Origin of the sequence: Paenibacillus anseongensis (genome assembly GCF_009757995.1) — a bacterium.
GTDB classification, from domain to species: Bacteria; Bacillota; Bacilli; order Paenibacillales; family NBRC-103111; genus Paenibacillus_E; species Paenibacillus_E chondroitinus.
This window is the reverse complement of record NZ_WSEM01000016.1, coordinates 1,210,631-1,325,973: the sequence shown is the minus strand read 5'-3', so window position 1 is coordinate 1,325,973 and position 115,343 is coordinate 1,210,631. Positions and strand designations below refer to the sequence as shown.

The window sequence follows — 115,343 nt, the reverse complement described above, 5'->3', positions numbered from 1 at the left end:
GCGTTAAATCCTTAGTGACCTATGCTTCTTCCGATGCGCTTAATTGGAAATTTGTCCGATACACCCCTTATGAGGTTGCTCTCAAGGAAGTCGACAAAATGAGAAGCAGAACGCTGCTGATTTGCTTCATACTGATTGGGCTTGGGCTCTCGCTTGCGTATTTGACATCCCGCAGATTGAATCGTCCGTTCGCTGAAATGTTGAAAAAGCTGGGGGTTCAGGATCAAGCAATCAGAGAAAATTCCTATAAGGCGAAACAAGAATTTTTGAAGCAATGGGTGATTGAAGGCGGATCGTTTCCTCCGAGTGTCCTGCAGAAGCGCTTTGAGAGCCATGAGATCAAGCTGAATTTTCAGGAGGAAGTGCGAGTACTGCTTTTGAAAATGGACCGTTATAAAGATATTTGCCGCCAATTTGAGTGGAACGACAGAGGGTTGCTGCGATTCGGCATGATGAATATTGCCTTGGAAATCATGTCCAGACATGCCCCTTGCGAAGCCGTGGATTCCGGTGATGATCATGTGATTCTCCTCTTTCATAAACCTCAGATCGAAGAACTGGAACATGACATTGCTCAAATTCGGCATGAGATCAAAAAATATCTCAAATTCTCCGTAACTTCGGCCGTAAGCCGAGTGGGTGAGGATGTGACTCAGTGTCCTGGTTGTTATTCGGAGGCATTGGAAATATCAAGATTCCGCGTATTTGCCGGATGGGAAGCTCATCTTGATGCGGATCAGACATCGGAAGCGATGAAACGTTCCTACCGGTACCCGATTCAAAAGGAAGAACTTCTGACCGATGCTCTTATGCTTGGCAAAATGGAGGAAGTTAAACTGCTCTGCCAGTTTATTTTGGATTCGACGGAAGGGTATTCGTATAAAGATTTGAATTTAACGGTGCTGCGTCTGTTTTTCTCCATCAATATGGTGGTAGATACACTGGAGAAGGCTTCGGGTTATAGCTTTGGCATCCCCTTTAATGAGATGTTTGCTCACTTGACGGAACTGGAAAGATTGAGCGATATTAGTGACCGTTTTATGGAGATGTTCCAGCAAATTGAAGAGAAGCTCGGGGAGAAGAAAAGTGCCAAGTATGAGGAGCTAATCCGAAAAATATATGGCATTATTGACGCTGAGTATCGGAAGGAAGATCTGTGTTTGGATCATATTGCAGACATTTTAAATATGTCCCCAGTCTATCTCGGCAGGTTGATTAAAAAACATACCTCCAAGTCGGTGACGGACTATATTAATGAAGTTAGAATAGAGAAAGCTGCTGAAATGCTGGAAGGTAGCGAAAGGCTTATTTCTGAAATTTCAAGTGAAACAGGATTTGCTAGCACGAGCTACTTCGGAAGAGTGTTTAAGAAGATTCACGGCATTACCCCTAATGAGTATAGGCAAAAAATGAGGGCGGCAGCGAGTAATTTGTGAGGTGCCGTTCATGGAGGCGATGACGAATGGTATCGCAATCGGGTGCAGACATCATACGCAAAACAGCGCTTGTCACAGGCGGCAGCCGTGGAATTGGCAGAGGCATTGCCTTCGTGCTCGCAGAGCGTGGGTACGATCTGGTAATCAGTCATTGGCAGGACGAAGTGAATGCGAAAGAGACCTCGGAGCTGATCAGGCATACATTTGGCCGATCCTGTGAGGTGTTTGAAGGAAACCTGGAGGAGGAGAACGAGCCGGGTAAGCTTGCAGAGCAAGCGATTCATGTTTTGGGTCGCATCGATGTTCTGGTGAACAATGCAGGGATCACGCTTTTTAAATCAATCGTACATATTGATATTTTGCACATGAACCGGCTTCTTCATCTGAATTTTCGAGCGCCGGTTCTTCTTATGCAGGCCATCAGCCAACACATGATAAAGCAGGGCATTCAAGGAAATATCGTGAACATTACCTCAACTCGTGCAGAACGCGCTTATGCGCAAGATGCTGTTTACGGCGGTGTGAAAGCTGCGTTGGCGAGGGCGACGGCATCATCTGCTATTGATCTTGCGCCTCACGGCATCCGCGTCAATTGCATCGGGCCGGGAGCGATAGACACCAGAGACGGCAGCATGGAACCGCTCCATGTCGTCAATCCGGGTGTACCGCTTCATCGTTCCGGAACACCCAAAGATATCGGTCGAGCCGTCGCTTGGGTGGTGTCTCCGGAAGCATCTTACATGACAGGCACGACGCTGCGTGTGGACGGCGGACTTATTCTGCCTGGCACCCCTCACTAGCTTAATAACTTAAGGGAGATGAATGAGAGTGTCGCACTTACAAATTCGCGATGTACGCGTAATCTTGACCGCTCCGGATGGTATTAATCTTGTTGTTGTAAAAGTAGAAACGACGGAACCAGGCTTGTATGGAATCGGCTGTGCTACGTTCACGCAGCGACATCTGACTGTTGCTAATGCTGTGGAGCAATACTTGAAGCCGTTTCTTGTGGGTAAAGATCCGCGCCGTATCGAAGACATATGGCAAACCTCCATGGTCAGCTCTTACTGGCGCAACGGACCTGTACTGAATAATGCCATCGCCGGCGTCGATATGGCGCTGTGGGACATTAAGGGCAAGCTGGCGAATATGCCCGTGTATGATCTGCTTGGCGGCAAATGCCGCGAAGCGGCGGCGGTCTACCGCCATGCAGACGGACGCGATCCGCAGGAAGTCGAACATCATGTTCGCGCTTTCATCGAGCAGGGCTACCGCTACTTGCGCTGCCAGATGGGCGGTTACGGCGGGCGCGGCCATCAACTGCATTCGCCGGAGAATGCTCAGCCCGGCGTGTATTTTGACCCGCAGGCTTATTCGCGCAGCGTGGTTCAGCTCTTCGAGCATATGCGCCTGCAGCTGGGCGGCGAAATCGAGCTGCTTCATGACATCCATGAGCGGCTTGTGCCGATCGAGGCTGTCCGGTTGGCGAAGCAGCTCGAGCCGTACAGGCTTTTCTTCCTCGAAGATGCGCTGCCTCCTGAGCAGCTCGATTGGTTCGAAAATCTGCGCAGCCAGTGTGCCACACCGCTTGCGATGGGGGAACTGTTCGTCCATCCGGCGGAATGGATGCCTCTTATTTCACGGCGTCTCATTGATTTTATCCGCTGCCACATCAGTGCCATCGGCGGCTTGACGCCGGCTAGAAAGCTGGCCACGCTTTGCGAAGCTTTTGGCGTGCGGACGGCGTGGCACGGTCCGGGAGACCTTTCTCCCGTAGGGGCAGCAGCGAATATTCACCTGGATTTGGCCAGTCCAAATTTCGGCATACAGGAGTGGACCGAATATTCCGAGCAGGCGAGAGAAGTATTTCCCGGATCTCCGGAGGTGCGCAACGGCTATGTTTACGTCAACGATAAACCTGGGCTAGGGGTCGATGTGGACGAGAGCAAAGCTGCTCTGTATCCATGCCATGACAAGCTGCCGGCTTGGACACTGGCTCGAATCCCGGATGGAACGGCCATTCGGCCGTAGGGAAGTGATGAAGGGAGTGAGCGTTGTGGAGGAGAAACTGCCCCTTTATATTTGTGAACATGCAGACTTTGCATGTTCGCCATTGGACGATCTCGTCTGGGATCGGCTGCTTGCCATTCGTCTTCGAGACATCGTTACTGGTGGCCAGCCGAGGTTGTCCACAGCAGTTAAAGTATGCTGGAACCGGCTGCGCGAAGCCATCTATTTCCGGTTCACCTGCGATGACGATCACGTCATAGCCACAATGACAAATCATGATGATTCCCTCTACGAAGAAGATGTCGTAGAGGTATTTATTTGCGATACGGGCAAATTTTCGGAGTACAAAGAGTTCGAGGTCTCTCCGGCGAATGTGAAATTTGACGCCATCATTCAGTATGATCTTGACCGTCCACCGATTCAGGTAGTTAGAGAGTGGCACGCGATTGATTGGAAAACAGTGACGAGAGTTTCAGAAAGCGGTTATGTGTCCATTTGGGAATTGCCGCTGCGCAATTTTTCGGTTGGCACTCCCTCAGTGGGTGATATATGGCGAATCAACTTTTTCCGTATTGACCGGGGAGGTGGTCAGCCGGATGAATTTTCGGCCTGGTCACCGGTAGGGACGATGCAATTTCATACGCCGGAGAAATTTGGCTTCTTGCAGTTTGCCTGAGAACTATTTTCGTGTAAAGTTAAATGTGAGCACTCTATTAGATGTCCATGTATATGAATCTGCTGAAAAGGCGAGGTTGATGAGCTTGAATTTGAAAACGGAGAAATTGAATCTACAGATGGCGGATATCACGGGTTCAAAGTTTGAAAAAGTGAGAGCTGAGGAGCTTGTTTTTGACGATGTGAATCTTGCCAACACAAAGATTCATAATGCGAATATGAGCGGTATGGTATTAGATGACATCAATATGCAAAAAACAAAGTTTTCGAACATCAACCTTTCGAATACGAGCATTCAGAATGCCAACTTCAACAACGCTCAGATCGAACATGTTCATCTGGTTGACACCTCATTTACGAAATGCAAACTAGCCAATACCAAGATAGCCAACTGTGATTTGACGGATGCCGAGCTTACTGATTGTGAACTCAGGGGCATGAAAATCAATGGCATTCTTGTTGAAGATTTACTCAAAAACTATTCAGATAATCAATAAGTCATGTGCATCAGGAGGCACGAATGCCATTTTTACAGCGAATTACCTTGAATTGGTCCGAGTTGTCCGAAGCGGATCAAGCGGCATTTCCGTTTAACATTAGGCCCATTCGCCAAATCGATGAACTCAGATTCCGCTCGAATGTCACCTTTTTTATCGGAAATAATGGTTCGGGGAAGTCAACGCTGCTGGAGGCGATCGGTGTCTCCTGCGGCTTTAGTGTGGTCGGAGGCCGGGATTTAACGATCAAGAAAGAAAAAGATGATGAATCGCTGGCGAATATCATGAGATTATCGTGGCTGCCCAAAGTCAGCCACGGACTCTTTTTCCGTGCAGAGACCTTTGATACGTTTGCCGGTTATATTGATGAGCTGGCGAAAGATCCGTATATTGGATTTCAAGCTTACGCGCCATACGGCGGCAAATCCCTGAATGAGCAATCGCATGGTCAAGCCTTTTTGACCTTTTTCCGGAACCGGTTCGGCCGCAAAGGCTTGTACCTGCTGGATGAGCCTGAGTCGGCGCTTTCGCCGCAGAATCAGTTGGCTTTCCTCAGCATGATTCGGGAATTGGAGAAATCAGGTCAGGCGCAATTTATTATTGCTACGCATTCCCCGATCATCATGGCGTATCCAGGCGCGCAAATTTTGCAGTTTACTGAAACCGCCATCGAGCCAATCTCGTATGAAGATACGGATCATTTCAATTTAACGAGAGATTTCTTGAATCATCGGGAGCGGTATTTTCGGGCGCTGTTTGATGAGGATGAAGCGGAGGAATAATCATGTCTTTTTTTAAGAAAATGATGGCTAAAGTTGGGATTGGCAACATTGAAATTGACACACAGTTCCATACGGAGGCTTTCGTTCCCGGGGAGCTTGTGGAGGGAGTCATCGTTGCCAAAGGCGGCAGTGTAGAGCAGAAAGTGGACAGAATTTATTTTCAAATCATGACGGAATACCTCAAGCCGGCCAATAACGATGCAAATCGGATGCACAGAGAAACGGTTGTGATTGCCAATATTCTGTTAGGCGAAAGCTTTGTTTTTGAACCTGGAGAATCGGTCGAAATTCCTTTTCATTTCGTGCTGCCGCATGAGACGCCTATTTCTATTGGTGTAAGCCCGATATGGATCCGTACAGGTATGGATGTGGATAACGCCGTTGATCCTTCCGATCGTGATCCTATCGAAGTGTTGGCTCACCCGCACACGTCGGTTATTTTTGAAGCGCTGGAGGAACTCGGTTTTCATTTGCATAAAGCAGAGAACGAATATTATCCGCAGCGTAATTATCATCTGCCTTTTATTCAAAATTTCGAATTTGTACCGTATCAAAATGGGGAATACCGTAGCTTGGTGGATGAGCTGGAGCTTGTTTTCTACCCGGATGAGAACGGGGTCGAAGTCCTCCTGGAATTTGACCGCAGAACGCGCGGTTTTAGCGGCCTTTTATCGGATATGCTGGATACGGATGAATCCCATCACCGTTTCTTTTTCAGCGTAGTTGAGCTTGAGGAAGGTGCTGAATCCGTGGCGGATCAGTTCCGGGGCATTTTTGACGATTTGCTGGATCGGTAACATACACGCCATGCACGAAAGGGACTGTCTCAAAAGATCATGTGATCTTTCGAAACAGTCCCATAGTCATTTATCCTTGTTTCATCGGAAGGCGAATGATCACCGTTGTGCCTTGCCCCGTTTGGCTGTACAAGGTCAGGCCGTATTGTTCGCCGAAGTAGAAGCAGATACGATCATGAACATTTTTAATTCCGATATGGGCCTCGTCTAACGCACTGGAAGGCTGCGCGAGCCTTAATTGCAGCTGTTGCAGCTTTTCTTCGTCCATGCCTACACCATTGTCTTTGATCATGATGAGCATATCATTGCCGGATTTGACCGTAGACACTTCAAGCAAACCTGGCCCGCTTAACCGCTCCAGCCCGTGCACGATCGCATTTTCGACGAGCGGCTGGAGGGAGAAGTGAATGACCGGCAGTTCGGCGCTCTCTTCCGCAAGTTTCTCGGAATACTGGATTTTATCACCGAAGCGGAGCTGCTGAATTTTCACATATAACCGTATATGCTCAAGCTCTTCACGCAGCGATACGGTTTCTTTGCCGGTCTGAATCTGAATGCGGAACAGACGGCCGATCATGCCGACCATCTCACTAATTTCCCGCTGTCCGTTAATGACGGCTTTCATCTGGATCGATTCGAGCACATTAGCGAGAAAATGAGGATTAATTTGGCTTTTTAACGCGCCGAATTGCGCTATTTTTTGCTGCACCATCGCCGTAGCCGAGCGCTCGATATAGCTTTGCAGATCTTCCACCATTTTACGGATGCCTTGGTACAGCACACCGAATTCATCCTGACGGTCGCTGCTTAAATCAACGTCGAATTTCCCTAACCCGACCAATTTAACCTGCCTGCTAAGCAGAATGATCGGTTTGGTCACACGCGCGGACAAGATGAACATGAAGAGAAGCGCAGTGCCCAGGGAGAGGAAGGCTAAGGTCAGAACTATTTTAATCAAAATATCGGCTTGCTTGGTCATTTCTTTCTCATAGATATATTGAATGACTTTCCAACCGGAATACGAAGAAGTTACAAAGTTAATATACGAGTCAACGCCTGAGAAATTGGCATAAAAACTCCCCGTTTCGTTACCCAGCACGGATTGTATGGCTTGCTCCTTGAGCGTTGCCGACAAATCGCTTATCGACTGATTGCGGTTGGAATTGTAAATCACGCCGCCTTTATCATCAATAATGATGAAATTCCGCTTCCGATCCTCCGATAGCTTCAAAATTTCCCTTAGAGAATCCAGACGAATGTCAATGAGCATCACACCGATAGGCTGTTTGCTGCCTACTTTGTTAATGACTCTGGCGATGGAAATAACTGATTCTTTGGCGTTGACCCGATGAAAAGGAAGATGCGTGCCGAAAAGTACGATTCCACCTGCTTTTTGCTGTGTCTGGATATACCAGTCTTCATGCGTAAAATCCTTCACATCGTAGTCGGAACGATTGAAATTCATCGAGTAAAACATTCTTGAACCTGCGTAAATTTGAACGCTGTCCACGTTTTTGATCGTCATCTCGATAGAGCTGATAAAATGCTCGATAATGTTGCCATATACAATCATCTGATCGTTCCCGCTGTCCTCGCCGGCTACGGTCCAATGTTCCAGCGCTGCTTGCAGTTGCCCGTCCATTTGTGCGTTCAGCGTGCCTTTTTCGATACTTTGCAAGTACTGATCAATGTTAAAGGACAAATTCGTAAGAATTAGATTGGAGCTGCTTTGGTATTCGTTTTTGACGGCTTGTATGGAAAATAAGTAGATGATAACGGAAATAATTAATAAAGGGATCGTAATAATCAGGATCATCAGCACAAAAATTTGCTGGTTGACGTGCTTCATCCGCCATTTCAACATTTAGGACCAACCCCATTTTTTGCGGTATTCGGTGGGTGTCATTTGGGCGATGATGCCAAAGGTTTTGACGAAATGCTTGTAGCTTTTGTACCCGCACATCGTACAGATGTCCGTTACTAATAAGTCAGGCTTCTTTAACAGCTCCTGGGCATAGGTTATTCGGATTTCCGTGACAAACCGCATGTAATTTTTATCTAATTTTCTTTTGAACAGGCGGCTTAAGTAGGAAGGATTGTAGAAAAAGCGGTCTGCGACCATTTGCAGCGTCACATCTTCCGCAATGTTCTGCCTAATGAAAGAGGCGATGTATTCAAAAATAAGCACGTCCTGCTGCTGGTCCGACAGCGAGCCATCCTGCGATAATGTTCCGAGCTGCGCCATCCAATCCCCGAGCCAGTCGAAGAGAGCCTCGAATGTTGAGAAATCATCTACGAAGGCAAGGCTTAACAGCTTGTCGCTGTAGACGCTTTCAAACGGGATGCTGTTTTTATTGGCAAACGGGATGCAAACGCCGATGAGTTCCTGCAAAAAGGCAAGCCAACGTGCAGGCGCCATTTGCGGCATATGTGCTAGATTGTCCTTCTTAAATCGGTGCAGCAGTTTTTTGATTTCCTCTGCATTAGCGCTTTCCAAGCAGGCATAGAGCTGTTTTTTATCTTGATCATCCAAATGAATGGCGGATGTTTTGCTTGCATGTGCCGTCTCGCTAGCGGCTGCAAGAAACACGTGCCGGCCGGTTTCATAATAACGCTGCCATAATGCTTTATCCGTCTGCTGCAGCAAATGGCCTAATTCAGGCAGCTGGTTTGTTGGTTCACCGATGGCCATGAAAATAGAAGTTTGGCTCGCTTCTCCCGCTTCTTTTAACAAACGCTCCAGTTGTTGAAAAGCAAGCCTATGATCGACCTCCGCATAGGGGCTATTTAAAATTGCAAGCCCGTATATCTTCGATCTATACATATAGGTAATAATTTGACGTGCCGTTTCAGTTGAATATAGCGACGAAATCGTATCATCGATCCAAGTGGGCGCCAACAGCTTGATACTATTTTTGGCAAGAGGAGCAGCTGTTTTCATTGGCAACCACGCGATAACAAAAGGGGCATACCCATACTTGTCGCTTTGGAATTCAAAGAGCTGCTGCAGCTTTCCCTCTTGGGCCACAGCGAGATCAGGTTCCTCCAGCAAAAGCTGAACCCATTCGCTGCCCTTGGACAGCTTGCTTTCATGGATGAGCTCGAAGTGGGTTTCCCGCTTCTTCTGCCTAGCTACAATTTCTTGTAGACAGCTTTGGATCGTGTTCAGACTTTCTTCGTATTCGAGCGGTTTAAGCAAAAAGGCATGAACGCCGCCCAACCGTATGGCTTGCTGTGCATAGGCAAATTCATTGAATCCTGTCAAAATGACAAACACCGTATCCGGGAGCTGGGGGCGCAATTGCTCGATCATCTCAAGCCCATCCATTTCCGGCATGCGGATATCCGTAATGATGAGTTGAGGTTTCTCTTGCAAGGCCATTGTTAGGCCAGTTTTCCCGTTGTCCGCTTCTACAATATGGGAGACCTCCAGATCCTGCCAGTTAAAATAATGCTTGATGCCTGTGCGAATGAGTGGCTCATCCTCGACAATGAGTAGTTTATACATAAGATCCCCCGAAAGATTATGGCCTGCTCTGTTCTTTTTCTAAATTATATACTAAAATCGCTACAAAACGTGTTTGAAAAAGATCGAAAAGCAAATAGGTCAGAATACGACCATAGATGTAAAACCAGTGGGATTTTGCCACGGATGGATATGTTTTATGCTTAGAGCAAGGAATGAAAGCGAAATCATTCGTTCCTATAACGATAATGGGGGTACTTAGATGAGAGCAATGAAAAAAGGGCTGATGACCGTTTTAGGCGTAGCGCTAGTAGGATCCCAATTGGTTGCGTGCACCAGTAATTCCGAGGGAAGTAAACCGGCCTCAACGCCGGACGCGTCAAAGCCTGCAGCGACTCAAGCGGCAGCTAAGCCTGTCGAAATTACATGGTGGAACTTTCCCAACTTCCAAACGTTGGACGGTGAAGTTGGCAAATACGAGAAACAAATCATTGCTGCATTTAATCAAAAGTATCCGGAAATAAAAGTCAATCTGGAAATGATTACGTTCGATGGAGGCCCGCAAAAGCTGAATGTTGCGATTGCGTCCAACACGGCGCCTGACGTCATTTATGATGCTCCCGGACGTATTATCGATTGGGGCAAGAAGAAACTGCTCGCGCCTTTAAACGACATGGTGACCCCGGAAGTTAAAAATGACATTGCACCGGCTTTCTGGAAGCAATCGACCGTCGGCGATCAGATCGTCATGTATCCGCTAAATACGGGACCGTTCATGATGGCTGTGAACAAAACCGTGTTTGAGAAAATCGGCGCGCTCGATCTGCTTCCGCTGAACAAACCGGACAGAACGTGGACGGTAGCGGAATACGAAAAGGCGCTGCAGGCTGTGAAAGAGAAAGCGCCGGATATGATTCCAACAGGCTTCTTCGCGAAAAGCACGGCAGGTGATCAAGGCACTCGCGCCTATTTGGCTAACATGGGGGTTTCAAGATTCCTATCCGAGGATAACTCGAAAGTTGCGATCAATACCGAGAATGCCGGGAAGGCGCTGGATTGGGTTGTCAAAGCAACCAAAGACAAAATTAGTGTAGCGGGAGCAGCCTCACTGGCGGCGTCTGACGTCAATGACTTGTTTTTACAAGGGAAGCTGGCCTTTACCCTGAACTACTCGCCGGTATTGAAAGCGCAAAACGTAGCGAATAAAAAAGTGCCGTTCGAGGATATTTTGCTTCCATTCCCGACGTTGGATGGTTCGAAACCTAAGCTTGAGCCGTTCCTTGGGGGGCTCGCGATTTTCAACAACGGGAATGCTGACAAAATTGCAGCTTCCAAGAAATTTATCGATTTCGTTGTCAATGATCCCGTTTGGGGCAAAAAGAACGTCATTCAAACCGGTGGTCTATCCGCACGTACGTCGGTAACCGGCTTGTATGACGACCCTGAGTATAAATACGCGGACTTGGCGCGTCAATTTATCACAGATCCTCCGACAATTGCAGACGGTTATGCAGAAATCCGCACGTTCTGGTTCCCTGAGCTGCAGCGCGCATTGACAGGAACGGCAACGGGGAAAGAGGCGCTGGACGCCTTTGCGGCCAAAGCCAATGAGGCCATTGCCAAAGCGAAAGCGCAAGTTCAAAAATAAGCAGCAATAGGCAGGAGGAGCAGCGCAGCAAGCGGCGCTGCTCCTGCACTAAACACGAGAAATGGGGAAAAGGGAATGGAAGCAACGGTTAGCAAATCGAGAAATATGGTCCTGCGCGACTGGCTGATGAGCTATCTCTTTTTACTTCCAGCGTTTGGATTTTTTCTGATTTTTGTCGCATATCCGATGCTAAAAGGTATTTACATCAGCTTTTTTGATTATTCTTTGAGAACTTTTGATTTTATTGGCTTAGATAACTACGTTTCCTTGATGCATAACGAAACATTTCTGAAGTCCATGCGAAATACGATTTTGTTGGTTGTTATTGCGGTGCCGATCGTCATCGTATTTTCTATCTTTGTAGCCGTCAATATTTATAAAATGAAAGAGTTTTCCAGGTCGTTTTTCCGTGGTGTATTTTACTTGCCTGCCGTATCCTCGGTTGTCAGTATTACAGTCGTGTGGGGGTGGATTTATCATCCCAACTATGGAATTTTGAATTATATCATCGGTTTATTCGGTTTCGATCCGATATCGTGGTTAGGCGATACAAGAACTGCGCTGCTCGCGATCATTGCTGTTTTGATTACAACGTCTGTCGGACAGCCCATCATTTTGTATGTCGCTTCACTGGGCAACATCCCTACCTCCTATATCGAAGCAGCGGAGATTGATCGTGCAACCCCGTGGCAAATTTTCACCAAAATCGTATGGCCGATGCTCATGCCGACGAATCTGTATGTGATTGTCATTACGACGATTAACACGTTCCAGTGTTTCGCATTAATTCAGCTGTTAACCTCGGGCGGTCCGGTTTACAGCACATCGACGGTTATGTATGGCGTGTACGAGCAAGCTTTTATGCTCGGGCATTTCGGCCTTGCTTCCGCCATGGGCATTATATTGGCGATCGTAATTGGCATCATATCCGTGATTCAATTCAAATATTTTGGCAGCGATGTTGAGTACTAGGAGGTCATCATGACAGCAAATACACATGTGCACGCACACACCGGCAGTGTCAGAAAACAGCGATACACCGGAAAAAAACGTACATGGACGCCGACGAAAGTGGTCTCCACCGTGCTTTTAATTCTTTCTACGATTGTATTTATTTTTCCCTTCTATTGGATCATGACCGGTGCATTCAAAATTCAGACGGTCGCCACAGCGATACCTCCTGAATGGTTTCCGCTTCAACCGACGCTCAGCAATTGGCTTGAATTGTTTAAGAACCCGATTTGGCGTTGGACGCTGAACAGTTTCATTATCTCTATCGTGGAAATGATTGCGGTTTGCCTCGTTTCTTCGACGGCCGGCTATGTGCTTGCGAAGAAGCTTTTCCCTGGACGGAGAATTATTTTTACGATGTTCATCGCGGCGATGGCGCTGCCGAAGCAAGTTATTCTCGTTCCGCTTTTTACGATGTTGGCGGATTTTGGTTGGGTTAATACGTATTATGGGCTTATTTTGCCGGCGATCGGCTGGCCTTTCGGTGTGTTCCTGATGAAGCAGTTCGCTCAGACCATTCCAGGAGAATTGATGGAAGCGGCCAAAATGGACGGTTGTTCGGAAATCCGCTTGTTCTCCACGATTATTTTACCCTTGCTCAAACCCGCACTCGGTGCGCTTGCCATCTTCACATTCATAGCATCATGGAACGATTATTTCAGCCAGCTCATTATGATCCGCTCGACGACGATGATGACATTGCCGTTAGGTGTGTCTATGATGACGACGCAGAGTGAGTTTATGACGAATTACGGTGTACTTATGGCCGGGGCTGCACTTGCCTCCGTTCCTATGATTGCCATTTTCCTGGTGTTCCAAAAAGCATTCACACAGGGTATTACAATGGGTGCCGTAAAAGGATAAATAAAGGGATAGTATAGAAAGTCGAAATTCCTAGAAAACCGGAGGTAAATGCAGCATGAAATCCTACAATTTAGATAGATTTAGAGGGATTATAATTGCGATGTATTCTTGTTATGACGTTTCGGGTGAAATTGATTTGGCAGCAGCTCGCCGTTTAGCTAGGTATTACGCCGATTCAGGCGTCAAAGGCTTGTATGTCGGCGGCAGTTCCGGCGAAGGTATGCTGCAATCTGTGATTGAACGCAAGCTGATGCTGGAAGCCGTTGTCGCCGAAGTCGGCAATGAACTGACGGTCATCGCGCATGTCGGTGCACCTGCTACGCGTGATAGCGTGGAGCTTGCCATTCATGCGGAGAAAATTGGAGCGCACGCGGTTTCCGCTGTTCCGGCCATTTATTACCGACTGTCAGCGCCGAGCGTAGAGGCGCATTGGCAGGCGATCATCGATAGCACGGAACTGCCTTTTATCATCTATCATATCCCGCAAACGACGGGCTTTCAGTTATCCGTGGGCCTGCTCTCCAAAATGGCAGCCCAAGAAAAAGTCATCGGCGTCAAAATCTCCGCAGAGAGCACATTCGAGCTGCAGCAGTTCAAGGCGGCTGGTGGCGAAGATTTCCTCGTTCTCAACGGGCCGGATGAACAATATTTGGCCGGCAGAAGCATTGGCGCAGATGGTGGCATTGGCGGTACATATGGCGTTATGCCGGAGCTTTTCCTCCACATTGAGAATTGTTATGCGCAAGGGAAGATGGCGGAGGCATTGAAATGGCAGTTTATTGTGAATGCATTGATCGTGGATTTATTGTCATTCCCATCTTTGTATGGCGCCTGCAAAGCGATTTTGAAGCTGCGTGGCTATGACACAGGTGAGCCGAGAATGCCGCTGCTGCCGGTTGCTGAAACGGATCTGCCTCGTATTCACGCGTTAAATGAGCGAATTCTAGGTTTTGCTGCGCAAGTGAAAGGAGAAGGGCTGTGACACAGAGATCAGGTGAGCTGTTCCCTGCAAAAGGCTTGATCGTATCTTGCCAGGCGCTGCCTCATGAACCGCTGCGGGGCGGAGATACGATGGCCAAAATGGCGAGAGCTGCTGTGGAAGCAGGCGCAGTCGGCATTCGGACGAATGGCGTGCTCGACATTTTGGCCATTAAGCAGGAAGTGTCTGTGCCGGTTATCGGCTTGATCAAACGGGATATCGCCGGCTCGGATATTTTCATTACGCCTACGATAAATGAAGTGCAAGCGATTGTTTTGGCCGGTGCGGACGTCGTGGCGCTTGATGTGACGGATCGAGAGGGCCGTCTGGAAGCCGTAAAGCCATTGATTGCTCTAGCCCGCAAGATGGGTGCAGCGGTCATGGCGGATGTTTCCACACTGGAAGAGGGGATTGCTGCAGAGCGGCTTGGTGTGGACTTGATTGGCACCACGCTTTCGGGGTACACCTTTTACAGCCGGCAGTCGGATGAGCCGGATTTTGAATTGCTGCAGCAGCTAAGTGAGGCAGTTAAGATTCCGGTTGTCGCTGAAGGGCGGATCTGGACGCCGGAAGAGGCTGCGAAAGCGCTGGAATGCGGAGCGGCCAACGTCGTTGTCGGCAGCGCGATTACCCGGCCGCAACTGATTACGGCTCGCTATATCAAGGCGATGAGCCGAGGATAGGGCAGGGGGAGAAGTTATGGAATCAGTCCTATTTGATCCTCATTCGGATTATGCCATCGGCGTTGACATCGGCGGCACGAAAATGAATGCGGGTGTAGTCAACTCTAGTGGCGAGGTCTTGACGACAGTTAGTTTGCCGACGTTGGCAGGGCAAGTAAATACTAAAGACCGTGTCACGCAGACGATTCAGAGCTTGCTCTCCGAGGTTGAGGCCGTCAAACCAGGTTGCCGATATAAAGGAATCGGTGTTGGCAGCGCAGGACAAATCGACTGGGCGTCCGGGCAAGTTCGGTCCGCCTCTGAGCTGCTCCCGGGTTATGCCGGAACACCGCTAAAGGTATTGCTGCAGGCGCATTTTCAGCTGCCCGTTACAGTGGACAATGACGTGAATGTCCTGGCCTTGACGGAGAAATACCTTGGCGCAGGTAAAGGAGTTCGTCATTTCCTGTGCTTGGCGCTGGGGACAGGAGTCGGCGGCGCCGTTGTTGTTGATGGCCATCTTGTGCATGGCTCCTGGGGCGCAGGCGGGGAATTAGGCCATCTCTCGGTGGATTGGAACGGAGCGCCTTGCTTATGTGGGGGGAGAGGCTGCCTGGAGCAGTATGCGTCAGGCACCAATATCGCTCGCAGAATGATGCAGAAACTGGTTGCAGTAGGTGAGGCTTCGGTTGTTATTGATTCGCGGGAGGTTTTCTCGCGCTGGCAGTCTGGCGACCGTGTGGCATCGGAAGTTATGGAGGAAACGATTGCAGCCCTCGGCTCAGCGTTGGCGTCGCTTGTTCATATCTTTAATCCGGAGTTAATCATTATTGGCGGCGGCGTTGCTGAAGCTGGCGATAGATTCCTGGATGCCATAAAGAAAGAGGTGGCTGCTAGAACCATGCCGTCCATGCATGATGGGGTCAGGATCGAGAGGGCTTATCGTGGGAACTGGAGCGGAATGATTGGGGCTGCTTTGCAGGTGTGGGAGTATGCGGATCCTGCGACTTCATAGGATTGAATGCAGTTATCGACAGACGGTTTAAAAAAAGAGGCCCTAGGGCCTCTTTTTCATGTTAAGCATGTGCCGCTTGTTTAATCTCTAGCCTGGTCGTAGTTAAATATGTAAGCTCCGGCGTCGCAAACCTTTCCGCTAACTGCCGAAGACGCATATAAATCGTTCTTAAAAGTACGCAATCCATCTGGGTAATCAGACACCGGTTTGCGATGAAATCGTCCATGCTGACTTTGATCAGGTCGTCACTGCTGCGTAGATCGGTGATCTTTTGTTTGGTTGGATGGCCGAGGTGAGCGACATATTGCGTTTGGAGGATAGCCTTTTGAAACAAGTCAACACAACGTTTGGATACGTGTACCTGTCTTTTGGCACCGAAGGCGTCGGTGACAGTAAGCAGCTGCTTCTTGGCGTCTAAGGAGCTCTTTTTTAAATAAACGATTTCGTGGGCCTCAATGCCCTCGACCAACAGGCGAATAATGATGGCGTCCTGCGGATTTGTACAGCCAACCTCAATGTGTTCGATTTTCTCAAGTGTAAGAATACGAAATCAACTTCCCTTCCCAAGTAAAAATGATTTTCTGTAAAAGTTTCATGCGGCTTTCAGTAATAAGCAACTATATTAACTATGCAGCTGCAGGGTAGATTTATGCCGGATTACAAAAAAAATAAATATTCAGAAAATAAGCAGGGAATGTCGGCTGCATGAAGAATTGGGTTGTTAACTTTGTGAATACAGTTGTGAGGGGGTTGTCATTGTGGCGAATGAAGCAGCGGATTTAAAAAAGGTATTAGGGTTAAAAGACGCAATTGGCATTGCAATTGGTCAAATCATTGGTGCAGGCATTATGTCCATTACCGGGATCGCCATTGGCTTAACCGGGACGGGGGTGCCGCTTGCTTTCTTGCTTTCCTCGATTTTTATGCTTATTATTACGATTCCACTTGCGGTACTAGGGTCTGTTCTGCCAACAACAGGAGGTATGTACACGTACACAAGCCGATTGCTGTCTCCGAATGCAGGGTTTGTTTATCTGCTTTTATTCACTTTCGGTCATTTGACGATAGCGGTGTATGCCATCTCATTTGCTCAATATTTACAAGGACTTTTGCCAGAGGCGCCAATTATGCTGGTTGCCTTCATCATTCTCACATTTTTCTATCTGATTAATTTGTTCGGTGTAAAATTCATGTCATCTTTGGGCAAATTGCTGGTTGTGATCAAACTGCTTTCGCTGCTCGTTTTCATTGTGTGGGGAGTGACGGAAGTTGATTACTCGGTGTTTCATCCGAAGGAGATGATGCCAGGTGGCTGGACGGGGTTGCTAACGGCTGTAGGGATGACCTCCTTCGCTTCCGGCGGCGCTTATGCGGTTGTTGAAATGGGAGGGGAGATGAAACGCCCTCATCGGGATATTCCGCTTGCCATACTGATTAGCAGTGGTATCGTGGCACTGTTGTACATTGGCATTGGCATTGTGGCGACTGGTGTTTTGCCGGTTAGCGAGGTTGCGGGAGAGTCGCTTGCTGATGTGGCCAGAACGATATTGCCCCATCCGTTGTTTTTGTTTTTTATCGTTGGGGGAGCTATGTTCGCACTAGCTTCAACCCTGAATGTGACCTTTTCTTGGGTGACGAGAGGAATGCTGGTCGCCTGTCGGGACGGTTGGCTTCCTGCCGCATTCGGCGCCGTCAATCGCAGATTCGGTACGCCGCACTGGCTGCTGACGTTCTATTATTTACTCGGCGTCATACCGATCGTGACGGGCGTATCCTTAACGACGATTTCTCAGCTTGGTGTCGGCATCCTGCTTTTTTCCAGCATTTTTCCTGTCCTCTCGGCTCTCCAACTGCCACGCAAACATCCAGAGCTTTACCGTAAAGCTCCCTTCACCATGAAACCAACCTTGCTATATATCATTGTCACCGTGGCTGTTATTTTACTAGTGTACCAGGGTTATTTGCTGCTAAGCCGGTTGTCAACGCCATTAATTGTTGGGAATGTCCTGCTGTTCATTGCTTCGATCCTTTATGTGAAAATTGTTGGCAGACGAAAAGATGTTCGCTTAGAAATTAATTTAACGCAATAATCGCTTTTAATTCTTTGGCAAATTCTCTGGATGCGATGGACTGATGCCGATTTCTTAATCTTATGGAGCAGAAGGTGACATCCATGTCTTCTCCGGTGATCTCCAGGGCAATCGTGTTGCCTGTAAGAATATAGGGGTCATATTTCAAGCCGAGTTCGGTATAAAAGCCAATCGCAATCCCCTCGGCGATCACGCGTTTTGCTGCTTCCGAGTTGCCGAGTTTGAATAAAATATTCGGTTCCCCGTATTTTCGGAGCTTTTCAATTAAGTGTTCAGAATTGAGCAGAATAGGTTGATTCGCCAGTTCCTCAATGGAAATGCTTGTCCGATGAGCAAATGGTGAATTTTTGCCTACACACGCCATGACCCGGTTATCCATCAGCTTTTCCACTGTTAATTGTTTATTGTTCTCTTCGTGCTGTTTGGACAAAGCGATTAACCCCATGTCAACATTGCCGGAAAGAACCTCTTGTTTGATCTGCTGGTAATCCAGCTCAAGCATCTCTAGCTCAACCTCAGGGTGTTTTTCTTTGAAAACCGCTAACGCTCCTGGGAGAACGCTTAAGCACAGGCTGGGTATGGACGCAATGGAGAGGAGCCCAGAGAGTTCTTTGTCATGATGACTGACAGACTCCCGAAGCTCCTCTACTTTGCTAATGATTTCTTCTGCTTTACTGATGATTAGCTTGCCTTCCACGGTAGGTGCGGCACCAAAACGGGATCGATTAAAAAGTTTCACGCCAAGTTCCTCCTCTAAAGAGACGATGGCTTGTGAAATATTCGGTTGGGAAACATGCAGCTTCTCAGCTGCAAGCGATATAGAACCTGTTTGGTTGATTTCAATCATATACAGCAGTTGTTCGATACGCATAATTCACCCTGCCCCTGTAGGATATCTTGGTGTAAATATATCCCATACATCAAGGGAAGGCAATGATAATGAAGGCCTATTTTAATAAGAAGGAAGTTCTGCGCTTAGTTTACTGCTTTCGCGGATTTGCGCGTTAAACACGAAGCGGGAAAGCACGACACTGATTTCATATAAAGCAAACAAGGGCACGGCAACCATCAGGTGTGAAATAAGATCAGGCGGTGAAATGAGGCTGGCCGTGATGACGAGAACGAGGTAGGCGTACCGGCGAAATTTGTGCAGCAGCTTCGGGTTGAGCAGCTTGATTCGCGTCAGGAACATCACGACGATCGGCAATTCGAACGCAATGGATAAAGGGAGAATAATGTTCAGCATAAAGCCGAAATATTGAGCAACGCCATACGTTTGGGTTAAACCAAGGTTTTCCGTGATGCGCACAGTAAATGTCATACACATGGGGAAAACGACAAAGTAAGCAAAGGAAAGGCCGATGATAAAGCAGAGAAAGGTATAAGGAATATAGCGAAGCGTTGCGCTTTGTTCTTCCTTCGTAAGACCTGCTTTCACGAAGCCCCATAATTGAAAAAGGATGAAAGGCAGCGTGATCGTAAGCGAAATGACGAAAGCAATCATCATATAGATGCGAATGCCATCCATGGGAGAGAACACATGCCAACTCATCGTAGAGGCCGGTGGTGTGTCTTTAAAGTAAAGGAGAATTTTCTGTGCTGCGAAAAAGCCGCCGATCATTGTAAGAACCAGCACGACCAAAATTCGAATAATGCGGGTTCGGAGTTCAGATAAATGGTCAACCAATGACATCATTTCTTTTAATTGCATAGAAGGCGCCTCCAACTCTCAGTTTGCCTTACGAACCTGCCAGCATGCGCTTGAGCTCAAGGGTGTGGAAGCCGTCCGACATTTTCGTATGAATGTCCATAATCATTTGAATATCCTCAAATGAATATTTGCGAACGCCGCCTTTGCTTCTCTCCGGAAAAATAAGCTTCCGATCCTCGTAGTAGCGAATTTGCCTTTCTGATAATCCGGTTAATTCACTGACCACTCCGATTTGTATCACTTTCTTTTGCGTCATCTTCGTTATCATCGTTATCCAACCTCCAATTATGTAAGTTAAACTAACATATAGGTGACGTAAACATAAGTAAACTCTATCATTTTGGTAAAAACAGATCAAATAATCCCTTTTTATCCTAGTATAAGTTTAATTTATGTAATGTTATCTTACATAAACTAATGACTTAACCATTTTCCGTTGGTATGTTTAAGGTGCGGTTTATCCAAACACGAACGAGGAGATGGGAGCATGGAGAAGACACCGATCAAAGAAGATCAAATTACACGTAGACAATTTTTGACCACAGTCGGAAAAGTAGGAGGGTCAGCCGCACTTTTCAGTGTAATGGGTACATTAGGTTTGTTATCCCCAGAGACAATGAAAGCAGCCGACTATACGCCTCCTTCAGGCTGGGATCTCACATCTACCAATCGCAATGGTAAGAAAGTCATCATTTTAGGCGGAGGGATTGCAGGTTTAACAGCTGCCTATGAATTAGGTAATGCGGGGTATCAATGCACCATTCTAGAAGCTAGAGCTCGTGCGGGTGGTAGAGCGTGGTCGGTTCGCAGAGGAACGTCGGTCACGGAAATTGGCGGTACCAAGCAAGTGGCCCGCTTTGATAATGGGATGTATTTTAACGCAGGGCCGATGCGGATTCCACAGTTTCATGTGACTTTGGATTATGCCCGTAAATTCGGCGTAGCGATCGAGCCTTTTAACAATGTGAACGAAAGTGGCTATTATTATAATGAAAATGTTGGCGAATTATCGGGTGTGAAAATTCCGAAGCGCCAGGCCAAAGCGGATGTAAGAGGGTATGTTGCCGAGATGTTGGCGAAGGCAGTGAATCAGAAGGCACTGGATCTTCCTCTAACAACAGAAGAGAAAGCGAAGCTCGTCGCATACTTGAAATCCGAGGGAGACCTTAATGCGGATCTGTTCTACAAAGGTTCGGAGCGGGCCGGCTACACCGAGGAACCGGGCGGTAAATTCGACTCCGGCGTTCGGAAAGACCCTTTTAGCTTAAAGGCCATCATTAATTCCGGTTTTGGGCAATTTTTTAGCAGTGAATATTCCTATGACCAACAAATGATGATGTTCCACCCGGTTGGCGGTATGGATATGATTGCTAAAGCCTTCGAGAAGCGTGTCAGCGATAAAATTGTTTTCCATTCCGAAGTGCAAGAAATTAAACAATCATCCGAAGGTGTAACTATTCTGTATAAAGATTTGAACACGGGTGCCGGTAAAGAGATTTCAGGAGACTACTGTATCTGCACCATTCCGCTCCCTGTTCTCACTAATATTAAGGCTGATTTCTCCGCTGAAATGAGGACGGCGATTTCCAAGATTGCTTACGCATCTGCAGGTAAAATCGGTCTTCAATTCAAACGCCGTTTCTGGGAGGAAGATGAATTCATCTACGGTGGAAGTACATTGACGAATATGGATATTTCCAGCATTTATTACCCGCCTACCGACTATTTTGCGAAAAAAGGGCTTCTGCTCGGGTACTACGCGTTCGGCGGAAATGCGGATAAACTCGGCAAAATGACGCCGGCCCAGCGCGAAGATTATGCGTTAAGCCAAGGTGCCAAAATCCATCCGCAATATTATAAAGAGTTCGAAGCTTCGTTCTCCATTGACTGGAAGAAGATCAAGTATAATTTGGGCGGATGGGCGTCCTATACGGCGGATGACCGTAAAAACTACTATCCGACGTTATGTAAGCCGGACGGCCGCATTTATTTGGCGGGAGAGCACATCAGCTATATTACCGCTTGGCAAGCAGGAGCTATCGAGTCTGCTAGAAAAGTGGTCACCGAGATTCATGAGCGCGTCATGAAAGAGTAGACAAAGAGGAGCGATGAACGATGATCTTAACTAAAAAAGTGAAAACCATAGCAGCTGCCACAATAGGTTCATGCCTCATTTGTGTGAGCGCTTATGCGGCAGGAGCTGAAAAGACCAATAAATACGCAGCAGAGCCTATTAATGAAGTCGAGTTCTACGGCAATCCGAGTTCTTCGATTTCTGCGGGCGTATCCGTCCCGGCCGGTTCTTCCTATTTGTTTACAAGCGGTACGGTGCCGCCGGTTATTAATAAGGATGGCAAAACCGTTTATGAGCGTTACGGGGATACCAAAACGCAAGGTATCGGTATTCTGAAGGAAATTGAAAAACAATTGAAGGAAAAAGGCTTAACGCTTGCCGATGTCGCTTATCTGCGTGTCTATGTAACAGCCGATGCCGCCAAAGAGAATAAGTTTGACTATCAAGGCTGGTTTGATGCTTATGCCCAATTCTTCGGGACGGAAGCCAATCCTGTGAAACCGGCGCGTTCCACAGTTGGCGTAGCAGGCCTCGTCAGCTCTGACTGGTTGATCGAAATCGAAGCGGTAGCGGTATATCCGAAACATCATAACCAAGACTAATGAAACGGAGTTGATGATCTATGCTGCAAAATATCGGGTTTCCAGGTCTTATGTTAATCTTAGTTGTTGTGCTGGTACTATTCGGGCCTTCCAAGCTTCCGGAGCTGGGACGCGCTGTTGGACGTACGCTGCATGAGTTTAAGAGCTCGGCGAGGGAGCTTGTTTCCGAAGGCAAAGAAACAGCTGACCACATCGAGAAGGATGATAAAATGCTTGATAAAGCAAAGGCTTAACTTGACGACGTGAATAAAAGAAACCTGTACCTGCGATCCTCCTCATTTGCGAGGGAGCAAGTGCAGGTTTTTTTGCCTATAAAAAACACTGGCAAACCTAGGTTTTACACAATTGCAGGAAGGCTGGATGTGGTATAGTGTGCTCACGCAAAAAGCTGCCATTTCATTCCATCTGTTGGAGGGATCGCGATTGAAGCTAAGCACGAATGTCGATGTGAGAAAAGAACCGTTTCACCTGAACCATTACAAGATCAGCCGAAAGCCCACATGGGAAATTTACCATGCTCATCCTTGCATGGAATTTCTGTATGTCTACGAGGGGCATGGCCATGTCGAGGTGAATAAGCAGGTTTTCCCTGTTGAGCCTGGCACGCTGTTGGTGTTTCAGCCATTTCAATTGCATCGGCTGCAAATCAAGGGGCCGTTCGTCCGCTCCATCCTCATGTTTGATCCCTATAAGCTGGATGCAGCGCTGCTCGCTTTCAGCGGAATACGCCAGTGGTTCAATATCCTCTGGAAGCAGCCATTACAATGTCAGGCTATTGGGGAGCAGCAGCATGTGGCAGCTTTATTTGAGCGACTCCACGAGAAATTGGCGCGTACGCTCCTTCATAAACAGGAGGAAGAGTTCGTTTTATCGCTTTTAGCCATTCTTCAGGGGATTGAGCCTGTTAGGAAAAAGCTGTATAGCGGTCTTGAAGACAAGCTCAGACCACGTTATTCCCATACCGCCATACAGATGATCGAATGGATTGAACTTCACTATAAAGAGAAATTCGATTTAAATCGGATGTCCGAGGATTTGCACTTATCCACCTATTACTTGTCTCATACTTTTCGGCAGTCTACGGGCAGTTCCATTACAGAATTTATCGTGGCACGCAGGCTAAAAGAGGCTTGTTTGCTGCTCGAAACGACGAATAAAACGGCCGGTTTCATCGCGCAGGAAGTCGGCTTTTTGAATGGGTCTTATTTCTGCCGGGTGTTTAAAACAGTGCTGGGGATCACTCCGAAGACATACCGTCTGCAGCTTTAAAAATACCGCAACACAGTGCAACTTCTAGACAATAAATGGACACATGCCAGTCTGGCAATCTTTTATACTTTCATATGTAAGCGTTGCCAAGTTGGTAAGAATGTGTGGAAAAGAGGAGCGTGTGAACCTGTCTGCTGCTAATCTACCGCTGGTCATCTGGGCAACGAGGAGAAGATTTAAACATTTAGGAGGAATGGTGTAATGGTTACAATCGTTCGCAAACATGCAGGGAAAACATGGGCTGCGGTTCTGCTCTCATCTTGGATGCTGATGGCGCTGCCATCGTTCGCAAGTGCCGCAACGTCGACGCTCGCTCCGTCTGATGACGCTTACGTTCATCAAAGTAACGGAGATTCCAATTATGGGACAGCGACTTCCTTGTATGTCAAAAATGATGCAAGCGCATCTCGCTACTCGTATCTTAAGTTTGATCTAAGTGGTCTAACCGGTGTGACAAGCGCCAAATTGCGCGTGTACGGGAGCGCGTCAGCAGCAACGGTTCTATCTGCTTATCAAACAGCTGACAGTTGGACGCAGACGGCGCTGACCTGGAACAACAAACCTGCAATTGGCAGTTCGGCTGGCAGTGTTTCAATCAATACGACAAATACTTATAACGAAATTGATGTGACCTCCTATGTGACTGCGCAAGCTGCAGGGGATGGCGTTGTTTCTTTTGCGCTCCAGGAAAGTGTTGGTAAGTACACAACCCTCAACAGCAGTGAAAACGCGGCGAATAAACCTCAGCTTGTTGTCGTTAGCGGCAGTGCCGGCGGGGGCGGAGATACGCAGGCGCCAACTGCGCCTTCAGGTTTGACAGGATCAGCGGCTTCCAGCTCGCAAATCAATTTAAGCTGGAACGCATCCACGGACAATGTGGGGGTTACGGGCTATGATGTGTACCGCAACGGCACATTCCTGAAAAACGTGAGCGGCACCTCGACTAGTGATACCGGTTTGACGGCTTCAACGACATACAGCTATTATGTCAAAGCGAAAGACGCCGCAGGCAATGCCTCGGCGCAGAGCAGCACGATCAACGCGACAACGAATGCAGGGACGCCGCCGACAGGCTGCACGAATGCGCTGAACACAACGGCTGCCATCCAGGATGCCATGCTGAATGCGTCAGCAGGCAGTGTCATCTCTATTGCTCCGGGCACTTACATCGGCAGCCGATCGACAAGCGGCGACCCAGGTGGTCAGGGGTTATTCTACTCAGGTAAAAGCGGAACATCTGCCAATCCGATTATCTTGAAAAGCTGCGATGCCGCGAATCCAGCGATCCTCAAAGGTGTGAATGTGAACGATGGTTCCTATGGCATTCACCTGACAGGTGATTATTGGCAAATTCGGGATATTGAAATCACCAATGCCCAAAAAGGAATCATCATTGACAATGGAAACCGCAATCTGCTTAACAATGTTGAAGTTCATTATGTGGGAGACGAAGGTGTGCATTTCCGTGACGGCAGCTCGAACAACACGCTGGAGTATTCTTTGATCTATGATACCGGCAAATACCAAGCTGGTTACGGTGAAGGAGCCTATGTAGGTTCGGATTCCAGTTCGGATTATGAGCATGTTGTGACAGGGAATGTGATCTCACACACGAATTTTGACGGCGGGATTACCGCTGAGCATATTGACGTTAAAGAAGGGGCGAGCGGGACGATAATCGAGTACTGTACGTTTAACGGGACCGGTATAAGCGGAGCTAACAGTGCAGACAGTTTTATCGATATCAAAGGTGTAAATACGATCGTACGCTATAATCAAGGGTTCCGAAACGGCAACTCCAATGTGGTGGATGCGTTCCAAGTTCGTACCCATGGCACGGAGTATGCGACAGGTACGAATAATGCTTTTAACAATAACACGGTGAATTTGGACAGCTCAACAGGTTATGTGGTGTATGCGACAAGCGCTGCTACGGGAACGACGGCACAAAATGACACCCGTACGGGCGGAGGCAATTTGTATAACTCCAATGTGAATAAATGATGGTGAGGAAGGAGAAGTCCCTGTTGTGGGGCTTCTTTTCGTTTGAAGGGAAGAGGGGTTAAAATGCCTGCGTTATGGGCATGCAAGAGAATAATTGCTCTCGCTGCATCACTTTTGCATATCGACATTGTGAGGTTTGTGTGGGATTATGTAGGGTAGTGATTGCTAGATGAGGGGCGGGGCGGCGATGGGGAGTACACGTGGAATCGCACTGGTGACAGGTGCATCCAGCGGTTTCGGCTTATTAACGTCAATTGCGCTGGCTCAAAAAGGGTATCATGTGATCGCAACGATGCGGGACTTGAGCAGGGGCGATTCTTTGTTGCTGCAAGCTAAAAAGGCAGGCGTAAACTCATCCATCGATACCATGCGCTTAGATGTAACGATTCAGACATCGATTGAAGAGGCTGTTTCTGCTATCATGAAGAAGTATGGACGAATCGATGTGCTGATTAACAATGCCGGCTTCGCTGTTGGCGGCTATGTAGAAGATGTACCAATGGAAGCATGGCGATCCCAGCTGGAAACAAATGTGTTTGGCGTCATTGCAACGACCAAGGCCGTTTTACCGATCATGCGCGGTAACGAGTCAGGCTGTATCGTCAATGTGAGCAGTGTGAGCGGATTGTCGGCCTTTCCCGGGTATGCGCCATATAGCACATCCAAGTTCGCGATCGAGGGATTTAGCGAATCCCTTCGTTTGGAAATGCTGCCGTTTGGCATTCGTGTACATCTGGTTGAACCGGGAGCCTACCGCACGGAGATTTGGCGAAAAGGTTTCGAGGCTATTCATACGACGGAAACATCGCCGTACTGGCAGCAGCTCGGCAGGGTGCTGGCGTATTCGCGGAAAGCGGCCATGACCGCACCCGATCCGCAGGAAGTTGCAGACGCAATCGCGCGGCTAGTGGACAAGCCGGGAGCGAAACTTCGTTATCCGCTTGGCCGCGGTGTGCAGATGGGGCTTTGGGCTAGGAGTTTTTTGCCATGGAAATGGTATGAAGGCCTCTTACATCGATTGTTGAAATAACAATGTCGGTGGTAGCGGTAGAGGTAGTGACAGTGATAGCAACAGTGACAGGGAGTCCAGAACGCAGAAAATCAAGGAGTGAAATGAATGTCTCGCAAGTGGGAACGAATGGTCAGTAAAAATGCTAAGAAAATCAATAAGGATAGGTCCAAAAGAGGGATTGCCCCTATTTCGACAGATCCTGATCGGGCTGAAGTATTTAAGGGCAGAAGTATTATGTTAGCTTTGTTTTTCGTTCTGATTTCCGTCTTTCTATTGTTGACTTTGACTAAAACGAGTGGGGACACCATGTATTGGTACACAACTTGCGCATACATGGTAGTAGGTTTGTTCGTTTATTTCATTCGCAGACCTTATCTGAAGGTGAGTAAGACGAGCTTGTCGAAGCGTGGATTTGCCAGAGAGTTGGTACTGGGTGCGGATAACATTAACGAGATCGTGTATGCACCAGGACAAGTGGTTATTCATTTGAAAGGCAAGTCCCCGCGCTGGGTGTACAATAGAACGTTGAATCGTTTTGATGTGGCGGCCATGGCGGGCAGATTGAAGAAATTTGCTGAGCAGAACCAAGTTGCTTTTGTGGATAAAACGGTTTAGGCATGAATGAAGCTGTCTTCGTGGGTCTGATGGACCTTTCGGAGACAGCTTTTTTTGTTTGCCGTGCAGATGAGGTAGATAACGGAACTCCAGGGCGCTATATCGATGTAATTGGCCATTTGCGACATTGTAAGGGAACTGTGGGGCACTATTTTAAGGTTTTTGGATAAAATGGGGCAAATTCGTTGGAATAGAACCCTGTAGTTCCGTTTCCGCTGCCAAATCGCCTTTTTACCAGAGAATAGCGTCTTGTAGTTCCGTTAAATGTAAGTAACGTTGGCCGCCGTACTCAAGCGGATGCCGGGTTTAATCATATTTATCATCGTCAACTCGGAGGACATTATCCATGATCAACTCGGCTTCCGTCTCAAAGTTGAGGTGGAGCCGCGCGGGGAGGATATCCAGGATGTCCTGCACCATCTCTAAATTCATCAGATCGTCGATGGATAACGGCCGCCGCTCTAACGCTTGGACCCATTCACGGAAAACATCGATGAATAGGTAAAAAGAGGACTGGAATTGGTCCGCGACCGCTTCCTGCTCATCGTTACGCGAGGCAGACATGGCGTTCCAGTTGTCGATGGTCGTTTGCAAGGCTTGTTTAACGGTTGGGTTCATATGATCTCCTTTGATAACATGTTGGTTTTGCTGGGCGTGAAGCGTAAGAGTATGCGGCGATATTTTGCATCGTCGCGGAGTGCGGCAGCGAACCTTCGTCGGCGACAACGCGCGCTCAGGATTCGCGCGCGGATGGAGCGCGTCTGTAACGATGTATCTCATCGTTACAGATGCCTCACGCCAAAGCTTGCGAAGATGAACGAATGAGCAGCTCCGAAGGCAGGATCATCTTCCGATGCTCCAGCGTTGCTTCACCTTCAATGCGCTCAATGAGCAGCTGCATGCCCAATGCGCCGAATTGATAGGCTGGCTGTGAAGCTGCGGTCAAAAAAGGATTTAAGGCATCGGTGGGGCCGAAACCATCGAAGCAAACGACCGAGAGATCGCTGGGAACCTGAAGGCCGCGCTTTCTCAGGGCTTGAACGGCGCCAATGGCCAGCATGTTGTTGGCTGCAAAAATGGCGGTAGGCGGATTCTCGTGATGGATCAGAGCATCAAGCGCAGATTCATCTTGAAAATCCCGGAAGTTCCGGTGAATCACGAGCGAATCCTCGACAGCGAGTCCGCTGAGCAGATGAGCTTCGCGATAGCCTGTATATCGTAGACGAGCGGTAGATACATCAGGGGAGCCGTTAATCATGGCGATCCGGCGATGCCCGAGCTCAATCAAGTGCTCTACGAGCTTTCTTGCGCCTTCTTTGCTGTCCCCAAGCACGAGATCCGCTTCAATGCCCGGAATTTCACGGTCGAGTACGACGAAAGGAATGTTATGTTTTTGCAGCTGCAGCAAATTCTCGAGCGAGTGATCCCCGGTAGGGGCGAACAGGACGCCGTCCACACGGGTAGACAACATCATATCGACATAACCTTTCTCCTTCGCGTAGTCCTCATCGCTATTTGCGAACAACAGCCGGTAACCGGCTCGAAGCGCGGCATCCTCAGCCCCGCGGGCGAGTGTTGTATAAAACGGGTTCGTAATATCTGTTATGAGCAGTGACAGAATTTTCGTCTTTTGAAGGACGAGGCTGCGGGCCATCGAGTTTGGAATATAGTGAAGTTCTTCCATAACCTTCTTCACACGCTTGCGCGTGGCTTCGCTGATGCGGCCCGTGTTATTGATAACTCTGGAAACGGTCATTGCGGAAACGCCGGCTTTTTCAGCGATATCATAAATTGTAATCAAATAGCGTCACCTTTTCATTCATGTATTTGTCTATTGTATAGAAATTAAAGATTGACAGCAAGGTTTAAAGTTGATAATTTTGAGTTATCGATAACACACATTTTTGGAGGAGGGTTTGAATATGCTAAAAGGAATACCGCCCATTTTGTCACCTGAGTTATTGAAGGTATTGATGGAGATGGGCCATGGCGATGAAATTGTTTTAGCGGATGGAAACTTTCCGGCAGCAAGCCATGCGAATCGTCTGCTTCGCTGCGACGGCCATGGCGTTCCGGAATTATTGGAAGCGGTTTTATCGTTATTCCCTCTGGATACATACAGTGAACAGCCGGTAGCTTTAATGGCCGTTGTTCCCGGTGATCAAGTGGAAACGCCGATCTGGGGCGTATACGAAGAAATCATTCAAAAGCACATGAAACCGGAGATTGAATATGTTGAGCGGTTTGCTTTTTATGAAAGAGCCAAGAAAGCTTATGCCATTGTAGCAACAAGCGAGAAAGCTTTATACGCCAATGTCATTTTGAAAAAAGGTGTCATTAGTTCGTAATCTGAATTATCGATAACCCTAAAAGTTGACGTGCGATAGAACCTTATATATCTCAATAACCCATTACTGAGGAGGTTAAAAACATGGCAAGCAGCAATCACAGATGGAACCAGGATTTTCCGAAGATCGGGATCAGACCAGCAATTGACGGCAGAAGAAAAGGGATTCGCGAATCCCTGGAAGAAATAACGATGAACATGGCCAAAGCCGTAGCGGCACTATTGAGCGAAACTTTGAAATATCCAAATGGCGAACCTGTTGAGTGTGTCATTGCGGACACTTGCATTGGCGGGGTAGCGGAAGCGGCAGCCGCAGCCAACAAATTCTCGAAATCCGGCGTAGGCGTGTCCATTACGGTTACTCCTTGTTGGTGCTACGGAACAGAAACAATGGATATGGATCCGTCCACACCGAAAGCGATTTGGGGCTTTAACGGTACAGAGCGTCCCGGCGCTGTTTATTTGGCGGCAGTTTTATCTGGTCACGCACAAAAAGGGATTCCTGCCTTCGGTATTTACGGAAAAGATGTGCAGGATGCCGGTTCAGCGGACATTCCTCAAGACGTTCAGGAGAAATTGCTCCGTTTTTCTAAAGCCGGTCTTGCAGCCGCTTACATGAAAGGCAAATCGTACTTGGCGATCGGCTCCGTTTCCATGGGGATTGCGGGTTCAATCGTGAATGAGGAGTTATTTCAGAACTACCTGGGTATGCGCAACGAATATGTTGATATGTCGGAGCTGGTTCGCCGCATAGAGGAGGAAATTTTTGATCCGGAAGAGTACCAATTGGCGCTAAACTGGGTCAAGGAGAATTGCGCAGAAGGGCCTGATAATAATCCAGCTGCCATCCAAACAACACGTGAAAGAAAAGATCAAGACTGGGAGACCGTTGTGAAAATGTCCATGATCGTCAGGGACTTAATGATAGGCAATCCGCGCCTGGCCGATCTTGAATTTGGAGAAGAAGCGCTTGGTCACAACGCGATCCTTTCCGGCTTCCAAGGCCAACGCCACTGGACGGATCATTTCCCGAACGGCGACTTCATGGAAGCGATTTTGAACACATCCTTTGACTGGAACGGCAAACGTGCGCCTTATTTGGTTGCTACCGAAAACGACAGCCTTAACGGGGTTGCGATGCTTTTCGGTAATCTTTTGTCGAACACGGCGCAAATTTTTGCAGATGTAAGAACATACTGGAGTCCTGACTCCGTTAAACGGGTGACAGGGCACACATTAAGCGGTGCAGCAAAAGACGGCATACTTCACTTAATCAACTCGGGTCCAGCAGCACTCGACGGTACAGGTGAGCAGTCGCGTGACGGTCAGCCTGCCATGAAACCTTACTGGGAAATTACCGATGAAGAAGTGGGCAAATGTCTGAAAGCGACATCTTGGCGCCCGGCTTCCCTCGAATATTTCCGCGGAGGCGGGTACTCGTCAGACTTCCTTACCAAAGGTGGAATGCCAGTAACGATGTCCCGAATCAACCTTGTGAAGGGCTTGGGACCTGTCCTGCAATTGGCCGAAGGTTACTCCGTGGATCTGCCTGAAGATGTTCATAAGACATTGGACGATCGTACGGATTCAACGTGGCCGACAACTTGGTTTGCTCCGATTTTGACAGGTGAAGGGTCATTCACGGATGTGTACTCGGTTATGGATAACTGGGGTTCGAACCATGGTTCTATCAGCTACGGCCACATCGGCGCAGATTTGATCACGTTAGCGGCGATTTTGAGAATTCCGGTTTCCATGCATAACGTGGCCAAAGAGCAAATTTTCCGTCCGCGTGTTTGGAGTAATTTCGGAACGTCCGACCCGGAAGGTGCGGATTTCAGGGCTTGCAGCTCCTTTGGTCCTTTGTACAAGTAAGAGGAATTGAGGTGCCGCCTCGTTAGTGCACTTAGTACACACCCTTAGAATATGCTGGTCGTCGATTTCGGGGCTAGCAGCAGAAAACCCGTTCTCATCGGTATTTGATGGGGGCGGGTTTATTGGTGTTTGGGGGGCTGGGCGTCTGCGGCAGGGCTTAGCCGATGGGATAATTTGAGAGGGGCAATCGCCTCTCTCATTTGTTTAGGCTAGTTTAAGAGCGCGTTTTCTGCGACTTTCGGAGGGGTTAAGTGTGAGCGCTGATGAAATCAACGCTCAGATGATGCATCTTGAGGCGTGCAACCTCAAGAAAAGAGCTAAGGTGGCTTCGAAGCCACCTTAGAGGAACTACAAGCCGCTATTTCGCAGAAAAGCGGCGATAGAGCTGTTGCAGGGGAACTACAGGGCACTATTTTAAGGTCTTGGGCGGATTTTCCGCCGAATACCTTGAAATAGCGCCCCACAGTTCCCTTTCTTTATGAAAAAGGCGCATTTCGCAGAAATAGCACCCTGTAGTTCCCATCTGCGGCTGGCCAGAGCCGGCAGAGATATTAAGAGGGGCAATCGAGCCCCTCGATTGTTTATGCTAGTTTAAGAGCGAGCTATGAGCGACTTTCGGAGGAGTTGAGTGTTAGTGCTGGTGAAATCAGCGTTCGAATGATGTGTCGTGGAGTAATGAGAAAGGGTGATGAGCAATAAATAGTGATTAATTGTAGATTGCTTTTGCTAGTGAAGAATCGTGGAGTAATGAGAAATGGTGATGAGCGATAAATAGTGTTTAATTGTAGATTGCTTGTGCTAGTGCTAGTGCTGCATTGGTGATTCGATGTGATGTGAAGTGAAGCAATGTAATGGTTATACTAGCGCGACGACTGCATGCTCAATTCATTGGAGCTCATCTAATGGAAATTAAAGTAGTGTATAAGTATGAAGACTTAGCAGCAGCAGTCAACTCCAAGTAGAACAAAAAGGGAATGGATATGGGGTGGAAAAGCGTAGCGCCCGTATTTGAAATCGTGTTCGAACCATAAATATAAATTCAAAAGAAACACGATTTCAAGAAACGGTTGGAACCCCATATCCAATTCCCTCCCTGTGCTCAAACGTAGGGGTTTATGGCAATTATTTTCCCGTACTAGGTTTCCGTACTCAGGTTCCCGCACTTTGGTTTCGAGTACTCAGACTTCCGAGGATTTATGACAAGTTGCACATAGTTACATCCGACACAATAAACGTAATAAAAACCATAGGAAAGCCAATTGTTGTACAATAAAATGAAGAGGATGCATGAAAAGAATACCGAGGTGAACTATGGTAAATATTTTAGTTGTCGATGATGAGCCTATGATTTGTAAAGGTGTTGCAACCATTTTGAAGCAGTCCAAGCTGGATATTGGCGAGGTTTTTATTGCATATAACGGGTTTGAGGCGCTCGATTTCATTCATTTGGAGAAAATCGATCTCGTGTTTACTGATATTCAGATGGAAAAGATGAACGGCATTGAATTAATTGAAAATATATTCATGGAGGATCCATCGATTCCGATTGTCATTTTATCCGCTCATGGCGAGTTTGAATATGCGCAGAAGGCGATTCGTTTCGGAGCCAAGGAATATTTGGTGAAGCCGATTACGCCGCCGCACCTGATTGCAGTAACAGCGAAGCTGCTCAAGGAAAAGGAAGAACGGCAGCAGCATTTTTCCAATTGGGAAGGCAATCGAACGCTGGCGGACATTACGACGCTGGAGATGAACTATTATTTGAGCGAGATTGTCACGGGAACCGTCCATGAATCCGAAGTGCCCGATATTAGGGAGAAACTTGGGAGTCGTGCGTCCGGCACCCATTACAGCATGCTGGTGATCAAGCTATTTTTAAACCGGGGCGGCATTAGAGATGAGGAGATTGCGACGCTGAAAGACCGTAGTCTTCTGAAGTACGCCGCTTTGAATATTATTGAAGAGACCGCAAGCCAGTGGAGCCATCTTGTTTTTAATACGCACAATTCCACGTTTTCCTTGTTGATGCAAATTCCTGAGGAAGAGAAACAAGGAACACTCAGTATTAATCAAATGCTGATGGTCGCTCAAATGATTCATGCGAATTTGCAAAAATATGTGAATGTCAAATGCCAAATCGGCATCAGCCGTATTCAGGAAGGCATCATCAAATGGCCCGTCATCTACAAAGAAGCGATGGAGAGCTTGACGTGGGGTGAGACCCAGAAAGACCATTATATGTTTTACATAGAGGATATCGGGAAAACGACGAATGAGCAGAACTTAACGAACACGCAAGTGGACGAGGCGAATAATCGCATTGTTTTTGAGACGAAAACGTATATTGAACATCATTTTTGCGATAAAGGGCTGAAGCTGCAGGACATCGCAGACAGTGTGCATTTGAGCCCCAATTACTTGAGTTATTTGTTTAAAAGAGTGATGGGCCAGGGGATTTGGGATTATGTGACCCAACTGCGTATGGAAAAAGGAAAACAGCTGATTCTCATGACAGATAAACGCCGATATGAAATTTCGGAGGAAATCGGGTACGAATCGCCGGAGCATTTTAGCAAAATATTTAAAAAGCATTTCGGGATGAATATTTCGGAGATCAAAGTGGCAGGACCGTAATATGCGACATGATTAGCGTAACAAGGCACATCGCAAGGCTGCCGGGGTACCCCTTATAATCGGAATTGTAGCAGCAAACGTAACTAACATGATTTTGAAAGGGGAACCAAATATGAGAGGTAAGAAGACATCCGCAATTACAGCGATTGCCCTGACGGTTCTTTTGGCAGGATGTGGCACATCATCCACTACAACGAGCGCGCCAAGCGCGAGTCCTGCCGCAACGGGAGCAACCAACGCTTCTACGGCAACGCCTGCAGCCAAAAAGGTGACCATCACTGCCCAAGGCTTCAAGCCGGACCAAAAAGAGAAAAACGATCAACTGGATCAGCGGATCGCCCGCTTTAAAGCGAAAAATCCGAACGTTGAATTTAAAAAAGACGACTGGCAGTACAATCCGCTTGAAATTGGGATCAAAATGGCTTCTAACAGCGCTCCGACCGAATACACAACGTATGCAACGGAAGGCAAGGTGCTTGTTGATAAGAAATGGGTAGCGGACATTACCGATTCCATGAACGCCTGGGAGCATTCGAAAGACATGAATGATCTTCTCTCCAAACCGTTTGTGGTGAATGGCAAAACGTATGGGGTGCCGATCGACGGCTACGTCATGACGATTACCTTGAACAAAAAGTTGTTCAAAGAGAAAGGCGTCGAACTTCCGCCAATGGATTGGACGTGGGATGACCTTCTTGCAGCTGCGAGAAAAATCAACGACCCGGTCAAAGGTATCGCTGGTTTTATTCCAATGGGGAAAGGTCCTGAAGCGGGCTGGAACTGGACGAATTTCCTCTATGCAGCGGGCGGAGATGTGCAGAAGCTCGACGGCGGTAAAGTCGTAGGAATCTTCAATTCCGATGCAGGTTTGAAAGCGCTTGAATTTTATAAAAAACTGAAAGATGAAAACTTGATTCCACAAAACTGGGCACTCGGTTACGGGGATGCATTAAGCGCATTCTCTCAAGGACGCGGCGCGATGGTTATGTGCGGAAGCGGAAATGCCGCAGATGCTGCGATTAATGAAGGCGGTATCTCCAAAGAGGATATGGTGGTATATCCGATGCCAGCGCTTACCAAAGGCGGCAAACATACGGGCGTTCTCGGTGGCAACTACCGTGTAATCAATCCGAAGAGCGACAAAGATCAGCAGACTGTGGCTTTTAAATGGATTACGGATGAGTACTTCACGGACGATTTCTTGAACTCCACGAAAAAAGAGATCGAGGACCGCAAAACGAAAAACCGCGTCTACATTCCGCAACCGATCAACTACTGGAAAGATTCCTCCGATTTCGGTAAAAAATACACGGACTTATTAGCGAAATATGACAACGTCTTCAAATACGACCCGCAGCTGCTCAGTCTTTGGGACGGCAAGCCGGAAGCTCAATATGAAGCGCAAAAGTATTACACAGAGATGGCCAATGTGATCCAAAAAGTGTTCACAACCAAAGATGTAGATTTGAAAAAGGCTCTGACAGATGCGTCGAATAAAGTGCAAACCGAAGTCTTTGATAAAGTGAAAGTCGAATAGCGACCGGAACAATCGGATCTAAGCTGCCTTTGCGGTTTAGGTCCGATTTCATAAGGAGTGTTGGAGATGGATGCAGAATTAAGTGTACAGCCAGTCGCAGCGGCAAGCACCGTTAAGAAAAAGATCAATTGGTATTTGTGGGGAACGTTATTCATTATCCCGGAGATCGTGCTGTTTATTATTTTCTTGTGGGTGCCGATTATAAAAGGGATTTTCTACAGCTTTTACAATATTGATTTTGTGGACGGCAATCATTTTGTTGGCCTTGAAAATTATCTACGTATTTTTCAGGATGAGCTTCTGCTGATATCTGTCAAAAATACCTTGTATTATATGGGGCTGGGTATCGTGATCGGCTTCTGGGTCCCACCGCTTGTTGCGATCGCAGTCACGGAATTAAAGTGGTTTCAGGGAGGAGCGCGCATTATCGGATACTTGCCCAGTGCGATTCCCGCTATCGTTCTATACGGCATGTGGCAGTGGTTTTATGATGCAGTAGGTCCGATCAACTCTTTTTTGCAAACGTTGGGGTTTCCTCAGCTGCAATTCTTCAGCCCTAAGCTCGCTATGGGTTCCATCGTTCTGCTCGAAACGTGGCAAAGCTTCGGGGCGGCTACACTCATCTATATCGCCGCTATCGTAGGAATTCCACGAGATATCTACGAAGCGGCGGAGATTGACGGGGCGAGCGTGTGGCAGCGAATCCGCTACATCACATTGCCGAGTATCCGAACCTTGATGCTGCTCCTGCTGCTTCTGCAGGTGATTACAACGTCACAGGGCTTCCAAGCGCAGCTATCCATGACCGATGGCGGGCCGAATAATGCAACGTTAACGTACCTGCTGTGGCTCAATCATACGGCATTCCGGGATCTTGATTTTGGCAAAGCAAGCGCGATGGGCAGCTTAATGTTTTTTGTCTTAATCCTGTTGTCTGTGTTATACAATTTGCTGCAGCGTAGAGGTGAGAAGGCATGAAGCAAGAAGAACGCGGTATTATTTCCAGATTTGATATGAAAAAAGGCACGGTACGCACGGGCTACACGATCATGGTGCTGTTGATGCTTTTGATGGGTGTAACGATGTTGTACCCGTTTTTCAATACGTTTTTTGGCTCATTAAAAACGCGGGAGGAATTTTTCGCTTTCCCTCCGACCTTCTTCCCAGAGAGCTGGGTATGGACCAACTATAAGGATGCTTTTACCGGATTCGATCTTCCCTTGTTGACATTTCTCAAAAATACCGTGTTCATCTATGTCGGCAATGTGATCGTTTCCCTGCTGTTGATCGGATTAGCGGCATATGCGCTGTCTCATTTGAAAGTTCCTTTCAAACGATGGGTGACGCTGTTTTTCTTTTCTACGCTCCTCATCCCGCCGGCCACGTACGTTGTGCCTAATTTGCTCAATTTGAAAAGCCTCGGGATGCTGAATACCTACTGGGCGTTCTGGCTGCCGGCTGCGGCGAATGCGTATTTCATGCTGCTGCTCAAAAACTTTTTTGACGGCATTCACAAAGAGATTCTGGAAGCGGCGAGGATAGATGGCGCAACCGAATTCAGCTCCTTCATCCGAATTGCTGTTCCGCTTTCAACACCGATTATCGGTACACTGTTGATGTTAATCTTTTCGGCGACGTGGAACGATTTCTACTGGCCTAGTCTCGTGATGTCGGAGAGAGGGATGTATCCCCTGGCTACCGGGATTTATCTGTATGTCGTTTACTCGACATCGGTGATCCCGTGGAGCGTCCGTTTCGCAGTGCTGACGATGGCGATGCTGCCGCCTGTGGTGTTTTTCCTCGTTTTTCAAAAATTTATTATTCGTGGCATTTCAGTTTCCGGTGTAAAAGGATAAGCAAATAACGTCCATCAGAAACTATTTCTGGTGGCGTTTTCTTTTGCTTAAAGGAGAATGTCGCCGAGATCGCGAAACTAGGTGAAAGCAAGGGATATCGGGAGTATGACCTGATGAAACGGCTGGAAAGGAAGGGGAAATCAGTTTGCGAAAAATGCTGCGTAATATGAATCTGATGAAAAAGCTGATCGTCCTGCTCATCTTATTCGTTGTCATCCCGATTTTGGTTTTGGATCTGGTTGTCGCCAAAAAGCTGGAGTCCATTACAGAAGAGCAGGTGGGCAACGCTTTGCTGCAATTAGTGCGGGGCAGCCACTTAACGTTGGATCGGGAAAGCAGCGATTTCGAGGAAAAGACGGAAAAAATCATGATCTCTCAGGAGATTCAACAGCTTGCTAGCATCCCTTCCTCATCGGAATATGAGCGATTTGAAATCTTCAAAACGCTTGATAAATATTTGAGTAACTATTCAACGAACGCGATTCGTTACTCCATGTTCTTTTCGGACACTGATAAGCAGTATTCGTTCGTGCCGAATTCGGATATTTTAAACAACGGGATTTTTTATGCGACGGATTTGAATGCGCTCTCTTGGTACAAATCGGTAAGTCAAGCCAAAGGGAAAGGGGTTCTTCGCGTCATAGATAAGTTTGGCTATAATCCGAATAACGTGAAAACCGTTGCTTATTTGCGGCAGCTCAACAGCATTTATAACGGAGAAACGGTCATCGGTTACTTGCTTGTGTCGGGCATTGAGACGCCGTTGCAGCAGGATTTTTCGCCCTTTGATAAATATGCGGATGGGCAAGTGATGCTGCTGGATCAAGAAAATACGGTGCTCGCCTCCAACACGGAGAAATTCCAGATCGGCTCTACAGTGTCTGCGGCTGCGGATAAAGTGGAGGGTGTTTGTAAGCTGAAGGAAGCCGGTGTGGAGTACATGCATGTACTTCATACAAGTGAAGCAACGAATACGAAACTGCTGATGAGGGTGCCGGTTCAATCGATTATTATTGATCATATTAGTGTGCAGCGTCTAGTGGACTGGATCATGTTTATTTACTTTTTGATCTTATTTTTGGCCAGCATCTACTTTATTCAATCGATCTTGAAGCCGATTTCGAGGCTGGCGCGTATTACCAATTCCTATCATCCAGGCAGGCCGCTGGCCATCTCCATGCATTCGGAGAGTAAAAATGAGATCGTGCTGCTCAGCAACCATTTTATCCGGATGACCGACCGTTTGAATCAGACGATTTATGATCAATATGAGCTGGAGTTAAAGCATAAGGAAATCGAATTATCGATTCTTCATACGCAAATTAATCCGCATCTCCTGTACAACACGCTGGAGTCTGTTTATTGGCATACTTTCATGGAAGGAGCGACGGAATCCGCTGAAATGATTAAAGACTTATCGCTTATTATGCGAATTGGCTTAAGTAAAGGAAAGCTGCTGATTCCGGTCATGGAGGAAATGAATCATGCGGAGGCTTACGTCCGCTTGCAATTGTTCCGCTATGAGTATGCTTTTCAGGTGCATTGGGACATTGAGGAGGAGGCCAAAAAGTACCTCGTACCGAAGGTCATCCTGCAGCCAATTATTGAGAATGCTATCCTGCACGGCATTAAGCATATGAGTCAAGACGGGGAGTTGTGGATTACGGTGCGCGTCCGGAGTGGTCTCGTCATGATCAGCGTGGAAGATAACGGTTACCGGCAGGTGGATATCGAGATGCTGAATGCGATTTTAAAAGGCAAAGAAAATAATCGCGGGTTCGGCATTATTAATGTTCAGAAGCGGATTCAGCTGCATTTTGGGAGCAGTTACGGCTTGCGCTACAGCCACAGAGAGGATCAAGGCGTACGTGCCTTGATTGAGATTCCGGCTGTCCTTGACGAGAATGAATGGAAGCAGCCTCCGGCCTGAGGCTTGGGAACTACTGCGTGAGGAGTAGTCCTGGCTCGGTACAAATGCAGTCGTCCAACCCTCCCGCGTCAGGGAACTACAGGCCTCTATTTCCTGGAAAAAGTAGGCCTTTCTACTATGACGGGAACTAGTGTCCGCTATTTGGCTATTTTTACACGGAAAATGTGTCAAGGAAGCGAACTAAAGCCCTGTAGTTCCGCTCGGGAGGAGATAGGTTGAATTCCCCGAGAATAGCGGACGTCAGTTCCCTTTGAGTGAAAACTAAGCGGAAATTAACGCTAGATCTGTTCTGAAATTTATCACACAAAAAGAACCTAATGGTATAAAAATACCACTAGGTTCTTTTTGTGTGAGGCTATGTTTAAGTTTAGTTTTGCGGTAAACCAAACTCGCTATTCGTTGATGTAGTGGGATCAGTAATATCCACATATTGATCGACCGTGTCCAGGACCTGACTCAGCTGCCAGCGGCTAAAAATAACATGGTCTGAAGAGATAGCATTATAGGTGCTTTCTTCTTTACTAATCTTAAAGCCTCGGTAATTCTCATAAATGGTTCTCATTCTGATCTCTCCCTCGCTTTGATGTATATCTTAAACTATCATCAATCGCAGATTTTTGGTAGAGGTGTAAATTGATAGATATTGTCAATTCTTGGCTTATTTCGTGTAAATATCATGAATTGCTTCTATTTTGCTGCCTATAGAGGGTTGGGGGCATCCCGATTTGCTTCTTAAACGCTTTTGAAAAGCTAAATAAATCAGGATAGCCAACGGAATTTGCAATTTCGGAAAGTGTATACGTTGTTTGCTCCAAAAGCAGCTTGGCTTCATTCATTTTCAAGGTTTGGAGGTACTCCATCGGGGTAACCCCGTACGTTTTGCCGAATTGTTTGGTAAAATGTGTTCTTTCTACGCCAACATGATCCGATACTCGCTGTACCGTAATTCCTTCGGCGTAATGGATTTGCATATAGGAGAGGCCCATTTGCAGCCAGGTAACGGAGCGATTTTCGTGATTGGCCGCGGGTCGGTGCATACCTGACAATGAATCAAAAACACGATACAGATGATTCAGTCTCGTCAGATCCGTTGCTTGGCGTTCTCCTTCGCTGACTGCGCTTATGAAGTCCCACATCAGGCTGAGAGCTTGCTCGGTTGCAGCGCCCGAGAGATGAGGCGAGTGAGGACTCAGCCCGATTCGTTCCAACAAATGAAGCGACTGCTTCCCGTCGAAAGCCACGAAAATTTTACGCAGCGGATTGGTCGCGACGGTCACATACTCATGCGTCACCTGTGGAAATAAACAAAACATATCTCCTTTGCCTAGTGGGAAAGTCCGATTGTTTTGATGAAATGTCCCTTGGCCGTCCAGCACGAAAATCAAATAATAATAGGGCGTCGTCCTGGGACCGATGTGATAATTGGATTTCGCAATATTATGGCCGATGCGGATGGGCCACACATTGCCTGCTTTTTCAAATTCGGAAGGGGTAAAATAGTAAATCTCCAAATACTCATGATGATCCTCACGCATGTTTTTCCTCATTGACTACACCTCTTTTTCACATGCCCAGCCCAATGAACTTTCATGAAGCAAGCAGAATGACAACTCCATCATAAGACCAAAAACCACAAATTGACAAGTTGAAAATAACGCGAAATGACATTGACCACGGCCGTGGTTCGTTGTTATGATACAAATACATTGTATTCCTACCTTTTTTGTAGGATTTTGACCAGACAACTGGAAATAACAAAAATAATAACATCAAGTCGACAGGAGAGCCTGAGATGACACTTCATAAAGAGATTGAGTTTGGTTGGTTTTTGCCGACATCCGGTGATGGTAAGTATGTTGGGGTAGCCCCGGAGCGGGAAGCTACATTGGATTATTTAATCGATGTCGCCCAAACAGCAGAACGATCCGGATTTGAATTTGTCCTGATTCCAACCGGGGGAGCTTGCTTGGACGCTTGGGTTGTGGGCTCTGCGGTAATGAGCCACACGACGACTTTGCGGCCGTTAGTTGCCGTACGTCCCGGACTGGTCGCCCCTGTACTGGCAGCGCGGATGGGAGCGGCATTGGATGTACTTTCCGGAGGGCGGGCCATGATCAATGTTGTAACCGGCTCGTCCGTGCAGGATTTGGAAGAATTAGGGGATCCATTAGCACATGCCCATGATGAAAGATACGAGCGTGCTAGAGAGTATGTAGAGGTTATGCAGCAAGCTTGGACGCAAACCGATGTCCTCGCGGCATCCGAGTTTGCGGATGCATCGAAGAATGACAAGGTGAAAGAAAGCCAGCTTTACCAAGGGAAGTATTATCAATTCAATCGTCCCGTTTCTTCTCCGTTAACGGTTCAAAAACCGCATCCGCCTTTTTACCTAGGAGGAAGCTCGCCTGCTGCCAAGCGATTGGCGGTTGAAGTGGCCGACACGTATCTGATGTGGGGCGAACCTCATGATTGGATTCGTGAACAGATCAGTGAGATCGAAACGGTTCGGGCCGAGTATACGGCAGAAACAGGAGTGGACCGTCCTCTTCGTTACGGACTGAGAGCGCAAGTGCTCGTTCGTGAAACGGAAGAAGAGGCTTGGGCAGCAGCTTGGGAGAGCATCTCCAAGGTGTCGCCAGAAGCGATTGCGAAAGCGCAAGCGTCGTTTGCCAAAACAGATGCGACCAATCAGCAGCGTCAGAACGATTTGAGGGAGCTTTCGAAGGACCAGCAATTCGTCGTAGGACCCAATTTGTGGACGGGTTTATCCCTTGTCCGCTCCGGTGGCGCAATCCTCCTTGTCGGCACAGCCGATCAGGTCGCGGATCGATTGGTTGAATACGCCGAATTAGGCGTCTCATCATTCATCCTTTCTGGGTACCCTCATCTGGAGGAGGCAGAAACATTTGGTCAAGCTGCACTTCCGTTATTCCGGGAGAAATGGCAACTGAAGCTGCAAGAGGCCGGAGTGCCATCTAACGCATAAAGCAAGTAACAGCGTTACGAAACATTTAATCAGGAGGTCTTTCCATGAACAAACATAAAAGAAAGAGCGGGTTCCTCGTTGCAACGATCACATTGCTGTCCATCCTTACGGCAGCTTGCGGATCGAATACAGACACCGCATCAACACCAGGCGCATCTACCGGAGCTAGCGCGACCGCTGCTGCTTCAGGCAAACCTGTAACCATTAGCTTCCTGCATTGGCGTGGAGAAGACGTGAACTCCTTGAATGGCATTATTGCCAAATTCCAAGCCGAGAATCCGAACATTAAGGTCGAGATGCAAACAATGCCCTCGGAGCAGTACCAATCCACCGCACAAGCCAAGTTGGCAGACGGTTCTGTAGGTGACGTGTTCACAACGTTCCCTGGCGCGCAGTTCGAAGCGTTATCTAAAGCAGGCATTTTCACGGATTTGTCTTCGGAAAAATTTCTGAGCAATTTTAACGATACCCTTATTCAAGTAGGCAAAAAAGACGGTAAACAAGTGGCAGTCCCTTACCAGCTGGTTTACAACGATCCGATTTATAATGTCAAACTGTTTCAAAAGTTTAATCTGACTCCGCCGAAGGATTGGGAAGGCTTTCTGGCTTTATGCGAAACGCTGAAAAAGAACGGCATTATTCCAATCGCTTTTGCAGGCGCGGATATTGGTCCGGGGCAATTTATGAATACGATGGTGATGAACAATGAACCAAGCGCCGACATTTTCACTAAAGTCGAAGCGGGTCAAGCGAAATTAACTGACGAGTTCTGGGTCAAAACCTTAACGCAATTCAAGGAGCTTAACGATAAAGGTTATCTCCAACCTGATGCGCTGGGCACAAAGGACGCGGCAGCAGGGGCTCTTTTTATCCAAGAAAAAGCAGCCATTCTGGCCAGCGGATCCTATCAATTAGCGCAAAACAAAAAGCAAAATCCGAACTTGGAGCAAAAACTGCTCGCGCCTATTACAGTCGCTGCTGATCAGGCGAAATATGAAGGTGTCCACACAAGTACGTTTATGCTAGCCGTGAATAGCAAATCCAAGCATCCGGCTGAAGCTAAGAAATTCATTGAGTTTTTAAGCCGTAAGGAGATTGCGGGTACGTATGCGAATGAGACGGGGCAAAATGTAACGGTCAAAGACGTTCAGTACACATCGCCTGAGCTTCAGGTAGCGACAGAGTGGGCAGGAAAGAAAACACTCTTCCAGCCGCGCTTCAGCATCACGAATGCTGACAATCAGAAGGCGGTAACGAATTCTATTCAGGCTGTGCTCAGCGGTAAATCGCCTCAGGATGCTGCGAAAGAAGCGCAGGCTATTATTGATCAGCATCTAGTCAAATAAGATGACCTATAATCGCCGTGTGTTATGGCTGTTCCTTCTGCCGGGAACGCTCCTGTACTTGTTCTTATTCGTAGCACCGACATTAACCGGATTGTTTTACTCGTTTACAGATTGGGACGGCGTATCGCCGTCCTATCAGCTTGTCGGGTTGAACAATTACGCCAAAACGCTGCATAACATCGTCTTCCAGAAAGCGCTCTGGAACAATACGAAATTCATGCTGACGGTTGTGCTCGCGCAAACATTGGTGTCTTTGGCACTAGCCATGCTGCTCGTAAAAAATAGTAGAATTCACGTGCTCCTGCGCGCGCTTTACTTTTTCCCGACCATCCTCTCGTCGGTGGCGGTGGGGTTGATTTGGTCGTTTATGTACGATCCTTCCCTCGGATTAATCAACACATTGCTCCACCAAACGGGGCTTGGGGCATGGGGGCAAAATTGGATTGGCGGCGTCAAAATCGCACTTTACGCCATAGCCGGCGTTCAAGTCTGGGCGCATGCCGGACAAATGATGATTGTATTTATTGCCGGCCTGCACGCGATTCCAGAAGAATTGTATGAGGCGGCGAAAATAGATGGGGGCACCAGGTGGCAAGTGTTCCGCAAAGTAACCTGGCCGTTGTTGGCTCCGTCAGCGACGATTGTTGTTGCTTATACGACGATTCAGTCGTTTAAAGCTTTCGATCTAATCTTTACCATGACGGACGGCGGCCCCAACTATGCGACCGAAATTTTGACCACTTACATTTATCACACGGCTTTTGCTAACTACTCGTTTGGCATGGCTTCAGCAGGTTCTGTTTTGTTCCTTATTTTGTTGTCTATTTTGACGATCCTGCAGTTCAAAGCGCTGCGTGCAGATCGTGTTTCGTATTAATCCAAAAGAGGTTGACCAATATGGGAATGAAATGGTTTGGTCGCGTTGTGCTGCTGCTGTATGCAGTCATTATTGCAGCGCCTTTATATTTTGTATTTATTTCGTCGTTTAAGTCGACGCAGCATTTTTTTGCTTCACCGCTGGGTTGGCCGAAGCCGTTCACAGTGTCTAACTTCACGTCCATGTTCAAAGGCCAGACGATCATCAAGTATTTTTGGAACAGTGTAGAAGTGACGTTAGGCACGGTATTGATTGAGCTGCTGCTGGGCAGCTTGATCGCCTATGCGATTTTTCGGTTGGGTGGCAGACTCGCAACGATATTGTTTGCTTTGTTCCTTGCAGGACTCATCGTCCCGTCTCAGGTGAACATGCTGCCTATCTATTCGCTCACGCACAAACTTGGCTGGTCGGACAGTTTATATGGCTTAATTCTGGTCTCTGTCGCTATGCTGATGCCTTTGACAGTCTTTATGCTGAAAGGTTTCATGCAGGTATTGAGCAAAGAGATTCTGGAGGCCGGCAGCATTGATGGAGCAGGCGAGTGGACGTTGTACTCGCGCATTGCCGTGCCTTTGTCGGCGCCTTCACTGGCCGCTACGGCAACCTTTTTGTTCGTCATGGTATGGAATGACCTGCTCATTCCGATGCTGCTCATCAATAGTAAGTCGAAGCTGACGCTTCCGCTTGCCATGCTGCAGTTTCGAGGGGAATACGTGACGGATTATCCGATGTTATTAACAGGTGTAGTGATCACCGCGGCGCCTATGGTTGTGCTGTTTTTATTTCTGCAGCGCTATTTTGTAGCTGGCGTGATGGCGGGGTCATTGAAGGGATAAGTGGATGGCAGCCGTTAGTCTTCAGTTTTCGCTAAACGCAGGCTGTGCAGTTGAAAGAGATACCGGCTGTCATTGGATGAAATCCAACGAGAAGTGAAGATTTGAGGTGCTTGAGTCATTTTCGTTGGAGTAAATCCAATGGTAGTCCGATATTTAAGCCAAATAGCGCGGTTTTTCCCGAGGCCATTGGAATTCGTCCAACGAGAAGGCGATATTTCGCCTGAAAAGGGTGTTCATCTTGGATTTTGTCCAATGAGAACGCGATGAAACAGCTATTCCATATCGTTTTGGAGCCAGTCAAAGCTTGATGCTTGACTGTTTTTTGCTATTCTGTGCTTTCTTGTGTTACAGTTAGAAGTGAGGTGATCGACGATGTTTAAATTGGGTATTTTGGACCAATCACAAATAGGGGAAGGCCGCACCGCGGCAAGTGCGCTGGCCGAAACGACGGAGTTGGCGCAAGAAGCGGATAAATTAGGGTATTCGCGGTATTGGGTTTCGGAGCACCATGCGTCACAAGCGCTTGCGCACTCGAGTCCAGAGGTGCTTATTGCACATTTGGCTGCCAAAACGAATCGCATCCGGTTAGGATCCGGCGGCATCATGCTGCCTCATTACAGTGCTTATAAGGTGGCGGAGAACTTCCGGTTGCTGGAGGCCCTTCATCCGGGGCGGATTGACGTTGGTCTTGGCCGTGCACCAGGTGGAATGCCGATTTCTACGCGCGCTCTGCAAGAGGGGAAATATACTAGCGTAGATCAATACCCGCAGCAGGTTGCTGATCTAACGGGATATTTATATGATTCTCTGCCGCCGAGCCACCGTTTTGCGGCTTTGCATGCCTCTCCAATTATTGAGACTGCGCCGGAAATTTGGTTGTTGGGTTCTTCCTATGACAGTGCCCGAATCGCTGCTGATCAAGGGGCTGCTTTTGGTTTTGCGCAATTTTTTGGCAATGCGGATTGCGAGCAGGCTTTGCGGATTTATCGTGAGAATTTTAAGCCGTCGATTTTGAATGAGAAAGCACACTCGCTTGCAGCGATTATGGTGATTTGCGCGGATACGGAAGATGAGGCCAAACGTCTGGCTTCGAGTTCGGATTTGTTTTTCCTGTCACTAGGCCGCGGCGCATTGCTGCCATCTTTTCCTTCGGCTGAGACAGCAACGAATTATCCTTATACCCCGGGGGATCTGGCTTTGATCCAAGACCGCCAGCATAAACGGATCGTGGGTACACCGGAGCAAGTTAAAGCGCAAATGATCAAGCTTAACGAAGCTTATCAAGCTGATGAATTAATGGTGGTGTCACCGATTCATGATGTGGCCGCAAGAATCCACTCCTACCGGTTATTAGCTGAAGTATTCGACATGCAGGGCTAATCTTGTTGAATCACGCTTGGCGGGTTCCGCGAATAAATATTTGCGTTTTTCTGTTCTTGCCCTTACACTTAAACAAAAAATGGAGTGGTGAGATGAGCAAGAACAGAGTTTGGAATAAAGGTAAGCGCAATGGGGGCGGCGGACCGGCACCTGGAACGGGTTATAAAGAGAAGCTTGCTGAGGCTGCAAGGGCTGAAGGCAAAAATCCGGAGATTGATTACAATAACCCGATTAATCAAGTACGGCCAATGAAACGTGAGAATTGGGTCGAACGGCCTGTTCGCGTCGTACGGGAGCAACCTAAAACATAAATAAAAAACCTATTCGATCTACTGAAGATCAGAATAGGTTTTTTTAGTTTGTTTTAAGGCATAAGGCTTCTAACATAATGGAAGGCATCGTTCATCGTTTCATCAGTAAGCTGCTCTAATGAAATATCAACGCCCGGTTTTACACGATGAAGCTTTTCCAGAAATGATTTGGTTTGGAAAATACCTTCCCCTGAACGGACAGACTTCAGAATGCCGTCTTGTACGATAACATCCTTCAGATGTGCCAGAACAATGCGATCTCCGAAAGCTGCAAATGCCTCATCCAGGAATGCCTCTTGTGACTGAATGGCAGTTGGAGGAATCAAATTAACAGGATCAAAGACGACCCCTAAATTGCTCGACGGGACTTCTTCCAGAATACGCACCATTTTCTCCGTACTGGATAATGTATGCGTGAAAACAGGCTCAAGACCAATGTGAACGCCCCAACGCTCCGCTTCCTCCGCTAGTTCCTCAACGGTTTGCTTAAGAAGTTCCCAACCAATGGCTTCATAACGCTCGGGATCCTGCGTGAGATAAGTCGTCAAATCCGCCGTTTCCGTTGCGACGATGGACGTTCCGAGATCTCTGGCATAACGCAGATGCTCCTTGAATCTGTTGATTTCATGGCGACGCTGCTGCGGATCTGGATGAATCGGATTGATGTAGCAGCCGAGTACGCCGATACGGATACCAGCGCGCTGGAACTGTTCGCCAATATGATTGGCGAGTCCAGGGCTGAGCTTGCCCAAACTTGTGTCGATATCGCTGATGGCTTTGCTTAGAGCCAACTGCACGAAGTCAACGCCTCGTCCGCGCAGTTTCTCTGTTAATTGATTCAGTGGAAGATGACCGACCGTGTGAGCTAGCGTCCCGATGCCCATCTATCTCGCCATCCATCCGCCGTCCACGCATAATACGTGTCCGTTCATATAATCCGAAGCATTGGAGGACAAGAAGACAACAGGTCCTTTGAGATCTTCAGGGGAACCCCAACGGCCAGCAGGAATACGCTCTGTAATCGACTGTGTGCGTTTTTCATCCTTCAGGATCGGCGCAGTGTTGTTCGTTGTCATGTAACCAGGTGCGATGGCATTAACTTGAATGCCTTTGCCAGCCCATTCGTTCGCTAATGCTTTCGTAACACCAGCAATCGCGTGTTTACTAGCTGTGTAGCCAGGCACGTTAATGCCGCCTTGATAAGTCAGCATAGAAGCGATGTTGACGATTTTGCCGCTGCCGCGCTCAATCATGTGTCGGCCGATTAGCTGGCATAAGAAGAAAGCGGAGTTCAAGTTCAGGTCTATGACATCGTGCCAGTCTTCACGGGAATGGTCAACAGCCGGTGTACGACGAATGATTCCCGCGTTGTTCACAAGAATATCGATGCCGCCATAAATGCCGACAGCTCGGTTCACGACATCCTCCAGGATGTCTTCGTTGCTTAAATCCGCTGCGATCAGCTCAGCTTTACCGCCTAATGCGCGAATAGCTTCAACGGTTTGTACGCTTTCGGAAGAAGAGACGGCAATGACGTTAGCGCCTGCTTCAGCAAGCCCGATGGCCATTGCTTGACCCAGACCGCCGGAAGCTCCGGTTACGAAAGCTGTTTTTCCTGCTAAGTTAAAAAGTGTCATGAAACATACTCCTTTTCACTAGTGAGTGACGATTTGAATGCCGGCATCACGGTATTGTTTGGCCGTTTCTGCGGGCAGGTTACTGTCGGTGATAATCATGGCAACCTCTGACAAAGAGGCAAAAGTGCGCAGGGCGCATTGGCCGAATTTGTAGTGATCGGCGACGCCATAGACAGCTGCGCTGGATGCAATCAATGCACGTTTGTAGTCGGCATGATCGCTCGTATAAATCGTAAAGCCGTGCTGTAAATGAACGCCGGTCGCAGAAATGAACGATTTCTGAATGTTCAGCGAGCTCACATAGGCAACAGCTTCAGGCCCGGCAAGCATATTCCGTGTTCGGTACCCGCCAGGAACAACAAGCCGGATTTCTTCCTTATGAAGGAGCTCGGAAATAATGTATAAATCATTGGTCACGACAGTAAGCGGCTGATTGTCCAGCCGCCTAGCAATCTCAAGAGTTGTGCTGCCGCCGTCGAGGGCAATGATGTCTCGAGGCTGAATGTAGCGAAGGGCAATCGTCGCGATTTCCGATTTTTGATCGGCATGTTTGACGATCGGCTCCTTCGCCGAAAGAATGCCAAGCTGATCGCTTTGAGCGAGCATAGCGCCGCCATGAATGCGGACGAGCAGCCCTTTTTCCTCCAGCTTGGCCAAGTCTTCACGAATTGTTTTACCTGTTACGTCCAGTCGTTCACTAAGTTCGTTAACCGTGACTTCTTTCTGCGCCAGGAGTATTTCCATTATGGTTTCGTATCTGCGTAAAGGGTTCATCGATGATCATCACTTTCCAAAAGAGAGATTACCGATTATTTTAAATCTTTCATAGCCACGGCGTCCATATCGTCGAACATTTGATTTTCGCCAGCCATGCCCCAGATGAATGTATAGTTATTAGTGCCTACGCCGCTGTGAATCGACCAGCTTGGGGAAATGATCGCTTGCTCATTGCGCATAACAACGTGACGTGTTTGTTGCGGCTCGCCCATCATATGGAAAACAACCGCATCTTCCGGCATGTCGAAGTAGAAGTAAACTTCAGAACGGCGGTTATGTGTGTGTGAAGGCATTGTGTTCCACATGTTACCCGGTTTAAGAAGGGTCATACCCATAACTAGTTGACAGCTTTGAATGCCATCCAAGTGGATATATTTGTAGATTGTACGCTCATTGGATGTATTGATGCTGCCCAAATGTGCTGGAGTCGCTTCGCTAATTGCCGCTTTTACCGTTGGGTATGTTTTGTGAGCAGGCGTTGAGTTGAAGTAGTATTTAGCAGGATCAGCCGCATTTTCGCTGGCAAAAGTGATGTCTTTCGAACCTAGTCCGATGTAGATGCAATCTTTGGAATCCATGTTGTAAACGGTACCGTCAACCGTAATCGTCCCGCGTCCGCCAACGTTAATGATACCGATTTCGCGACGCTCCAAGAAATAATCAGCCGCCATTTCTTTTTTATCGGCTTGCAGCTGCAGGGAACCTGTAATCGGAAGAACGCCGCCAATGATAAAACGGTCAACGTGAGAGTAAACTAGTTTAATCTCGTTTGGAACAAATAAAGCGTTGATTTGAAACTCGGATTGTAAACGCTCTGTGTCAAATTGTTTAACTTCGTTCGGGTGTGATGCGTAACGGATATCCATGTAATAATCGCTCCTTGGAATGGTTTATTTGTGTTGATATGGGTTCATATAGGTTTAATTTACTCCAATAAGCCGGATTAAGCAAGTGTTTTCGAACGAGGTTACAATTCGTACCATCGAAGTGCATAAAGGAGCAAGATTAAGGAAAAAACAACCCTACAGGAGGTTATGTCAATGGATAAAAGTCATTATTTCGACCACGTCTGCAACGATACGATCCCGACGAAGCCAGAGGAAGAAAGTACGACGCCAACCGATTTGGTCAGTGAGGCGGTCGAGGAAATTATGGACAACATCAAAAGCGCCTTCTCGACGAACGAGCGGGATTAAAAAAAGAACGAAGCGGGTTGCTGCTTCGTTCTTTTTTTGGTTCACTGTGGGGGGCGATTGCCCCTCTCAAACACCCCTTGCGGCTGAGCCCAGCCGCAGAAGGGAACTGCAGGGTGCTATTTCTGCGAAATGCGCCTCTTTTAAAAGGAAGGGGAACTACGGTCCACTATTTCAAGGTATTTGGCGCAAATCCCGCCTAAAACTGTGAAATAGAGCCCTGTAGTTCCCCAGCAACAGCACTATCGCCGCTTTTCTGTGAAATAGCGACTTGCAGTTCCTCTAAGGCTGACTCAGCCACCTTAGCTCTGTAAGCAATACCCCTCACCCCCTGCTAGACATCCGCCACTGCACAGGCGTCATCCCAATAATGCGCTTAAACACAGTGGCAAAATGCTGGGAAGAGGCGTAGCCAAGCGAATTTGCGATCTCGGTAATGGTAGCGCTGCTCTCCGCGAGCAAGCTGCAAGCTTTTTTGATGCGCATCCGTTCGATATAACTCATGGGAGGCAGTCCCGTATACGACTGAAAAGTTCGAAAGAAGTGGGAGGGACTGACGCGGACAATGCCCGCCAATTCTTCCACATCCGGCCGCCATTCAGGCTCATCCTCGATGCGGCGGAGCAGCTGGTCGAATTGGCTGGCTAGATCGTCCGCAAGCGAAAACATACGCTCATTCGCCTGCACAATGGCAAGCAGCAGCCCCATAACCGCCTGGCGAACGGCGGTGGAGCGCATCGGGCTGCTGCTGTTTATTGCGTCGCCCAGCTGCCCGAAGCCTTGAATGGCTTGCAGGCCGATATGGCGAACTCGAGGAAGCATCTGCAAAGCGCTAGCGATGTTTTCGCTTTCTCCCAAAGGGAGTCGGAGCCAATCTTCCGTATGGGGTGGCGTGACGATGAACCACCAAAACCGGCTCGGTTCTATGACGTTGAAGCCACCGCGATGCAGCTCGCCAGGGCAAGTGTGAAAGACATCGCCTGCTTTGGTTTCATAGACTTGCCCGTCCAGCTCCCAGCTTGCTTTCCCGCGTTCTACCAGAACAAATTCATAGCCGTCATGTTGATGATAGGAGAGGGGGAGTGCCGATTTGATTTCATCGAAGCCGAAAAGGACCAACTCCGGAACATCAGGAATTAATTCTTGTAACTCGGCATCATAGGTCCAGCGGGGACTTTGTTTGGCAACCACAGGAAAGCCTCCTTTTTTGAACATGTTCTTATTTATCTTCTATGTTTCTCATACTACTCAGCAGGTCTATGAACGTCAATAACCGGCAGAACCCGTATGATGAAAGCAAGACGAAGAAGGAGGCATGTAACTATGACTATGCAGGCAGAAAGAACTTACAAAATTACTACGCAGGATAAGGAAATTTTCGATCGGGACGGCTATTGGATTTCACCGAAATTGCTGGATGATGGCCAGATTGAACGACTTCGTGAGGCGCACGAACGCATTTGGAGCGGTGATTATGATGGGGACGGGCTGCCGATGAACCATTATCGGCCAACTTCCAACCCTGACGCCCTGCGCAAGCTGGACAACGGTTGGTGGATTAATGATGAGGTTCGCCGCACCGTCACGGATCCGTTGATCGGGGAGCTGGCGGCAGACTTGCTGCAAACAGATGAAGTTCGACTGTGGCATGATCAGGTCATCTATAAGCCGGGTGTCGGTGACAAAGTGACGGCGGTAGGCAATGTGGGTTGGCATCAAGACTATGGCTACTGGCAGTGTTCCAGCAATCCCAACATGGTGACTGTCTGGATTGCACTTCAGGACACGGACCTGACCAATGGCGGGATGAAGACGATCGTAGGTTCGCATAAATGGGGGCTGATTCCGGATAGCGACACGTTTTTTAATCCCAACATGGAAGAGCTCCGGGACAAATACGCCGCCGGGCGCGATTGGGTGGAAGAGCCCTGCATTTTGAAGGCAGGGCAGGCTAGCTTTCATCACGGACTAACATTCCACGGGTCCGGTGCGAATACAACAGCGGAGCCTCGTTTGTCTATCGTAGCGCACTTGATGCCGGGTGGCACAAGCTATCGAGCAGGCGTTCAGCGGCATGACAATATCCGGCTGTTGGGGCCCCGCCCGCAGCAGGGTCAGATTTTTGCGAACGACTATTTTCCGGTTTTGTTCCAAAGATAAGTCAACCTCGTAACGCTACATTCTTGAAAACTCGATCCATCACGTTGCATAAAAGAGTCATCATCTCGTCGATTTCCGCTTTCGATACAATCAAAGCGGGTATCAACCGGATGGTACTCGGACCCGACGAGTTAATCAGCAAGCCGGCTTGCAGGCAAGCGGCTGCCAGTTCGGCGCCACGCGGTTCAGGAAGATCAAAAGCTAGCAATAATCCTTTTCCGCGGATATCGGTCACGCCGTACTGCTCCTTAAGACCATGCAGCTTTTGCAGCAAATAAGCTCCTTGCTCTGCGGCTTGCTGAGGAAGCTTGCGCTCAAGTACTTCCCCAACGACAGCAAGGCCAACGGCCATGGCAAGCGGTTGCCCGGTATAGGTGCCGCCTTGGTCGCCTGCTTCAAAAAGATTATACGCTTCTCTCGTAAGCATCGCTGATAACGGAAATCCGCCGCCAATCCCTTTGGCGAGTGTGAGCACATCAGGCATTACGCCGTAATGTTCGTAGGCGAACATGGTTCCAGTCCGGCCAATTCCGGTTTGCACTTCATCGAACATGAGCAAAATCCCCTGCTCATCGCATAGGGCGCGGAGTGCTTGAATGTAGGCGGGATCAGCTTCAAACACACCGCCTTCACCTTGGATTAGCTCAACGAATATAGCGCAAGTAAGCGGAGTAATCGCTAGTTTCATGGCTTCAATATCATTATAAGGCACCTTCACAAAGCCGGGCAGTTGCGGAGCAAACATATGCTCCCAGCCGGCTTTTCCTGTTGCCGCCGTAGTCGCCAACGAACGCCCGTGGAAGCTTCGCTTCGCTGTAATAATTTCGTAAGCGCCATTTTTACGGACAGCCCCGTATTTACGAGCAAGTTTAATCGCACTTTCATTGGCTTCCGCACCTGTGCTGCCAAAAAATACGCGCTCCAATCCCGATAGTCCCGTCAGCAGGCGGGCAAATTCAACCATCGGCTTATTAAAAAAGCCAGGACTCGCATTAACAAGCTTTCCAGACTGCTCCAGCAGCGCATCGCTGATGACTTTAGGCGAATGGCCCAAGCTGGTAACCGCCCACCCCCCGATAAAATCCAAATACTTTTTCCCGTTCGTATCCCAGAGATACATCCCCTCGCCGCGTTCCATAACGACCTGAGGTCGGTTGGCAATGAATAGAATCGAGGCATTCGCCTCAGCCAATAATTCATCTGTGCATGATTTTTCCTGTTTCACATAGACACATCCTTTATAATAAAAATAAGAAATAATGAATAATTATACGTAATATCGTATTTTTATTCAATCATAAAATTAGCAGGATTGTCCATTTTTATTTGGGCTAGGTATGCTCTGCTCCAGGGTGTATGCAATTGACTGCCAGACGATTTTCTTTTTATGAATAGGGGGTTACAATGACGATAGGAATGACAACGTTTTGTGGAAGGGAAAGATGACGTTTATGCCTGATAACGAATCGTTATTTCCGGCTCTCTTAATGGAATCGAACGGTCACCCGCATGTGATGGCGTACTATTTTAAACAATGGCAAGGCTTTGAAATGCCCTTTCATCGTCATGATGCCACTGAAATTATGTATACAATTCAAGGCTATTGCGAAATTGAGGTTCAAACTGAGCCGGCACATACCGAGAAGGTCGCGCTCAAAAAAGGCGAATTTATGATCATAAATGCCAACGTCCCCCATCGGTTGCTCGTCGATGCAGCTAATCCATGCAGAATGCTCAATGTAGAATTTCGATTTATTCCCAATAAAGGGGTATACCCCTCGATTCAGCAATTGGCTGGCGAAGATGATCTTCTGATCGCCTTATTGGCATCAGAAGCTCCCTATTTGGTGCTGCGGGATGGGGATGAAGTCTACCATATTATGAAAAGCTTGGTGCTGGAACTGGATAAAGCAGCGAATAAAAGCGACTTGATGGTTCAACTTTTGATCACACAACTGCTGATTCGTATTGCACGGCTTTGGCGTGAAACGGTCAATAGCGGTGAGGCGCAGAGTGAAAGATATGTGAAGATTTCGATGGAGTATTTGCATCAGAACTATGACCGGGATATTCAAGTGAAGGATATTGCCGGGGCTGTTAATTTGCATCCAGGGTATTTGCAGCGGATTTTCAAAGCTTTGACTGGACAGACATTAATGGCTTATTTAACGGGCATTCGGATGGAAAAGGCCAAGATGCTGCTCCTCGAAACGGATGTGCCGATTTCCGATATTTGTGAGTACATCGGCGTTGGAAGCCGGCAGTATTTTCATATGCTTTTCAAAGATTATACGGGTCTGACGCCTACCGATTTTCGTAAATCCATGTATGCGGAGAAACGAAACTATCCGAAAGAAGTTAGGATTTTTGACAAAAGTGAGACGAGGAAGTTAGAAATTTGATAACGGTTTCTCTTTCGTGCTTGATACAATGTGAAAGGTAGAGAACACGATAGAGAGGGCGATAAACATGTCATTTAAAGTGGCTTTTATTGGAGCAGGAAGTATTGGTTTTACACGCGGACTACTAAGGGATCTATTATCAGTTCCTGAGTTTAAAGATATTCAGGTCGCTTTTACAGACATTAACCAACATAATTTGGATATGGTAACTGAGCTGTGCCAAAGGGATATTGCGGAGAATGGTCTGAACATTAAAATTCAAGCAAGCACGGATCGCAGGGAAGCTTTGAAAGACGCAAAATACGTGTTATGTACGATTCGCGTCGGGGGGCTGGAAGCTTTTGCAACGGATGTCGATATCCCGCTCAAATATGGTGTTGACCAGTGCGTCGGGGATACGTTGTGCGCCGGAGGCATTATGTACGGCCAGCGCGGGATTTCGGAAATGCTGCGTATTTGCGGAGACATTCGCGACGTAGCTTCGCCGGATGTGCTGTTGCTAAATTATGCGAATCCGATGGCGATGCTGACATGGGCTTGCAATACGTACGGCGGTGTACGGACGATCGGGTTATGTCACGGCGTGCAGCACGGGCATAGTCAAATTGCTAACGTGTACGGTTTGAACAAATCAGAAGTCGATATTATCTGTGCAGGAATTAATCATCAAACTTGGTATATACAAGCTCGTCACCAAGGTAAGGATCTGACGCAAGGCCTGCTTGAAGCGTTCGAGAACCATCCGGAATATGCTCGTACGGAGAAAGTGCGCATCGACATGCTTCGTCGCTTCGGCTACTACAGCACAGAATCCAACGGGCATCTTAGCGAGTATGTGCCTTGGTACCGGAAACGCGCGAGCGAAATCCAGGATTGGATTGATCTGGGAAGCTGGATTAACGGGGAAACCGGCGGTTACCTGCGCGTATGTACGGAAGGGCGGAACTGGTTTGAGACGGATTTCCCGAACTGGATGAAGGATAAGGCAATGGAGTACAAAGCGGAGAAGCGCAGTGAAGAGCACGGCTCCTATATCATCGAGGGACTTGAAACCGGCCGTGTATATCGTGGACATTTCAACCTGGTGAATAACGGCGTCATCTCGAATCTGCCAAACGATGCGATTATTGAAGCACCGGGTTATGTGGATGGCAACGGCATTTCGATGCCGCATGTAGGCGATCTGCCATTAGGCCCTGCTGCCGTATGTAATGTCAGCATTTCTGTGCAGCGTCTGGCTGTAGAAGCGGCTGTGCATGGGGACGATAAACTGCTTCGTCAAGCGTTTATGATGGATCCTCTCGTTGGAGCTGTCTGCAATCCGAAAGAAATTTGGCAAATGGTGGATGAGATGTTGGTTGCCCAAGAGAAATGGCTGCCGCAGTACGGATCTGCCATTGAAGAAGCCAAAAACCGCCTTGCTGCTGGCAATCTCATTCCTACTCGAGACTATGAAGGCGCAGCGCGCTTGAAGGTGAAAACAGTGGAAGAAATGAAGCAGGACCGGCAAGCCGCTAACAAAAATGCGGGCGAAGCAGACAAAGGGAAAGACCGTGCGGCTGTTTCATCCTAATAGGAAACGTAATGTTCGTTTATTTTCAAGTATGTTCATTTTGGTTCTTTTCGGTTATAATTAGTTTTGTAAGTGAAGGGCCGCTTGCGGCCCTTTTTTATTTTTCTAGGATCGTTCAAATGGGAGAGGGGAAAGTTAGATGTCGAATATTGGCGTGTGGGAACCGGCTGAACCGGGCGTGAAACGCTGCATTTTGAAAGCTGAAGTCGGGTTAATGATGATGGAGGTTCACTTTGAGCCAGGAGCCGTAGGATATCAGCACAGCCACGTGCATGAACAAATGTCCTATTGCCTAAAAGGCAAAATTGAGTTTACGATAGATGGTGTTGTGACGGTCATCGAACAAGGGCAAACGGTTTACATACCTAGCGGAGCGCAGCATGGCGTAACAGCTTTGGAAGCATCTGCTTTGCTGGATGTATTTACACCGATTCGTGAAGATCTTGTGAAACGTTAACCAGTTGCTCTTGCAACTGGTTTTCTTTCTTAACAACATGAATGCGTTTACATTGATGTGCGGGAGGAGGCAATTATGGGTAGAAAAAGCCGCCGGGCTTGGACGTGGTTTTATAGGAGTCTATTTTTGCGCGATCGGCCGTTGACCGTCAAACTGCTTGTCTATTCCGCTATGTTGGTCGTTATTCCGCTTGTTATCGTTGGGCTCATCTCGTATCAGAAGTCGTCGGAAGTGCTGCGCGAGGAAGCGAGTTTAAGCAACGAACAAATCATTGAGCAAGTGAAGCTGCATATCGAATATTACATTCGGGATTTCGAAATCGACTCCATCCGGATGCAAAATCATCCCTCGATGCAGCAGTTTCTTCGTATGACGAGTGAGCAGGAAGTGCGGGATTCGGGCATTCGCGAGCCGATGATGCAGCTTCTGAAAGATACGGCCTACTCCCGCTCGGACATTTCCCGGATCATGCTGATTATGGAAAATCAAACGGTGCTCGACACGAGTATGGATAAAAATGTGACACCGGCGCTGCAGCTTATCGAGGAGCCATGGTTTGCCAGCGTGCCGTCCAACAGCGACATTATGCTCATTATCCGTCCGCCTTCGGAGCGGTATGAGCTGGAAGATGTGCCAGTCCTCTCAATCGTGAAGCGATTGGTCAGTCCCAATACCTTAGAACCTGTGGCCACTCTTATCATGGAAGTGAATTTCAAACGTATTCAAGAAATTGCCGAACGTGTAACGATTGGCAGGACAGGGTATTTATCAATTCTAGACCCAAAAGGAAGGTATATTTATTCCCCGGAGTACGCGGATATTGGCCACTTGGCGGCGTGGGATCAGTTGGACTATATTTTGCAGCAGGAGAGCGGCTCCTATCAGTCGTTAACCGGCGATAAGCCCTTTTATACGTTTAGCCGATCGTCCTATTTGAATTGGCGGCTGGTAACGACCATCCCTGAGCATGAATTGACGCACGGAACACAATATATTCGGCAAACCATTTGGTGGACTGTAGCTGCGACACTTGTTATCGCTTATCTAATCGGGATCGGCTTTGCGACAAGCATCGTTCGGCCGGTCCGGGCTCTGCAATATTTTATGAAACGGGTAAAAGAAGGAGATTTTCAAGCTCGGGTGGACATCGAATCGAAGGATGAGATCGGACAACTGACGAATGATTTTAATAAAATGGTGGAAAAGCTGCAAATCTTACTCGATGAGATTTATTACTCCCAGCTGCGGGAGAAGGATCTTCAGCTTCGCCAGAAGGAAACCGAGCTTAAGGTGCTCCAATCCCAAGTGAATCCTCACTTTCTTATGAATGCTTTGGAAACGGTGCGGGGGATGGCGCTGGAAAAAGATATGACCGACATTTCGGTGTTAGTCGCCTCCTTGGCGAGGCTGCTGCGCTACAATTTGAATCATGCGGGTGCTACGAGCTCTGTGCAGCAGGAAATTCATATTTGTGAGATGTATTTGCGGATACAGCAGTACCGTTTTGAAGAGAAGCTTAGTTACGAGTTTCAAATCCCGCATTGGGTGGAAAATCAGTTGATTGCGAAGTTTGCGCTGCAGCCCTTAGTGGAAAATTGCGTGATCCACGGCATCGAGACGAGCGACCGTCAGGTTCATATTACTATTTCCGCTAAAAAGCTGGATGAGCAGCAATTCGTCATCGAGATCCAAGATACCGGGACGGGGATTCCGGCAGAAAGGCTGCGTGCTTTACAGCTCGATTTGCTGCAAAAGGATATGGTTGCAGCCGTTTCACAGATAGGAATCGTGAATGTGCATCGGCGCATCGCCTATTTATTCGGTGAAGCTTACGGGTTAGAGCTGGAAAGCCGTGCAGGCGCAGGAACGACCGTTAGCTTGAAATTGCCGCTGGGACTTGGGCTGCGGGAAGGAGCGTAGGGACATGTACAAAATCATTCTCGTCGACGATGAAAAATGGGTTCGGGTTGTGCTGCGCAAGGCTGTGGAGCAAACGAAACTTCCCGTTACGATTGTGCAGGAATGCGCTAACGGCCTAGAAGCTTTGGATGCGGTGCAGAAGCATGCGGCGGATCTGGTGATTTCGGATGTGAAAATGCCGATTATGGACGGCATCGGTTTGGCTGAGCAGATGGCGGCGATGACAGCAAATCTGGTGCTTGTGAGCGGTTATGACGACTTTCAATTTGCACAGAAAGCGATTCGCTACGGGGTCAAAGATTACTTGCTGAAGCCGGTAGAAATGGAAGCGATGGCGGATTGTTTGGGGCGATGGATACAAGGCAAAGCCATGTTGAAGGAGGCGTCGGGAGGGACGGAAAGTTCACTCGAAACGGCCGAAATGTCAGTCATTGAGCAAGTGCAGCAGTTTGTAGCAGCTAACTTAGCGAAGGAAATTACATTAACCGATGCGGCAGCTCTGGTTCATCTGAATCCCAGCTACTTGAGCCAGCTGTTTAAGCAGCAAACGGGCGGCAAGTTTGTTGACTATGTCATCCTCATGAGAATGGAAGAGGCGAAGCGGCTGCTTATCAAAACAGCTTTGCGCGTATCTGAGATCGCCGAGAGGTTGGGTTATGGCGATATTGCTTATTTTAGCAATACGTTTAAAAAGCTGACGGGAAGCTCTCCTCTGGAATATCGGAAAAGTGGAGGGAAGCTGCAAGAACCAAAAGGAACCTGAGCTGAGCTCAGGTTCCTTTTGGTTTGTTATCATTTTCTCGCCTTTTCAATAGCTTCCAACGTTTCTTTATACTCTGCGCGGTACTTCTCGATAACTGGCTTCACCGCGTCCTGCCATGGCTTGAGATCAGAGACATCGGTGATCGTGACCCCAGCCGCTTTAACTTTGGCCTCGGAGTCTTTTTCGAATTTATCCCATTCGGCTTTCTGGGTTTTGACGGATTCGAGGGCTGCTTTTTTGATCAACGCTTTGTCGTCATTGCTCAGTTTATCCCAAGCTACTTTGGAGATTAAAAGCACTTCCGGCACACGCTGATGCTGGTCAAGAATGAGATTTTTCGCCTGCTGAAAATGGTTGGATGAGAAGTAACTCGGATAGTTGTTCTCTGCGGCATCAATGACGCCTGTTTGCAGGGCGTTGAACACATCTCCGTATGGCATAGGCGTTGCATTCGCACCTAGCGCATTCATGAGATCGATGTTCACTTTGTTTTGAATCACGCGGATTTTAAGTCCTTTCAGATCGGCAATGCTTTTGATCGGCTTTTTGGAGTAGAAATGACGCGCTCCGGAGCTGTAGTAGGCTAGCCCTTTCATACGCGAGGATTCCAAACTGTCCAGCAGCTTTGTGCCTTGTTCACTCTCTAGAAACTTCCATTGGTGATTGTCATTGTCGAAAATATAAGGCAGACTGAACACTTCATATTGTTTGTTGAAGCCGCCAAGCGCTCCAGTGCTGACGCGAGTGAACTCAATCGCACCCAATTGCACCTGTTCGATAACAGCTTTCTCTTCACCGAGCTGGGAAGCTGGGAAGACGTCGATTTTGATGCGGCCATCGGAGGCTTGATTCACGAGTTCGGCGAATTTTTTATCGCCAAGCGTTGTCGGATAGTCGGCGGGATGTGTTTCAGCCAGACGAAAAGTCAGTTTCGGACCTTCCGCTTTTTTGGCTGCTGCAGGGCTGGCTGCTCCCGGAGCCGTTGTCGAACTGCCGGTTGTCGGAGTGCTTCCCCCGCCGCAAGCGACTAGCAGCAAACTTGCACCGAGCATCGTGCTAAGTGCGGTTATATATGATTTTTTCATTTTCATATTGGTGATCCCCTTTTTCATAAAATTAGTTGGTCATTTCATAAGATTTGGCAGCCACATCACAAGGCCAGGGATATAAGTCAGGATCATGAGCACGACGCACATGACATAGAAGAAGGGCATCATGGCTTTGGTGCCTTCCGAAATGGAGATATTGCCGATGGCGGAGCCGACGAATAAAACGGTTCCAACAGGAGGCGTCAACAATCCGATGCCTAAGTTTAACATCATAATGATGCCGAAGTGAACAGGGTCCATCCCAAGCGCGGTGACGACAGGCAGCAGAATCGGCGTCATGATCAGGATGAGCGGAGCCATATCCATAGGTGCGCCAAGCAAGAGCAGCAAAACGTTGATGATCAGTAGAATAATGATGGGGCTGTCGGTGATGCCAAGCATCCAATCCGTCAGCATGCCGGGAACTTTGAGGAAAGCGAGCACATAACTGAAGGTAGCGGAGGCGGCAATGAGGAAAAGCACCATCGCGACGGTTCGGAACGTGCGTTTCAGAATGACCCACATGCGGCTGATCGGAATATCCCGGTATACGAGAAAGGTGAGGATAAAAGCGTACAAACACGCTAACGCGCCGCTTTCTGTAGCCGTGAACCAACCGGTGAAGATACCACCAAGAATGATGACCGCTGTTAAAAGAGAGAGAAGGCCGTCGCGCACAATTTTGGGAATGTCCCGCAGGGGAACGGCCTCGCTTTTGGTATAGCCGCGTTTAATGGAGATGAAATAGCTTGTGATCATAAGCGATACGCAGAGGATCAAGCCAGGAACGATGCCCGCGAGAAAAAGCGAAGCAATCGAGATCCCGCCTCCAGCTGCCAGAGAATACAGCACGAGATTATGGCTTGGCGGAACGACGACGCCTTGAATGGCGGCGGAGACGGTGACGCCTACGGCATAGTCGGTGTCATAGCCTTTTTTCTTCATCATGGGAATCATGACGGAGCCGATCGAGGAAACATCCGCAATGGCGGAGCCGGAAATGTTCCCGAAGAACATGCAGGCAACGCAGTTGACCATGGCTAAGCCCCCGCGAATACCGCCTACGAGAACTTGGGCGAGATTGATGAGGCGTAAGGCCATCTGGCCTTCGCTCATGATTTGGCCGGCCAGGATGAAGAACGGGATGGTCAGAAGCGAATAAGAATTCATCCCTTGAATCATCGTCTGGCCAACGGTTGCCAGCGGCACTTTCAAATAAAGCAAAGTGAGCAGCGATGAACCGGCTAAAGCTAGCGAGATCGGAAAGCGCAGGATGATCAGGAGGACGAAGACGACGCAAAGAATGAGTATGGCAATGGTCGGATCCATTAGTGATTGCCTCCTTCTTGAAGATTGACATGCCGCTTCGTTTCGATCCCGAACAGTTGCAGCAGCGCATAAGCACAGGTCATAACGCCAGTGATCGGCATGATAACATAGAGAGTGCTGTTTGGCAGGCCGGTGGCGGGCAGTTCGGATTCATTCATCATGACAGTGAAATCCCAGCCATAGAACACCAGATAGATTCCGAAGGCGAGGATGACCAATTCGATCACTTTATCCAGTGCTTTGTTGATGGATGCTGGAAGCTTGTGCGTGAAGGAATCAATGCCGAGATGAAGCTTTTCTCGAAAGCCGATCGCAATGCCCATGAAAGAGAACCAAATGAGCAGCAGCATGGTCACTTCTTCGGACCAGAAGAAAACGAAATCGAACAGCTTGCGCGTCATCACCTGGACAGTAACGATAATAATCATGCTGAGCAAGCCGATCAGTGCGGCTGATTCGATGAAAGTATCGATGCCTAGTGCTATTTTGCGAAGTAACCGCATCGTTAAGCGACCTCCCTTCTTTTATTTTGTAAGTGCTTTCATTTGGGTTGACTTAAGTATAGCGTCCCAGCGTTTGGGCTGGTACGCCATTGCTTTTAGGTTTTTTTGTAGTTTTTTTAGGAGATTGGGGGAGGACAAGAAGTGAGGAGTTGTCAAGTGGAGTGATAGGAGGAGTGTGTAGAGAAGTGATGGGATGAGTGTGAAGTGCAAGTGAGAAGCGGGATGGGGAGCAGGGTGAGTAGAGTAGCAGTGGTGTAGAGTGAAGAGGGGAATGTGTAGAGTAGCAAGAGAGTGCTGAGGAGAAGAGTGAGTAAAGTAGTTGCGGCGCAGAGTGAGGAAGGGAATGAGTAGAGTAGCGAGAAGCGGGTTGGGGAGTAGAGTGAGTAGAGTTGTAGTGGCGCAGAGTGAAGAGAGGAATGTGTAGGGTAGCAAAAGGAGGGTTGAGGAGTAGAGTGAGTAAAGTAGCAGTGGTGTAGAGTGAAGAGAGGAATGTGTAGAGTAGCAAAAGGAGGGTTGAGGGTAGAGTGAGTAAAGTAACAGTGGTGTAGAGTGAAGAGTGGAATTTGTAGAATAGCAAGAGGAGGGTTGAGGAGTAGAGTGAGTAAAGTAGTTGTGGCGAAGAGTGAGGAGGGGAAAGAGTAGAGTAGTGAGAGGAGAGTTGAGGGTAGAGTGAGTAAAGTAGCAGTGGTGTAGAGTGAGGAGGGGAATGAGTAGAATAGTGAGAAGAGAGTTGAGGAGTAGAGTGAGTAAACTAGTTGTGGCGCAGAATGAGGAGGGGAAAGAGTAGAGTAGTGAAAAGAGAAGTGAGGTGGAGAGGTGGCCATGCAGTGGAGTAAAGGCAGTGCTCCTTAGTGCCGTACTGCACTACATTGCAGTTTGTACAACCAAATGGGAGTCTAACTGGCTTTTTACTCGTCTATGTTGTAGTTTATACAACCATTTCGCATGAAATGGGCACTTTTTATCATTTCGGGTTCAAATGATTGTATTTTGTGCAATGAAGATGAGATTGCAGCGTAAAAAGCGTCTGTATGTTGTAAAAAATACAACGGGGGATGGCTTAATGTGTTCATCAGGGTGGAGGTGATGTGCAACGCTAGATAAAGCGGACGTACGGCTCATTACTCATTCGCCTACATTTACTCAGCTACTCTCCTTGACTTCTACTCAACTGCACTTCTACACTCCTACTCAATATTACTCCTACTCTACACACTACTCTTTCTCTACACATTACTCTTTCTCTGCACATTACTCTTTCTCTACACATTACTCTTTCTCTACACACTACTCTTTCTCTACACTACTCTTTCTCTATACACTACTCCTTCTCTACACACTACTCCTTCGCTACACATTACTCCTACTCACCTTACTCCAACACTGCTACACTTCAACCCCCTCACTACTCTCACCCCCATAACCTCATTGGACAAATTCCAATGAAAGCAGCCTCTAACAGCGAAAATCCCACTTTTCATTGGACAAATTCCAATGCGAGGTCTAATTTCAGCGCTATTTGAGGTGAATTTCACAAGCTCGATTGGATTTCATCCAATCAACCGGCGCATTGTGTGGCGAAATTGCAGTTTTCATTGGATTTCATCCAACGAACTGCTTCGCCAGCATGAGATCCCAACAGCATCCGGATGCTAAAGTGCTCTCATACCGCCAATCATCCATCCGCTTTGAATCGGTACCCCGCAGCTCACACAAACTGCAACCCCATATACACGGCCACGCCCCATATCATGCAAGCCGACACTTTATTTAATCTCGTAATAAAACGCCCGCTTGTATCGTGTTTACCAATGAGCCGCCCTGCAAAGGCTAATCCAAAAAACCACAGCCATGACACGCACACGATGCTGATCATGAACACCCATTTTTCTCCGCCGGCATAGTTCAATGAATTGGTGCCAATAACGCCAATCGTATCTAAAATAGCGTGAGGATTCAGTAAGGAGACGGAAGCCGCGAACAGAATTTGTTTTTTCGGCCGGCGCACCTCCTCCGCTTGCTGGGTGGATGAAGCAGTACTCGGCTTACTACGCCAAAGCACCCAGCCCATATAGAGCAGGAAGACGCAGCCGATTCCATACAATGCCGCTTGCAGCCACGAAAAAGTTAGCACGATAAGGGAAACTCCGAATACCGCTGCGAGAATAAGGATGGTATCACAGAGGGAAGCTGTGAGAATAACGGGCAATGCCCCAAGGAAAGTGCGCTGGCTGGCGCCTTGATTAAACACGAATACATTTTGCACCCCAACCGGTAAAATAAGTCCAAAGCCCAAAACAACCGCATGTAATATCGTTTGAAACAAAATCATCACTCCAATCTAGCTGTCGAATTCTTACTTAGTATAGAGGAATTTTGATATTTGTCTCCGTCCAAATGGATGGCATCGAGCCCAACCAAATGATATAGTGGAGCTGTAAGGAAGGAGGAAACGATGGATTGGCGACCTGATTTATCATCTGAAACTCCGTTATATCAACAGATTAAAGATTTTATTATCCATAAAATATCGCTGGGTGAATGGGCGGTGGGGACCAAAATTCCATCACAGCGAGCTTTGGCTGAGGATTTTGGCGTGAACCGCAGCACGGTGGTCACGGCGATCAGCGATCTAATCGCTGATGGGCTATTGGAGGGCAACACCAAAGGCGGAACAAGAGTTATTAATAACTCTTGGAACCTGTTAACGGCTTCTCCTCCTCCAGACTGGAGCTCGTATGTACAAGCTGGAGCACACTATCCCAACCAGCCGACGATTCAGCACATTAATCGGGCGGAATTTCAAGAAGGTATCATTCGGCTTGGAACCGGGGAGCTTTCGCCGGATTTGCTGCCATCGGAGCGGATGAAGGAGATTTTCGCCGAAAGCTCGACGAATTCGTTCCTCTTAGGATATGAAGAGCCGAAGGGGAATCTTTATTTGCGCAAACAGCTGGCAGCTTACCTGCAAGGCATTGGCGTCCATACTTCGCCATCGAACATCCTAATCGTCTCTGGGGCTCTTCAAGCGTTACAGCTCATTTCAATCGGGCTGCTGCCGCGAGGTTCTTCGATTCTTTTAGAAAAGCCGTCCTACTTGTATTCTGTCCATGTTTTTCAGTCGAACCATATTAAGCTTGTAGGGTTGCCCATGGATGAGGATGGCCTGCTTACGAACCAGATTGCGCGTCACAAAAAGGGATACAATGCTTCGCTGCTCTACACAATTCCTACTTTTCAAAATCCAACCGGCATTTTGATGCCCGAGGTAAGGCGCCAGATGCTAATGAATGCTTGCGCGGACGAAGGTCTCCCGATTATTGAGGATGACGCGTACAGGGAGCTATGGTTTGATGAACCGCCTCCTTTACCTCTGAAAGCGAGGGACCCGCACGCATTGGTTCTGTATTTGGGGACGTTGTCCAAGACTTTAAGTCCAGGGCTTCGCATTGGTTGGGTGATTGCTCCGGAACCTGTTATCGAACGATTAGCGGATATTAAAATGCAGAATGACTACGGTTCGAGCTCTGTCTCTCAATGGGCTGCAGCGGAGTGGCTGGGAAGAGGGTTGTATCAGGAGCATCTTCTCAAGATCAGAGTACAGCTAAAGTTGAGAAGGGATAGGACAGTGGAGCTGCTCCAAGTTTTTTTCACTGGGATCGCCACTTGGTCAGTTCCGAAGGGAGGCTTCTACATTTGGGTACAGCTTACAGTCGATGTTCCGATGCAAATCCTGTTCGAGCGAGCTTTCAAAGAGGGTGTTTTGTTAAATCCGGGTTCGATTTATAATCGACATACAGGCAACTATTTGCGAATTTCGTACGCCTATGCCAAGCTGCATGAGCTTGAGTGGGGAATTGAGCGAGTAGCGATTTTAATTCGAGATTTGGTTGGGAAAAAAAGATTGGAAAGGTGAGTGAGGAATGTCAACGAATGACACGCGGACGAATCAAGAAGACGAGCAATCTGACTTGCCTAAGCTTTCAAATCCTGCCCTTCGTGCACTCACAGGTGCCGGATATCACAAGCTTGAACAACTTAGCAATACAACCGAGAAAGAGATTATGAAGCTGCATGGCATGGGACCGAAATCGCTGGATCCTCTTCGCCGTGCACTTGCCGAGAAGGGACTGACATTTGCAGATGAATCTTGAGAGCAGTAATCCCAAGCGAACTGCCGCCGAAAAAGCAGTAGAGTATATTCAGGATGGTATGACAGTAGGCTTAGGCACAGGCTCTACAGCTTATTGGGCTATTCAACAAATTGGAAAGCGAGTTCTGAGCGGGCTGCAAATTAAGGCAGTGGCAACTTCCGTACAATCCGAGAACTTGGCTAAAGAGCTTGGAATTCCCTTGATTCCTTTTTCTGAAGTAGATGAAATAGATATAACGATTGATGGCGCTGACGAAGTAGACGGTGCGTGGAATCTGGTCAAAGGCGGCGGCGGTGCGCTGCTCCGTGAGAAAATCATAGCTTCATCCAGCAAACAGCTTATTGTCGTTGTTGATGAAAGCAAGGTTGTTGACCAGTTGGGGAAATTCCATTTGCCAGTTGAGGTAGTGAAGTTTGCTTATGAGCTCACGCGTAACAAGCTTAGCGCGCTTGGATGCGAACCAAAGATGAGAATGATCGATCAGCAGCCTTTTACGACGGATAATGGCAACTATATTCTGGATTGTGATTTTAAGCAGATTAAAAGACCAAGTGAATGTCATGATGCCATTAATCGTATTCCGGGTGTCGTCGATAATGGGTTGTTTATTAAGATGGCTGCAAGAGTCATCGTTGGTTATCAAGACGGATCTGTGGAAGAGCTGAAGCTTGTCTAATAACTAGGAATGGTGGGAGCTGGGAGATGTTGTTGAACAAAGCAGTTTGTGTAACCGGAACGGACAGAGGGATTGGACTTGCAATTACTGAAGCTTTACTTCATCAGGGATACACCGTTTTTGCTGGCGGCATTCTGGGCAATAACGAGGAGTTGACCAAACTTGGAGCTCAATTTCCTGATCAACTGCACGTTTTCAAATTGGATGTGGGATCTGACGAAAGTGTCAAGGAAGCCGCTCGTTATATTAAAAGCAGGTCCAATCAATTGGAGTTTTTGATCAACAATGCCGCCATCCTCGGCGATACGGTGAAGACAATCGAAGATGACCTTGATTTCGAAGAGATTCAGCGAGTGTATAATGTGTCAGCGCTTGGCGCTATTCGCATGGCCAATAGCTTACTTGAGCCGATCATGAATGGCGGCAAGCTGATTGTTAACATATCCTCCGAAGCGGGCAGCATTGCGAACAGCCATCGGGATGCATGGTTCGGTTACTGTATGGCCAAGTCGGCTCTGAACATGGGGTCCACGGTCATTCATAATAAAATCCGCAAAGAAGGCGGGCGCGTCCTCCTAATCCACCCAGGCTGGGTCAAATCATATATGAGTGGCGAATGGAATCCGGCTGGCACCTATACATCGGAAGAAGCCGCCGCGAATATTTTGAATCGGATTGAAGAGCACAAGGACAAGCTTAACGCATTGCCGCTTTATATCGAAGCCGACAGCGGAAAAGAGCTGCCTTGGTAAATGGGAGGAGAAGGACGAATGAGCGAGATCAAAGTTATGCTGATCGGCGATAACACGGATGCTCCTTGGCATCCACTGGAGCCTACCAGGCAGCAGCTTGCGGCCATTCTTGGCGACGAGTTTGCGCTAACCGCTACGGAAGACTATCAAGTCTTGTCGGAGCTGGATCACAACCAGTTTCCTCTGTGTATTTCCTATACGGATTGTTGGAAGCGTGACCTATCGCAGCAGCAAACCGCGGGACTGCTGCGCTATGTCGCAGGAGGAGGCAGCCTGCTAGTTATCCATAATGGTATTTCACTTCAGCGGAGCTATGAGCTGCTGCAGATGATCGGCGCCAAGTTTACGGGACATCCTCCCTATCAGCCTCTAGTTTATTATAGATCAGCAGCCGAGCATCCTTTACTGGAAGGTGTCGAGAACTTCAATTTGGACGAAGAGCCGTACTTGTTCGAATTTGATCCTTTTACGAAAAAAACGGTATTTATGGAGTTTGAATTTGAAGGGAAACGGTACCCCGCGGCATGGGAGCACGTTTACGGTCTTGGGAAGGTTGTGTATCTGCAGCCAGGGCATCATGCCCCTTCTTTTCAGCCAGAAGCCTACCGACGTCTTGTGCTAAACAGCGCACGTTGGTTGAGCAGGCAAGTGTAGAATAAAGCTGTTTTTTTCCATATACTCCCTAATGGGGATGTGTGCTACAATAGGCCAAAAGAGTCGTTAAAGGAGTGAGGATTTTGGAACATTTCTTATTCAGGCAGTTGGCATTCGTTAGAAATCAAGTTCTTCAAGCAGTTGAAGGGATTTCGGAAGAGACGGCGGACCAGATTCCGAATGGATTCCGCAATTCAATCCGTTGGCAGTTGGGACATATTTATGTCGTCATGGAAAGGTACGCTTTTCAATACATGGATCTTCCTGTTCAACTACCACAGGGGTTCAAGGAGCAATTTGAATACAAGACATCTCCTTTAACTACGCCAGCGGACATTGTCGTTCCTACTCTCTCAGAGTTGAAATTTCTCCTTAAAAATCAGATTGAGAGAATTAGCAGTGAACTGGGTGACCGGCTGCAAGACAACGTGACGCCTTATACAACTTCGGCAGGGATGAAACTCGAATCCTTAGAGCAGTTCCTCAGCTTTAATTTATATCATGAAGGCATGCATTTTAGTGTCATTAAAATTTACAAGGTATTATTATCCCAATAAATTATTTCACGAAATGAGATTTTGACGAATGGAGGAGATCCTCAAGTGATGAGGTTCAACAAGTTCGCAAGGCCTCCCTGCTAAGACGTAACGTTTCGTTGTTCACGAGCACCCCCGATCCGGTTGAGTTCATCTACCCAATCAGATTTCGGAGAGGAGCTCCATATGAACAACATAAGCAACATACGCGTGCTGTTTGCGCTTCGCTTTTTTTCCAGTCTCATCCCTGCTTATGTCATTGAGAGATTGTACTGGGAGGAGCGGGGCATGACCATTCAGATGGTCGTGTATACGGAAATTATTTTTGCACTGACCATCGTGCTGCTAGAAGTCCCAACAGGTGTTATAGCGGACAAATGGGGCAGGAAAAAAATGCTCGTTCTAAGCGCACTGCTGGGCTGCTGCGAGTTTCTGATTCTGATCGTGGCGACAGAGTTCTGGCATTTTGCGCTCGTCGTCTTCTTGGGGGGCATCGCTCGTTCGGCAAGCAGCGGATCGGAGAACGCTTTGTTGTATGATACATTAATGCAGCAGGGGAAAGGTTCCCATTTCGAAAAGCTGTTAGGACGATTGAACGCCTGTGATTTGCTCTCGGCTATTCTTGCAGCACTTTGCGGGAGCTTGCTCGCTGGTAAATTCGGTCTAGAGCTGAACTACTGGCTATCGCTTCTCAGTTCGGGTATTGCCCTAATGCTAGCATTCCTGCTGATTGAGCCGCAGAAATGTGCGGATGTCACGGATGCAGAGGAAGCTATTCCTTTTAAAACGTATGTCACGGCATCGTTGCGTTTTTTTAGAAAAAATCCCAATGTCTCGTTGGTCATGCTTTCCGGTATGGTCACGGGTGCTTCAATGAGCTATGTGGGAGAATTTTGGCAGTTGTATGCGAGCCGTTTAGAGACGCCTGTCTACTTTTTCGGAGTACTGTCTTCGGTTATCATGCTTTTGCAGCTGCCTGGCAATCTGCTGTCCTATGCGCTTTTGCGGCGATTCACCTACAAGAGGCTGATTGTCTGTATTACAGCGATGAACGCGGTCGGATTCCTCTGTGTTTCTTTTTGCCATGATTTCATCGGGTTGGCAGCCATGCTCATCATCTGCCTGTTCTCTGGCGTTATGCAGCCGCTTGCCTCCGGATATTTGCATCACCGCATAGAATCGAACATGAGGGCAACCATCGATTCCTTTCAATCGTTGGGCGAGAATGTGTTGAGCACGTTCGCGGGTTTTGGTTTTGGCTATTTCGCAGCGCGTTATGATGTATTTGGCGGATATGGGTTTATTGCTCTGCTTTGTTTTGCTTCTTTTGTTTGGTTTGTATATGCATCTCGTAGTATCAAACAAATGTAAAAGCGAAAAAACGGAAGTCCTCGTGACTTCTTTTTTTTGTTTATTTTTATTTTGAGGGGGATGAGCATTGACGGGACAGACATAGCGCGGTAAAGTAAAAGTAATCGGTTATCCAATAAATGGGGAGAGGGTGTAACGCATGACCACTAGCGGGAAGTTCGCATGGACATGGACGATTCGGGAGGAAGATCTGGAGGAATACGTCCGAATGCATTTGGCGCCTTGGCCAGAAATTATGGAAGAACACAGCAAAGCAGGAATCAGGGATTACTCCATCTTCCAAAATGGCAATCAATTCTTCTATTGCTTTTTATGCGACGACTTGGAAGCCGCTTTTGCTTACTTGGCTGAGAGTGAGGCTTGCAATCGATGGAACGCAATTACGAGCAAAATGGTCGTAGGCTCCTTCGACTTCCGTGAAGCCGTACCGATTCAACCGATGCGCGAAGTTTTTTATTTGGCATAATACATAAATTACGAAAAGGCTGTCCCAGAAGTCATGAAAATGACGGAGGGATAGCCTTTTTTTATGGACTCAGCAGCCGCTATTTTGCCAAATTCAGCTGGTTTTGAGGTGCTAACGGACTGAGGCCGCGTTATTGTTCAAGCTGGTGGGCGCCTTCCCCTTACGAAGATTTCGCTTGTTGGATGACAGCTTCGACGTAGGCTCTGAGCGTTTTAATAAAAGTACGCATCGCATATCCGACATACCTGTCACTGCGGTAGATAAGACAAATGTCCTGGGAAGGTGTAGGCTGCCTCAGGCTAACCACTTTTATCTCTTTGTTTGGAAGGGTATCAAGCAGCAGGCGTGGCAGCACACTGGCGCCAATTCCACTCTGCACCATTTGGAGGAGGGAGGATAATGTTGTAGTCACCATATGCGGCTGCAGAGTAAACCCTTTCTCCATGCAGAAGCGGTCAATCAGCTTACGGCATTGATGGTCGGGAGGAAACATGACCATTTTTAAGTCATTCAGCCTGCTTAATGGCATGAAATCCTCATCAGCAAAGGGATCATTCCTACTTACAGCCAGTGAAAATTCTTCATGGAATAAAGGAATGGCGGTGAGCCTTTCATCGCTGATAGGTCCGATTGTGACGCCAACATCGATGCTTCGGTCCAGTATTTGTTCCGTGACTCTCGTGGTTTCCATCAGTGAGAGTGTAATGGTGGGATAGGTCTGGTGGAAACTCAGCAGCAAGGCGTTAAACAGGAGATCCGCATCACCGGGCAAAATACCGATAGATAACGATCCGCCTTGCATTTGCTTCAGATCGGCAATGGCATCGTTCGCTTGCTTCAGATGCCCGAACACCGCAGCACCATGTTCTTGCAGAATGGCTCCTGCTTCTGTGAGGACGATTGTTTTGCCTACGCGATCGAAAAGGAGAACGCCTAATTCTTCCTCCAATCTTCTGATCTGTTGGCTGATATTGGGAGCGCTCACTCCCATTTTATCGGCGGCTCTCGTGAAATGAAGCTCTTCACAAATCGCCATAAAATAATGCAGCTGCTTTAACTCCATAGCTCACACTCGCTTTCAAAAGCATTGCTGAAGATGGAAGGCATTTCTAATCCTTATTGTTGCGTCATCTTATTTCTCTGTCAATGCATGATCATTAACTTATACTTAACGTTTCGGTAATTTGCACTGCATTGATGGTACCTCCCGTGAAATCTATACTAAAAGCATACCATATGCTTCTCACCCAAAAGGAGGAAATCAAATGTCAGAAAACATTATCAGCACGGCAAAAACAGTACGTCAAGTGGTACTTCACAAGGTACAGGGCATTCCGGAGGAACTATTTGATATTCAAGCAGATTCCTACAATAACACGATTCGCTGGAACGTTGGACACATGATTTATTGGATGGACGCTTATATGAAGATCGGGTTTGCGAAGGATTCGATCATTCCCGAAAGCTATGCCACATTCTTCAATTCCGGGACATCGCCGGCAAGCTGGACCCACCTTCCACCATCAAAAGAAGAACTCATCGTACAGTTATCCGCCCAGCTAAACCAAATAAGCGAGTTATCCCCAGAGAGCCTCGATGCTGCATTCGAAAATCCATTGCCATTTGGACCGCTCACATTTTATAAAGTAGGAGAGTTGCTCAATTTCGGAGTCGTTCACGAAGGGATGCATCTTGCAACCTGCGATTGCTTACTCAAGGTAATCCAAAGTAAAAGCATGCAAGCATAAACAACATAAACCGGGGCATGGCTCAACCATGCTTCGGTTTTTTTTATGAAAAATGAGGTTGCACTAGCAAGCGATGTCATGGATACTTATGGTATGAAATTGACAATTCGATCAACGCCAAAAATATCCAAGAGGTGAACAGCTTGCCATACAAATTTCCGCCTGTTAGTCCTAAGCTTCCTGTTTTCATGCATGGCGCCGATTATAATCCCGATCAATGGCAGCATGATCCGCAGGTGCTTGAAGAAGATATTCGTTTAATGAAGCTTGCCAAATGCAATGTAATGGCTGTCGGCATTTTTGGTTGGACCGCTCTTGAACCAGAAGAAGGGGTGTTTACCTTCGAATGGTTGGACCGCGTGCTGAATACCTTTGCCGAAAATGGCATCTATGCCTGGTTGGCTACCCCAAGCGGGGCAAGACCGGCATGGATGGCGGAGCAATATCCGGAAGTACTGCGCGTTGGCGCTAATCGTGTGCGCAATCTTTTTGGTGCACGGCATAACCATTGTTACAGCTCCCCTGTTTATCGTGAGAAAGTAACAGAGATGAATCGAAGATTGGCTGAACGCTATTCTCAGCATCCAGCCGTTGTAGGTTGGCATATCTCCAATGAATATAGCGATGATTGTCATTGCAATTATTGCCAAGAGGCATTCCGCGGATGGCTGCAAAACAAATACGGAACACTTGACGCGTTAAACCAGGCATGGTGGACAAGCTTCTGGAGCCACACGTATACAAGCTGGTCGCAAATCGAATCCCCAGCACCACACGGCGAGAAACTTGTGCATGCCATGAATCTCGATTGGAAGCGCTTCGTGACAGACCAGACTGTTGACTTCTGCCGTCACGAGATCGCACCACTGAAAGCCATCAACGGAGAACTTCCTGTGACGGCTAATCTCATGGACGCTTACGAAGGATTGAACTACTGGAAGTTCACGGATGTGTTGGACGTGATTTCATGGGATGCTTATCCAACGTGGCATCATGCCAAGGATCAAAGCAGCTTGGCCGCTTGGTTCTCGCTCAATCATGACATGTTCCGCTCCCTGCGTGGTGGACAACCGTTTCTGCTGATGGAGAGCACACCGAGCACAACGAATTGGCAGCCTGTTTCCAAGCTTAAGCGGCCGGGTATGCATCTGCTGTCCTCTTTGCAGGCTGTCGCTCACGGCTCGGATTCTGTGCAATATTTTCAGTGGCGCAAAAGCCGTGGCTCCAGCGAGAAGCTTCATGGCGCAGTAGTCGATCATGTCGGTCATGAGCACACACGCGTATTCCGTGATGTTACAGAGTTAGGCGGTCATCTTGAGCAGTTGACGGAAATTTTGGGTACGACCGTGCCGGCGGAAACTGCCGTCATTTTCGACTGGGAGAACCGTTGGGCCGTGAAAGATTCGCAAGGTCCACGCAATATGGGAATCAACTATGAGCAGACGGTTCTAAGTCATTATCAAGCTTTTTGGGATCAGGGCGTCCCGGTTGATGTCATTGATATGACAGGTGATTTTAGCAAATACAAGCTCGTTGTCGCTCCAATGCTTTATATGGTTCGTCCTGGAGTTGGAGAAAGGATTGAACAATTCGTTGCTGGTGGAGGCACTTTTGTAGCCACGTACTGGTCGGGCGTCGTCGATGAAAACGATTTGTGCTTCCTTGGCGGATTCCCAGGGCCGCTTCGTCAAACGCTTGGCATTTGGTCGGAAGAGATCGACGGGCTTTACGATCAGGATGAAAATCAAATCATCTGCAACGAGGGGAACCCGCTTGAACTAACAGGGGCTTTTAAGGTTCGTGAGCTATGCGAGCTGATCCACTTGGAAGGGGCTCAGGCCCTTGCTGTCTATGGTGAAGATTTCTATGCGGGCATGCCAGCCCTGACCGTTAATCGTTTTGGACAAGGAAAAGCTTACTACATGGCAGCTCGTACGGAGCAATCGTTCCAGAACAGCTTCTATAAGCAGATTATAAAAGAGGCCAATATCAAGCCAGCTTTACAAACGGAACTGCCTCACCAGGTGACAGCACAAATCCGCACAGATGGGGTGCATGATTTCATTTTCCTGATGAATTTCAGCGACCAAGATCAGACGGTTTTGCTCGATGAACAATCCTATTCCGACATGCTTATTTCGGATGGAACAGCGGAGTCAGGTACCGTCAATTCAAGCATAGTACTTCAATCTTACGGGGTGCGAGTTCTGAAGCGAAGCAGGTCGTAGGCCGATAAATGGGGTGTTGGGAGTTATTTCCAACATCCTTTTTTTATGCAGTTAGAGGGAATGGCGCCCTCCACCGCGAAGAATCAGTGCTACAAGACCTTACACAGAAAGAAAAGTGGTGAACTTTACATGAAAACGGGCTTCCGCCTCTGGTTCGATGAAATTCGTAATATGCGGATTAAAGCGAAGCTGTTTCTGCTTATTACCATTACAATGGCTGTCAGCTCCAGCATTTCACTGGTAGGCTTACAGATCGCCTTTTCGATGTATGATCAGCAAATTTACGAGAAATCGTCGCAAGTTCTGAATCTTTCCTCCACGCTAATTGAAAATGAGTTGAACAAAGTGGAACGGCTGACGTTCAGCATCATGTCGGATGAGCAAATTCAGCAGCATTTGATTGTGATGAATTCGAATGAATCGGATTATATCCGCATTCAGTCCCGCGCCAAGCTCGTAGACCGGCTGGTCCAGTATATCAACTCGGAGACGTATATTTCAGCCGCGGATATTACTGATGTGATGGGAAATAGCTACTCCAGCGGAAATTTGACAACGCTTTCTCCCGAGCGGAAAGCTCTGATCCAAGAAACTTCGGATCGCGGAGCGGGCAGCTTGGGTTGGGTAAATCCGGATGAGCAGGATTACAGCCTTATTGCAACAAGGCAAATCCGATCTTCGGACAATTTGGAGTTGAAGAAGCTTGGCAGCCTGGTGCTGCATGTCAATTTGGACAAGATGGTGAATCAATATGCGAGGGAAGCTGTAACCCGCGACGGCGAGCTCATTATTGTCTCCAAGGGGACTTTAGTATATCCGAGGTCTGTGAGCATGAAGTCATTGATTAGTGAAAACAGTCCAGTCGGAGCTTCCGTGAGAGGATTTCGTATTATCGAACAAGATGGCGAGAAATATTTCGTGTCTCACATTCATTCCGATTATTTGGGCTGGACCTATTACAATACGCTGCCGTTTCAAACGATTTTTTATAATCTGACATTGATGAAAAATTGGATGATCGCGGCATTCCTTATTTCTTTTTTTCTGCTCGTGGGTTTCGGGATGGCGGTTGCGCGAAGTGTTACACGTCCCATTGAAGGCTTAATAAGCAATATGCGGGGGCTGCAAATCGGCGATCTGGAAAATTCGGAGCTTCCGCCAATTGCACCGATTTCGCAGCAGATGGATGAAGTTGGGCTGCTTCAGCGGACGTACCGCATGATGATTGTGCGCATACAGGAATTGATCAAAGAGAACTACACGAAGCAGCTCATTATCAAAGAGACGGAGTTTCGCTCCTTACAAGCGCAGATCAACCCGCATTTTCTGTATAACACGTTGGAGTCGATCAACTGGATTTCCAAGATGAATGGGCAGCAGCAAGTTTCGCAAATGGTGGAATCGCTGGGTTATCTGCTTCGTTCATCGATTAGTTTAAAGCAGGATATGATTCCGATTGAAGACGAACTGAAGCTTGTGCAGCATTATATTACGATTCAAAAGGTGCGTTTCGAGGAGCGGTTGGATTTCCGGCTCGACGTTCCGGAAGCTTTGCGAGGTCATTGCATTCCGAAGCTGACGCTGCAGCCTTTGCTCGAAAATGCGATTAAGTATGCGGTCGAGGTCATGCTGGAACCTTGTATCATTCACATTTGGGGGCGGGAGGAAGGCGATGCTGTCTTTCTAATCGTAGAAGATAATGGTCCAGGGATTGATGAGGCTTATTTGGAAAAAATCCTGACAGGGGAGCGCCAATCCAAAGGCACAGGCATCGGCCTGAAAAATATTGACGAACGGATTAAGCTGACGTTTGGCGAAGAGTTCGGTATTCAAGTAGAGAATCGCACGGATGGCGGCGCACGTATTACCATTCGAATTCCGATGACGAAAAGAGGGTAACGACGATGTATAAAGTGTTATTGGTTGATGATGAACGGATGATTCTGGAAGGGATTTCATCCATTGTGGATTGGCAATCGGTTGATACCGAGCTGATAGGAACCGCCCGCAACGGGATTGAGGCTTACGCCTTTGTGTGTGAACACGAGCCGGATATTGTGATCAGTGATATTCGCATGCCTGGCATGGACGGCTTGCAGTTAGTCGCCAAAGTCAAGGAAACACATCCTCATACGCGCTTCATCATGCTTTCGGGTTTTGATGAATTCGAATATGCACAAATTGCGATGCAGCATGGCGTTAAACACTACTTGTTGAAGCCGTGCAACGAGAACAGCATTTTGAAAGCGCTTAGTGAAATTGCTGCCGAGTACAAACAGGAGGAGAGCAAAGAAGGTTTCATTCAGTCGATGAAAGCCAATTTGCAGAAAGTGCTTCCTCATGTCAAAGAGCAATTCTTGAAGGAATTCGTGACGAATAAATCGTATGGCAGCCGCGACTGGGAATATTATCAAGATTTATTCGGACTGCATGTCAGCGGCAGGAAAGTTCGATTGTTGTTATTCCGGCTGGAAGACAAGTTCGAATATGAGCATTTATTTGCTGTGAAAAATATTGCCGAAGATATTCTCGATGAACCGCTCCTGAGCTCTACTATCGCGGAGCAAATTTTGGTCATGATCGAGGATCAGGATGATATGACACGGTTGCAGGAGCAAATTGAAGAAATCCGGCGTATTTTCATGCTGTATTACAAAATCGATACCACCGCTGCTCTAAGCGAGTCCGGGGAAATCGGGGAAGCCAGAAAATTGTATCTGCAAGCGATAGATTGCTTGAGCCACCGTTTTTATCTGGGTGAAGGCGGCCTTATCACGATGCGCGACATTTTGGGATCTGCGCAGCCGAGTCAAGCCCAGTTTGTTTTTGATGAAGATCGCATTCTATTTCCGATCCGCGCAGGAAACTGGGAAGAAGCTGAAGCTAGTATTGAAGCGTTTCAAGACCTTCTTGTGAACTCCCGATTGGACATTCAGACGACAAAATCGTATGTCATTCAAAGCTTTATTTCCATGACAAGGTTATGTGCAGAACCACAAATGCACCAGTATATGGGGCTTATTGGCCATATTTCACAGATGGAAACACTGCAGGCGAGCATCCAGCTGCTGAAGCAAACCGCTTCTGAAATTACTCACGCCATTTTTGAACAGAACAGAAATAAGCATTCCCAGGTCATTCAGAAGGTGATCGATATTGTGAACGCGGAGCTCTCGAATGCCGAGCTGTCACTCAACTGGGTAGCGCACAAAATGCTGTATATGAACCCGGATTATTTGGGCAAATTGTTCAAAAAAGAGACGGGCGAGCGTTTCTCTAACTACGTTGTCACGGTAAGAATTCGAAAAGCTATGGAGATGATCAAATCGAATGATGATGTCAAAATGTTCGAGTTAGCCGAACAATTGGGCTTCGGCGATAACCCGCAGTATTTTTCACAGGTGTTCAAAAAGATTGCCGGCTGCGCGCCATCCGAGTATAAGAAGCTGACGATGTAGGCCCGTATTCACTGTTTTTTGAACATTTAACGCGGTAAATTAGATTCAATTTTTGCTCCTGCGAGCCCATAATAAGAGATGTGGCGCAGGGTACACAGGAGGACGCTAACAATGAAACGCAGACGTTTACCGGCCATGCTTCTCATTCCATTGATGTTCGCCATCATCGGATGCAGCGCGAAACAGCCATCTGCGGATGGAAATCCGAGGAACATGGAGTCTGATAGAAGCAGTTCCAAGCAAGAAATTAAGCTGCGAATTGCCTGGTGGGGCGGTCAATCCAGACATGACTACACGTTGAAGCTGATTGCCATGTACCAGGAGCTGAATCCTAACGTGAAAATTGATACGGAATATGCCGGCTTTGATGATTTCTGGAAAAAGCTGGCACCGCAAGCTGCGGCCAATCAATTGCCCGATATTATCCAGATGGATATCTCGTATCTAACCCAATATGCAACGAAGGATCAATTAGAAGATTTGTCCGAGCTGACGAATAACGGAACGATTGATGTGCGATCAGCATCGCCCGAGACGATCGATTCCGGACGAGTAGACGGCAAGCTGTATGGCATCCCGCTAGGTGTTAATGCGATGGGTACCACCTATGATGCCGCCATGCTGAAGGAGGCGGGCATCTCTGCCATCCCGAAGAGCTGGACCTGGTCCGATTTGGAGCAAATCGCCAAGCGGATGAAGGCAAAAGGGAAAGTGCTCGACCATATGCGCTTTGATCAGTTTTTCCCATACTATCTGCGTACGCAAGATCAGCACTATTTTAGCCAGGATGGTACGAGTCTTGGATTTAGCGATCCGCGCTATTTTATAGACTACTTCACCATGTATCTAGAGTGGTATGAGGCGGGCTATATGCGCGACTGGGACAAAGAGTCATTGTCCAAGCTGACGCCTGAGGAGAATCCGATTGCGCTAGGGGATGGCTTCATGACGATGGCTTGGTCGAATCAATTCACATCGTTGCAGGAAGCCGCCAAGAAACCGCTCAGCTTAACCGGATTGCCGGGACCGAACGGGGACCAAGGTCTATACTTAAAGCCGACGATGCTGTTCTCCATCGCAAAAAGCTCCAAACAAAAAACGGAAGCGGCTAAATTCATCTCATGGTTTTTAAATGATGTGGAGGCTAATAAATTGATCAAAGGCGATCGGGGGATCCCTATTTCCTCGAAGGTTAAGGAAGGTTTAAAGCCGACGCTCTCGGAAGAAGAAACGAAAGTGTACGACTATGTGACTTGGGTGGAGAAGAACAGCAGTCCCATGGATCCTCCAGATCCGATCGGGTCTGCAGAAGTAAGCAAGCTGCTCCGCGATATGCAAGAGCAAATCTTGTTTCGCAAGCTCACGGTGGAAGAGGCCGCTGTCAAATTCATGAGTGAAGCCAATGCCATTTTAGCGAAAAATAAGAAGTAAGTATGGATAGTAGGACACAAGTTACAGGTATAAAAGGGTGGCTCTAATCCGGCTGCCCTTCCAAATACACAGAAAATGATAAGCATAAAGGAGTGGAATTATGAAACTACGTGAAAATGATCACATAGTCGGCTATGTGTTTGTCTCACCTTTCATTCTTGGTTTTTTGATCTTCACGCTGTTTCCCATGTTTTCTTCGCTCTATTTCTCATTCACGGAGTATGATTTATTGTCTCCGCCGCGATGGGTAGGATTTGCGAATTACGAGAAAATGTTTACCAGTGATGACAAAATCATAGATTCAATTCGCGTGACGCTAATCTACGTGCTTACATCCGTTCCAATGCGTCTGATCATTGCCTTATTGGTAGCCATGCTGCTCAATCGTGCTGCAAGAGGAATTGGCTTATACCGAGCTACCTACTACTTGCCTTCGTTGATTGGCGGAAGCGTAGCAGTATCTATCATGTGGCGTCAAATTTTTGGTGACAAAGGGTTAATTAATGCGTTTCTCGGCAGTATTGGTATTCACACCACCACTTCTTGGATTGGCTTGCCGGCTACGGCGCTTGGCACGTTGGTGCTCTTGTCGGTCTGGCAGTTCGGTTCATCAATGCTTATCTTTCTAGCTGGACTTAAGAATATCCCAGGCACTTACTACGAGGCGGCAAGCGTGGACGGAGCAGGACCTGTTCGCAAATTTTTTCACATCACACTGCCTTTGTTAAGTCCAATTATCTTGTTTAATCTCATTTTGCAAACGATTTCGGGCTTCTTAACCTTCACGCCGGCCTATATCATTTCGAACGGTGAAGGCGGTCCGCTTAACAATACGCTGTTATATTCACTGTATTTATTCCATCGCGCATTTGTCTTCTTTGAAATGGGTTATGCGTCAGCAATGGCTTGGTTCATGCTCATCTTAATCGGGCTCATCACCTTGGTTATTTTCAAAACATCAAAATATTGGGTTCATTACGAGAGCTAGGAGGGATCTGACATGGTTTTTCGAGCAAAAAATTTGAAAACAGTGCTGTATCATCTGTTCGTCTGCCTCATCGCGCTTACTGCGATTTATCCGATTCTCTGGCTGGTCGCCAGTTCCTTTAAGCCAAATGATGAGATTTACACAACGGCAACCTCTCTGATTCCCAGCCGGCTGGAGTGGAGCAACTATGTATCCGGTTGGAAGGGATTTGCAGGCATCACGTTTGCGACTTTCATGAAAAACAGCTTCATTATCGTGATTCTTTCAACGATTGGCGCTGTGGCTTCTTCCGCTCTTGTCGGATATGGCTTCGCTCGCATCAAATTTGCAGGAAGCAAGTTCTGGTTCGCCATGGTGATGTTGACGCTGCTGCTGCCTCAAGATGTAACGATTATCTCGCAGTATATTTTGTTCGCCAAAATTGGCTGGTTATCGAGCTTTAAACCGATTATTGTGCCGCAGTTTTTCGGAATTCCGTTCTTTATCTTTCTGATTATGCAGTTTATCCGCACGATTCCGCCTGAGCTTGATGAAGCCGCGAAAATGGACGGCTGCAGCAAATACAGCATTTTCTACAAAATTATTATTCCGCTTATCGTCCCGGCTCTCGTGACATCGGCAATCTTCTCCTTCTACTGGAGATGGGACGATTTCTACACGCCGTTGCTCTACTTAAATAATGCCCAGCTGTATCCAGTATCCCTAGCGCTTAAGCTATTCTTGGATAGTGAGTCCCTAAATAACTGGGGCGGTATGTTCGCGATGTCGACGCTGTCGCTAGTTCCGATTTTCGTTGTGTTTATGATTTTCCAAAAATATATTGTTGACGGAATTTCGACGAGCGGTTTGAAAGGATAATGAGAATGAATGCTCATTTGATCAATAACCAGCTACAGGGAGGAAACGAAGAGATGCCAGCTTTACAATTTGATCCGGATGAAATTCGCGAAGTCATTGACCGCGTCGTGCATAGAACGTTCCGCATGGACTTTAATTGGGATTGGCCGGGCGGCGTAGCTTTTTATGGGGTAACTGAAGCCTATGAAGCAACGGGAAATAAAGAGTATCTTCAATTGTTAAAAGAATGGGTCGATGAGAAGCTGGAAGATGGGCTGCCCAAGCTGTCGGTCAACGGCATCTCGATCGGTCACTCGTTGTTAACCCTGTACAAGGAAACTGGAGAAGAGCGGTATATGGAAATCGCTACGCAAATGGCGGACTTCCTGAAGCATGAGGCGGAGCGTTTTGGAGACGGCATTTTCCAGCATACTGTGAACTCGGAAACGTACAATTTCCCAGAGCAGGCATGGGTGGACACGATGTTCATGGCAGGGTATTTCCTGGTGCGGATCGGTTCGATGCTGAATCGTGAGGATTATTTCGAGGACGGCTTGAAGCAGTACCACGGTCATGAAAATGTGCTGCAGGATGCTGCGACGAACTTGTATTACCATGGTTGGGACAATTTGGCGCAAAATCATATGTCAGGCATTTATTGGGCACGCGGCAACTCATGGGCTGCCATTACGATGGCACGCGCACTGAGGCTAGTGCATGTGACACATCCTTCTTTTATGATTATCGAAGGTTCACTGCGAGATCAATTAAGCGCACTCGTGCGGTTGCAGGATGAAAGCGGATTATGGCATACCGTTCTGACGGATAAGGATGCGTATTTGGAAACGTCCGGTTCCGCTGGTATCGCGGCTGCGCTCATCGGTGCAGGACCGTTATACAATAAATATACAAACAAGTCGATCAAGGGTATTCTTTCACGTATAACAGATGATGGTACGATTACGGGCGTGTCTGCCGGCACAGCGGTGATGCGGGATATTGACGGCTACAAAGGAGTCCCGTACAAACGGATTCAAGGCTGGGGTCAAGGATTGGGACTGATTTTCTTATCCTCGTTACTAAACCGCAGGGACTGGTAAATGATGAACATACATTTGAAATTCGACTTTGGTCCTGAACAAAGTGGTACAAAAGAGGGTTTCACGAAAGTTAGCCATGATTCTTTTTATCACGAGAGTAACGGCGGCTATGGGTTTAGGGTTGGCTCAGAGGTATATGAAAGGGATCGCGGGCGACCGGAAGCGCTCCGCCAAGATTTTTGTATTCCCGTGGGCGCTGTGTTTCTTGTCGATTTGCCGAATGGCAATTATACGATTCACACGTTAATGGGGGATCTGATTACCGCAACGGTTACGAGCTTGAAGGTAGGAGAGGGAAGGCTGCTTTTATCGGAATGCCGCACGGCAGCGGGGGAGTTCGTGTCTAGCAGCTTTAGCGTCCATGTGGCAGATGGACAATTGAGGCTCGCGTTCTCAGGCGCTGCACCGCGCATTAATGCACTCGAGATCGTATCGGCGCCTCAAGCGGCTACCTTATATTTGGTTGGCGACTCCACGGTAACCGATCAGCCGGAGGATGGATATCCATACACAGGCTGGGGGCAAATGTTGCCGCTGTTCATCAAGGCGGATGCCGCTGTATCGAATCATGCGATGTCCGGCCGCAGCTCCAAAAGCTTCCTGAATGAAGGGCGGTTTACGCCGATTCTTGATAGGATGAATGCGAATGATTATTTATTCATTCAATTTGGGCATAACGATCAAAAGTTGGACGAGGAGCGGGCAACCTCCCCTTTTAGCACGTATAAAGAGCATCTGCTGATTTATATTGAGGAGGCTCGGATACGAGGAGCTGTTCCGATTCTAGTGACGCCAGTGCAGCGGAGATTTTTTGATGAAGCTGGCAAAATCGTCGACACCCACGGCGAGTATATCACGGCTATGAAGCAGCTGGCCGAAGAGGCGGATGTACTGCTCATTGATTTGGCGGAAGCTAGCAAGCAATTGTTCGAAACGCTCGGTCCTGAGGAAACCAAATCCTTGTTCATGTGGGCCTGGCCCGGGGAGTTTCCTAACTTCCCAAAAGGAGCAGAGGATAATACGCATTTTCAAGAAAAAGGCGGTATCGCTATCGCCGAGTTAGTCGTTGCGTGTATTCGAAAGCAACAGATACAGCCGCTTTCGCGCTATCTGCGGTAAGCGTTGAGGGAGATTCTAATAGAACCAGGTGGACCCGTCTGAAACAGACGTGGTTTGCCTGGTTTTTCGTTTGGGCGGGATACGTTATTTTCTGGGAAATAACGCTTTGTTGTACGTGCTAACTTATGCAGAGGCGCATGCATAATAAAACCCTGAGCAAATCAAGCTACTTTACCTACCTTCCACGATCCAACCGTTCAACTCACCATACTGCAACCTTCCACCTCACCAGACAAAGCAAGACTTGCGGAGAATTCCGCAAGGCAAGATCATAAGGGAACTCGAGTCCTCTATTTAGAGAAAATCGAGCAATCTCCACGATGAGCGGAACTACAGGGTCTTATCTGACCCCTGTGACAGGCATTTCAGTCGAAATTCGTGGAATAGAGGCCCACAGTTCCCTTTAGACTCAGAAAACATGCGTTTTCCGAGAAATAGCACCCTGCAGTTCCCCTGACCTATGCAGAGGAGGCGCTTGCACAATAAAAGCCTGAGCAAATCAAGCTACTTTACCTACCTTCCACGATCCAACTGTTCTACTCAACATTCTGCAACCTTCCACCTCACCAGACACAGCAAGACTAGCGGAGAATTCCGCAAGGCAAGATCATAAGGGAACTGGAGTCCTCTATTACGAGGATATCGAGCAATCTCCACGATGAGCGGAACTACAGGGTCTTATCTGACCGCCGTGACAGCTATTTCGAGCCATCTATCAGAAAGTGTTGAAAAAATAATCGAGTTTTTGCCGCGCGCATGCCTGAGGGGGAGGCGCTTTTTTGCACGCTCCTGCCTATGGGTGAATACACTGGAGTACAATTCCACAAACGGGCAATGGGGAGGAAAACAGATGAGAAGAAAGTTAACGGTAAAGAGGGACCAACGTGACTTTCGCGACTATTTTTACCGAAGTGTCAATTATGTCCGTGAATCTCAGCTGCCCGGCAAAGTAGACCTGCGGAGCAAGCTTTCTCCAATTGTCAATCAAGGGAATTTAGGATCTTGCACGTCGAATGCCATTGTAAGCGGATTACGTGAATATTGGCTGCGTCAAGAAAGCGATTCAGCGCTTCGATTATCCCGGCTTTTTCATTATTGGCATGAGCGGCAATTAGAAGGCACGGTAAGTAGGGACTCTGGCGCAACGGTCCGCGACGGGATGAAAGTGCTTCAGAAAATCGGTGTTTGCCCGGAAAGCGAATGGCCGTATCAAATTGCCAAATATAAAGAAAAGCCGGATAGAGAGGCTGAACAAACGGCAGGAAATTATCGCATCGGCAGTTATCATCGCATTCACGATCTGGCGGGAATCAAAGCGGCTTTGGCAGACGGTCAGCCTGTTGTCTTCGGCATTTGGCTGTATAGCTCTTTTGAAAGTCTGCCGGTTATCCGAACAGGACGTGTCCCTTATCCAGATCGAAAAAAAGAAATGCTGCTAGGCGGGCACGCTATGCTGGCTGTTGGGTACAGAGACGGGAAGAAGAAAGGCCAAGGCGTAATGATCGTCCGCAACTCATGGGGAAAAAGTTGGGGAGATCAAGGCTATTGTTATTTGCCTTATTCCTTTTTCAAAAACAATGTGCTGACCTTCGATTATTGGACCGGTAAATAAAGTGTGCTTCTAGGAGGGAATAAGCTGTGATAAGTGTTGAAGACGCCAATAAAATCATTGCCTTTTTATCTGCGGCATACATGGCAACAGAGGACGCGCAGGCAAGAGATGAGTTTCACCGACTAGCGAATGAATTGAGAAAAGCTTCCGGCCAACCGACACAATAGCAAGAGCAAGATTTAACAGGAACGATCTGAAACAAGGGGCGGCTCACATGCCAAAAGAAGATCATCTCAAATTGCTTATTTTAGTGCTTTTTGTATTACTTACCCTCATTCTCCTCATGATGTATTAAAAAGCAAAAACAGCCGGTACACGAGAGCGTTTCTCGTAAGTATCGGCTGTTTTTGTGTTCAGACTAGAAGCCTTTGTATTGCGGCTCTTCGTTTTCCAATTGCTGCACCCTGGAGGAAACTTGATTCACAATGTCTTGGGCAGCCATCGCGGCAGTTTCATACAGTTGTTTAGCTTCCTGATTCTGCGTAGACAACGCAAAGGTCTCTAGGCTGGCTTGCGCGCTTTTCAGGGAGGCTAGTGTTGTTTTTACTTGAGCAGCTACAGTCATGGTAGACACCTCTTCATTTGAATTTGGATTGCAACCAAAGAGAGCATAACGATTTCACTTGTTTGCGCTCATTAATATACCCTTTCTCTTCGTTCTCATAATTGACAATTAAATACAAATCAATTCAATGATAGCACTCGCTTATTTTGCACATAATGACTTTGTTTGGAGCACTAAGAAAGAGAGGGGAACGGGCCCGTGGCAGATTGGCTACATATCGTTATTAGAGCATTTAGCGCGCTAGTTATTCTGTTTGTACTGACACGAATCCTTGGTAAGAAACAAATATCTCAACTGACGTTCTTCGAATATGTGATAGGTATCACGCTAGGTGATTTGGCTGGTGTCATTTCAACGGATGTAGAAAGCAACTTTATGCATGGGGTTATTGCCATATTGGTCTGGTGTCTTGTGCCGTTTATCTTGGAGCTGCTAACACTCAAGAGCAAGACGCTGCGTACGTGGTTTGAAGGGAAAGGCACAGTGCTCATCAAAGATGGGAAGGTGCTTGAGGATAATTTGAAAAAGGAGCGGTACACAGGGGACGAGCTTCTTGAGCAGCTGCGTACGAAAAGTGTTTTCCGAGTGGCGGATGTGGAGTTTGCGATGCTCGAATCCAGCGGTGATCTGAGTGTTTTGCTCAAAAGCGAGTCACAGCCTCTGACGCCCAAGCATTTGGGGATGAAGCTGGGAACGGAAAAGCCGACCCAAACGGTCATTATGGATGGTGTGATCCAAAAGGAGCCGCTGGCTGCAGCGGGGAAAGGAATGGGATGGCTGCAAACGGAACTGGATAAGCTAGGAGTAACGAAGGAAAATGTGTTTCTTGGCCATGTAGACACCAACGGCGAATTCACCGCTGATCTCTATGATGACAAGCTGCAAGTGCCTCAGCCGAGCGAAAGACCTGCGCTTCTTGCAACTCTGAAGAAATGCGAAGCGGATCTTGAGCTGTATTCCTTAACAACGAAGCATCCTGATGCGAAAAAAATGTATCAAGACAGCTCCGTGGTGATGACGAAGGTCATTCAGGATCTTCATACCCTGTTAAGATCCTAATCAAGCAGGAGGGAAAGTATGGCCAACAATAAGAAGAAAAATCTAACAATGACCCAACAGGAGTATCAGGAATTAGCGAAACGGATTGAACCCAAGAGACCTGTTTTGAAAAATTGCCTTAGAGCTTTTTTAGTTGGCGGCACGATTTGCTTAATTGGTGAGTGCTTTATGCAAATGTTTATCAATTGGTTTGGGTTTACTGAGAAAACAGCCGGCAACCCGACCGTGGCTGTTATGATTATCATTTCGGTCATTTTAACAAGCTTTGGCATCTACGATAAAATTGCTCAGTGGGCTGGCGCCGGCAGCGCAGTTCCTGTTACAGGATTCGCGAACTCGCTTTGCTCTGCTGCGATTGAGCACCGGGCTGAAGGTTTAGTCCTTGGTGTAGGCGGGAATATGTTCAAATTAGCGGGCTCTGTCATCGTGTTTGGCACCGTGGCTGCTTTCATTGTGGGACTCTTGCATCTAATTATAATGGGTGGGGGCTGATTCTATGCTGAAAGGGCATCAAAGCTGGGTTTTCGAGAATCGTCCGGTCATTCTGTCGACAGGGACTGTAGTTGGACCTGATGAAGGCGAGGGTCCACTGGCGGAAGACTTCGACATCGTGCATGGCGATCTGACGGTCGGTCAGAAGACGTGGGAAAAAGCGGAAAAAGCGCTGCTTGAGGAAGCCGCGCAGCATGCCCTTGATAATGCCGGGCTTACGGGCGGCCAAATTCAGTTCTATATTGGAGGCGATCTGATGAATCAGATCATCTCCAATACGTTCGCGGCACGCACGCTGGGCATGCCGTATCTTGGCATCTTCGGCGCTTGCTCGACCTCGATGGAAGGGCTGGCGCTTGCCGCGCAGTTAATGGATTCAGGCGCCGCCAATTATATAATGGCAGGTACCTGCAGCCACAACTGCACGGTGGAGAAGCAGTTCCGTTATCCGACGGAATACGGATCGCAGAAGCCGCCGACCGCGCAATACACCGTGACCGGCGCTGGAGTGGCCGTGCTCGGGAAGACGGGGGATGGCCCCGTCATCACCTCGGCAACGATCGGCAGGGTTGTGGATATGGGGATCACAGACCCTTTCAATATGGGGGCAGCGATGGCTCCGGCTGCGGTGGATACAATCCAGGCTCACTTCCGCGATTTGGGACGCGAGCCGGGTTATTATGATCTCATTGTAACCGGAGATCTGGCTGCGGTCGGTTCCGAGATTGCACGTGAACTGTTCGAAAAGCACAAGGTTCCGATTGAACAAACGACGTATGATGACTGCGGCTTAATGATCTATCAGCGGGATACGCAAAATGTGCAAGCCGGAGGCAGCGGCTGCGGCTGCTCCGCAACCGTCACCTATGGGCATCTCCTCAAACGCATGAAAAAAGGAGAGCTGAAGCGCATCCTTGTTGTTGCTACAGGCGCTTTGCTGTCACCGCTCTCCTTCCAGCAAGGGGAAAGTATCCCGTGTATCGCGCATGCAGTTTCTATTGAGTCTGGAGGGTTGTACGCATGAACTTTTTTTGGGCTTTTGTCATTGGCGGTGCTATCTGTGTCTTCGGGCAGCTTCTAATGGATGTTGGGAAGCTGACGCCGGCGCATACCATGAGTACGCTTGTTGTCCTTGGAGCTATTGCGGATGGTTGCAATTTATATGACCCATTTATTGAATTTGCGGGTGCAGGAGCAACCGTACCAATTACCAGCTTTGGTAACGCCCTCGTGCATGGGGCGCTGGAAGAGCTGCACAAGGACGGTTATATCGGGATCATAACCGGGATTTTCAAAGTGACCAGCGCGGGTATCTCGGCAGCGATTATTTTCTCGTTTATTGCCGCCGTATTTGTTAAGCCAAAGGGATAGAAACGATCTGCCACAAGTGCAGCAAATTGAAGGGTGTAGTCGCCTTACACCTTCAAATTGCTGCACTTTTTTCTTTTGCAACACCGCCAAATGCACATGGGTAATTTTAACAAATAAATTTAGAGGAATTACAAGTATACGGACGAAAAACTTTGCTGTAAACTGGATTTACGCACTTTTTCTCTTCTATTTTAAGAATTACGGTCATTTTGGCGTTTTTTTGCGCCTGGCGGTCGTGACAAGATGAGGTTTTAATGCCGTGCAGCATACGCTTACGAAGTAAGTTTTCTTACGAAAACTCTAAGGAGGATTAAGTCATGGAAACTGCCACCCATCATCATGTAGAAGTTTTAACAAGACTGAAAACGAATTTAGAATCCTGCATACTCGGCAAGAGCGCTGAGATTGAATTACTGCTAACTGCGATGCTGGCCGGCGGACATGTGTTGCTCGAAGATGTGCCTGGTACTGGCAAGACCGTGCTGATCAAAGCCCTCGCCCGTTCCATCGACGGCCAATTCCGTCGCATTCAGTGCAATCCCGATTTATTGCCTTCGGACATTACCGGTGTTTCTATATATCATCCCAAAGAAGAAAAATTTCTGTTTCGCTCAGGACCGATCATGGCGAATATTTTACTTGTCGACGAAATCAATCGCGCAACGACCAAAACACAGTCGGCGCTGCTGGAAGCCATGGAAGAGCAGCATATTACGGTAGACGGCGATATCCATGAGCTGCCTTCTCCTTTTCTCATGCTGGCCACTCAGAATCCCATTGATTTCGAAGGCACGTATATTCTGCCGGAAGCGCAGCTTGACCGCTTTATGATTAAGCTTAGCTTGGGTTACCCGAGCGAAGCTGCCGAGAAACAGATGATTGCTTCGCAAATCAAAGCGCATCCGATGGAAGCCTTGCATGCGGTGATGGATACGTCGGAAGTACTGGCAGCACAAGAGCAAGCGCGCAGGGTACATATGGATGACGCGGTATCGGATTACTTAGTTAATATCACCAGGAAAACGCGCGACCATCACGCTGTATTTCTGGGCGCAAGTCCACGTGCCACGCTTTCGCTTGTGTTAGCGTCCAAGGCATATGCGTTCTTAAAAGGCAGAGACTATGTCATTCCAGATGACATCAAATACCTTGCGCCTTTTGTGCTCGGTCACCGAATGATCCTTCATTCCGAAGCACGCATGGATGGAGCTACCGTTAACTCCGTGCTCGGTTCGATTTTCGAGCAGGTTCGCGTGCCGGTTCGATTGGAGAAGTGAGCCTATGACTCGACCGGTATTCAAACGATTCGGGGAACGTCCCCGGTTTCCGGCTCCTTTATGGCTACTGATCTCCTGCTTTACGGCTAGCTTATTCTTCATGCTATTTCAAGGAGGAAAGCTGGCCTCCATGCTGTTTATTATCATCACTCTTTTGGCCATCTACTTGCTCGCAGGCAACTGGAGCGGTATCAGACGCGCTCAAGGGACGCGCAAGCTCTCCATTCAAGGGCAGGATGCACAGCTTGAAGCGGGTCAATCACTGCAAATCGGCATTGGCGTGCAAATTCCTGGTTTTTGGCCGATTCCTTATATGATTATCAAAGATCAATTCATTCGCCAGAGTGGAGAAGAAACCATCTTTGAAGGTTCGCTGATTCCGGACTGGAAGCGCAGGGGTGAATTGCTGTACAGCACGCCTCCACTGCGCAGGGGGTATTACCGGTTTGGCGATACGGAATGTTTGACCGAGGATATCTTTGGTTTCTTCCAGCACAAAGGACGCCTGGAACTGCAGCAATCCGTTACGGTGTATCCGCAAACCGTGGCCATCCGGGAATGGGCGCAGTTCCATCAAATGCTCAAAGGCATGCAGCATCATTCCACGACGACAAGAGCACACCGGGAAACGACGCAAATTAACGGTGTTCGTGAATATATTTATGGGGATCGCTTGTCCCGCATTCACTGGAATGCCACAGCGAAGACGGGGACTTGGAAGTCCAAGGAGTTCGAACGGGAGTCGCTGCCCAAAACGATCATTTTATTGGATCGCTCGGCTCGCGCCTATGGTGACGCGGCTGAATTTGAACTAGCTGTCTCTGTGGCGGCATCCTTGTTCCGCTATGGGTCCGGCCGCGACTTAGCGCTTGGTTTGTTGTCCATCGGGAAAGAATCCACCTATTTTGAACCGAAACAAAGCCAGAATCACCACAAGCATATTTTAAAACATTTGGTCGGGGTCGAAGCGGACGGCTTTCGCTCTTTGCAGCAAATTTTGAAAGAACATTCGCGGGAACTGCCTGCCGGCTGCTTCTTTGTGCTTATTTCCCCGCAAAAGGGTTCGGTCATGATGCAAGTGCTGACGCAACTCGAGCATTTGCAAATGAATCCTTGTCACATGTGGATTCATGCTGAACCTTCGCATGCGTTCAAACTGCAGGGTGCGGTTCAGGAAAGCGCAAAAGACGATTGGGTTAAGGCGATTCGCTCACAAGGGTATATGGGGTATGAGGTCAGTCAATTAACGGACTTGCCTAACCTGTTGGGAGGGGCGAAACGTTATGCTTAGCTCACTCTGGAAGCGAATTGTTTTTACGGATTGGGAACAGCGCCTTAGTGCGATTCTTACTGGTATTTATCTGTATCAATTTGTGATTTGGATTATGAAGGAAGACGGCTTGTGGCTCCCTGAAACAGTCGTTTTTGTCACAGGAACACTAAGTCTAGCAGCGGTTACGTATCTGATTCCGCATCTTCGCCGCATATGGCGAGTTCTCATTCAATTTGGATTGGTCATTGCGCTTCACGTCATCGGGATGGGTTACCACTTCGTTGCTGTAAAGGTGACGACATGGAAGACTGCACTCCGTTGGGTCGCTTTAAATGCAGGTCAGTTAGAGCCGTATATTTGGTTTAGCTTAGCTGCTTGGCTCACCTATTTATTTGCGATGTGGTCAGTAAAATCAAGGCTGCGTATTTTCGTTCTCATTGCTGTCAGTATATTGTTTTTTGCCATACGAGATTCCTTCAGCACGATTTTCCTGTGGCCGCAAGTAGCTATGGTCATCTTCTGCGGATTTTCGCTGCTGATGGTTCGCCACTTCGCCAAGCTGAAGAAACGGGCACCTGTTATTTGGGAGACGATTACCGATTATCCCTCTTCGCTTCTGCTTCCAGTGGGGCTGATCGTAGCTGTTATTACGCTTGTTGGGTTTCTGGCACCTACCGTAGAACCGGTCTTAACCGATCCATACACCGCTTATAAGGTGAGTCGGGGAGAATCCGTACCTCTATTAGGGAAAGGGGTAAGCGTAACGGCGTCTACCACCGATACTTCATCGGGCTACAGCAGAGATGACAGTCATCTGGGTGGCGGGTTTCAATTTGACTATACACCCGTCATGACAGTTGAAACGAGCAAACGCACCTACTTCCGTGGTGAAACGAGAGCTCAGTATAATGGAAAAGGATGGGAGCTTAGTCCGAATGAGAAAAAGCTTCCGATGAATCGGGTCAATTTGAATACACTGCCTCTTGATCCGAGATTTGATCTCTCACTGTTGAAAACACAGGAAGTCACACAAACCGTTGTTATGCAGAGAGAAGATGTGTTTCCGGTACTCTTCGGCGGATATGCCGTTCAGCGTCTGGTGGAAGTGAATCAAGGTGAGAATCCGTTCCAGCGTATTCTATGGTCGCCTCGACAATCTGAGCTGCGGTACACGGGCAGAACGAATTATCCCAAAGAATATGCCATTATTACTCAGGAGCCTATTTTGGATGTAGCGCAGCTGCGCGAGGTGAAGAGTGACTATGAGAATAAGCCGGAATGGGCGGAGTATTTGCAAATACCGGCGGATCTTCCCGAACGTGTCAAACAACTTGCGATCGACATCACCAAATCAGCCACCAATCCTTATGATAAGGCCAAGCTGATTGAGGCTTATTTATCGGAGCATTACCCTTATACGAACACACCGGATGAAAGCAAAGGGAAAAGCAAAGATTTTGTAGATCGATTCTTGTTCGAAATTAAACAGGGATACTGCGATTATTATTCCACATCAATGGCTGTGCTTACCCGTTCCATCGGACTTCCGACCCGCTGGGTGAAAGGGTACTCATCAGGAACTTCTCCGCAATCGGATCAGATGCGAGAATTTGGTATTTTGAGTCAATTCGGTGAAGACATCGATGCTGACGCTGCCGGCACGTATACAGTCCGGAACTCGGATGCTCATTCCTGGGTTGAAGTGTATTTTGAAGGATTCGGCTGGATCCCTTTCGAGCCTACTTCCGGGTTTGCGCTTCCGAATGTGTTCCCAGCGGAGACACCTCCGCCTGTTGATCCGACGACAGAGAGCGATCCGGTGACACTGCCTGAAGAAACGAGTCAAGCGCCTAGCTTTACTTGGCTATGGTTGACATTAAGCGGTGTTGGTGCTGCTCTAGTAATTGCTGCTGGCGCTGTATTTTTGCTCAAAAGCAATTATTGGCGGACATGGCGTATGCACAGAAAGCAATTGAAAGCCGTTAATTTTAATCAGAAAATTATCGTGGAATTCGAGAAGCTTCTGCGGATGAGCCGACGTAAGGGCTATACCAGATTAGAGCATGAAACGATGAGAGAAGCGACGGCTAGGTGGTCAAGCCAGAGCAAATGGATGAAAAAAGATCTGGAAACAGTGTTAGAGCTGTTTGAACGAGCAAAATACAGTCAAAATGTTTCGACCGAAACCGATTATCAAACCGTGAGTCAATCGATTATGAAATTAAAAGAACAAATGAAATAGGTGATGAAAGCCACTTTCCCTTGTTGGGGGGTGGTTTTCCCTATGAGAGGAGCATATTCACATGGCTTTTATCGATTGTCATTTTTACTCCGATTCCCTCGGTGTCTCAGCTTCCATGTACGTGATTTTACCTCAGCCGGCTCAAAGCCAGATCGGGATCGCCTCAGCGAGCTACGGCACGACCAAGCATCCTACGCTGTACTTATTGCATGGTTTATCTGACGATCACACCATCTGGATGCGGAGAACATCTATCGAGCGGTATGCGGCCAAGTTGGGGATTGCCGTTGTTATGCCGGCTGTGAATCGCAGCTTTTATACAGATATGGCGGCAGGTCCAAAGTACTGGACGTTTATTAGCGAGGAACTGCCGGCGATTGCCAGATCTTTTTTTCCGCTCGCAGAGGAGCGAGAGTTGAATTATGCTGCGGGCTTGTCGATGGGCGGATATGGCGCGATGAAGCTGGCCCTCAGACATCCGGACCGGTTTGCAGCTGCTGCCAGCTTGTCGGGCGCCGTAGATATTTCGCAGCGAGCATTAAACTTTCCGGATGAATTCAAGCTGATTTATGGCGATGTGACAAGGATCAAAGGCAGCGAAAATGATTTATTCTATTTGGCAGAGCAAGTGAAGGCCAGCAAAGGACCGAAGCCTGATTTATATCAGTGCTGCGGCACGGAAGATTTCCTATATGAAGACAACATCCGTTTCCGTAATTATTGCAGGGAATTGGGTCTGAACTTAACCTATGAGGAAGAGCCTGGAGAACATGAGTGGGGTTATTGGGACCGTAAAATCCAAAATGTCCTGAACTGGCTGCCGCTTCCAGCCCGCGGCTAGTGGGAAAATATGTTCTTTTCTTTTTGCAACAAACGGGTCACTATGGTATAGTTTCTCGTATATGTCGAGGAAGCAGTGGAGGGAAATGGTTTGCTGAAAAAGCTCGTACCCAGACAGTCCGTGCACACAATCTATGATATTGATGCCAATCATCTATGGGGATTTGGTGTTCGCGGTATCATTACCGATCTCGATAACACACTCGTAGGCGCGCGCGATCCGCATGCGACTCCAGAGTTAATAGAGTGGTTGAACCGGTTGCAGAAGATGGGCTTCAAGGTCGTCATTGTGTCCAACAACAATCATGGACGCGTATCCGCCTTTGCGGAGCCGTTAGGCATTCCATTCATTCACAGAGCCAAGAAACCATGGAACGTTTCATTTCACAAAGCTATGAAGCTGCTTGGTACGAATGCGAGACAAACAGCAGTCATAGGCGATCAAATGCTGACGGATGTGCTTGGCGGCAATCGAATGGGGCTTTACACGATTCTGGTCAATCCGATTTCTATCAATGACGAAGGTTTTTTCACACGAATTAACCGACGGATTGAGAAATGGGCGAATGCCAGGATGAAGAATTAGGAGGTTTCATGAGTATAGAAACGATTAATCATTGTGCGGGATGCGGCGTATTGCTGCAAACAGAAGACAAAAGCAAGCTCGGATTTATTCCGGCAGAAGCGTTGCAAAAGGAGCCGGTTATTTGTCAGCGCTGCTACCGAATCAAGCATTATAACGAATCTTCCAGCATCACACTGCAGCAGGACGACTTCCTGAAATTGCTTGGACATGTCGGCCAAACCAAGGCGTTAGTTGTGAAGATTGTTGACATTTTTGATTTTGAAGGCAGTATGCTCAGCAGTCTGGGAAGGTTTGTAGGCACGAATCCGGTACTGCTTGTCGTCAACAAGATTGACTTGCTGCCGAAAGTGACTAATGCCAACAAGATCATCAACTGGGTGCAGCGCAGAGCCAAAGAGGCCAACCTTAAGGTTGTTGACATCGTGTTGTGTAGTGCGAAGAAAAACATCGGCTTTGATCGCGTGATTACGGCTGTGCAGGAGCATCGCGGCGACAGGGATGTGTACGTTGTTGGTGCCACCAATGTCGGCAAATCGACGCTTATTAACCGTTTAATCAGCGATTACAGCGATTTGGAAGCGGAGCTCACGACATCCCAATACCCGGGCACGACGCTGGATTTGGTCAAAATCCCGCTCGACGATGGCCGGTTTATCGTAGATACACCGGGGATTGTGCACTTGCACCGTCTAACCGAGGTTGTGAAGAAACGTGACTTGGCACGTATCATGCCGGATAAGCCGCTCAAACCGGTTGTTTTTCAGTTAAATGAACAACAAACGTTGTTTTTTGGCGCGTTAGCTCGCTTTGATTTTATAAAAGGCGAACACCAGTCGTTCACCTGCTACACGTCCAACGCGATTCAAATCCATCGCACGAAGTTGGAGCGGGCCGATGATCTGTACGCCGATCACAAAGGCGTCATGCTGGCGCCTCCGAATGAAGCGGACTTGGACGAGCTGCCTCCACTTGTGAAGCATGGGCTGAACATTCCAAAGGGGAAACAAATGGATGTGCTCATCTCCGGTTTAGGCTGGATTAAAGTGAACAGCCTGGCTGGTTCACAGCTTGCCGTTCATGCACCGAAGGGGATCAAGGTTATCACACGAGAGTCATTGATATAGGGGGACCAGAGGAAACCATGGAGAAGAGCCGGGCGATTGACAGTCATACGATTCTATATGGGGTATTCGGAGATCCGATTCGGCATTCCCGATCGCCAATCATGTTGAATCGCGCTTTTCAAGAAGCGGATATTAACGCGGTTTATGCTGCTTTTCATGTACGTCCTGACGCGCTAGGAGATGCGGTTCGGGGGATTCGGGCGCTGGGGTATCGAGGCATTAATGTCACTATTCCTCATAAAGTTGAAGTTATGCAGTACCTGGACGAAATTGACGAGGGAGCTCGGATCGTTGGCGCGGTGAATACAATCGTGAATGAAAACGGCAAGCTTATCGGTTACAATACGGACGGTATTGGGTATGTTCGTTCTCTCAAAGAAGAAACGGGCATCGATTTGAAGGGGAAAAGTGTTCTTGTCCTTGGAGCCGGCGGAGCTGCGAGAGGGGTTGCCTATGCGCTCGCCAAAGAGGGTGCAGGCTGCATCTATATTGCAAACCGAACCAAAGAGCGTGCTTTGGAGCTGGCAGAGACGATCAGCGCTTTTACGAAGACCGTTGGTCTTGGACTTGACGAGATTGCAAATGTCGTGGATGAGGTCCAGTTCGTACTGAATACGACCTCAGCGGGGATGCACCCTAACACGGAAGAGTTGCCGATGCCGGTTGAACTTCTGAAAGAACATCATCTCGTGAGCGATTTGATCTATAACCCGCGCATTACAAGGTTCCTTCGAGAGGCGGAAGCCAAGGGAGCCCGCATTCATGGCGGACTGGGCATGTTTATATATCAAGGTGCTTTTGCTTTTGAATACTGGACTGGTAAGCCTGCGCCCGTTGCGGCGATGAGACAGGTGGTAGAACAGTCGTTAGCTGAATAAGAATGAATAGAGGGACATCCATGTTAACAGGCAAACAGAAACGTTATTTGCGCTCGCTAGCGCACCATGTAGATCCGATTTTTCAAGTAGGTAAAGGCGGCGTGAATGAACACTTAATCCGTCATATCCAAGAAGCGCTGGAAGTACGTGAATTGATTAAAATTACAGTGCTGAATAACAGCGGAGAAGATCGGAATGAAGTAGGCGCAGAATTGTCCGAGAAATCCGGTGCCGAGCTCGTACAAGTGATCGGTAAAATCGTCGTGCTGTACAAAGAATCGCATGACAAGAAAAAGATTGAACTGCCGAGCTAAAGAGGTGTAAGCATGCTTGTCGGAATTATGGGTGGAACCTTTGACCCGATCCATACCGGTCATTTGATCGCTGCGGAGCGGGCGAGGGTTGAAGCAGGATTAGACGAAGTATGGCTGATGCCGGCCAATGTGCCGCCGCATAAGTCCAACGCGCCGAAGGCCACAACGCAGCAGCGCTGGGAGATGGTTTGCCTTGCTGCGGAAGGGAATCCTTTTTTTCGTCCGATTGATATCGAAATCAGCAAAGGCGGCGTATCTTATAGTATCGATACGATTCAACTGCTGCGCAAACAATATCCCACTACAGAATTTGCTTATATCATAGGTGCAGATATGGTTCAGTATTTGCCGCAGTGGCATCGCATCGATGACATCGTGCGGCATATTCGTTTTATCGGTTTAGCCAGACCTGGCTACGAACTGGATATGGCGCATATGTCGGCTAACATCCGTGAGCGAGTAACCATTGTCCCCATGCCGCTTGTTGAAATTTCATCCACGGCCATTCGCGAGGAACGAAGACAGGAACGATCGGTCCGATACCTTGTTCCGGAAGTCGTGAACGGTTACATGGAGGTGAACCGATTGTATGAAGCGTGAGAAGCTAATCGCAGCCGTAAAAGAACAAATGCCTGAGAAACGCTGGCTTCATACACTTGGTGTCATGGAAACGAGCGTCATGCTTGCGAAGCGATTCGGTGGAGATCCTGTCAAAGCTGATCTTGCAGCTATTTTACATGACTATTGCAAGTATTGGCCTGTGCAGGAGCAAGCTAAGATTATTCGCGAGAATGCATTGCCGCAAGATTTATTGGATTTTGACAAAGAACTTTGGCATTCTCATGCCGGGGCGTTCATTGCCCAGTCGCAATTTGGGATTCAGGACGAAGAGATATTGGATGCGATCCGGTACCATACCTCAGGGCGTGAAGGGATGACGCTGTTAGACAAAATCGTATGTTTAGCGGATTATATGGAGCCAGGCCGGGAATTCCCCGGTGTAGAGCTCATCCGTGAGGAAGCCAAAACCAGTTTGGAGAAGGCGCTTGTTGTCGGGTTTGATTCTACGATTCGGTTTTTGATTGAAAAAGGAAAACGAATTTATCCGCTTACCATTTTGACACGGAATGATTTGATTCAACAAATAAACAACTAACTAATGGAGGTTGATTGAATGAGTAAAAGCCCAGAAGAGATTTTAGCATTTGTCGTAGAGGCTGCAGAGGATAAAAAAGCGGCGGACGTTGTCACGCTTAATTTGCAAGGGATTTCCTTGATTGCGGATTATTTCGTCATTTGCCACGGAAATTCAGAAACACAAGTGCAAGCGATCGCGAGCGAAGCCAGAAAGAAAGCACATGAGCATGGCGTCACGATCAGAGGCTACGAAGGTATTGATACAGCTAGATGGGTTCTGCTTGATTTAGGAGATGTTGTTCTGCACGTTTTCCACCGCGATGATCGCGAGTACTATAACATCGAAAGACTTTGGTCCGATGCCAAAGTTGTGGAGCGCGTATGAGACTGGAAGCAGGATCCCTCGTTACCCTTGAGGTAGCGAGGGAAGTTCCGCCAAACGGTTATTTCCTGAGTGACGGCTACCAGGATGTACTTTTACCGTATGCGGAGATTGTAGGCAAAATCAAGGCCGGTGAACACGTGGAAGCTTTTTTATTCCATGATACGCAGGACAGGCTCATGGCTACTATGAAACGTCCGCTAATCCGAATGGGCGAAGTCGGGCTGCTCGAGGTTGTCGATATTCATCCGAGATTTGGCTACTTTCTGGAGATGGGATTAGGGCGCAACTTGCTCCTTCCTTATCGTCATGTGCCGGAATTGGAGGAATTGCGACCTCAAGTAGGGGACAAGGTGTTCGCAACATTAGCGCATGACCGTCAAGGCCGCTTAATTGCGAAGCTGGCGCTGGAAGACGATCTGGCTCCACTTTGTGTGCGTGCTCCTTCAAGCTGGAGCAACCGCTGGGTGAAAGCGCGTGTGTACAGGCCGCTGCAGATGGGCACTTTCGTTATTTGCGAGGCCGGTGTTCTCGGTTACGGTGTGATCGGACTCATCGCTCCTACGGAGAGAACACGATTGCTTCGCGTGGGTGAGCTGGTGGACGTACGAGTCGCCTTCGTTCGCGAAGAAGATGGACGCGTGAACCTGTCGATGAGACAGCCGAAGGAAAAAGGCCGCGATGAAGACGCGGAGAAAATTCTTAGTGTGCTGGAGACGCGTCCTGGAAATGCGATGCCATTTTCAGATAAAACGTCTGCGGACATCATTAAGGATCGGTTTGGCCTGAGCAAAGCGGCTTTTAAGCGTGCGTTAGGCAAGCTGATGAAAGACGGGCTCATCTATCAGGAGGACGACTGGACCTATCTGAAAAAAGAGGAGAATCCTAGTTAACATGAGCTATGAGAAATTTGCCTACACGTATGACCGTCTGATGAACAGCATGCCTTATGAAGATTGGCTTCGTTTCGTCAAAGAAAGCTTTGACCGGTTTGGCGTGAAGCCGGTTTCGATCGTTGATCTCGGCTGTGGTACCGGCAATTTGACAATTCCGCTGGCATTGGAAGGATATCAAATGACAGGCATTGACTTGTCGGAAGATATGCTGGCTGTAGCGGAACAAAAAGCAGGAGAACACCCACAGCTTGCGCGCAGCGGTTCGGTTCGTTTGTTTCAGCAGGATTTGCGGGAGTGGGAGCTGGGGGAATCGGTTGATGTCGCTCTATCTTTCTGTGATAGTTTGAACTATTTGCTAGAGGAAGAGGACATTGTAGATGCCTTTCGCAAAACGTATGAAGGGCTTAAGCCAGGCGGTTTATTCCTGTTCGATGTGCATACGCCCCAGCAGCTGTTTGCTTATGCAGAATCTCAGCCCTTCTTCTTGAACGAAGAGGATGTAGCTTACATTTGGACAAGCGAGTTGGATGAGGACAGAGTTCAAATTCAGCACGAATTGACCATCTTTGTCAAAGAGGAAGGCGGCAAGGAACTGTTCCAGCGCATCGATGAAACGCATGAACAGCGCGCTTATGCACTGGATTGGCTGGAGCAGATGCTGAGGGAAGCAGGCTTTCGTGAAGTGTACAAGGCTGCCGACTTTACATGGGAACAACCTACGAAGCTGACAGAGCGGGCTTTCTTTATTGCAAAGAAATAAAGCATAAGGAGCCCCGGCGCTTGACAGTGCGGCATTATTTTACATATAATCAAAGCTAATCAGATGATCACAAAGCTTGGAAGAGGATTAGTAACTTGCACAGCATCTCGCAGAGAGCCGGTTAAAGGGTGGAAGCCGGTAGATGTCCGTCTAGTGAACTCGCCTTGGAGCTAGAAGGTGAATCGCCACGCATGTTGGCGTTAGCCGGATCGTTTCACCCGCGTTAAGGGGCAGAGTGAACACAGGCAAAGCATGCCTGGTGTTAACTAGGGTGGTACCACGGGAATCTAACCTCTCGTCCCTAGCGATATCCGCTAGCGATGAGGGGTTTTTTGGCGCTTATAGCCGTACACAGGGAGGAAATTTCACATGACACAGGAAACGAAAGAAACCAAGGAATTACAGGGTTACAATCCGCAAGCGATTGAGCCCAAATGGCAAGCTTACTGGGATTCTAAGAAAACATTTAAAGTGCTGGAAAATTCGGATAAGCCGAAATTTTATGCGCTGGATATGTTTCCATATCCTTCAGGAGCAGGTCTGCATGTAGGACATCCGGAAGGTTATACGGCAACGGACATCGTCTCCCGTTTCAAACGGATGAGAGGTTTCAACGTTCTTCATCCAATGGGCTGGGACGCGTTCGGACTTCCGGCTGAGCAATACGCTTTGGATACAGGGAATGATCCACGTGATTTTACGCAGAAAAATATCGATACGTTCCGCCGTCAAATTAAATCGCTCGGATTTTCCTACGATTGGGATCGCGAGATTTCCACGACGGATCCGGAGTATTACAAATGGACGCAATGGATTTTCATCCAACTGTACAACAAAGGCCTTGCTTATGTAGACGAAGTGCCTGTTAACTGGTGTCCGGCATTGGGGACGGTTCTTGCGAATGAAGAAGTCATCGACGGACTGAGTGAACGTGGAGGCCACCCGGTCATCCGTAAACCGATGCGTCAGTGGATTCTGAGAATTACGGAATACGCTGAACGTTTGCTGGAGGATCTGGAGGAGCTTGACTGGTCGGAGAGCATTAAAGATATGCAGCGCAACTGGATCGGTAAATCGACTGGGGCTGAAGTTCAATTTGCAATCGAAGGGCATGAAGAGAAGAGCCTGACTGTCTTTACAACGCGTCCAGATACTTTGTTCGGAGCGACTTATTGTGTACTTGCACCTGAACACGAGCTTGTGCAGCAAATTACGACAGACGGACAATCGGCTGCTGTGAAAGAATATCAAGAAAAAGCTTCCCGCAAAAGCGATCTGGAGCGTACTGACCTGGCTAAGGACAAAACAGGCGTATTCACAGGTGCTTATGCGATTAATCCTGTAAACGGCGGGAAAGTGCCGATCTGGATCGCGGACTATGTGCTTGGCGGTTACGGTACTGGCGCCATCATGGCAGTGCCTGGACACGACCAACGTGACTGGGAGTTTGCGAAACAGTTCGATCTGCCGATTATCGAAGTCGTGCAAGGCGGCAATGTGGAGAAAGAAGCTTACGCTGGAGACGGCGCTCATGTGAATTCCGGACCTATTGATGGCATGAACATTGAGCAAGGCATCAGCCACATGATCGCTTGGCTTGAAGAGAACGGCAAAGGTCAAGGCAAGGTCACTTACCGCTTGAGAGACTGGCTGTTCAGCCGTCAAAGATACTGGGGAGAGCCGATTCCGATTCTTCATTTGGAAGATGGCACGATGAAGCCTGTACCGGTTGATCAACTTCCGCTTCTGCTTCCTCAAGTTGACGAAATTAAACCTTCGGGAACAGGGGAATCACCGCTGGCGAACGTATCGGAATGGGTGAATACGATCGATCCGGAAACGGGGATGAAAGCACGCCGCGAAACGAATACGATGCCGCAATGGGCTGGCAGCTGCTGGTACTACCTGCGTTTCATCGATCCGCGTAACGATAAAGAATTCTGCTCGCATGAGCTTCAACAGCAATGGCTTCCAGTTGATTTATATATTGGCGGAGCTGAGCATGCGGTACTTCACTTGCTGTATGCCCGTTTCTGGCATAAAGTGCTTTATGATCTTGGATTTGTTCATACGAAGGAGCCGTTCCATAAGTTGGTCAACCAAGGGATGATTCTTGGCGAAAACATGGAGAAAATGAGTAAATCACGCGGCAACGTTGTAAATCCGGATGATATCGTGAGCGATCAAGGCGCGGATACACTGCGTATTTACGAGATGTTCATGGGACCGCTTGAAGCGACAAAACCATGGAACACAACGGGTGTAGACGGCATTTACCGTTATTTGAACCGTGTGTGGAGGCTGTTTGTGGATGAGAACGGTCAAGTTCAATCCAAAATCAGCGCGGATGAGACGCTTGGAAGCGATACGTTCAAACGAACATGGCATCGTTCCATCAAGAAAATCACGGAGGATTTCGAAGCGCTGCGGTTTAATACGGCGATCAGCCAAATGATGATTTTCGTCAATGAAGCTTACAAAACGGAGCGCTTGCCGCTCGAAGCAATGAAAAACTTCGTTCAGATGTTGTCTCCGCTTGCACCGCATTTGGCGGAAGAACTGTGGGAGAAGCTTGGTGGTACCGAGTCAATCACGTATGCACCATGGCCGACTTATGACGAAGCTTGGACCGTCGACAATGAAATTGAGATCGTAGTACAAGTCAACGGCAAAATTGTGGACCGCGTGCTGATTTCAAAAGATACGGACGAAGCTGCGATGGAGAAAATCGCTTTTGATCTTGATAAAGTCAAAGAAGCGACCGCCGGAAAGGCCGTTCGCAAATTGATTGTCGTTAAAGGGAAATTAGTGAACATCGTTGTAGGCTAATCAAGAAAAAAGACTATTGAGAAGACTGTTGCTTTATGGTTAATTGCTGCTCAGTCTTCTCAAGGTCTTCTTGATATTTGTCGTGGGTAGCGTGGATCACGCGCGAGAATACGCCGGAAAGTTCTTCATCCAAAATACGCAAACCTTCGGCCGTAATACCGCCAGGCACGGAAACGCGTTTTTGCAAGGTCATAGGGTTAAAGCCGCCCGTCGTCAGCAGTTTACCTGTTCCAAGTGTCATCTCACTGGCCAGAAGCGTTGCTTCTTCAGGGGAGATGCCTGTGACTTCAACAGCTGCATCAATAAAGGATTGAATGAAGTTGGCAAGAAAAGCAGGGCCGCAGCTGGATAGGTCTGATGAGATGCGTGTGTAATTTTCAGATACCCGTATCGGTGATGAGATATGAGCAAATAAATTCTCAAGCCATTCTTTATCCTCAGGCTGCATCCGATTACCATGAATGCAGAGTGTAGCACCGCTTAATACATAGTTCGTAATACTTGGAATGATTTTACTTATTTTTGCCGGCAAAAGACTTTCCAAATGCTTAATCAGCACAGGACTTGTAATGGATACGATGAACTGGGAGGGAAGCACGTCCTCTTTAATTTCATCAATAACCTTTTTAAATTCAGAAGGCTTCACACAGAGGAAAATAATATCGCTCTCCAGCACGACTTCTCTATTCGATTGGGCTACCAGAAGCCCAGGATATGTCTCCGCAAGAAGCTCAACTTTACGAATCGTTCGATTTCCTGCAATAATTTGCTCCGGATTGAAAGCCCCAGAATGAATGAACGCTTCAATCAGAATACTTCCCATACTCCCAGTACCGATGAACCCTGCTTTCATCTAGTAATCCCTCCCGAAAAAAATCAGTCACTTTCGTTAATATTTATAGAACGGGGTCAGTTTTGGATGCCATTCGGATGCTTTTTCATGTATATGCATGCTTCTCTGCCGTTATGAAAGATTAGCCTGTTTTTTTACTTTGGATTTTTATTTTAACGGTCAGGAGGGAATTCGTGGCTATATTTCGCTATCGAAAATTTGTGTATGTTGGTGGAATTGTTTGTTTTGTCGTTTTTGTCGTATGGCCTTTTGTGACTGGAGGACGGTCATCGATGATACAGACGGAGTTTGAACCGGTGAATGCGCAAATTGAAGCCCTCATAGTGAACGGAGAGGAAGCAGCTCAGGAATCTCTAGGAACACCTGGAACCTCAGAAACCTCAGAAACCTCAGAAACCTCAGAAACCCATGAAATCTCAGAACCCTCTACACCTGAAGCTTCTCCAGCCGCCCCTGTAACAAGCATCACTTCAGAATCTCCTTTACCTAAGTTAAAAGGGAGCCCAAGCCCATCGCGTTCAAAAGGTTTATTGGATTTGAATACCGCAACGCTTAAGCAATTAAATGATTTGCCAGGGATCGGCGACAGCAAAGCAAGAGCCATACTGGATTACCGTTTGAAAAAAGGTAGATTCAGCAGGGTTGAAGAGTTAACCGAAGTGAAGGGGATTGGGGATAAAATGCTCGAGAAGCTGAAGCCATTTGTTTACGTAACTTCAATATAGTCCTTTCTTTCATTTTGAGATGAAGTATGAGAGAATACTAGAAATGAAAAAAGGAATATAAAGGACATGGGAGGGGAGCTACGATGAGTAACCGCAAAGACTGGGACACTTACTTTCTTGATATCGCCTATATGGCTTCCACACGTTCCAGATGTAATCGACGGCATGTTGGAGCTGTGCTCGTTCAAGGGAAAAAGCTGCTCGGAACAGCTTATAACGGGGCTCCGATGGGAGTACCTGATTGCACGGAAGCCGGGTGCATGCTTGTTGAAGAAATTGAACTGAAAGTGGTGGAGGATGTTGAGGAAGTAGTGCGCAAGCAGCGCTGTATCCGCACCATTCACGCCGAGCAAAACCTGCTGCTATTTACAGATCGCGAGGATCGGGAGGGCTCTACGGTCTATGTCACCGATCAACCTTGCTGGACTTGCGCAAATATGCTTGCAAATAGCGGTGTGACAGAGATTGTTTTCCATCGCGGTTATCCGAAGGATAACGAGAAAGTCAGCCAGCTAATGTCGGCCAGAGGCATCACCTTCCGCTCTATGGAAGGGTATGAGCCTCCGCCTGGCACCGTATCTGACGTCGTAAATTAGATCATTCAATCAACATTGGGGAAGAACCTCATTTCAGCAGCAGCCTAAGATTAAGGCTCATCTGGAATGAGGTTTTTTGTTTTGCCGGAAGGGAGGAATAAGCTTAAATGAAACGACCAATTGTTATAGGATGTTGTCTGTGGATAACTGGCTATGTGCTTGCACTCTACAGCCATTTGCCATGGCTGTCTTTGACGACGAGCGCGCTAATGCTTGCCGCGATCGTCGTCATCCGCCTGCTGCGGCTGCCCGCCGGACAGCCGCTGTGCGCGCTCTTGTTGGTCGGAGTAGCCTACGGCTACTTCCAATGGACCGACCAGCGCAACGTCACGGCCCTGCTGCCCCTCACGCAGCAGGAAAACCCGGACGGCCGCGAAGTCACGCTGCGCGGCCGATTCAGCTCCCCTGTCACCGTTGACGGCGACAGGGCCAGCTTTACCGTGGAAGCGGAGTCCGTCCGCTTCCAGGACCGCGCTTTCCCGCTGGGCGGGGAAAGCGTGCAGGTCTCGCTGCGCTTGCTGGCGCAGGCGCAGCAGGAGGTGGCGTCGGCGTGGCGCCGAGGCGACGCCCTGACGCTCACGGGGACGCTGCGCAGCCCGTCCCCAGCACGCAACTTCGGCGGCTTCGACTACCGCCGATATTTGCGCCTTCACCACACCCATTGGCAGGTTGTAGCCAAAGGGGTGGATCAGGCGCAAGTGCAGCCTGCGGCTGCGAGCGTCAGCGTCACGCAGCTGCTGCGCTGGAACGACATGCTGCGGGATAACCTCAGCCGCCGCATGGACCTGATATTCCCCGCGCCGCAGGCGGGGTTTATGAAGAGCATGCTGATCGGATTGACGGACGATCTGGATCCCGAACGCTTCCAGCAATTTTCGGAGCTGGGGCTGACCCATATTTTAGCCATCTCAGGCTTGAATGTTGCTGTATTTCTAGGCGTCTGCTTCTGGGGCATGCATCGCTTAAAGCTGACCAAAGAAACCTATTTACGCATATGCTTTTGGCTGCTGCCCTTGTAGGTCACCAAATAGTTTGTTAAACACCTCAAAAAGATTGTTAGAAATACAATTGAAAAACCTTGATTTTAAAGGGTTCTTCGAGGGTGATTTGCAGAAAGATTGAATAATAACTAATAATCGAACTAATGTTCCTGTTGGTTAGAAAGGAACTAATTTGCTCTGAGGTTGTTAAAAGCCGGATTTCACCCATTATAGGGTTAAGGTATTCTCAGAGGCATGAAAAAAGATTTTCCAAAGTGTGTTTTCACTAAAGACTGAAAAAAACGCCATATATTTTGTGAAAATGAAAGAACCAAAACGTTGATATTACTGCGTCTTTGCATAAGTATAGAAAATTACCTTCTAATATTCTCATAGAACATGTAATCACCCAAACGCAAAAATAAAAGAAACGAGTTTCTTTCATATATGTGACCGAATAGGGTGAATGTTCTGCGAGCAAAATAAGGACATATTCTTTAGGGAGGTACGTATATGGAATTTAATAAGCAGTACAGGTTATTCGGTGGTGGGGCGGAAGTATTAATAAAATATCGTATAAAAAAGCGCAAGAAGTTGAGGATGAAGTTTGAGAAGCTAGAAGAAAAATTCAATGACATAAATGCTTATTTTTATGTATTTATTTTCGATGGAAAACGAAACCCAGTTTATGATCGAATAATTCAATATAAAAAAAAGGTCCAGAATTTTATTCAGGAAATTGAGCCTCACTGCAAAGGGAAATCAAAGGATCGTGATTTATTTTTAAAATGGAAAACGGAAGCGGAAGTTTGGTTTGTAGAATTGCAGCAAATAATCGCGTGCTAGCTACTTTATGGGTTCTGTTATCCTTTTGTTGATTTCTCACTAAAAGAAATACCGCCTAATATATTAGGCGGTTAATTCTGAACTATTGTTATCCTTGTAACAACGGTAAATAAATTAATGGAGAATCCTCATTTTTCGTTATTCACCTTATCCATGCATAGGTCAATCAACGCTATCATGCGATAGAACAAATAATCGACTTGTTTCATAGAACCGATTTGAATTTTGTTTGTTTCGAAGTGTCGGATTTGATACTTATTTCCGATATCGGTAAGGTTTTTGAATTCGATATCCAGCAGGTCGTCAAAATCTGCTGTTCCTGCGGATATATTCAAAACTAATGTTTGTGCCGAAGCCTTTTTGTTGTTCGGGTCATAGAACGTCTTGATTCTTTCAAATGCGTCCCAAATCTTTTCAAGTGCGATTTGACGGTCGATTTCTTTTGGTTTGCGAATATTTTCAATTGCCAAGTTCACCAATTCGTTCAAACGGTCGTCTTTCGATTTTACGTTTAGGTTTTGAAGAACTGCATCTAGTTGGGTAGGTAAGTGACGTTTGACCATGCTGTCACTATCTAGATAGAATACGATTCCGTTCCGAGCAAAGATTTGATTTACTTCGGCGCGGAATTTTTCTTTTTCGTTTTCCGTGTCTGGAAAGAAAATGTGATAATGCTTGAAGTAACTATGATAGTCACTTTCGTTGATATCAGAAATTTTAGAATAGCAGAATTCAACAAAATCAAGCAGGGCGTACTTATCAACATCCTCATCTTCATCCCATTTCACGTTGACGGGCGTTTCCATTTTGGGAATTTGAGCTTTAATAGCGGAATTGAGAAGTTGAACGTCCGTACCGCACACCATTTCGTTATCGGGGCAAGTATCGGGAAAATCATTTGAAAAGTTCTTCTGGAATCTTTTATAAACCCCAACTATCCCGTTATATACGGAAACTGTTATTTCTTCGGATTTCAATTCCTTCTTTCCAAGTTCTCTGTCACTAAAATACTCGTGTGCCATGCTTCGTCTCCTTCGCTGTATATGTCAATTCAAATTCCAATAATATACATTTCAATTCATTTCTACATATTAATTCAATAATCCTGCCCAATACGTCAACAGGGTACCGCCATTTTAAAATATGTCCTTATGACGAAGGAAAAGTTTCACGATTTTCTGTTGGAGCCAACTTTTAACTTCTAGTAAGCAAAGGGAGGTGCCTCACGCTAACAGGAGACACGTGAGGATCAGAAGTAGTGAAGTAGTCTCGTTAGCACTCGACCACAGATCCCATGTTAGACACGCTAATCTTTACTTCTGATTTGGAGACGACCACTAATACTGATAGTTTGCTTAAACACGCCATAAAGATTTCTAAAGAACATGGTAGATCTATAGGTTCAAGCAAAGATAAAAAATCTACTGCTATTACTAAAAAGCAGTAGACTTTTTTAAATAATTTCAGAATGGAGAAAATCAAAAATTTCTTTGAATTTATCTTCGTATTCTGAAATATCTTTGAAAAATACTTTGTCAACACCGGATTTCATTTTATTTTTTCTTAAAAATTGCTCTCTTGCCCGTAAGTCATCAGCATTATTAATACCTAATTCAGGACGAGCAAGTTGAATTACGTGATATTCCATTAACTGTGAATGCCTTAATACATAATATTTATCCTGATAAATTTCGTCTTTAATTGCATAGGAATGTACCAGAACCCAAAATTCAGGAGATGGAATGCTGACGTCAAAGTAAGTCTGAAAAAACCTAGTAGGTACTGAATCTTCTTTAGTTGCTTTAACCTGTATTTTAACGCTTTTTTTATTAGCAGTAGCTACAATGTCATATGATTTTTTATTTCCATGCGTTAAGAAAGCATCTATGCCATATCGGGACAATTTGGCAATAGTCCCAAACTCACCGACGCGATTAATAAAATAATTTTTCTGATCTGAAAGGTCTCCATTCTTATCAAGAATGTCCTTGTATACAGTTTTTTTACTCTTTGCCATCAATTTTACATCTCCATCCCATACAAAAGGTAATCTATCATGGTTGATTTTTCGACATTAGGTAAATAATTCCTTCTGATCAGCAGTAAAGACAGCCAATTTACTTTAAGAAAGGAGTTAAGCAATCAGCAAGAATATAACGTTTCTTACTAAGATTCGAGAGTATTAGTCGATTCATTCGTTCTCATAAGGATGATATAGTTTACTACTAGAAGTTAATGAAAGACCGTATTGTTCCATTGTGGTATAATTAGCAATCATAACTTCAATTTTTTGGCTTTTATTATAGAAACATAGCATAAAAAAATGAATTTAGAAAAAACATCTTCGGGGGAGCCATCGATAATATGTTAACAGGGGACGCGCGCAACAGAGTAAATGCAATATGGGAAATGTTTTGGACAGGTGGGATTTCAAACCCACTGTCTGTTATTGAACAATTTACTTACCTGCTTTTTATTAAACAACTCGATGATCAACAAATTAGGCAAGAAAAAAGAGCAAGATTGACCGGAAAACCATTGGAGAACCCCATTTTTTCTTCTGAGCAAGTAAATTTTCGTTGGTCGCAGTTTAAAAACTATGAAGCCGGAATTATGTTTGAAACGATTAAGGATGAAGCTTTTCCTCATATGAAAGCTTTGGGAGATGAAAGTTCACAATTTACAAAGCATCTAGAAAATGCTGTATTTATTATTCCTACTCCGCAATTGTTACAGCGCGTGGTTACGGGAATCGATCAACTCATTACCGAAATTTCCGAAAAAAATAAAGATACAATGGGCGACTTGTACGAGTATTTACTTTCTAAAATTGCAACATCTGGTACGAACGGGCAATTTCGTACGCCGCGGCACATCATCCGCATGATGGTTGAATTAATGAAGCCGTCACCACAAGACACAATGGTCGACCCTGCTACCGGAACCGCTGGCTTTTTGGTCGAAGCGGCAGAATATGTTCGAGAACATCACCGCGATGAGCTCTTTGTCAAATCAGGAAATGAAGAACTACAAGCGCATTTTAAAAGCACTATGTTTCATGGCTTCGATACCGATCTAACGATGTTGCGTATTGCTGCAATGAATTTAATGTTGCATGGAATTGAGGATCCGCAAATTTTGTATCAAGATTCACTTTCAAAAGGCAACGCTGAAACTGAGAAATACACACTAGTGTTAGCTAATCCACCATTTAAAGGATCTTTAGACTACAGCGAAGTGGCAGATAATTTGCTTCAAAAGGTTAAAACGAAAAAGACGGAACTTCTGTTTTTGGCACTTATGCTTCGCTTACTTAAAAACGGTGGGCGCTGCGCTGTAATCGTACCGGATGGTGTGCTATTTGGATCATCCAAAGCACACGTTGATATCCGCAAGGAAATAATTGATAACCATAAGCTTGAAGCAATCATTTCCATGCCTTCTGGTGTATTTAAGCCTTATGCAGGGGTTTCGACTGCCATCATGATTTTTACTAAAACAAACATCGGCGGAACCGATCAGGTTTGGTTTTACGATATGAAAGCGGACGGTTACTCACTTGATGATAATCGTCGTGAGCTTGATCCGGACAAACACGAAGATAATAACATTCCTGATATTATTGCTCGTTTTAGCAATTCAAATGCCGAAAATAATCGTGCCCGAACCGAACAATCTTTCTTTGTTAGTGCTAATGAAATTCGCACAAATAAGTACGACCTTAGCATCAATCGCTATAAAGAACAAGAACACGAAGAAGTTGTGCACGCTTCTCCTAAACAAATTCTGCAAGAGATCGTTGATCTCGAAATAGAAATTACATCAGGACTGCAAAAACTGGAGGAAATGTTAGGGTGAAGAAATATATTTTGAAAGATTTGCTCTCTGATGTTATTTCAGGGGAGTGGGGAAATGAGCCGAAGGAAACAAGTCATATTAAGGTGATAAGAACAACGAATTTTTCAAATGACGGCAAATTGAATTTGGATAAGGAAGTTGTTATACGTGATATTGATTCACAAAAGGTTGAAAAAAAGAGGCTTAAATATGGAGATATAATAATTGAAAAGTCGGGAGGGAGTCCTACACAGCCTGTTGGACGGGTTGTTTATTTTGACCTTCATGCAGATAACTTTTTATGTAATAACTTTACTGCGATCTTAAGACCGAAAAATGATGTATGTTCAAAATATTTGTTCTATTGCTTCTATCAATTTCACACTCGAGGAAAAACTATTTCATACCAAAACAAGACAACTGGAATAATTAACCTTAAACTTGACACTTATTTAAATGGTGAAACTATCAATTTACCATCTTTTGCGGAACAGCAGAAAATCGCTGCTGTCTTGGCGGAAGCTGAATCACTGATCCTAAAGCGGAAACAGGCGATTGCCAAACTGGATGTACTTGTAGAGTCTATCTTTTTTGATATGTTTGGAGATCCAGCTACTAATCCAAGAAAATGGGAGCAAAAATCATTAAGAGAAGTTTCCATACATTTTAGCGATGGACCATTTGGTTCTAATTTAAAATCAGAACATTACAGACCAGATGGTGTAAGAGTTATTCGATTACAAAACATCGGTGTTGGTGAATTTATTGATAAGGATGAGGCATATGTTTCAGAGGAGCATTACAAGAGTATTAAGAAACATACCTGTTATCCAGGCGAAATATTGATCGGAACAATTGGTAGCCCAAATCTTAGAGCATGTATTTTACCAAATAATATTAAATTTGCTGTAAATAAGGCGGATTGTATTCGTTGTAAGCCTAATGAAGAACATGTACAATCCCAATATCTGTGCCATCTTTTAAACAATTCGCAATTCCAAAATATAGTAAAAGGTCTTATTCATGGACAAACTCGAAGTAGAATAAGTATGGGTCAACTTTCAAAATTTGATATCCCTGTGCCTCCATTGAATATTCAAAATGAATTTCGTGATATCGCAATAAATATTGAAAATCAAAAAAATAAAATGAAAAATCAACTTGAAAGGCTAGAAGAAAACTTTCAATCACTTTTACAGCGTGCCTTTTCAGGTCAGCTCGAACTAAAATAAAGAAGGTGAATGGTGTTGTCATTAAATGTCGATTTTCTAAAAAAATTTCCTCAATGGCAATCACTTCATGAATCGGCATCAGAGGCGGAAAACAACGTATTCACAAAACCACGCACATCCCTTTTTTATAGTCGTGTCACGTTAGAACGCGCTGTAAGGTGGCTCTATAGCAACGACGACTATCTGCAGTATCCAGCAAAGGATAAGCCGATGCTTGGCGATTTGATTCATGAACAAACGTTTCAGGAAAACCTATCGCCAGGTATGCTAGGTCCGTTAAAGCTAATCATCAAACTTGGCAACCTAGCTGTACATACTGATGAACCCATGGATAGCGATAAATCACTGCTCATTTTTGAGCATTTATTCATGTTCCTAAATTGGCTACAGCGATATTACGGTACACCCAAAATAAAGGATCTGGCATTTAACGAATTGATGATTCCTGTCGCTGAAAGCGGTCAAGTTTCACGAGAATCATTGCCAGAATTAACGAAACTAGAAGAGAAAATATCAGCAAAAGATGCTCTATTAGCGGAAGCTCAAGCAGAGATTTTAACTTTGCGTCGACAACTTGCAGAAACTTCAATTCAGCCCCAAGAAACACGTGAGCCGAAACCACGCATAATTCTTTCACCGCGCAGTGAAGCGAAAACTCGTCAGCTTCTAATCGATGTCATGCTTCGCGAAGCAAAATGGGATCCACGTGGTGAGAACGTGGAGGAATTTGAAGTTTCGGGTATGCCTAATCGGTCATCTGTCGGGTATTGCGATTATGTGCTTTGGAGTGATAAGCGTACACCTTTGGCTGTAATCGAAGTAAAGAGCACCGTTCATGATGCTAAAAAAGGAAAAAAACAAGCTGAGATTTATGCAAGCAATCTAGAAAAAATGTATGGCGTTCGTCCACTAATATTTTATTCAAATGGTTATCATACCTACCTTTGGGATGATACGTATTACCCGCCCCGGGAAGTTGCTACTTTTTATCGTAAAGACGAACTGGAATGGGTCATCCAGCGACGAAATAATAAAAAGCCGCTAATAAGTATCAAGCCTGATCAACGAATTGCGGGACGGGTGTATCAAATTGATGGAATACGCCGCGTTGGCGAAGCATATGAAGGTGCAAGGCGTCATGCTCTTATGGTCATGGCAACAGGCACTGGTAAAACGCGTACTGCAATCGCGCTGATAGACTTCTTAAAACGCGCAGGATGGGTCAAAAATGTTTTATTTCTAGCTGACCGCCGCGAACTTGTTAAACAAGCCTACGGAGAGTTTAAAAAGCACCTTCCTAATGAAACTGTATGTAATTTGCTTGAAGATAAACGCGATATTTCTGCTCGCTTATATTTTTCCACTTATCAGACGATGGCTGGTTTTTTACACCCTAAAAAAGGAAATGAAGTCCCCTTCGGGATCGCTCACTTTGACCTCATTATTGTAGATGAAGCCCATCGCTCGATTTACAACAAGTTCGGAACGGTATTTCAATACTTTGACGCTCTGCTCCTTGGCTTAACCGCAACACCAAAATCAGAGGTTGACCGGGATACATATGATTTTTTTAAACTTCAGCGTAATTTGCCAACCCATGCTTACGAGTATGAACAGGCTATTGAAGAAAAGCATCTTGTTCCCGTTAAACCAGTTAAAGTGAAATTTAAATTTATGCATGATGGTATCGATCCTGAGGAATTAAGCGAGAGTGAACGGGAAGATTACAACAACCGAATAAGACTTTTAAAGGGGAAAAAGGTTGAAAAGGATGCTTTAAATTCTTGGCTTTTTAATAAAAATACGGTTAAACAAGCTCTTGATCTGCTGATGCAAAAAGGAATTAAAGTTGCAGGTGGAGATAAGCTTGGGAAAACCATTATTTTTGCCCGGAATCAGAAGCATGCTGAATTTATCGTCGAAATGTTCGATGAGATGTACCCAAATCTTCGGGGCAAGTTTATGACAACTATCCATAATAAGGTAGATTATGCAGATAAGTTGATAGAGGAATTTAAGCAAGGTAGTGAACTTCCACAAATAGCAGTTTCAGTCGATATGTTGGACACCGGCATTGATGTTCCGGAAGTAGTAAACTTGGTGCTTTTTCGCCCAGTATTTTCGTTTTCGAAGTTTTGGCAGATGATTGGTCGCGGCACACGGCTCTGTGAGAATTTGTTTGG

110 protein-coding genes and 1 other annotated feature (2 of these 111 running past the window's edge) are annotated in these 115,343 nt (G+C 47.2%); of the genes, 85 read left to right on the top strand and 25 right to left on the bottom strand.

Going from position 1 to position 115,343, the window contains the following annotated elements:
- The 7 genes from GON05_RS22430 to GON05_RS22400 all read left to right on the top strand — a co-directional run.
- On the top strand, window positions 1-1,436 hold the 3' portion of the coding sequence (locus GON05_RS22430; RefSeq protein ID WP_157321922.1) for an AraC family transcriptional regulator. It extends 790 nt beyond the left edge of the window; the window shows 1,436 of its 2,226 coding nt (coding positions 791-2,226); its start codon lies beyond the left edge, outside the window; it ends in the stop codon at window positions 1,434-1,436.
- Between the two features lie 26 nt (window positions 1,437-1,462).
- Entirely contained in the window at window positions 1,463-2,236 is a 774-nt protein-coding gene (locus tag GON05_RS22425) for an SDR family NAD(P)-dependent oxidoreductase (RefSeq protein ID WP_157321920.1), read from the top strand.
- A gap of 28 nt (window positions 2,237-2,264) precedes the next feature.
- A complete protein-coding gene (locus tag GON05_RS22420; protein WP_181646175.1) occupies window positions 2,265-3,467 on the top strand; it encodes an enolase C-terminal domain-like protein in 1,203 nt (400 codons plus the stop codon).
- A complete protein-coding gene (locus GON05_RS22415) occupies window positions 3,370-4,122 on the top strand; it encodes a carbohydrate-binding family 9-like protein (protein WP_246239285.1) in 753 nt (250 codons plus the stop codon). The genes GON05_RS22420 and GON05_RS22415 overlap by 98 nt, the downstream gene beginning before the upstream one ends.
- Window positions 4,123-4,207: 85 nt before the next feature.
- Window positions 4,208-4,618, top strand: a complete 411-nt coding sequence (locus tag GON05_RS22410; RefSeq protein WP_157322328.1) for a pentapeptide repeat-containing protein — start codon at window positions 4,208-4,210, stop codon at window positions 4,616-4,618.
- A gap of 23 nt (window positions 4,619-4,641) precedes the next feature.
- Window positions 4,642-5,400 carry an AAA family ATPase gene (locus GON05_RS22405; RefSeq protein ID WP_127450076.1) on the top strand — a complete coding sequence of 253 codons (759 nt, stop codon included), beginning with the start codon at window positions 4,642-4,644 and terminating at the stop codon, window positions 5,398-5,400.
- 2 nt (window positions 5,401-5,402) lie between these two features.
- Window positions 5,403-6,197 (top strand): sporulation protein, encoded by a 795-nt coding sequence (locus GON05_RS22400; RefSeq protein ID WP_157321914.1) that lies wholly within the window; start codon window positions 5,403-5,405, stop codon window positions 6,195-6,197.
- A 70-nt stretch (window positions 6,198-6,267) separates the two neighbouring features.
- Here GON05_RS22400 and GON05_RS22395 read toward each other — a convergent pair whose 3' ends face one another.
- Window positions 6,268-8,061, bottom strand: coding sequence for a cache domain-containing sensor histidine kinase (locus GON05_RS22395; protein ID WP_157321912.1), 1,794 nt, complete (start codon window positions 8,059-8,061; stop codon window positions 6,268-6,270).
- Window positions 8,062-9,705, bottom strand: coding sequence for a response regulator (locus GON05_RS22390; RefSeq protein ID WP_157321909.1), 1,644 nt, complete (start codon window positions 9,703-9,705; stop codon window positions 8,062-8,064).
- Window positions 9,706-9,925: 220 nt separating this feature from the next.
- Between GON05_RS22390 and GON05_RS22385 the strand changes: the two genes are divergently transcribed.
- The 6 genes from GON05_RS22385 to GON05_RS22360 all read left to right on the top strand — a co-directional run bounded on the left by GON05_RS22385 (window position 9,926) and on the right by GON05_RS22360 (window position 15,842).
- On the top strand, window positions 9,926-11,311 hold the full coding sequence (locus tag GON05_RS22385; RefSeq protein WP_157321907.1) for an ABC transporter substrate-binding protein: 1,386 nt from the start codon (window positions 9,926-9,928) through the stop codon (window positions 11,309-11,311).
- A 75-nt stretch (window positions 11,312-11,386) separates the two neighbouring features.
- Window positions 11,387-12,283 (top strand): carbohydrate ABC transporter permease, encoded by an 897-nt coding sequence (locus GON05_RS22380; protein WP_157321905.1) that lies wholly within the window; start codon window positions 11,387-11,389, stop codon window positions 12,281-12,283.
- Between the two features lie 9 nt (window positions 12,284-12,292).
- Window positions 12,293-13,186, top strand: a complete 894-nt coding sequence (locus tag GON05_RS22375) for a carbohydrate ABC transporter permease (RefSeq protein ID WP_157321903.1) — start codon at window positions 12,293-12,295, stop codon at window positions 13,184-13,186.
- Window positions 13,187-13,241: 55 nt separating this feature from the next.
- Window positions 13,242-14,168 carry a dihydrodipicolinate synthase family protein gene (locus tag GON05_RS22370; protein ID WP_157321901.1) on the top strand — a complete coding sequence of 309 codons (927 nt, stop codon included), beginning with the start codon at window positions 13,242-13,244 and terminating at the stop codon, window positions 14,166-14,168.
- A complete protein-coding gene (locus tag GON05_RS22365) occupies window positions 14,165-14,848 on the top strand; it encodes an N-acetylmannosamine-6-phosphate 2-epimerase (protein ID WP_309491766.1) in 684 nt (227 codons plus the stop codon). Before GON05_RS22370 ends, GON05_RS22365 begins: the two co-directional genes overlap by 4 nt.
- A 16-nt stretch (window positions 14,849-14,864) precedes the next feature.
- A complete protein-coding gene (locus GON05_RS22360) occupies window positions 14,865-15,842 on the top strand; it encodes an ROK family protein (protein ID WP_157321899.1) in 978 nt (325 codons plus the stop codon).
- 61 nt (window positions 15,843-15,903) lie between these two features.
- On the opposite strand, the gene GON05_RS22355 is transcribed toward GON05_RS22360, so the two are convergent.
- Window positions 15,904-16,176, bottom strand: coding sequence for a hypothetical protein (locus GON05_RS22355; protein ID WP_181646173.1), 273 nt, complete (start codon window positions 16,174-16,176; stop codon window positions 15,904-15,906).
- A gap of 424 nt (window positions 16,177-16,600) precedes the next feature.
- Between GON05_RS22355 and GON05_RS22350 the strand changes: the two genes are divergently transcribed.
- Entirely contained in the window at window positions 16,601-17,932 is a 1,332-nt protein-coding gene (locus GON05_RS22350) for an amino acid permease (RefSeq protein WP_157321895.1), read from the top strand.
- Here GON05_RS22350 and GON05_RS22345 read toward each other — a convergent pair.
- The 3 genes from GON05_RS22345 to GON05_RS22335 all read right to left on the bottom strand — a co-directional run bounded on the left by GON05_RS22345 (window position 17,916) and on the right by GON05_RS22335 (window position 19,899).
- On the bottom strand, window positions 17,916-18,803 hold the full coding sequence (locus GON05_RS22345) for a LysR family transcriptional regulator (RefSeq protein WP_157321893.1): 888 nt from the start codon (window positions 18,801-18,803) through the stop codon (window positions 17,916-17,918). The genes GON05_RS22350 and GON05_RS22345 overlap by 17 nt on opposite strands.
- Before the next feature lie 81 nt (window positions 18,804-18,884).
- Window positions 18,885-19,643 carry a twin-arginine translocase subunit TatC gene (gene tatC / locus GON05_RS22340; RefSeq protein ID WP_157321891.1) on the bottom strand — a complete coding sequence of 253 codons (759 nt, stop codon included), beginning with the start codon at window positions 19,641-19,643 and terminating at the stop codon, window positions 18,885-18,887.
- A 28-nt stretch (window positions 19,644-19,671) separates the two neighbouring features.
- Window positions 19,672-19,899, bottom strand: coding sequence for a MerR family transcriptional regulator (locus GON05_RS22335; RefSeq protein ID WP_127450523.1), 228 nt, complete (start codon window positions 19,897-19,899; stop codon window positions 19,672-19,674).
- Between the two features lie 231 nt (window positions 19,900-20,130).
- On the opposite strand from GON05_RS22335, the gene GON05_RS22330 reads away from it, so the two are divergent.
- The 7 genes from GON05_RS22330 to GON05_RS22300 all read left to right on the top strand — a co-directional run bounded on the left by GON05_RS22330 (window position 20,131) and on the right by GON05_RS22300 (window position 27,219).
- Window positions 20,131-21,738 carry a flavin monoamine oxidase family protein gene (locus GON05_RS22330; protein WP_157321889.1) on the top strand — a complete coding sequence of 536 codons (1,608 nt, stop codon included), beginning with the start codon at window positions 20,131-20,133 and terminating at the stop codon, window positions 21,736-21,738.
- A 20-nt stretch (window positions 21,739-21,758) separates the two neighbouring features.
- Window positions 21,759-22,319: a RidA family protein gene (locus GON05_RS22325; RefSeq protein WP_127450048.1), complete on the top strand. Its 561-nt coding sequence runs from the start codon at window positions 21,759-21,761 to the stop codon at window positions 22,317-22,319.
- Between the two features lie 20 nt (window positions 22,320-22,339).
- On the top strand, window positions 22,340-22,552 hold the full coding sequence (gene tatA / locus GON05_RS22320; RefSeq protein WP_157321887.1) for a twin-arginine translocase TatA/TatE family subunit: 213 nt from the start codon (window positions 22,340-22,342) through the stop codon (window positions 22,550-22,552).
- Between the two features lie 127 nt (window positions 22,553-22,679).
- The gene (locus GON05_RS22315; RefSeq protein WP_157321885.1) at window positions 22,680-23,588 is read left to right on the top strand and encodes an AraC family transcriptional regulator; all 909 of its coding nucleotides are present in this window, start codon (window positions 22,680-22,682) and stop codon (window positions 23,586-23,588) included.
- 201 nt (window positions 23,589-23,789) lie between these two features.
- Window positions 23,790-25,592, top strand: a complete 1,803-nt coding sequence (locus tag GON05_RS22310; protein WP_157321883.1) for a CBM96 family carbohydrate-binding protein — start codon at window positions 23,790-23,792, stop codon at window positions 25,590-25,592.
- A 187-nt stretch (window positions 25,593-25,779) separates the two neighbouring features.
- On the top strand, window positions 25,780-26,622 hold the full coding sequence (locus GON05_RS22305; RefSeq protein WP_246239284.1) for an SDR family oxidoreductase: 843 nt from the start codon (window positions 25,780-25,782) through the stop codon (window positions 26,620-26,622).
- 87 nt (window positions 26,623-26,709) lie between these two features.
- A complete protein-coding gene (locus tag GON05_RS22300; RefSeq protein ID WP_127450038.1) occupies window positions 26,710-27,219 on the top strand; it encodes a hypothetical protein in 510 nt (169 codons plus the stop codon).
- A 306-nt stretch (window positions 27,220-27,525) separates the two neighbouring features.
- Here the strand turns inward: GON05_RS22300 and GON05_RS22295 are convergent, their stop codons facing one another.
- Entirely contained in the window at window positions 27,526-27,999 is a 474-nt protein-coding gene (locus GON05_RS22295) for a hypothetical protein (RefSeq protein WP_246239283.1), read from the bottom strand.
- Window positions 28,000-28,012: 13 nt separating this feature from the next.
- Window positions 28,013-29,020 carry a LacI family DNA-binding transcriptional regulator gene (locus tag GON05_RS22290; RefSeq protein ID WP_157321880.1) on the bottom strand — a complete coding sequence of 336 codons (1,008 nt, stop codon included), beginning with the start codon at window positions 29,018-29,020 and terminating at the stop codon, window positions 28,013-28,015.
- A 121-nt stretch (window positions 29,021-29,141) separates the two neighbouring features.
- Between GON05_RS22290 and fucU the strand changes: the two genes are divergently transcribed.
- The 7 genes from fucU to GON05_RS22255 all read left to right on the top strand — a co-directional run bounded on the left by fucU (window position 29,142) and on the right by GON05_RS22255 (window position 39,398).
- Window positions 29,142-29,567 carry an L-fucose mutarotase gene (fucU, locus tag GON05_RS22285; protein ID WP_157321878.1) on the top strand — a complete coding sequence of 142 codons (426 nt, stop codon included), beginning with the start codon at window positions 29,142-29,144 and terminating at the stop codon, window positions 29,565-29,567.
- An 83-nt stretch (window positions 29,568-29,650) separates the two neighbouring features.
- Complete coding sequence (locus GON05_RS22280; protein ID WP_157321877.1) at window positions 29,651-31,441, top strand: L-fucose isomerase; 1,791 nt, start codon at window positions 29,651-29,653, stop codon at window positions 31,439-31,441.
- A 1,311-nt stretch (window positions 31,442-32,752) separates the two neighbouring features.
- Window positions 32,753-34,075 (top strand): response regulator, encoded by a 1,323-nt coding sequence (locus GON05_RS22275; protein ID WP_157321875.1) that lies wholly within the window; start codon window positions 32,753-32,755, stop codon window positions 34,073-34,075.
- 112 nt (window positions 34,076-34,187) lie between these two features.
- Window positions 34,188-35,612 carry an ABC transporter substrate-binding protein gene (locus GON05_RS22270; RefSeq protein ID WP_157321874.1) on the top strand — a complete coding sequence of 475 codons (1,425 nt, stop codon included), beginning with the start codon at window positions 34,188-34,190 and terminating at the stop codon, window positions 35,610-35,612.
- 66 nt (window positions 35,613-35,678) lie between these two features.
- The gene (locus GON05_RS22265; RefSeq protein WP_157321872.1) at window positions 35,679-36,590 is read left to right on the top strand and encodes a carbohydrate ABC transporter permease; all 912 of its coding nucleotides are present in this window, start codon (window positions 35,679-35,681) and stop codon (window positions 36,588-36,590) included.
- Window positions 36,587-37,468, top strand: coding sequence for a carbohydrate ABC transporter permease (locus tag GON05_RS22260; RefSeq protein WP_157321870.1), 882 nt, complete (start codon window positions 36,587-36,589; stop codon window positions 37,466-37,468). Before GON05_RS22265 ends, GON05_RS22260 begins: the two co-directional genes overlap by 4 nt.
- Before the next feature lie 166 nt (window positions 37,469-37,634).
- Window positions 37,635-39,398 carry a cache domain-containing sensor histidine kinase gene (locus tag GON05_RS22255; protein WP_185157235.1) on the top strand — a complete coding sequence of 588 codons (1,764 nt, stop codon included), beginning with the start codon at window positions 37,635-37,637 and terminating at the stop codon, window positions 39,396-39,398.
- A 367-nt stretch (window positions 39,399-39,765) separates the two neighbouring features.
- Here the strand turns inward: GON05_RS22255 and GON05_RS22250 are convergent, their stop codons facing one another.
- Together GON05_RS22250 and GON05_RS22245 are read right to left on the bottom strand one after the other, a co-directional pair.
- A complete protein-coding gene (locus tag GON05_RS22250; RefSeq protein WP_157321866.1) occupies window positions 39,766-39,960 on the bottom strand; it encodes a hypothetical protein in 195 nt (64 codons plus the stop codon).
- Between the two features lie 112 nt (window positions 39,961-40,072).
- Window positions 40,073-40,945 (bottom strand): AraC family transcriptional regulator, encoded by an 873-nt coding sequence (locus tag GON05_RS22245; RefSeq protein WP_157321864.1) that lies wholly within the window; start codon window positions 40,943-40,945, stop codon window positions 40,073-40,075.
- Between the two features lie 245 nt (window positions 40,946-41,190).
- On the opposite strand from GON05_RS22245, the gene GON05_RS22240 reads away from it, so the two are divergent.
- From GON05_RS22240 to GON05_RS22215, 6 genes are all read left to right on the top strand, one after another.
- Complete coding sequence (locus GON05_RS22240; protein WP_157321862.1) at window positions 41,191-42,384, top strand: LLM class flavin-dependent oxidoreductase; 1,194 nt, start codon at window positions 41,191-41,193, stop codon at window positions 42,382-42,384.
- Between the two features lie 44 nt (window positions 42,385-42,428).
- Window positions 42,429-43,730 (top strand): ABC transporter substrate-binding protein, encoded by a 1,302-nt coding sequence (locus GON05_RS22235; RefSeq protein WP_157321860.1) that lies wholly within the window; start codon window positions 42,429-42,431, stop codon window positions 43,728-43,730.
- 1 nt (window position 43,731) lies between these two features.
- Window positions 43,732-44,607, top strand: a complete 876-nt coding sequence (locus GON05_RS22230) for a carbohydrate ABC transporter permease (RefSeq protein ID WP_181646172.1) — start codon at window positions 43,732-43,734, stop codon at window positions 44,605-44,607.
- Window positions 44,608-44,627: 20 nt separating this feature from the next.
- Window positions 44,628-45,443, top strand: a complete 816-nt coding sequence (locus tag GON05_RS22225; protein WP_157321858.1) for a carbohydrate ABC transporter permease — start codon at window positions 44,628-44,630, stop codon at window positions 45,441-45,443.
- Window positions 45,444-45,815: 372 nt separating this feature from the next.
- Complete coding sequence (locus GON05_RS22220; RefSeq protein WP_157321857.1) at window positions 45,816-46,823, top strand: LLM class flavin-dependent oxidoreductase; 1,008 nt, start codon at window positions 45,816-45,818, stop codon at window positions 46,821-46,823.
- Window positions 46,824-46,915: 92 nt separating this feature from the next.
- The gene (locus tag GON05_RS22215; RefSeq protein ID WP_157321855.1) at window positions 46,916-47,134 is read left to right on the top strand and encodes a hypothetical protein; all 219 of its coding nucleotides are present in this window, start codon (window positions 46,916-46,918) and stop codon (window positions 47,132-47,134) included.
- Between the two features lie 53 nt (window positions 47,135-47,187).
- Here GON05_RS22215 and GON05_RS22210 read toward each other — a convergent pair whose 3' ends face one another.
- Genes GON05_RS22210 through kduI form a run of 4 tightly spaced genes read right to left on the bottom strand, consistent with a single transcriptional unit; the run spans window position 47,188 to window position 50,414 of the window.
- On the bottom strand, window positions 47,188-48,018 hold the full coding sequence (locus GON05_RS22210; RefSeq protein WP_157321854.1) for a sugar phosphate isomerase/epimerase family protein: 831 nt from the start codon (window positions 48,016-48,018) through the stop codon (window positions 47,188-47,190).
- Window positions 48,019-48,771, bottom strand: coding sequence for a 2-dehydro-3-deoxy-D-gluconate 5-dehydrogenase KduD (gene kduD / locus GON05_RS22205; RefSeq protein ID WP_127450001.1), 753 nt, complete (start codon window positions 48,769-48,771; stop codon window positions 48,019-48,021). It abuts the gene before it with no gap.
- Between the two features lie 18 nt (window positions 48,772-48,789).
- Complete coding sequence (locus GON05_RS22200; RefSeq protein WP_157321852.1) at window positions 48,790-49,545, bottom strand: DeoR/GlpR family DNA-binding transcription regulator; 756 nt, start codon at window positions 49,543-49,545, stop codon at window positions 48,790-48,792.
- A gap of 35 nt (window positions 49,546-49,580) precedes the next feature.
- On the bottom strand, window positions 49,581-50,414 hold the full coding sequence (kduI, locus tag GON05_RS22195) for a 5-dehydro-4-deoxy-D-glucuronate isomerase (protein WP_127449997.1): 834 nt from the start codon (window positions 50,412-50,414) through the stop codon (window positions 49,581-49,583).
- 174 nt (window positions 50,415-50,588) lie between these two features.
- On the opposite strand from kduI, the gene GON05_RS22190 reads away from it, so the two are divergent.
- The gene (locus tag GON05_RS22190) at window positions 50,589-50,744 is read left to right on the top strand and encodes a hypothetical protein (protein ID WP_157321851.1); all 156 of its coding nucleotides are present in this window, start codon (window positions 50,589-50,591) and stop codon (window positions 50,742-50,744) included.
- 321 nt (window positions 50,745-51,065) lie between these two features.
- Here GON05_RS22190 and GON05_RS22185 read toward each other — a convergent pair whose 3' ends face one another.
- Window positions 51,066-51,932, bottom strand: a complete 867-nt coding sequence (locus GON05_RS22185; RefSeq protein WP_181646171.1) for a helix-turn-helix transcriptional regulator — start codon at window positions 51,930-51,932, stop codon at window positions 51,066-51,068.
- A gap of 132 nt (window positions 51,933-52,064) precedes the next feature.
- Here GON05_RS22185 and GON05_RS22180 point away from each other — a divergent pair, with 132 nt between their 5' ends.
- Entirely contained in the window at window positions 52,065-52,901 is an 837-nt protein-coding gene (locus GON05_RS22180) for a phytanoyl-CoA dioxygenase family protein (protein WP_157321848.1), read from the top strand.
- Between the two features lies 1 nt (window position 52,902).
- On the opposite strand, the gene GON05_RS22175 is transcribed toward GON05_RS22180, so the two are convergent.
- On the bottom strand, window positions 52,903-54,126 hold the full coding sequence (locus GON05_RS22175; RefSeq protein WP_181646170.1) for an aspartate aminotransferase family protein: 1,224 nt from the start codon (window positions 54,124-54,126) through the stop codon (window positions 52,903-52,905).
- A gap of 217 nt (window positions 54,127-54,343) precedes the next feature.
- On the opposite strand from GON05_RS22175, the gene GON05_RS22170 reads away from it, so the two are divergent.
- From GON05_RS22170 to GON05_RS22150, 5 genes are all read left to right on the top strand, one after another.
- Entirely contained in the window at window positions 54,344-55,303 is a 960-nt protein-coding gene (locus GON05_RS22170) for an AraC family transcriptional regulator (protein WP_397369179.1), read from the top strand.
- Window positions 55,304-55,370: 67 nt separating this feature from the next.
- Window positions 55,371-56,876, top strand: a complete 1,506-nt coding sequence (gene melA, locus GON05_RS22165; protein WP_157321846.1) for an alpha-glucosidase/alpha-galactosidase — start codon at window positions 55,371-55,373, stop codon at window positions 56,874-56,876.
- A gap of 139 nt (window positions 56,877-57,015) precedes the next feature.
- Complete coding sequence (locus GON05_RS22160) at window positions 57,016-57,333, top strand: cupin domain-containing protein (protein WP_145657127.1); 318 nt, start codon at window positions 57,016-57,018, stop codon at window positions 57,331-57,333.
- 75 nt (window positions 57,334-57,408) lie between these two features.
- A complete protein-coding gene (locus tag GON05_RS22155; RefSeq protein ID WP_157321845.1) occupies window positions 57,409-59,253 on the top strand; it encodes a sensor histidine kinase in 1,845 nt (614 codons plus the stop codon).
- Between the two features lie 4 nt (window positions 59,254-59,257).
- Complete coding sequence (locus GON05_RS22150; RefSeq protein ID WP_157321843.1) at window positions 59,258-60,016, top strand: response regulator transcription factor; 759 nt, start codon at window positions 59,258-59,260, stop codon at window positions 60,014-60,016.
- Window positions 60,017-60,045: 29 nt separating this feature from the next.
- Here the strand turns inward: GON05_RS22150 and GON05_RS22145 are convergent, their stop codons facing one another.
- The 4 genes from GON05_RS22145 to GON05_RS22130 all read right to left on the bottom strand — a co-directional run bounded on the left by GON05_RS22145 (window position 60,046) and on the right by GON05_RS22130 (window position 65,262).
- Window positions 60,046-61,107: a TRAP transporter substrate-binding protein gene (locus tag GON05_RS22145; RefSeq protein ID WP_157321842.1), complete on the bottom strand. Its 1,062-nt coding sequence runs from the start codon at window positions 61,105-61,107 to the stop codon at window positions 60,046-60,048.
- 33 nt (window positions 61,108-61,140) lie between these two features.
- Window positions 61,141-62,433 (bottom strand): TRAP transporter large permease, encoded by a 1,293-nt coding sequence (locus tag GON05_RS22140; protein ID WP_157321840.1) that lies wholly within the window; start codon window positions 62,431-62,433, stop codon window positions 61,141-61,143.
- On the bottom strand, window positions 62,433-62,936 hold the full coding sequence (locus tag GON05_RS22135; protein ID WP_127449977.1) for a TRAP transporter small permease: 504 nt from the start codon (window positions 62,934-62,936) through the stop codon (window positions 62,433-62,435). Before GON05_RS22135 ends, GON05_RS22140 begins: the two co-directional genes overlap by 1 nt.
- A 1,708-nt stretch (window positions 62,937-64,644) precedes the next feature.
- Entirely contained in the window at window positions 64,645-65,262 is a 618-nt protein-coding gene (locus GON05_RS22130; protein ID WP_157321838.1) for a LysE/ArgO family amino acid transporter, read from the bottom strand.
- Window positions 65,263-65,391: 129 nt separating this feature from the next.
- Between GON05_RS22130 and GON05_RS22125 the strand changes: the two genes are divergently transcribed.
- The 8 genes from GON05_RS22125 to GON05_RS22090 all read left to right on the top strand — a co-directional run bounded on the left by GON05_RS22125 (window position 65,392) and on the right by GON05_RS22090 (window position 71,545).
- Entirely contained in the window at window positions 65,392-66,852 is a 1,461-nt protein-coding gene (locus GON05_RS22125) for an aminotransferase-like domain-containing protein (protein WP_157321836.1), read from the top strand.
- 7 nt (window positions 66,853-66,859) lie between these two features.
- Window positions 66,860-67,090, top strand: coding sequence for a DNA-directed RNA polymerase subunit alpha C-terminal domain-containing protein (locus tag GON05_RS22120; RefSeq protein ID WP_157321834.1), 231 nt, complete (start codon window positions 66,860-66,862; stop codon window positions 67,088-67,090).
- Entirely contained in the window at window positions 67,080-67,766 is a 687-nt protein-coding gene (gene rpiA / locus GON05_RS22115; RefSeq protein WP_157322322.1) for a ribose-5-phosphate isomerase RpiA, read from the top strand. Before GON05_RS22120 ends, rpiA begins: the two co-directional genes overlap by 11 nt.
- A 26-nt stretch (window positions 67,767-67,792) precedes the next feature.
- A complete protein-coding gene (locus GON05_RS22110; protein ID WP_157321832.1) occupies window positions 67,793-68,518 on the top strand; it encodes an SDR family NAD(P)-dependent oxidoreductase in 726 nt (241 codons plus the stop codon).
- Window positions 68,519-68,536: 18 nt separating this feature from the next.
- A complete protein-coding gene (locus tag GON05_RS22105) occupies window positions 68,537-69,172 on the top strand; it encodes a ThuA domain-containing protein (RefSeq protein ID WP_157321830.1) in 636 nt (211 codons plus the stop codon).
- Window positions 69,173-69,255: 83 nt separating this feature from the next.
- Window positions 69,256-69,729: a DinB family protein gene (locus GON05_RS22100; protein ID WP_157321828.1), complete on the top strand. Its 474-nt coding sequence runs from the start codon at window positions 69,256-69,258 to the stop codon at window positions 69,727-69,729.
- A gap of 165 nt (window positions 69,730-69,894) precedes the next feature.
- Window positions 69,895-71,079 (top strand): MFS transporter, encoded by a 1,185-nt coding sequence (locus GON05_RS22095; protein WP_157321826.1) that lies wholly within the window; start codon window positions 69,895-69,897, stop codon window positions 71,077-71,079.
- Window positions 71,080-71,218: 139 nt separating this feature from the next.
- The gene (locus tag GON05_RS22090) at window positions 71,219-71,545 is read left to right on the top strand and encodes an L-rhamnose mutarotase (protein WP_157321824.1); all 327 of its coding nucleotides are present in this window, start codon (window positions 71,219-71,221) and stop codon (window positions 71,543-71,545) included.
- Between the two features lie 160 nt (window positions 71,546-71,705).
- On the opposite strand, the gene GON05_RS22085 is transcribed toward GON05_RS22090, so the two are convergent.
- Complete coding sequence (locus GON05_RS22085) at window positions 71,706-72,608, bottom strand: LysR family transcriptional regulator (protein ID WP_157321822.1); 903 nt, start codon at window positions 72,606-72,608, stop codon at window positions 71,706-71,708.
- 202 nt (window positions 72,609-72,810) lie between these two features.
- Between GON05_RS22085 and GON05_RS22080 the strand changes: the two genes are divergently transcribed.
- The 11 genes from GON05_RS22080 (at window position 72,811) to GON05_RS22030 (ending at window position 86,233) form a co-directional block, all read left to right on the top strand.
- A complete protein-coding gene (locus GON05_RS22080) occupies window positions 72,811-73,293 on the top strand; it encodes a DinB family protein (RefSeq protein WP_157321820.1) in 483 nt (160 codons plus the stop codon).
- A 188-nt stretch (window positions 73,294-73,481) separates the two neighbouring features.
- A complete protein-coding gene (locus GON05_RS22075; protein WP_157322320.1) occupies window positions 73,482-75,521 on the top strand; it encodes a beta-galactosidase in 2,040 nt (679 codons plus the stop codon).
- A gap of 129 nt (window positions 75,522-75,650) precedes the next feature.
- Window positions 75,651-77,420 (top strand): cache domain-containing sensor histidine kinase, encoded by a 1,770-nt coding sequence (locus GON05_RS22070; protein WP_181646169.1) that lies wholly within the window; start codon window positions 75,651-75,653, stop codon window positions 77,418-77,420.
- Between the two features lie 5 nt (window positions 77,421-77,425).
- Window positions 77,426-78,979 carry a response regulator transcription factor gene (locus tag GON05_RS22065; protein ID WP_157321816.1) on the top strand — a complete coding sequence of 518 codons (1,554 nt, stop codon included), beginning with the start codon at window positions 77,426-77,428 and terminating at the stop codon, window positions 78,977-78,979.
- Between the two features lie 111 nt (window positions 78,980-79,090).
- Complete coding sequence (locus GON05_RS22060) at window positions 79,091-80,410, top strand: ABC transporter substrate-binding protein (RefSeq protein WP_246239282.1); 1,320 nt, start codon at window positions 79,091-79,093, stop codon at window positions 80,408-80,410.
- 100 nt (window positions 80,411-80,510) lie between these two features.
- Window positions 80,511-81,398 (top strand): carbohydrate ABC transporter permease, encoded by an 888-nt coding sequence (locus tag GON05_RS22055; RefSeq protein ID WP_127449952.1) that lies wholly within the window; start codon window positions 80,511-80,513, stop codon window positions 81,396-81,398.
- Between the two features lie 12 nt (window positions 81,399-81,410).
- On the top strand, window positions 81,411-82,256 hold the full coding sequence (locus GON05_RS22050) for a carbohydrate ABC transporter permease (RefSeq protein WP_127449950.1): 846 nt from the start codon (window positions 81,411-81,413) through the stop codon (window positions 82,254-82,256).
- 53 nt (window positions 82,257-82,309) lie between these two features.
- The gene (locus tag GON05_RS22045; RefSeq protein ID WP_157321814.1) at window positions 82,310-83,335 is read left to right on the top strand and encodes a glycoside hydrolase family 88/105 protein; all 1,026 of its coding nucleotides are present in this window, start codon (window positions 82,310-82,312) and stop codon (window positions 83,333-83,335) included.
- A gap of 3 nt (window positions 83,336-83,338) precedes the next feature.
- On the top strand, window positions 83,339-84,454 hold the full coding sequence (locus GON05_RS22040) for a rhamnogalacturonan acetylesterase (protein ID WP_157322316.1): 1,116 nt from the start codon (window positions 83,339-83,341) through the stop codon (window positions 84,452-84,454).
- An 850-nt stretch (window positions 84,455-85,304) separates the two neighbouring features.
- A complete protein-coding gene (locus GON05_RS22035) occupies window positions 85,305-86,066 on the top strand; it encodes a C1 family peptidase (RefSeq protein WP_157321812.1) in 762 nt (253 codons plus the stop codon).
- A gap of 26 nt (window positions 86,067-86,092) precedes the next feature.
- The gene (locus GON05_RS22030) at window positions 86,093-86,233 is read left to right on the top strand and encodes an N-acetylmuramoyl-L-alanine amidase (RefSeq protein WP_181646168.1); all 141 of its coding nucleotides are present in this window, start codon (window positions 86,093-86,095) and stop codon (window positions 86,231-86,233) included.
- 191 nt (window positions 86,234-86,424) lie between these two features.
- On the opposite strand, the gene GON05_RS22025 is transcribed toward GON05_RS22030, so the two are convergent.
- Entirely contained in the window at window positions 86,425-86,631 is a 207-nt protein-coding gene (locus GON05_RS22025) for a DUF1657 domain-containing protein (RefSeq protein ID WP_127449940.1), read from the bottom strand.
- A gap of 198 nt (window positions 86,632-86,829) precedes the next feature.
- On the opposite strand from GON05_RS22025, the gene GON05_RS22020 reads away from it, so the two are divergent.
- From GON05_RS22020 to leuS, 18 genes are all read left to right on the top strand, one after another.
- The gene (locus GON05_RS22020) at window positions 86,830-87,690 is read left to right on the top strand and encodes a DUF421 domain-containing protein (RefSeq protein ID WP_181646167.1); all 861 of its coding nucleotides are present in this window, start codon (window positions 86,830-86,832) and stop codon (window positions 87,688-87,690) included.
- Window positions 87,691-87,708: 18 nt separating this feature from the next.
- Window positions 87,709-88,182 carry a stage V sporulation protein AC gene (gene spoVAC / locus GON05_RS22015; protein ID WP_157321810.1) on the top strand — a complete coding sequence of 158 codons (474 nt, stop codon included), beginning with the start codon at window positions 87,709-87,711 and terminating at the stop codon, window positions 88,180-88,182.
- 4 nt (window positions 88,183-88,186) lie between these two features.
- Window positions 88,187-89,206: a stage V sporulation protein AD gene (spoVAD, locus tag GON05_RS22010; RefSeq protein WP_127449935.1), complete on the top strand. Its 1,020-nt coding sequence runs from the start codon at window positions 88,187-88,189 to the stop codon at window positions 89,204-89,206.
- The gene (gene spoVAE, locus GON05_RS22005) at window positions 89,203-89,553 is read left to right on the top strand and encodes a stage V sporulation protein AE (protein WP_127449933.1); all 351 of its coding nucleotides are present in this window, start codon (window positions 89,203-89,205) and stop codon (window positions 89,551-89,553) included. The genes spoVAD and spoVAE overlap by 4 nt, the downstream gene beginning before the upstream one ends.
- A gap of 317 nt (window positions 89,554-89,870) precedes the next feature.
- The gene (locus tag GON05_RS22000; RefSeq protein ID WP_127449931.1) at window positions 89,871-90,830 is read left to right on the top strand and encodes an AAA family ATPase; all 960 of its coding nucleotides are present in this window, start codon (window positions 89,871-89,873) and stop codon (window positions 90,828-90,830) included.
- Between the two features lie 4 nt (window positions 90,831-90,834).
- Entirely contained in the window at window positions 90,835-92,121 is a 1,287-nt protein-coding gene (locus tag GON05_RS21995; protein WP_157321808.1) for a DUF58 domain-containing protein, read from the top strand.
- A complete protein-coding gene (locus GON05_RS21990) occupies window positions 92,114-94,345 on the top strand; it encodes a transglutaminase TgpA family protein (protein ID WP_157321806.1) in 2,232 nt (743 codons plus the stop codon). Before GON05_RS21995 ends, GON05_RS21990 begins: the two co-directional genes overlap by 8 nt.
- Before the next feature lie 61 nt (window positions 94,346-94,406).
- Window positions 94,407-95,186, top strand: coding sequence for an alpha/beta hydrolase (locus GON05_RS21985; protein WP_157321804.1), 780 nt, complete (start codon window positions 94,407-94,409; stop codon window positions 95,184-95,186).
- Window positions 95,187-95,276: 90 nt separating this feature from the next.
- Window positions 95,277-95,771 carry a YqeG family HAD IIIA-type phosphatase gene (locus GON05_RS21980; RefSeq protein ID WP_174806720.1) on the top strand — a complete coding sequence of 165 codons (495 nt, stop codon included), beginning with the start codon at window positions 95,277-95,279 and terminating at the stop codon, window positions 95,769-95,771.
- Window positions 95,772-95,779: 8 nt separating this feature from the next.
- A complete protein-coding gene (gene yqeH / locus GON05_RS21975; protein ID WP_127449925.1) occupies window positions 95,780-96,895 on the top strand; it encodes a ribosome biogenesis GTPase YqeH in 1,116 nt (371 codons plus the stop codon).
- Between the two features lie 17 nt (window positions 96,896-96,912).
- Entirely contained in the window at window positions 96,913-97,773 is an 861-nt protein-coding gene (gene aroE / locus GON05_RS21970) for a shikimate dehydrogenase (RefSeq protein ID WP_157321802.1), read from the top strand.
- Window positions 97,774-97,793: 20 nt separating this feature from the next.
- On the top strand, window positions 97,794-98,087 hold the full coding sequence (yhbY, locus tag GON05_RS21965; RefSeq protein ID WP_157321801.1) for a ribosome assembly RNA-binding protein YhbY: 294 nt from the start codon (window positions 97,794-97,796) through the stop codon (window positions 98,085-98,087).
- Window positions 98,088-98,099: 12 nt separating this feature from the next.
- On the top strand, window positions 98,100-98,687 hold the full coding sequence (locus tag GON05_RS21960) for a nicotinate-nucleotide adenylyltransferase (protein WP_157321800.1): 588 nt from the start codon (window positions 98,100-98,102) through the stop codon (window positions 98,685-98,687).
- A complete protein-coding gene (gene yqeK, locus GON05_RS21955; RefSeq protein WP_157321799.1) occupies window positions 98,677-99,243 on the top strand; it encodes a bis(5'-nucleosyl)-tetraphosphatase (symmetrical) YqeK in 567 nt (188 codons plus the stop codon). The genes GON05_RS21960 and yqeK overlap by 11 nt, the downstream gene beginning before the upstream one ends.
- An 18-nt stretch (window positions 99,244-99,261) precedes the next feature.
- Complete coding sequence (rsfS, locus tag GON05_RS21950) at window positions 99,262-99,609, top strand: ribosome silencing factor (RefSeq protein ID WP_157321797.1); 348 nt, start codon at window positions 99,262-99,264, stop codon at window positions 99,607-99,609.
- On the top strand, window positions 99,606-100,499 hold the full coding sequence (locus GON05_RS21945) for a CvfB family protein (RefSeq protein ID WP_157321794.1): 894 nt from the start codon (window positions 99,606-99,608) through the stop codon (window positions 100,497-100,499). Before rsfS ends, GON05_RS21945 begins: the two co-directional genes overlap by 4 nt.
- Window position 100,500: 1 nt before the next feature.
- Window positions 100,501-101,262 carry a class I SAM-dependent DNA methyltransferase gene (locus tag GON05_RS21940; RefSeq protein WP_157321792.1) on the top strand — a complete coding sequence of 254 codons (762 nt, stop codon included), beginning with the start codon at window positions 100,501-100,503 and terminating at the stop codon, window positions 101,260-101,262.
- Between the two features lie 68 nt (window positions 101,263-101,330).
- Window positions 101,331-101,568 (top strand) — a binding site (T-box leader).
- Between the two features lie 63 nt (window positions 101,569-101,631).
- Window positions 101,632-104,091 carry a leucine--tRNA ligase gene (leuS, locus tag GON05_RS21935; protein ID WP_157321790.1) on the top strand — a complete coding sequence of 820 codons (2,460 nt, stop codon included), beginning with the start codon at window positions 101,632-101,634 and terminating at the stop codon, window positions 104,089-104,091.
- Between the two features lie 13 nt (window positions 104,092-104,104).
- Here leuS and comER read toward each other — a convergent pair whose 3' ends face one another.
- Window positions 104,105-104,944, bottom strand: a complete 840-nt coding sequence (gene comER / locus GON05_RS21930) for a late competence protein ComER (RefSeq protein WP_157321789.1) — start codon at window positions 104,942-104,944, stop codon at window positions 104,105-104,107.
- Window positions 104,945-105,117: 173 nt separating this feature from the next.
- Here comER and GON05_RS21925 point away from each other — a divergent pair, with 173 nt between their 5' ends.
- The 4 genes from GON05_RS21925 (at window position 105,118) to GON05_RS21910 (ending at window position 108,091) form a co-directional block, all read left to right on the top strand.
- Entirely contained in the window at window positions 105,118-105,669 is a 552-nt protein-coding gene (locus GON05_RS21925; RefSeq protein WP_157321787.1) for a ComEA family DNA-binding protein, read from the top strand.
- Window positions 105,670-105,752: 83 nt separating this feature from the next.
- Window positions 105,753-106,265, top strand: coding sequence for a deoxycytidylate deaminase (locus tag GON05_RS21920; RefSeq protein WP_157321785.1), 513 nt, complete (start codon window positions 105,753-105,755; stop codon window positions 106,263-106,265).
- A 107-nt stretch (window positions 106,266-106,372) separates the two neighbouring features.
- The gene (locus tag GON05_RS21915; protein WP_157321782.1) at window positions 106,373-107,284 is read left to right on the top strand and encodes a ComEC/Rec2 family competence protein; all 912 of its coding nucleotides are present in this window, start codon (window positions 106,373-106,375) and stop codon (window positions 107,282-107,284) included.
- Window positions 107,285-107,758: 474 nt separating this feature from the next.
- Window positions 107,759-108,091, top strand: coding sequence for a hypothetical protein (locus tag GON05_RS21910; protein WP_157321780.1), 333 nt, complete (start codon window positions 107,759-107,761; stop codon window positions 108,089-108,091).
- A gap of 128 nt (window positions 108,092-108,219) precedes the next feature.
- Here the strand turns inward: GON05_RS21910 and GON05_RS21905 are convergent, their stop codons facing one another.
- Both GON05_RS21905 and GON05_RS21900 read right to left on the bottom strand, forming a co-directional pair.
- Complete coding sequence (locus GON05_RS21905; protein WP_157321778.1) at window positions 108,220-109,113, bottom strand: AbiJ-NTD4 domain-containing protein; 894 nt, start codon at window positions 109,111-109,113, stop codon at window positions 108,220-108,222.
- A gap of 431 nt (window positions 109,114-109,544) precedes the next feature.
- The gene (locus GON05_RS21900; protein WP_157321777.1) at window positions 109,545-110,108 is read right to left on the bottom strand and encodes a hypothetical protein; all 564 of its coding nucleotides are present in this window, start codon (window positions 110,106-110,108) and stop codon (window positions 109,545-109,547) included.
- A gap of 347 nt (window positions 110,109-110,455) precedes the next feature.
- Between GON05_RS21900 and GON05_RS21895 the strand changes: the two genes are divergently transcribed.
- The 3 genes in view from GON05_RS21895 to GON05_RS21885 are tightly spaced (at most 15 nt apart) and all read left to right on the top strand, a layout consistent with a single transcriptional unit that may run on beyond the window.
- Window positions 110,456-111,949: a class I SAM-dependent DNA methyltransferase gene (locus GON05_RS21895; protein ID WP_157321775.1), complete on the top strand. Its 1,494-nt coding sequence runs from the start codon at window positions 110,456-110,458 to the stop codon at window positions 111,947-111,949.
- A complete protein-coding gene (locus tag GON05_RS21890) occupies window positions 111,946-113,160 on the top strand; it encodes a restriction endonuclease subunit S (RefSeq protein WP_157321773.1) in 1,215 nt (404 codons plus the stop codon). Before GON05_RS21895 ends, GON05_RS21890 begins: the two co-directional genes overlap by 4 nt.
- Before the next feature lie 15 nt (window positions 113,161-113,175).
- On the top strand, window positions 113,176-115,343 hold the 5' portion of the coding sequence (locus tag GON05_RS21885) for a DEAD/DEAH box helicase family protein (protein WP_181646166.1). 1,207 nt of this gene lie beyond the right edge of the window; only the first 2,168 of its 3,375 coding nucleotides appear in the window; the start codon lies at window positions 113,176-113,178; the stop codon falls past the right edge of the window.

Excerpts from the sequence above, each read along its gene's own strand:
- GON05_RS22170 (WP_397369179.1), top strand. The coding sequence starts at position 54,344 with ATGACGTTTATGCCTGATAACGAATCGTTATTTCCGGCTCTCTTAATG.
- tatC (WP_157321891.1), bottom strand. The coding sequence starts at position 19,643 with ATGCAATTAAAAGAAATGATGTCATTGGTTGACCATTTATCTGAACTC.
- GON05_RS22065 (WP_157321816.1), top strand. The coding sequence starts at position 77,426 with ATGTATAAAGTGTTATTGGTTGATGATGAACGGATGATTCTGGAAGGG.
- GON05_RS21905 (WP_157321778.1), bottom strand. The coding sequence starts at position 109,113 with ATGGCACACGAGTATTTTAGTGACAGAGAACTTGGAAAGAAGGAATTG.
- GON05_RS22245 (WP_157321864.1), bottom strand. The coding sequence starts at position 40,945 with ATGAGGAAAAACATGCGTGAGGATCATCATGAGTATTTGGAGATTTAC.
- GON05_RS22270 (WP_157321874.1), top strand. The coding sequence starts at position 34,188 with ATGAGAGGTAAGAAGACATCCGCAATTACAGCGATTGCCCTGACGGTT.
- aroE (WP_157321802.1), top strand. The coding sequence starts at position 96,913 with ATGGAGAAGAGCCGGGCGATTGACAGTCATACGATTCTATATGGGGTA.
- GON05_RS22385 (WP_157321907.1), top strand. The coding sequence starts at position 9,926 with ATGAGAGCAATGAAAAAAGGGCTGATGACCGTTTTAGGCGTAGCGCTA.
- GON05_RS22300 (WP_127450038.1), top strand. The coding sequence starts at position 26,710 with ATGTCTCGCAAGTGGGAACGAATGGTCAGTAAAAATGCTAAGAAAATC.
- comER (WP_157321789.1), bottom strand. The coding sequence starts at position 104,944 with ATGAAAGCAGGGTTCATCGGTACTGGGAGTATGGGAAGTATTCTGATT.
- GON05_RS22040 (WP_157322316.1), top strand. The coding sequence starts at position 83,339 with ATGAACATACATTTGAAATTCGACTTTGGTCCTGAACAAAGTGGTACA.
- GON05_RS21945 (WP_157321794.1), top strand. The coding sequence starts at position 99,606 with ATGAGACTGGAAGCAGGATCCCTCGTTACCCTTGAGGTAGCGAGGGAA.
- GON05_RS22400 (WP_157321914.1), top strand. The coding sequence starts at position 5,403 with ATGTCTTTTTTTAAGAAAATGATGGCTAAAGTTGGGATTGGCAACATT.
- GON05_RS22260 (WP_157321870.1), top strand. The coding sequence starts at position 36,587 with ATGAAGCAAGAAGAACGCGGTATTATTTCCAGATTTGATATGAAAAAA.
- tatA (WP_157321887.1), top strand. The coding sequence starts at position 22,340 with ATGCTGCAAAATATCGGGTTTCCAGGTCTTATGTTAATCTTAGTTGTT.
- GON05_RS22070 (WP_181646169.1), top strand. The coding sequence starts at position 75,651 with ATGAAAACGGGCTTCCGCCTCTGGTTCGATGAAATTCGTAATATGCGG.
- GON05_RS22075 (WP_157322320.1), top strand. The coding sequence starts at position 73,482 with ATGCATGGCGCCGATTATAATCCCGATCAATGGCAGCATGATCCGCAG.
- spoVAC (WP_157321810.1), top strand. The coding sequence starts at position 87,709 with ATGGCCAACAATAAGAAGAAAAATCTAACAATGACCCAACAGGAGTAT.
- fucU (WP_157321878.1), top strand. The coding sequence starts at position 29,142 with ATGCTAAAAGGAATACCGCCCATTTTGTCACCTGAGTTATTGAAGGTA.
- GON05_RS22120 (WP_157321834.1), top strand. The coding sequence starts at position 66,860 with ATGTCAACGAATGACACGCGGACGAATCAAGAAGACGAGCAATCTGAC.
- GON05_RS21895 (WP_157321775.1), top strand. The coding sequence starts at position 110,456 with ATGTTAACAGGGGACGCGCGCAACAGAGTAAATGCAATATGGGAAATG.
- GON05_RS21910 (WP_157321780.1), top strand. The coding sequence starts at position 107,759 with ATGGAATTTAATAAGCAGTACAGGTTATTCGGTGGTGGGGCGGAAGTA.
- GON05_RS22140 (WP_157321840.1), bottom strand. The coding sequence starts at position 62,433 with ATGGATCCGACCATTGCCATACTCATTCTTTGCGTCGTCTTCGTCCTC.
- GON05_RS22125 (WP_157321836.1), top strand. The coding sequence starts at position 65,392 with ATGGATTGGCGACCTGATTTATCATCTGAAACTCCGTTATATCAACAG.
- GON05_RS22305 (WP_246239284.1), top strand. The coding sequence starts at position 25,780 with ATGGGGAGTACACGTGGAATCGCACTGGTGACAGGTGCATCCAGCGGT.
- GON05_RS22235 (WP_157321860.1), top strand. The coding sequence starts at position 42,429 with ATGAACAAACATAAAAGAAAGAGCGGGTTCCTCGTTGCAACGATCACA.
- GON05_RS22360 (WP_157321899.1), top strand. The coding sequence starts at position 14,865 with ATGGAATCAGTCCTATTTGATCCTCATTCGGATTATGCCATCGGCGTT.
- GON05_RS22045 (WP_157321814.1), top strand. The coding sequence starts at position 82,310 with ATGCCAGCTTTACAATTTGATCCGGATGAAATTCGCGAAGTCATTGAC.
- GON05_RS22035 (WP_157321812.1), top strand. The coding sequence starts at position 85,305 with ATGAGAAGAAAGTTAACGGTAAAGAGGGACCAACGTGACTTTCGCGAC.
- GON05_RS22315 (WP_157321885.1), top strand. The coding sequence starts at position 22,680 with ATGTGGTATAGTGTGCTCACGCAAAAAGCTGCCATTTCATTCCATCTG.
- leuS (WP_157321790.1), top strand. The coding sequence starts at position 101,632 with ATGACACAGGAAACGAAAGAAACCAAGGAATTACAGGGTTACAATCCG.
- GON05_RS22425 (WP_157321920.1), top strand. The coding sequence starts at position 1,463 with ATGGTATCGCAATCGGGTGCAGACATCATACGCAAAACAGCGCTTGTC.
- rsfS (WP_157321797.1), top strand. The coding sequence starts at position 99,262 with ATGAGTAAAAGCCCAGAAGAGATTTTAGCATTTGTCGTAGAGGCTGCA.
- GON05_RS22095 (WP_157321826.1), top strand. The coding sequence starts at position 69,895 with ATGAACAACATAAGCAACATACGCGTGCTGTTTGCGCTTCGCTTTTTT.
- GON05_RS21960 (WP_157321800.1), top strand. The coding sequence starts at position 98,100 with ATGCTTGTCGGAATTATGGGTGGAACCTTTGACCCGATCCATACCGGT.
- GON05_RS22210 (WP_157321854.1), bottom strand. The coding sequence starts at position 48,018 with ATGGGCATCGGGACGCTAGCTCACACGGTCGGTCATCTTCCACTGAAT.
- GON05_RS22085 (WP_157321822.1), bottom strand. The coding sequence starts at position 72,608 with ATGGAGTTAAAGCAGCTGCATTATTTTATGGCGATTTGTGAAGAGCTT.
- GON05_RS22310 (WP_157321883.1), top strand. The coding sequence starts at position 23,790 with ATGGTTACAATCGTTCGCAAACATGCAGGGAAAACATGGGCTGCGGTT.
- GON05_RS21995 (WP_157321808.1), top strand. The coding sequence starts at position 90,835 with ATGACTCGACCGGTATTCAAACGATTCGGGGAACGTCCCCGGTTTCCG.
- kduD (WP_127450001.1), bottom strand. The coding sequence starts at position 48,771 with ATGACACTTTTTAACTTAGCAGGAAAAACAGCTTTCGTAACCGGAGCT.
- GON05_RS22415 (WP_246239285.1), top strand. The coding sequence starts at position 3,370 with ATGTGGACGAGAGCAAAGCTGCTCTGTATCCATGCCATGACAAGCTGC.
- yhbY (WP_157321801.1), top strand. The coding sequence starts at position 97,794 with ATGTTAACAGGCAAACAGAAACGTTATTTGCGCTCGCTAGCGCACCAT.
- GON05_RS22155 (WP_157321845.1), top strand. The coding sequence starts at position 57,409 with ATGGGTAGAAAAAGCCGCCGGGCTTGGACGTGGTTTTATAGGAGTCTA.
- GON05_RS22050 (WP_127449950.1), top strand. The coding sequence starts at position 81,411 with ATGGTTTTTCGAGCAAAAAATTTGAAAACAGTGCTGTATCATCTGTTC.
- GON05_RS21900 (WP_157321777.1), bottom strand. The coding sequence starts at position 110,108 with ATGGCAAAGAGTAAAAAAACTGTATACAAGGACATTCTTGATAAGAAT.
- GON05_RS22160 (WP_145657127.1), top strand. The coding sequence starts at position 57,016 with ATGTCGAATATTGGCGTGTGGGAACCGGCTGAACCGGGCGTGAAACGC.
- yqeH (WP_127449925.1), top strand. The coding sequence starts at position 95,780 with ATGAGTATAGAAACGATTAATCATTGTGCGGGATGCGGCGTATTGCTG.
- GON05_RS22370 (WP_157321901.1), top strand. The coding sequence starts at position 13,242 with ATGAAATCCTACAATTTAGATAGATTTAGAGGGATTATAATTGCGATG.
- GON05_RS22325 (WP_127450048.1), top strand. The coding sequence starts at position 21,759 with ATGATCTTAACTAAAAAAGTGAAAACCATAGCAGCTGCCACAATAGGT.
- GON05_RS22255 (WP_185157235.1), top strand. The coding sequence starts at position 37,635 with ATGAATCTGATGAAAAAGCTGATCGTCCTGCTCATCTTATTCGTTGTC.
- GON05_RS22275 (WP_157321875.1), top strand. The coding sequence starts at position 32,753 with ATGGTAAATATTTTAGTTGTCGATGATGAGCCTATGATTTGTAAAGGT.
- GON05_RS22025 (WP_127449940.1), bottom strand. The coding sequence starts at position 86,631 with ATGACTGTAGCTGCTCAAGTAAAAACAACACTAGCCTCCCTGAAAAGC.
- GON05_RS22000 (WP_127449931.1), top strand. The coding sequence starts at position 89,871 with ATGGAAACTGCCACCCATCATCATGTAGAAGTTTTAACAAGACTGAAA.
- GON05_RS22345 (WP_157321893.1), bottom strand. The coding sequence starts at position 18,803 with ATGCGTATCGAACAACTGCTGTATATGATTGAAATCAACCAAACAGGT.
- GON05_RS22150 (WP_157321843.1), top strand. The coding sequence starts at position 59,258 with ATGTACAAAATCATTCTCGTCGACGATGAAAAATGGGTTCGGGTTGTG.
- GON05_RS22060 (WP_246239282.1), top strand. The coding sequence starts at position 79,091 with ATGAAACGCAGACGTTTACCGGCCATGCTTCTCATTCCATTGATGTTC.
- spoVAE (WP_127449933.1), top strand. The coding sequence starts at position 89,203 with ATGAACTTTTTTTGGGCTTTTGTCATTGGCGGTGCTATCTGTGTCTTC.
- GON05_RS22395 (WP_157321912.1), bottom strand. The coding sequence starts at position 8,061 with ATGTTGAAATGGCGGATGAAGCACGTCAACCAGCAAATTTTTGTGCTG.
- GON05_RS22335 (WP_127450523.1), bottom strand. The coding sequence starts at position 19,899 with ATGACGCAAAAGAAAGTGATACAAATCGGAGTGGTCAGTGAATTAACC.
- GON05_RS21940 (WP_157321792.1), top strand. The coding sequence starts at position 100,501 with ATGAGCTATGAGAAATTTGCCTACACGTATGACCGTCTGATGAACAGC.
- GON05_RS22265 (WP_157321872.1), top strand. The coding sequence starts at position 35,679 with ATGGATGCAGAATTAAGTGTACAGCCAGTCGCAGCGGCAAGCACCGTT.
- GON05_RS21985 (WP_157321804.1), top strand. The coding sequence starts at position 94,407 with ATGGCTTTTATCGATTGTCATTTTTACTCCGATTCCCTCGGTGTCTCA.
- GON05_RS22090 (WP_157321824.1), top strand. The coding sequence starts at position 71,219 with ATGACCACTAGCGGGAAGTTCGCATGGACATGGACGATTCGGGAGGAA.
- kduI (WP_127449997.1), bottom strand. The coding sequence starts at position 50,414 with ATGGATATCCGTTACGCATCACACCCGAACGAAGTTAAACAATTTGAC.
- GON05_RS22280 (WP_157321877.1), top strand. The coding sequence starts at position 29,651 with ATGGCAAGCAGCAATCACAGATGGAACCAGGATTTTCCGAAGATCGGG.
- GON05_RS22110 (WP_157321832.1), top strand. The coding sequence starts at position 67,793 with ATGTTGTTGAACAAAGCAGTTTGTGTAACCGGAACGGACAGAGGGATT.
- GON05_RS21990 (WP_157321806.1), top strand. The coding sequence starts at position 92,114 with ATGCTTAGCTCACTCTGGAAGCGAATTGTTTTTACGGATTGGGAACAG.
- GON05_RS22080 (WP_157321820.1), top strand. The coding sequence starts at position 72,811 with ATGTCAGAAAACATTATCAGCACGGCAAAAACAGTACGTCAAGTGGTA.
- GON05_RS22190 (WP_157321851.1), top strand. The coding sequence starts at position 50,589 with ATGGATAAAAGTCATTATTTCGACCACGTCTGCAACGATACGATCCCG.
- GON05_RS22405 (WP_127450076.1), top strand. The coding sequence starts at position 4,642 with ATGCCATTTTTACAGCGAATTACCTTGAATTGGTCCGAGTTGTCCGAA.
- GON05_RS22330 (WP_157321889.1), top strand. The coding sequence starts at position 20,131 with ATGGAGAAGACACCGATCAAAGAAGATCAAATTACACGTAGACAATTT.
- GON05_RS22215 (WP_157321855.1), top strand. The coding sequence starts at position 46,916 with ATGAGCAAGAACAGAGTTTGGAATAAAGGTAAGCGCAATGGGGGCGGC.
- GON05_RS22375 (WP_157321903.1), top strand. The coding sequence starts at position 12,293 with ATGACAGCAAATACACATGTGCACGCACACACCGGCAGTGTCAGAAAA.
- rpiA (WP_157322322.1), top strand. The coding sequence starts at position 67,080 with ATGAATCTTGAGAGCAGTAATCCCAAGCGAACTGCCGCCGAAAAAGCA.
- GON05_RS22200 (WP_157321852.1), bottom strand. The coding sequence starts at position 49,545 with ATGAACCCTTTACGCAGATACGAAACCATAATGGAAATACTCCTGGCG.
- GON05_RS22180 (WP_157321848.1), top strand. The coding sequence starts at position 52,065 with ATGACTATGCAGGCAGAAAGAACTTACAAAATTACTACGCAGGATAAG.
- GON05_RS22225 (WP_157321858.1), top strand. The coding sequence starts at position 44,628 with ATGGGAATGAAATGGTTTGGTCGCGTTGTGCTGCTGCTGTATGCAGTC.
- GON05_RS22240 (WP_157321862.1), top strand. The coding sequence starts at position 41,191 with ATGACACTTCATAAAGAGATTGAGTTTGGTTGGTTTTTGCCGACATCC.
- GON05_RS22230 (WP_181646172.1), top strand. The coding sequence starts at position 43,732 with ATGACCTATAATCGCCGTGTGTTATGGCTGTTCCTTCTGCCGGGAACG.
- GON05_RS22380 (WP_157321905.1), top strand. The coding sequence starts at position 11,387 with ATGGAAGCAACGGTTAGCAAATCGAGAAATATGGTCCTGCGCGACTGG.
- GON05_RS21915 (WP_157321782.1), top strand. The coding sequence starts at position 106,373 with ATGAAACGACCAATTGTTATAGGATGTTGTCTGTGGATAACTGGCTAT.
- GON05_RS22295 (WP_246239283.1), bottom strand. The coding sequence starts at position 27,999 with ATGAGATACATCGTTACAGACGCGCTCCATCCGCGCGCGAATCCTGAG.
- GON05_RS22105 (WP_157321830.1), top strand. The coding sequence starts at position 68,537 with ATGAGCGAGATCAAAGTTATGCTGATCGGCGATAACACGGATGCTCCT.
- spoVAD (WP_127449935.1), top strand. The coding sequence starts at position 88,187 with ATGCTGAAAGGGCATCAAAGCTGGGTTTTCGAGAATCGTCCGGTCATT.
- GON05_RS22135 (WP_127449977.1), bottom strand. The coding sequence starts at position 62,936 with ATGCGGTTACTTCGCAAAATAGCACTAGGCATCGATACTTTCATCGAA.
- GON05_RS22390 (WP_157321909.1), bottom strand. The coding sequence starts at position 9,705 with ATGTATAAACTACTCATTGTCGAGGATGAGCCACTCATTCGCACAGGC.
- GON05_RS22145 (WP_157321842.1), bottom strand. The coding sequence starts at position 61,107 with ATGAAAATGAAAAAATCATATATAACCGCACTTAGCACGATGCTCGGT.
- yqeK (WP_157321799.1), top strand. The coding sequence starts at position 98,677 with ATGAAGCGTGAGAAGCTAATCGCAGCCGTAAAAGAACAAATGCCTGAG.
- GON05_RS22220 (WP_157321857.1), top strand. The coding sequence starts at position 45,816 with ATGTTTAAATTGGGTATTTTGGACCAATCACAAATAGGGGAAGGCCGC.
- GON05_RS22055 (WP_127449952.1), top strand. The coding sequence starts at position 80,511 with ATGAAACTACGTGAAAATGATCACATAGTCGGCTATGTGTTTGTCTCA.
- GON05_RS21920 (WP_157321785.1), top strand. The coding sequence starts at position 105,753 with ATGAGTAACCGCAAAGACTGGGACACTTACTTTCTTGATATCGCCTAT.
- GON05_RS22250 (WP_157321866.1), bottom strand. The coding sequence starts at position 39,960 with ATGAGAACCATTTATGAGAATTACCGAGGCTTTAAGATTAGTAAAGAA.
- melA (WP_157321846.1), top strand. The coding sequence starts at position 55,371 with ATGTCATTTAAAGTGGCTTTTATTGGAGCAGGAAGTATTGGTTTTACA.